The sequence below is a fragment of the Colwellia sp. RE-S-Sl-9 genome (assembly GCF_048296855.1).
Taxonomy (GTDB): Bacteria; Pseudomonadota; Gammaproteobacteria; order Enterobacterales; family Alteromonadaceae; genus Pseudocolwellia.
The window spans coordinates 4,439,711-4,555,053 of the sequence record NZ_CP182631.1; the positions used below are offsets into that span (position 1 = coordinate 4,439,711).

104 protein-coding genes and 1 other RNA gene (2 of these 105 running past the window's edge) are annotated in these 115,343 nt (G+C 34.6%); 62 read left to right on the forward strand and 43 right to left on the reverse strand.

The window, feature by feature from the left end; genetic code table 11:
• The 6 genes from tig to ACM9HF_RS19350 all read left to right on the forward strand — a co-directional run.
• Nucleotides 1-1,194 carry the 3' portion of a trigger factor gene (gene tig / locus ACM9HF_RS19325; protein WP_473613173.1) on the forward strand. It extends 114 nt beyond the left edge of the window, so 1,194 of the gene's 1,308 nt are visible here — the last part of the coding sequence; its start codon lies off the left edge, out of view; the stop codon is at nucleotides 1,192-1,194.
• A gap of 88 nt (nucleotides 1,195-1,282) precedes the next feature.
• Nucleotides 1,283-1,918: an ATP-dependent Clp endopeptidase proteolytic subunit ClpP gene (gene clpP, locus ACM9HF_RS19330; protein ID WP_473613174.1), complete on the forward strand. Its 636-nt coding sequence runs from the start codon at nucleotides 1,283-1,285 to the stop codon at nucleotides 1,916-1,918.
• Nucleotides 1,919-2,005: 87 nt separating this feature from the next.
• On the forward strand, nucleotides 2,006-3,283 hold the full coding sequence (gene clpX / locus ACM9HF_RS19335; protein WP_473613175.1) for an ATP-dependent protease ATP-binding subunit ClpX: 1,278 nt from the start codon (nucleotides 2,006-2,008) through the stop codon (nucleotides 3,281-3,283).
• Nucleotides 3,284-3,433: 150 nt separating this feature from the next.
• Nucleotides 3,434-5,782, forward strand: coding sequence for an endopeptidase La (lon, locus tag ACM9HF_RS19340; protein WP_473613176.1), 2,349 nt, complete (start codon nucleotides 3,434-3,436; stop codon nucleotides 5,780-5,782).
• A 317-nt stretch (nucleotides 5,783-6,099) separates the two neighbouring features.
• Nucleotides 6,100-6,375, forward strand: a complete 276-nt coding sequence (gene hupB, locus ACM9HF_RS19345; RefSeq protein ID WP_473613177.1) for a nucleoid-associated protein HU-beta — start codon at nucleotides 6,100-6,102, stop codon at nucleotides 6,373-6,375.
• A 325-nt stretch (nucleotides 6,376-6,700) separates the two neighbouring features.
• On the forward strand, nucleotides 6,701-8,602 hold the full coding sequence (locus tag ACM9HF_RS19350) for a SurA N-terminal domain-containing protein (protein WP_473613178.1): 1,902 nt from the start codon (nucleotides 6,701-6,703) through the stop codon (nucleotides 8,600-8,602).
• Nucleotides 8,603-8,727: 125 nt separating this feature from the next.
• Here the strand turns inward: ACM9HF_RS19350 and ACM9HF_RS19355 are convergent, their stop codons facing one another.
• From ACM9HF_RS19355 to pspF, 6 genes are read right to left on the reverse strand one after another with little or no spacing between them, the layout of a single operon-like run.
• Nucleotides 8,728-9,510 (reverse strand): peptide ABC transporter ATP-binding protein, encoded by a 783-nt coding sequence (locus tag ACM9HF_RS19355; protein ID WP_473613179.1) that lies wholly within the window; start codon nucleotides 9,508-9,510, stop codon nucleotides 8,728-8,730.
• A gap of 1 nt (nucleotide 9,511) precedes the next feature.
• Nucleotides 9,512-10,501 carry an oligopeptide/dipeptide ABC transporter ATP-binding protein gene (locus ACM9HF_RS19360; RefSeq protein WP_473613180.1) on the reverse strand — a complete coding sequence of 330 codons (990 nt, stop codon included), beginning with the start codon at nucleotides 10,499-10,501 and terminating at the stop codon, nucleotides 9,512-9,514.
• The gene (locus ACM9HF_RS19365) at nucleotides 10,501-11,394 is read right to left on the reverse strand and encodes an ABC transporter permease subunit (protein ID WP_473613181.1); all 894 of its coding nucleotides are present in this window, start codon (nucleotides 11,392-11,394) and stop codon (nucleotides 10,501-10,503) included. Before ACM9HF_RS19365 ends, ACM9HF_RS19360 begins: the two co-directional genes overlap by 1 nt.
• The gene (locus tag ACM9HF_RS19370) at nucleotides 11,384-12,412 is read right to left on the reverse strand and encodes an ABC transporter permease (protein WP_473613182.1); all 1,029 of its coding nucleotides are present in this window, start codon (nucleotides 12,410-12,412) and stop codon (nucleotides 11,384-11,386) included. Before ACM9HF_RS19370 ends, ACM9HF_RS19365 begins: the two co-directional genes overlap by 11 nt.
• On the reverse strand, nucleotides 12,412-14,028 hold the full coding sequence (locus tag ACM9HF_RS19375) for an ABC transporter substrate-binding protein (RefSeq protein WP_473613183.1): 1,617 nt from the start codon (nucleotides 14,026-14,028) through the stop codon (nucleotides 12,412-12,414). The genes ACM9HF_RS19370 and ACM9HF_RS19375 overlap by 1 nt, the downstream gene beginning before the upstream one ends.
• A 3-nt stretch (nucleotides 14,029-14,031) precedes the next feature.
• Nucleotides 14,032-15,138 carry a phage shock protein operon transcriptional activator gene (gene pspF, locus ACM9HF_RS19380; RefSeq protein ID WP_473613184.1) on the reverse strand — a complete coding sequence of 369 codons (1,107 nt, stop codon included), beginning with the start codon at nucleotides 15,136-15,138 and terminating at the stop codon, nucleotides 14,032-14,034.
• A 191-nt stretch (nucleotides 15,139-15,329) separates the two neighbouring features.
• Between pspF and pspA the strand changes: the two genes are divergently transcribed.
• The 10 genes from pspA (at nucleotide 15,330) to ffs (ending at nucleotide 23,776) form a co-directional block, all read left to right on the forward strand.
• A complete protein-coding gene (gene pspA / locus ACM9HF_RS19385; RefSeq protein WP_473613185.1) occupies nucleotides 15,330-15,989 on the forward strand; it encodes a phage shock protein PspA in 660 nt (219 codons plus the stop codon).
• Between the two features lie 38 nt (nucleotides 15,990-16,027).
• Nucleotides 16,028-16,255, forward strand: a complete 228-nt coding sequence (pspB, locus tag ACM9HF_RS19390; protein ID WP_076418179.1) for an envelope stress response membrane protein PspB — start codon at nucleotides 16,028-16,030, stop codon at nucleotides 16,253-16,255.
• Nucleotides 16,252-16,704: an envelope stress response membrane protein PspC gene (pspC, locus tag ACM9HF_RS19395; protein ID WP_473613186.1), complete on the forward strand. Its 453-nt coding sequence runs from the start codon at nucleotides 16,252-16,254 to the stop codon at nucleotides 16,702-16,704. The genes pspB and pspC overlap by 4 nt, the downstream gene beginning before the upstream one ends.
• Before the next feature lie 196 nt (nucleotides 16,705-16,900).
• On the forward strand, nucleotides 16,901-18,331 hold the full coding sequence (locus ACM9HF_RS19400; protein ID WP_473613187.1) for a YcjX family GTP-binding protein: 1,431 nt from the start codon (nucleotides 16,901-16,903) through the stop codon (nucleotides 18,329-18,331).
• The gene (locus ACM9HF_RS19405) at nucleotides 18,328-19,332 is read left to right on the forward strand and encodes a YcjF family protein (RefSeq protein WP_473613188.1); all 1,005 of its coding nucleotides are present in this window, start codon (nucleotides 18,328-18,330) and stop codon (nucleotides 19,330-19,332) included. The genes ACM9HF_RS19400 and ACM9HF_RS19405 overlap by 4 nt, the downstream gene beginning before the upstream one ends.
• A 273-nt stretch (nucleotides 19,333-19,605) precedes the next feature.
• Nucleotides 19,606-20,391 (forward strand): phenylalanine 4-monooxygenase, encoded by a 786-nt coding sequence (phhA, locus tag ACM9HF_RS19410; protein ID WP_473613189.1) that lies wholly within the window; start codon nucleotides 19,606-19,608, stop codon nucleotides 20,389-20,391.
• A 41-nt stretch (nucleotides 20,392-20,432) separates the two neighbouring features.
• On the forward strand, nucleotides 20,433-20,771 hold the full coding sequence (locus ACM9HF_RS19415; protein ID WP_473613190.1) for a 4a-hydroxytetrahydrobiopterin dehydratase: 339 nt from the start codon (nucleotides 20,433-20,435) through the stop codon (nucleotides 20,769-20,771).
• A gap of 115 nt (nucleotides 20,772-20,886) precedes the next feature.
• A complete protein-coding gene (gene tyrR, locus ACM9HF_RS19420; RefSeq protein WP_473613191.1) occupies nucleotides 20,887-22,437 on the forward strand; it encodes a transcriptional regulator TyrR in 1,551 nt (516 codons plus the stop codon).
• 204 nt (nucleotides 22,438-22,641) lie between these two features.
• Nucleotides 22,642-23,529 carry a DUF3014 domain-containing protein gene (locus ACM9HF_RS19425; RefSeq protein WP_473613192.1) on the forward strand — a complete coding sequence of 296 codons (888 nt, stop codon included), beginning with the start codon at nucleotides 22,642-22,644 and terminating at the stop codon, nucleotides 23,527-23,529.
• Nucleotides 23,530-23,679: 150 nt separating this feature from the next.
• Nucleotides 23,680-23,776, forward strand: an RNA gene (gene ffs, locus ACM9HF_RS19430) — signal recognition particle sRNA small type.
• Between the two features lie 545 nt (nucleotides 23,777-24,321).
• Here the strand turns inward: ffs and ACM9HF_RS19435 are convergent.
• Both ACM9HF_RS19435 and ACM9HF_RS19440 read right to left on the reverse strand, forming a co-directional pair.
• Entirely contained in the window at nucleotides 24,322-24,792 is a 471-nt protein-coding gene (locus ACM9HF_RS19435) for a PA2404 family protein (RefSeq protein ID WP_473613193.1), read from the reverse strand.
• Nucleotides 24,792-26,015, reverse strand: coding sequence for a PepSY-associated TM helix domain-containing protein (locus ACM9HF_RS19440; protein WP_473613194.1), 1,224 nt, complete (start codon nucleotides 26,013-26,015; stop codon nucleotides 24,792-24,794). The genes ACM9HF_RS19435 and ACM9HF_RS19440 overlap by 1 nt, the downstream gene beginning before the upstream one ends.
• A 177-nt stretch (nucleotides 26,016-26,192) precedes the next feature.
• Between ACM9HF_RS19440 and ACM9HF_RS19445 the strand changes: the two genes are divergently transcribed.
• Complete coding sequence (locus tag ACM9HF_RS19445) at nucleotides 26,193-28,292, forward strand: TonB-dependent siderophore receptor (RefSeq protein WP_473613195.1); 2,100 nt, start codon at nucleotides 26,193-26,195, stop codon at nucleotides 28,290-28,292.
• 156 nt (nucleotides 28,293-28,448) lie between these two features.
• On the opposite strand, the gene ACM9HF_RS19450 is transcribed toward ACM9HF_RS19445, so the two are convergent.
• From ACM9HF_RS19450 to ACM9HF_RS19460, 3 genes are all read right to left on the reverse strand, one after another.
• Nucleotides 28,449-28,712 (reverse strand): late competence development ComFB family protein, encoded by a 264-nt coding sequence (locus tag ACM9HF_RS19450; RefSeq protein ID WP_473613196.1) that lies wholly within the window; start codon nucleotides 28,710-28,712, stop codon nucleotides 28,449-28,451.
• 192 nt (nucleotides 28,713-28,904) lie between these two features.
• A complete protein-coding gene (priC, locus tag ACM9HF_RS19455) occupies nucleotides 28,905-29,516 on the reverse strand; it encodes a primosomal replication protein PriC (RefSeq protein ID WP_473613197.1) in 612 nt (203 codons plus the stop codon).
• Between the two features lie 9 nt (nucleotides 29,517-29,525).
• The gene (locus ACM9HF_RS19460) at nucleotides 29,526-30,299 is read right to left on the reverse strand and encodes a sulfite exporter TauE/SafE family protein (RefSeq protein ID WP_473613198.1); all 774 of its coding nucleotides are present in this window, start codon (nucleotides 30,297-30,299) and stop codon (nucleotides 29,526-29,528) included.
• A 551-nt stretch (nucleotides 30,300-30,850) separates the two neighbouring features.
• Here ACM9HF_RS19460 and ACM9HF_RS19465 point away from each other — a divergent pair.
• From ACM9HF_RS19465 to ACM9HF_RS19490, 6 genes are read left to right on the forward strand one after another with little or no spacing between them, the layout of a single operon-like run.
• Complete coding sequence (locus ACM9HF_RS19465; protein WP_473613199.1) at nucleotides 30,851-31,630, forward strand: DUF3450 domain-containing protein; 780 nt, start codon at nucleotides 30,851-30,853, stop codon at nucleotides 31,628-31,630.
• Nucleotides 31,630-32,973 (forward strand): MotA/TolQ/ExbB proton channel family protein, encoded by a 1,344-nt coding sequence (locus tag ACM9HF_RS19470; protein ID WP_473613200.1) that lies wholly within the window; start codon nucleotides 31,630-31,632, stop codon nucleotides 32,971-32,973. The genes ACM9HF_RS19465 and ACM9HF_RS19470 overlap by 1 nt, the downstream gene beginning before the upstream one ends.
• Nucleotides 32,973-33,497, forward strand: coding sequence for a MotA/TolQ/ExbB proton channel family protein (locus ACM9HF_RS19475; RefSeq protein WP_473613201.1), 525 nt, complete (start codon nucleotides 32,973-32,975; stop codon nucleotides 33,495-33,497). The genes ACM9HF_RS19470 and ACM9HF_RS19475 overlap by 1 nt, the downstream gene beginning before the upstream one ends.
• Nucleotides 33,498-33,509: 12 nt before the next feature.
• Entirely contained in the window at nucleotides 33,510-33,911 is a 402-nt protein-coding gene (locus ACM9HF_RS19480) for an ExbD/TolR family protein (RefSeq protein ID WP_473613202.1), read from the forward strand.
• Nucleotides 33,912-33,914: 3 nt separating this feature from the next.
• Complete coding sequence (locus ACM9HF_RS19485; protein WP_473613203.1) at nucleotides 33,915-34,532, forward strand: energy transducer TonB; 618 nt, start codon at nucleotides 33,915-33,917, stop codon at nucleotides 34,530-34,532.
• A complete protein-coding gene (locus tag ACM9HF_RS19490; protein ID WP_473613204.1) occupies nucleotides 34,532-35,791 on the forward strand; it encodes a tetratricopeptide repeat protein in 1,260 nt (419 codons plus the stop codon). The genes ACM9HF_RS19485 and ACM9HF_RS19490 overlap by 1 nt, the downstream gene beginning before the upstream one ends.
• 48 nt (nucleotides 35,792-35,839) lie before the next feature.
• Here ACM9HF_RS19490 and ACM9HF_RS19495 read toward each other — a convergent pair whose 3' ends face one another.
• Together ACM9HF_RS19495 and ACM9HF_RS19500 are read right to left on the reverse strand one after the other, a co-directional pair.
• Nucleotides 35,840-37,162: an IS4 family transposase gene (locus tag ACM9HF_RS19495; RefSeq protein WP_473613205.1), complete on the reverse strand. Its 1,323-nt coding sequence runs from the start codon at nucleotides 37,160-37,162 to the stop codon at nucleotides 35,840-35,842.
• A 147-nt stretch (nucleotides 37,163-37,309) separates the two neighbouring features.
• Nucleotides 37,310-38,221: a tRNA-dihydrouridine synthase gene (locus ACM9HF_RS19500; RefSeq protein WP_473613206.1), complete on the reverse strand. Its 912-nt coding sequence runs from the start codon at nucleotides 38,219-38,221 to the stop codon at nucleotides 37,310-37,312.
• 429 nt (nucleotides 38,222-38,650) lie between these two features.
• Here ACM9HF_RS19500 and ACM9HF_RS19505 point away from each other — a divergent pair, with 429 nt between their 5' ends.
• Nucleotides 38,651-38,800, forward strand: coding sequence for a hypothetical protein (locus ACM9HF_RS19505; protein ID WP_473613207.1), 150 nt, complete (start codon nucleotides 38,651-38,653; stop codon nucleotides 38,798-38,800).
• Between the two features lie 49 nt (nucleotides 38,801-38,849).
• Here ACM9HF_RS19505 and can read toward each other — a convergent pair whose 3' ends face one another.
• Nucleotides 38,850-39,461 carry a carbonate dehydratase gene (gene can, locus ACM9HF_RS19510; RefSeq protein ID WP_473613208.1) on the reverse strand — a complete coding sequence of 204 codons (612 nt, stop codon included), beginning with the start codon at nucleotides 39,459-39,461 and terminating at the stop codon, nucleotides 38,850-38,852.
• A gap of 203 nt (nucleotides 39,462-39,664) precedes the next feature.
• Between can and ppiC the strand changes: the two genes are divergently transcribed.
• The gene (gene ppiC / locus ACM9HF_RS19515; RefSeq protein ID WP_473613209.1) at nucleotides 39,665-39,943 is read left to right on the forward strand and encodes a peptidylprolyl isomerase PpiC; all 279 of its coding nucleotides are present in this window, start codon (nucleotides 39,665-39,667) and stop codon (nucleotides 39,941-39,943) included.
• Nucleotides 39,944-39,958: 15 nt separating this feature from the next.
• On the opposite strand, the gene ACM9HF_RS19520 is transcribed toward ppiC, so the two are convergent.
• Together ACM9HF_RS19520 and ACM9HF_RS19525 are read right to left on the reverse strand one after the other, a co-directional pair.
• On the reverse strand, nucleotides 39,959-40,126 hold the full coding sequence (locus tag ACM9HF_RS19520) for a DUF2897 family protein (protein WP_473613210.1): 168 nt from the start codon (nucleotides 40,124-40,126) through the stop codon (nucleotides 39,959-39,961).
• 9 nt (nucleotides 40,127-40,135) lie between these two features.
• Nucleotides 40,136-40,738 (reverse strand): PilZ domain-containing protein, encoded by a 603-nt coding sequence (locus ACM9HF_RS19525; protein ID WP_473613211.1) that lies wholly within the window; start codon nucleotides 40,736-40,738, stop codon nucleotides 40,136-40,138.
• A 240-nt stretch (nucleotides 40,739-40,978) separates the two neighbouring features.
• Between ACM9HF_RS19525 and ACM9HF_RS19530 the strand changes: the two genes are divergently transcribed.
• From ACM9HF_RS19530 to lolE, 3 genes are read left to right on the forward strand one after another with little or no spacing between them, the layout of a single operon-like run.
• Nucleotides 40,979-42,235 (forward strand): lipoprotein-releasing ABC transporter permease subunit, encoded by a 1,257-nt coding sequence (locus ACM9HF_RS19530; protein ID WP_473613212.1) that lies wholly within the window; start codon nucleotides 40,979-40,981, stop codon nucleotides 42,233-42,235.
• On the forward strand, nucleotides 42,228-42,917 hold the full coding sequence (lolD, locus tag ACM9HF_RS19535) for a lipoprotein-releasing ABC transporter ATP-binding protein LolD (protein WP_473613213.1): 690 nt from the start codon (nucleotides 42,228-42,230) through the stop codon (nucleotides 42,915-42,917). Before ACM9HF_RS19530 ends, lolD begins: the two co-directional genes overlap by 8 nt.
• On the forward strand, nucleotides 42,917-44,182 hold the full coding sequence (gene lolE, locus ACM9HF_RS19540; protein ID WP_473613214.1) for a lipoprotein-releasing ABC transporter permease subunit LolE: 1,266 nt from the start codon (nucleotides 42,917-42,919) through the stop codon (nucleotides 44,180-44,182). Before lolD ends, lolE begins: the two co-directional genes overlap by 1 nt.
• 22 nt (nucleotides 44,183-44,204) lie before the next feature.
• Here the strand turns inward: lolE and ACM9HF_RS19545 are convergent, their stop codons facing one another.
• Both ACM9HF_RS19545 and ACM9HF_RS19550 read right to left on the reverse strand, forming a co-directional pair.
• Nucleotides 44,205-45,308: a GGDEF domain-containing protein gene (locus ACM9HF_RS19545; RefSeq protein ID WP_473613215.1), complete on the reverse strand. Its 1,104-nt coding sequence runs from the start codon at nucleotides 45,306-45,308 to the stop codon at nucleotides 44,205-44,207.
• A 98-nt stretch (nucleotides 45,309-45,406) separates the two neighbouring features.
• On the reverse strand, nucleotides 45,407-45,925 hold the full coding sequence (locus ACM9HF_RS19550) for a DUF2062 domain-containing protein (protein ID WP_473613216.1): 519 nt from the start codon (nucleotides 45,923-45,925) through the stop codon (nucleotides 45,407-45,409).
• 38 nt (nucleotides 45,926-45,963) lie between these two features.
• Here ACM9HF_RS19550 and ACM9HF_RS19555 point away from each other — a divergent pair, with 38 nt between their 5' ends.
• The 6 genes from ACM9HF_RS19555 (at nucleotide 45,964) to ACM9HF_RS19580 (ending at nucleotide 53,948) form a co-directional block, all read left to right on the forward strand.
• Nucleotides 45,964-48,426, forward strand: a complete 2,463-nt coding sequence (locus ACM9HF_RS19555) for a DNA internalization-related competence protein ComEC/Rec2 (RefSeq protein ID WP_473613217.1) — start codon at nucleotides 45,964-45,966, stop codon at nucleotides 48,424-48,426.
• Between the two features lie 109 nt (nucleotides 48,427-48,535).
• A complete protein-coding gene (gene msbA, locus ACM9HF_RS19560) occupies nucleotides 48,536-50,293 on the forward strand; it encodes a lipid A export permease/ATP-binding protein MsbA (RefSeq protein ID WP_473613218.1) in 1,758 nt (585 codons plus the stop codon).
• A gap of 11 nt (nucleotides 50,294-50,304) precedes the next feature.
• Nucleotides 50,305-51,390 carry a tetraacyldisaccharide 4'-kinase gene (gene lpxK / locus ACM9HF_RS19565; RefSeq protein WP_473613219.1) on the forward strand — a complete coding sequence of 362 codons (1,086 nt, stop codon included), beginning with the start codon at nucleotides 50,305-50,307 and terminating at the stop codon, nucleotides 51,388-51,390.
• A gap of 11 nt (nucleotides 51,391-51,401) precedes the next feature.
• Nucleotides 51,402-51,578 carry a Trm112 family protein gene (locus ACM9HF_RS19570; RefSeq protein ID WP_473613220.1) on the forward strand — a complete coding sequence of 59 codons (177 nt, stop codon included), beginning with the start codon at nucleotides 51,402-51,404 and terminating at the stop codon, nucleotides 51,576-51,578.
• Nucleotides 51,579-51,599: 21 nt separating this feature from the next.
• Nucleotides 51,600-52,364, forward strand: a complete 765-nt coding sequence (gene kdsB, locus ACM9HF_RS19575; protein ID WP_473613221.1) for a 3-deoxy-manno-octulosonate cytidylyltransferase — start codon at nucleotides 51,600-51,602, stop codon at nucleotides 52,362-52,364.
• Nucleotides 52,365-52,514: 150 nt separating this feature from the next.
• Nucleotides 52,515-53,948, forward strand: coding sequence for a zinc-binding metallopeptidase family protein (locus ACM9HF_RS19580; protein ID WP_473613222.1), 1,434 nt, complete (start codon nucleotides 52,515-52,517; stop codon nucleotides 53,946-53,948).
• A gap of 87 nt (nucleotides 53,949-54,035) precedes the next feature.
• On the opposite strand, the gene ACM9HF_RS19585 is transcribed toward ACM9HF_RS19580, so the two are convergent.
• On the reverse strand, nucleotides 54,036-55,136 hold the full coding sequence (locus ACM9HF_RS19585; protein WP_473613223.1) for a 1-acyl-sn-glycerol-3-phosphate acyltransferase: 1,101 nt from the start codon (nucleotides 55,134-55,136) through the stop codon (nucleotides 54,036-54,038).
• A 618-nt stretch (nucleotides 55,137-55,754) separates the two neighbouring features.
• On the opposite strand from ACM9HF_RS19585, the gene hpf reads away from it, so the two are divergent.
• The 4 genes from hpf (at nucleotide 55,755) to nudC (ending at nucleotide 58,065) form a co-directional block, all read left to right on the forward strand.
• Entirely contained in the window at nucleotides 55,755-56,114 is a 360-nt protein-coding gene (gene hpf, locus ACM9HF_RS19590) for a ribosome hibernation-promoting factor, HPF/YfiA family (RefSeq protein WP_473613224.1), read from the forward strand.
• A 98-nt stretch (nucleotides 56,115-56,212) separates the two neighbouring features.
• Nucleotides 56,213-56,623 (forward strand): alternative ribosome rescue aminoacyl-tRNA hydrolase ArfB, encoded by a 411-nt coding sequence (gene arfB, locus ACM9HF_RS19595; RefSeq protein WP_473613225.1) that lies wholly within the window; start codon nucleotides 56,213-56,215, stop codon nucleotides 56,621-56,623.
• Between the two features lie 145 nt (nucleotides 56,624-56,768).
• Nucleotides 56,769-57,110 carry a winged helix-turn-helix transcriptional regulator gene (locus ACM9HF_RS19600; protein WP_473613226.1) on the forward strand — a complete coding sequence of 114 codons (342 nt, stop codon included), beginning with the start codon at nucleotides 56,769-56,771 and terminating at the stop codon, nucleotides 57,108-57,110.
• Entirely contained in the window at nucleotides 57,103-58,065 is a 963-nt protein-coding gene (gene nudC, locus ACM9HF_RS19605) for an NAD(+) diphosphatase (protein WP_473613227.1), read from the forward strand. Before ACM9HF_RS19600 ends, nudC begins: the two co-directional genes overlap by 8 nt.
• A gap of 77 nt (nucleotides 58,066-58,142) precedes the next feature.
• Here nudC and ACM9HF_RS19610 read toward each other — a convergent pair whose 3' ends face one another.
• The gene (locus ACM9HF_RS19610) at nucleotides 58,143-58,946 is read right to left on the reverse strand and encodes a peptidylprolyl isomerase (protein WP_473613228.1); all 804 of its coding nucleotides are present in this window, start codon (nucleotides 58,944-58,946) and stop codon (nucleotides 58,143-58,145) included.
• Nucleotides 58,947-59,260: 314 nt separating this feature from the next.
• Here ACM9HF_RS19610 and ACM9HF_RS19615 point away from each other — a divergent pair, with 314 nt between their 5' ends.
• Nucleotides 59,261-59,674, forward strand: coding sequence for a hypothetical protein (locus ACM9HF_RS19615; protein ID WP_473613229.1), 414 nt, complete (start codon nucleotides 59,261-59,263; stop codon nucleotides 59,672-59,674).
• Nucleotides 59,675-59,777: 103 nt separating this feature from the next.
• Here ACM9HF_RS19615 and pheA read toward each other — a convergent pair whose 3' ends face one another.
• On the reverse strand, nucleotides 59,778-60,953 hold the full coding sequence (pheA, locus tag ACM9HF_RS19620; RefSeq protein WP_473613230.1) for a prephenate dehydratase: 1,176 nt from the start codon (nucleotides 60,951-60,953) through the stop codon (nucleotides 59,778-59,780).
• Between the two features lie 261 nt (nucleotides 60,954-61,214).
• Nucleotides 61,215-61,601: an MAPEG family protein gene (locus ACM9HF_RS19625; RefSeq protein ID WP_473613231.1), complete on the reverse strand. Its 387-nt coding sequence runs from the start codon at nucleotides 61,599-61,601 to the stop codon at nucleotides 61,215-61,217.
• Between the two features lie 448 nt (nucleotides 61,602-62,049).
• Between ACM9HF_RS19625 and ACM9HF_RS19630 the strand changes: the two genes are divergently transcribed.
• The 6 genes from ACM9HF_RS19630 (at nucleotide 62,050) to msrQ (ending at nucleotide 65,990) form a co-directional block, all read left to right on the forward strand.
• On the forward strand, nucleotides 62,050-62,394 hold the full coding sequence (locus tag ACM9HF_RS19630) for a hypothetical protein (RefSeq protein WP_473613232.1): 345 nt from the start codon (nucleotides 62,050-62,052) through the stop codon (nucleotides 62,392-62,394).
• Between the two features lie 71 nt (nucleotides 62,395-62,465).
• The gene (locus tag ACM9HF_RS19635) at nucleotides 62,466-63,107 is read left to right on the forward strand and encodes a nucleotidyltransferase family protein (protein ID WP_473613233.1); all 642 of its coding nucleotides are present in this window, start codon (nucleotides 62,466-62,468) and stop codon (nucleotides 63,105-63,107) included.
• A 91-nt stretch (nucleotides 63,108-63,198) separates the two neighbouring features.
• A complete protein-coding gene (locus tag ACM9HF_RS19640) occupies nucleotides 63,199-63,750 on the forward strand; it encodes a DUF2058 domain-containing protein (protein WP_473613234.1) in 552 nt (183 codons plus the stop codon).
• Between the two features lie 138 nt (nucleotides 63,751-63,888).
• On the forward strand, nucleotides 63,889-64,245 hold the full coding sequence (locus ACM9HF_RS19645) for a glutaredoxin family protein (RefSeq protein WP_473613235.1): 357 nt from the start codon (nucleotides 63,889-63,891) through the stop codon (nucleotides 64,243-64,245).
• A 132-nt stretch (nucleotides 64,246-64,377) separates the two neighbouring features.
• Nucleotides 64,378-65,391, forward strand: coding sequence for a protein-methionine-sulfoxide reductase catalytic subunit MsrP (gene msrP, locus ACM9HF_RS19650; RefSeq protein WP_473613236.1), 1,014 nt, complete (start codon nucleotides 64,378-64,380; stop codon nucleotides 65,389-65,391).
• Nucleotides 65,391-65,990 carry a protein-methionine-sulfoxide reductase heme-binding subunit MsrQ gene (gene msrQ, locus ACM9HF_RS19655; RefSeq protein ID WP_473613237.1) on the forward strand — a complete coding sequence of 200 codons (600 nt, stop codon included), beginning with the start codon at nucleotides 65,391-65,393 and terminating at the stop codon, nucleotides 65,988-65,990. Before msrP ends, msrQ begins: the two co-directional genes overlap by 1 nt.
• Before the next feature lie 129 nt (nucleotides 65,991-66,119).
• Here the strand turns inward: msrQ and rdgC are convergent, their stop codons facing one another.
• Nucleotides 66,120-67,040: a recombination-associated protein RdgC gene (gene rdgC, locus ACM9HF_RS19660; RefSeq protein WP_473613238.1), complete on the reverse strand. Its 921-nt coding sequence runs from the start codon at nucleotides 67,038-67,040 to the stop codon at nucleotides 66,120-66,122.
• A 390-nt stretch (nucleotides 67,041-67,430) separates the two neighbouring features.
• Here rdgC and ACM9HF_RS19665 point away from each other — a divergent pair, with 390 nt between their 5' ends.
• From ACM9HF_RS19665 to ACM9HF_RS19680, 4 genes are all read left to right on the forward strand, one after another.
• Nucleotides 67,431-68,357 (forward strand): porin, encoded by a 927-nt coding sequence (locus ACM9HF_RS19665; protein WP_473613239.1) that lies wholly within the window; start codon nucleotides 67,431-67,433, stop codon nucleotides 68,355-68,357.
• A gap of 293 nt (nucleotides 68,358-68,650) precedes the next feature.
• Entirely contained in the window at nucleotides 68,651-69,346 is a 696-nt protein-coding gene (gene phoB / locus ACM9HF_RS19670) for a phosphate regulon transcriptional regulator PhoB (RefSeq protein ID WP_076418640.1), read from the forward strand.
• 3 nt (nucleotides 69,347-69,349) lie between these two features.
• Nucleotides 69,350-70,657: a phosphate regulon sensor histidine kinase PhoR gene (gene phoR, locus ACM9HF_RS19675; RefSeq protein ID WP_473613240.1), complete on the forward strand. Its 1,308-nt coding sequence runs from the start codon at nucleotides 69,350-69,352 to the stop codon at nucleotides 70,655-70,657.
• A 266-nt stretch (nucleotides 70,658-70,923) separates the two neighbouring features.
• On the forward strand, nucleotides 70,924-71,889 hold the full coding sequence (locus tag ACM9HF_RS19680) for a PstS family phosphate ABC transporter substrate-binding protein (RefSeq protein ID WP_473613241.1): 966 nt from the start codon (nucleotides 70,924-70,926) through the stop codon (nucleotides 71,887-71,889).
• Between the two features lie 87 nt (nucleotides 71,890-71,976).
• Here the strand turns inward: ACM9HF_RS19680 and ACM9HF_RS19685 are convergent, their stop codons facing one another.
• From ACM9HF_RS19685 to ACM9HF_RS19710, 6 genes are all read right to left on the reverse strand, one after another.
• Nucleotides 71,977-73,500: a Ppx/GppA phosphatase family protein gene (locus ACM9HF_RS19685; RefSeq protein WP_473613242.1), complete on the reverse strand. Its 1,524-nt coding sequence runs from the start codon at nucleotides 73,498-73,500 to the stop codon at nucleotides 71,977-71,979.
• 5 nt (nucleotides 73,501-73,505) lie between these two features.
• Entirely contained in the window at nucleotides 73,506-75,614 is a 2,109-nt protein-coding gene (gene ppk1 / locus ACM9HF_RS19690; protein ID WP_473613243.1) for a polyphosphate kinase 1, read from the reverse strand.
• A gap of 161 nt (nucleotides 75,615-75,775) precedes the next feature.
• Nucleotides 75,776-76,273 carry a glycine cleavage system transcriptional repressor gene (locus tag ACM9HF_RS19695; RefSeq protein ID WP_473613244.1) on the reverse strand — a complete coding sequence of 166 codons (498 nt, stop codon included), beginning with the start codon at nucleotides 76,271-76,273 and terminating at the stop codon, nucleotides 75,776-75,778.
• A gap of 49 nt (nucleotides 76,274-76,322) precedes the next feature.
• Nucleotides 76,323-76,688: a PilZ domain-containing protein gene (locus ACM9HF_RS19700; RefSeq protein WP_473613245.1), complete on the reverse strand. Its 366-nt coding sequence runs from the start codon at nucleotides 76,686-76,688 to the stop codon at nucleotides 76,323-76,325.
• 132 nt (nucleotides 76,689-76,820) lie between these two features.
• Complete coding sequence (gene ettA / locus ACM9HF_RS19705; protein ID WP_473613246.1) at nucleotides 76,821-78,500, reverse strand: energy-dependent translational throttle protein EttA; 1,680 nt, start codon at nucleotides 78,498-78,500, stop codon at nucleotides 76,821-76,823.
• A gap of 176 nt (nucleotides 78,501-78,676) precedes the next feature.
• Nucleotides 78,677-79,066, reverse strand: a complete 390-nt coding sequence (locus ACM9HF_RS19710; protein WP_473613247.1) for a MerR family transcriptional regulator — start codon at nucleotides 79,064-79,066, stop codon at nucleotides 78,677-78,679.
• 69 nt (nucleotides 79,067-79,135) lie between these two features.
• On the opposite strand from ACM9HF_RS19710, the gene ACM9HF_RS19715 reads away from it, so the two are divergent.
• From ACM9HF_RS19715 to ACM9HF_RS19725, 3 genes are all read left to right on the forward strand, one after another.
• Complete coding sequence (locus ACM9HF_RS19715; protein WP_473613248.1) at nucleotides 79,136-81,130, forward strand: TonB-dependent receptor plug domain-containing protein; 1,995 nt, start codon at nucleotides 79,136-79,138, stop codon at nucleotides 81,128-81,130.
• Between the two features lie 392 nt (nucleotides 81,131-81,522).
• Nucleotides 81,523-82,872 carry an NAD(P)/FAD-dependent oxidoreductase gene (locus ACM9HF_RS19720; protein ID WP_473613249.1) on the forward strand — a complete coding sequence of 450 codons (1,350 nt, stop codon included), beginning with the start codon at nucleotides 81,523-81,525 and terminating at the stop codon, nucleotides 82,870-82,872.
• Nucleotides 82,873-82,921: 49 nt separating this feature from the next.
• Complete coding sequence (locus tag ACM9HF_RS19725; protein WP_473613250.1) at nucleotides 82,922-85,657, forward strand: nitrate reductase; 2,736 nt, start codon at nucleotides 82,922-82,924, stop codon at nucleotides 85,655-85,657.
• A gap of 57 nt (nucleotides 85,658-85,714) precedes the next feature.
• On the opposite strand, the gene ACM9HF_RS19730 is transcribed toward ACM9HF_RS19725, so the two are convergent.
• The gene (locus ACM9HF_RS19730) at nucleotides 85,715-86,149 is read right to left on the reverse strand and encodes a CBS domain-containing protein (protein WP_473613251.1); all 435 of its coding nucleotides are present in this window, start codon (nucleotides 86,147-86,149) and stop codon (nucleotides 85,715-85,717) included.
• Nucleotides 86,150-86,255: 106 nt separating this feature from the next.
• Between ACM9HF_RS19730 and ACM9HF_RS19735 the strand changes: the two genes are divergently transcribed.
• The 7 genes from ACM9HF_RS19735 to ACM9HF_RS19765 all read left to right on the forward strand — a co-directional run bounded on the left by ACM9HF_RS19735 (nucleotide 86,256) and on the right by ACM9HF_RS19765 (nucleotide 94,502).
• The gene (locus tag ACM9HF_RS19735) at nucleotides 86,256-86,618 is read left to right on the forward strand and encodes a DUF2750 domain-containing protein (RefSeq protein ID WP_473613252.1); all 363 of its coding nucleotides are present in this window, start codon (nucleotides 86,256-86,258) and stop codon (nucleotides 86,616-86,618) included.
• Nucleotides 86,619-86,881: 263 nt separating this feature from the next.
• The gene (locus tag ACM9HF_RS19740; protein WP_473618338.1) at nucleotides 86,882-88,990 is read left to right on the forward strand and encodes an ABC transporter permease subunit; all 2,109 of its coding nucleotides are present in this window, start codon (nucleotides 86,882-86,884) and stop codon (nucleotides 88,988-88,990) included.
• A gap of 53 nt (nucleotides 88,991-89,043) precedes the next feature.
• Entirely contained in the window at nucleotides 89,044-90,681 is a 1,638-nt protein-coding gene (gene pstA, locus ACM9HF_RS19745) for a phosphate ABC transporter permease PstA (protein ID WP_473618339.1), read from the forward strand.
• Between the two features lie 88 nt (nucleotides 90,682-90,769).
• Nucleotides 90,770-91,594, forward strand: a complete 825-nt coding sequence (gene pstB / locus ACM9HF_RS19750; RefSeq protein ID WP_473613253.1) for a phosphate ABC transporter ATP-binding protein PstB — start codon at nucleotides 90,770-90,772, stop codon at nucleotides 91,592-91,594.
• A gap of 76 nt (nucleotides 91,595-91,670) precedes the next feature.
• Nucleotides 91,671-92,372, forward strand: a complete 702-nt coding sequence (gene phoU / locus ACM9HF_RS19755) for a phosphate signaling complex protein PhoU (RefSeq protein WP_473613254.1) — start codon at nucleotides 91,671-91,673, stop codon at nucleotides 92,370-92,372.
• 174 nt (nucleotides 92,373-92,546) lie between these two features.
• Nucleotides 92,547-93,227, forward strand: coding sequence for a TIGR00153 family protein (locus ACM9HF_RS19760; protein ID WP_473613255.1), 681 nt, complete (start codon nucleotides 92,547-92,549; stop codon nucleotides 93,225-93,227).
• Nucleotides 93,228-93,236: 9 nt separating this feature from the next.
• Nucleotides 93,237-94,502, forward strand: coding sequence for an inorganic phosphate transporter (locus ACM9HF_RS19765; RefSeq protein WP_473613256.1), 1,266 nt, complete (start codon nucleotides 93,237-93,239; stop codon nucleotides 94,500-94,502).
• A 107-nt stretch (nucleotides 94,503-94,609) separates the two neighbouring features.
• On the opposite strand, the gene ACM9HF_RS19770 is transcribed toward ACM9HF_RS19765, so the two are convergent.
• Nucleotides 94,610-94,888, reverse strand: coding sequence for a peptidylprolyl isomerase (locus ACM9HF_RS19770; protein ID WP_473613257.1), 279 nt, complete (start codon nucleotides 94,886-94,888; stop codon nucleotides 94,610-94,612).
• A gap of 162 nt (nucleotides 94,889-95,050) precedes the next feature.
• Here ACM9HF_RS19770 and ACM9HF_RS19775 point away from each other — a divergent pair, with 162 nt between their 5' ends.
• Nucleotides 95,051-95,941, forward strand: a complete 891-nt coding sequence (locus ACM9HF_RS19775) for a hydrogen peroxide-inducible genes activator (protein ID WP_473613258.1) — start codon at nucleotides 95,051-95,053, stop codon at nucleotides 95,939-95,941.
• A gap of 705 nt (nucleotides 95,942-96,646) precedes the next feature.
• Here the strand turns inward: ACM9HF_RS19775 and ACM9HF_RS19780 are convergent.
• The 5 genes from ACM9HF_RS19780 to ACM9HF_RS19800 all read right to left on the reverse strand — a co-directional run bounded on the left by ACM9HF_RS19780 (nucleotide 96,647) and on the right by ACM9HF_RS19800 (nucleotide 101,977).
• Nucleotides 96,647-97,093: a hypothetical protein gene (locus tag ACM9HF_RS19780; protein WP_473613259.1), complete on the reverse strand. Its 447-nt coding sequence runs from the start codon at nucleotides 97,091-97,093 to the stop codon at nucleotides 96,647-96,649.
• Nucleotides 97,094-97,435: 342 nt separating this feature from the next.
• Nucleotides 97,436-99,607 (reverse strand): malate synthase G, encoded by a 2,172-nt coding sequence (locus ACM9HF_RS19785; protein WP_473613260.1) that lies wholly within the window; start codon nucleotides 99,605-99,607, stop codon nucleotides 97,436-97,438.
• A gap of 300 nt (nucleotides 99,608-99,907) precedes the next feature.
• On the reverse strand, nucleotides 99,908-100,624 hold the full coding sequence (locus ACM9HF_RS19790; RefSeq protein WP_473613261.1) for an LrgB family protein: 717 nt from the start codon (nucleotides 100,622-100,624) through the stop codon (nucleotides 99,908-99,910).
• Between the two features lie 8 nt (nucleotides 100,625-100,632).
• Nucleotides 100,633-101,013, reverse strand: coding sequence for a CidA/LrgA family protein (locus ACM9HF_RS19795; RefSeq protein WP_473613262.1), 381 nt, complete (start codon nucleotides 101,011-101,013; stop codon nucleotides 100,633-100,635).
• Between the two features lie 28 nt (nucleotides 101,014-101,041).
• On the reverse strand, nucleotides 101,042-101,977 hold the full coding sequence (locus ACM9HF_RS19800; protein WP_473613263.1) for a LysR family transcriptional regulator: 936 nt from the start codon (nucleotides 101,975-101,977) through the stop codon (nucleotides 101,042-101,044).
• Nucleotides 101,978-102,352: 375 nt separating this feature from the next.
• Between ACM9HF_RS19800 and ACM9HF_RS19805 the strand changes: the two genes are divergently transcribed.
• Entirely contained in the window at nucleotides 102,353-103,936 is a 1,584-nt protein-coding gene (locus tag ACM9HF_RS19805; RefSeq protein ID WP_473613264.1) for an isocitrate lyase, read from the forward strand.
• A 90-nt stretch (nucleotides 103,937-104,026) separates the two neighbouring features.
• On the opposite strand, the gene ACM9HF_RS19810 is transcribed toward ACM9HF_RS19805, so the two are convergent.
• The 6 genes from ACM9HF_RS19810 to tkt all read right to left on the reverse strand — a co-directional run bounded on the left by ACM9HF_RS19810 (nucleotide 104,027) and on the right by tkt (nucleotide 112,375).
• Entirely contained in the window at nucleotides 104,027-104,794 is a 768-nt protein-coding gene (locus ACM9HF_RS19810) for a DUF481 domain-containing protein (RefSeq protein WP_473613265.1), read from the reverse strand.
• A gap of 1 nt (nucleotide 104,795) precedes the next feature.
• On the reverse strand, nucleotides 104,796-105,614 hold the full coding sequence (locus tag ACM9HF_RS19815; RefSeq protein ID WP_473613266.1) for a mechanosensitive ion channel family protein: 819 nt from the start codon (nucleotides 105,612-105,614) through the stop codon (nucleotides 104,796-104,798).
• Nucleotides 105,615-105,821: 207 nt separating this feature from the next.
• Nucleotides 105,822-106,862 carry a class II fructose-bisphosphate aldolase gene (fba, locus tag ACM9HF_RS19820; protein ID WP_473613267.1) on the reverse strand — a complete coding sequence of 347 codons (1,041 nt, stop codon included), beginning with the start codon at nucleotides 106,860-106,862 and terminating at the stop codon, nucleotides 105,822-105,824.
• A 1,218-nt stretch (nucleotides 106,863-108,080) separates the two neighbouring features.
• The gene (locus ACM9HF_RS19825; RefSeq protein WP_473613268.1) at nucleotides 108,081-109,253 is read right to left on the reverse strand and encodes a phosphoglycerate kinase; all 1,173 of its coding nucleotides are present in this window, start codon (nucleotides 109,251-109,253) and stop codon (nucleotides 108,081-108,083) included.
• 64 nt (nucleotides 109,254-109,317) lie between these two features.
• A complete protein-coding gene (gene epd, locus ACM9HF_RS19830; protein WP_473613269.1) occupies nucleotides 109,318-110,337 on the reverse strand; it encodes an erythrose-4-phosphate dehydrogenase in 1,020 nt (339 codons plus the stop codon).
• A gap of 58 nt (nucleotides 110,338-110,395) precedes the next feature.
• On the reverse strand, nucleotides 110,396-112,375 hold the full coding sequence (gene tkt / locus ACM9HF_RS19835; protein ID WP_473613270.1) for a transketolase: 1,980 nt from the start codon (nucleotides 112,373-112,375) through the stop codon (nucleotides 110,396-110,398).
• A gap of 209 nt (nucleotides 112,376-112,584) precedes the next feature.
• Here tkt and ACM9HF_RS19840 point away from each other — a divergent pair, with 209 nt between their 5' ends.
• Entirely contained in the window at nucleotides 112,585-115,278 is a 2,694-nt protein-coding gene (locus ACM9HF_RS19840; protein ID WP_473613271.1) for a CHASE domain-containing protein, read from the forward strand.
• Between the two features lie 55 nt (nucleotides 115,279-115,333).
• On the opposite strand, the gene ACM9HF_RS19845 is transcribed toward ACM9HF_RS19840, so the two are convergent.
• Nucleotides 115,334-115,343 carry the 3' end of a response regulator gene (locus ACM9HF_RS19845; RefSeq protein ID WP_473613272.1) on the reverse strand. It continues 1,253 nt past the right edge of the window, so only the last 10 of its 1,263 coding nucleotides appear in the window; its start codon lies off the right edge, out of view — the gene reads right to left on this strand; the stop codon is at nucleotides 115,334-115,336.

A 115,343-nucleotide genomic window follows, 5' to 3' on the forward strand; every position in this document is an offset into this window, starting at 1 on the left:
CAACGAATTAACGGATTTCGTCCGGGTAAAGTTCCACCATCAGTTATTCAAAAACGTTACGGAAAGTCTGTACGTCAAGAAGTGGCTGGTGAGCTTATGCAGCGTAATTTTGTTGATGCGATCGTAGCAGAGAAAATTAACCCTGCTGGAAGACCAAACTTTGTTGCTAAAAGCAATGAAGAAGGTAAAGCATTAGAGTTTGAAGCAACTTTTGAAATTTATCCTGAAATTAAGCTAAATGATTTAGGATCAATTAACGTTGAAAAACCGAAAGTTGAAGTAACAGATAAAGATTTAGACGAAATGTTTGTTACGTTACAAAACCAACATAAAACGTGGAAAGAGAACAAACGTAAAAGTAAAAAAGGCGATAAACTAACTATCGACTTTACTGGTCGTATTGACGGTGAAGACTTTGAAGGTGGTAAAGCTGAAGGTTTTGAACTTGAATTAGATGCTGGCCGTATGATCCCAGGTTTCGAGACTGATATTATTGGTATGAAAGTTGGTGAAGAAAAAACGATTAAAGTAACTTTCCCTGAAGATTATCATGCTGAAAATCTAAAAGGCAAAGAAGCTGAATTTGATATTGTTGTTCATAAAACTGAAGGACCAGTAGTTCCTGATATTGATGAAGAATTTGCTAAGCTTTTCGGTGTGGAAGAAGGTGGTGTTGAAGCTTTACGTGATGAAGTACGTAAAAACATGTCACGTGAATTAACTCAAGCGGTTAAAGCTAAAGTTAAAGAGCAAGTGATTGACGGCTTATTAGCTGCACATGATATTGACATTCCTGCCTCTTTAATTGCTCAAGAAGTTGATGTTTTACGTCAACAAGCTATGCAACGCTTTGCTGGCCAAATGGATCCTAATAACTTACCTGAACTTCCAGCAGAAATGTTTGAAGAGCAAGCTAAGAAACGTGTTAAAACAGGTTTATTATTAGGTGAAGTGATTAAAGTAAACGAATTGAAAGTTGATGAAAACAAAGTAAATGAGCTTATTGCATCAGCAGCTTCTGCGTACGAAGATCCAAAAGAAGTGATTGAATACTACACAACTAACAAAGAGCTTAATCAACAAATGCAAAATGTTGCATTAGAAGAGCAAGCTGTTGAAGTAGTACTTGCAAGTGCAAAAGTTAAAGAAAAGAAAGCAAGTTTCAAAGATATTATGAATCCTGAAGGAAAATAAGCCTTTTAGATTGACATTTTATCAAGCAATCGCTTAAATGGCTTGTATGGAAACATACAAGCCATTTTTTTAATCTAAGGACAATCTGTTGTTTACTTCTCATACTTCTCAAAATTTAACAAGTGTTACTGAAAGCGCTTTGGTACCAATGGTTGTTGAACAAACACCAAAAGGTGAACGTTCATATGATATTTACTCTCGTCTTTTAAAAGAAAGAGTAATATTTCTGTGTGGTCAAGTTGAAGATCATATGGCAAACCTTATTGTTGCTCAGCTTCTTTTTTTAGAATCAGAAAGCCCTGAAAAAGATATTTTTCTATATATTAATTCACCGGGTGGCTCTGTTACTGCAGGTATGGCTATTTACGATACTATGAAGTTCATTAAACCGAATGTAAGTACGGTATGTATTGGTCAAGCTGCAAGTATGGGAGCATTCCTATTATCGGGCGGCGAAAAGGGTAAACGTTATTGCTTACCTAATGCGCGAGTTATGATTCATCAGCCTTTAGGTGGCTTCCAAGGTCAAGCGTCTGACTTTGAAATTCATGCTAAGGAAATTTTATACATAAAAGAAAAAATGAATCGCTTAATGGCAGAGCATACTGGTCAGCCGATAGAGAAGGTTTCAGAAGATACTGATAGAGATAACTTCTTAAGTGCAGAAAGTGCAGTTGAATATGGATTAGTTGACGCCATATTAGAACAAAGACAAGATAAATAATTTTATCTTTTATCGTAATATCATTTGTAAAATGATTAAATACTTAAATGTATAAGTAAATTCAAATTAAAGAATTAGAGGTACCGTATGACCGATATAACTAAAGGTGACGGTGATAACGGCAAGTTGCTGTATTGTTCATTTTGTGGCAAAAGTCAGCACGAAGTACGTAAACTTATCGCAGGTCCATCTGTGTTTGTTTGTGACGAATGCGTTGAACTGTGTAACGATATTATTCGTGAAGAAATTAAAGAAATTTCGCCAAAGCAAGACAAAGAAAAATTACCAACTCCAATGGAAATCAGAGATAGCCTTGATGATTATGTTATTGGTCAAGACCATGCTAAAAAAGTATTGTCTGTAGCGGTATATAACCATTACAAACGTTTACGTAATGGTGATTCTCATAATGGTGTTGAATTAGGTAAAAGTAATATTTTACTTATTGGTCCAACGGGTAGTGGCAAAACCTTATTAGCTGAAACTTTAGCAAGGTTATTAGATGTTCCATTTACTATGGCTGATGCAACCACATTAACCGAAGCTGGTTACGTTGGTGAAGATGTAGAGAATATTATCCAAAAATTATTACAGAAATGTGATTACGACGTTGATAAAGCTCAACGTGGCATCGTCTACATTGATGAAATTGATAAAATATCTAGAAAGTCTGATAATCCATCAATTACTCGCGATGTATCAGGTGAAGGCGTTCAACAAGCTTTATTAAAGCTTGTTGAAGGTACTATTGCTTCAGTACCTCCTCAAGGTGGTCGTAAGCATCCACAGCAAGAGTTTTTACAAGTTGATACGTCTAAAATCTTATTTATTTGTGGTGGTGCTTTTGCTGGGCTTGATAAAGTTATTGAACAACGTTGTCAAACAGGAACAGGTATTGGTTTTGGTGCTGAAGTTCGTGGAAAAGATGCTGAAAAATCATTAACTGAAAGGTTCCAAGACGTAGAACCTCAAGATTTAGTTAAATACGGTTTGATCCCTGAGTTTATTGGTCGATTACCTGTAGTGGCTACCTTAACTGAGCTTGATGAAGACGCTTTGATACAAATATTACAAGAACCTAAAAATGCCTTAACTAAACAATTTATTGCGCTTTTCGATATGGAAGGTGTTGAGTTAGAGTTTAGAAAAGATGCATTATTAGCTATTGCAAATAAAGCGATGAATCGTAAAACAGGTGCCCGTGGTTTACGTTCAATTGTTGAGAGTGTATTACTCGAAACTATGTACGAGTTACCATCATTAGAAAATGCGTGTAAAGTGGTTGTTGATGAAACCGTCATTAAAGGTGAGTCAAAACCTATCGTGATTTATGAAACACCACAAGACCAAGCTGTTTCGGAGTAACTTAACCTATAAAGTTAAATAGTTGTTTGAAATTAAATAAAAAAGAGTCGTAATGGCTCTTTTTTTTCTTTGGCTGTTGAAAGCCTTACGATAATCCCCATATACTTTTTAAGTGTAAATTCTTCATACTAATTCCCGAGAGAGTAATCTATGAGCGATGAGTTATCTGGCGTAACTGAAATTCCAGTACTAGCCTTACGTGATGTTGTTGTATACCCGCAAATGGTGATCCCATTATTTGTAGGCAGAGAGAAATCAATTCGTTGTTTAGATATTGCTAACGAAAAAGATAAACAAATATTTTTAGTTGCACAAAAAGATGCTGCTATTGATGATCCATCTTTTAACGATGTCTATCAAACCGGAACTGTTGCCTCTATTTTACAAATGCTAAAACTACCAGACGGAACTGTAAAAGTTCTTGTTGAAGGGGTTAAAAGAGCAAAAATTTCTGAATTTGTAGAAACTGAAGAATATTTTACGGCGAACATAGATTTTCTTCAAACAACAGATGGCGATGTTGAAAATAGTGAGGTATTAGTTAGATCAGCTATTTCGCAATTTGAAGGTTACGTAAAGCTTAATAAAAAAATACCTCCTGAAGTATTAACCTCAGTAGCAGGTATTGATGATCCTGAACAACTAGCAGATACCATGGCTGCTCACATGCCTCTTAAATTAGAGGACAAACAAAAAGTATTAGAAATCGTCAATATATCAGAGCGATTAGAATACTTAATGGGGTTAATGGAAGGTGAAATCGACCTTCTTCAAGTTGAAAAGAAAATTCGTACTCGCGTTAAAAAGCAAATGGAAAAAAGCCAACGTGAATATTATTTGAATGAGCAAATGAAAGCTATTCAAAAAGAACTTGGCGATATGGAAGATACGCCTGATGAAGCAGAATTAATTAATAAAAAAATTGATGCTGCTCAAATGCCTAAAGAAGCCAAAGAAAAAACATTAGCTGAAGCTAAAAAATTACAAATGATGTCACCAATGTCAGCAGAAGCTACTGTTGTGCGAAGTTACATTGATTGGATGACAAGTGTACCTTGGAAAAAGAAAAGTAAACTTAAGCGTAACTTAGCATTAGCCGAAGAGGTTTTAGATCAAGATCATTATGGTTTAGATAAAGTTAAAGAACGTATACTTGAATATTTAGCGGTTCAGCAAAGAGTGACATCATTAAAAGGACCTATTTTATGTTTAGTAGGACCTCCAGGTGTAGGTAAAACCTCACTTGGCCAATCTATTGCCAGATCTACAGGTCGTAAATATGTACGTATGGCATTAGGCGGTGTAAGAGATGAAGCTGAAATTAGGGGGCATAGACGAACCTATATAGGCTCATTACCGGGGAAGCTGATTCAAAAGATTGCAAAAGTGGGTGTTAAAAACCCATTATTCTTATTAGATGAAATTGATAAAATGGCATCTGATATGCGAGGAGACCCAGCTTCAGCACTTTTAGAGGTTTTAGATCCAGAGCAAAATAGCAGCTTTAACGATCATTACTTAGAAGTTGATTATGATTTATCTGACGTAATGTTTGTCGCTACGTCGAACAGCATGGATATTCCAGGTCCTTTACTTGACCGTATGGAAGTTATTCGTTTATCGGGTTATACCGAAGATGAAAAATTAAATATAGCTAAAAACCATCTTCTTAAGAAACAAATAGAGCGTAATGGTTTAAAGGAAAGTGAAATAACTATTGAAGATAGTGCTATTATTGGCATTATTCGTTATTACACACGCGAAGCAGGTGTACGTAGTTTAGAAAGAGATATATCTAAACTTTGTAGAAAAGCAGTTAAAGCTATTTTATTAGATAAAAAGCTTAAAAGTGTTGTTGTTAATCAAGACAACTTATCTGAATACTTGGGTGTGCAACGCTTCGATTATGGTAAAGCCGATGAGCAAAATCGTGTAGGGCTTGTTACAGGCCTAGCTTGGACATCAGTTGGTGGTGAACTACTTACTATTGAAACCGCTTCAGTTCCAGGTAAAGGTAAGCTGACTTACACTGGTTCATTAGGTGATGTTATGCAAGAGTCTATTCAAGCAGCCATGACGGTTGTTAGAAGTAGAACTGAGAAGTTTAGAATTAATGAAGACTTCCATGAAAAGCGTGATATACACGTTCATGTACCTGAAGGAGCCACTCCTAAAGATGGTCCAAGTGCAGGGGTTGGTATGTGTACTGCGTTGGTTTCTAGTTTAACTGGCAATCCGGTTAAAGCTGAAGTGGCAATGACGGGTGAAATAACGTTAAGAGGTGAGGTTTTAGCTATTGGTGGTTTGAAAGAAAAATTACTTGCTGCTCATCGCGGAGGAATTAAAACCGTCATAATTCCTAAAGATAATGAACGTGATTTAAAAGAAATACCTGAAAATGTGATTGCTGATTTGACTATCTATCCAGTAAAGTGGATTGAAGAAGTATTGGATATTGCACTCGAAAACCCAATTGAGAAGGTTAAATTAAAAAGTTAACGTAGTGGATTTTGGGCATTTTTTGAATAAAATGTTCAAAAAAGTGTAAAAAAACAAAAAAAAATGAAAAAAAATGAAATTTTAGCTTTTCAAACGCTGAAACTGTGGTAAGTTAACAACGCTGAGAAGGTCGAACCCCAATATAGATACGGGGTCTAGTCGAGATAATAGCAATAATAATTATTCTATTATCTAAATTTAAAATTTCTTTAACTCAGTGCTTGATGTTCAAAATAAAGCTTGCTATAAAATATGCTTTTGCAGGACGCTACAAACAAATGATAGCGCTGGAATAATAACAATTGAAGGGGAAAACTGTGAATAAATCTCAACTAATCGAAAAAATTGCAGCTGGTGCTGATATCTCTAAAGCAGCTGCGGGTCGTGCATTAGACTCTTTTATCGAAGCTGTTACAGAAGAATTAAAGGGTGGCGATCAAGTAGCGCTAGTTGGATTTGGTACTTTCTCTGTGCGTGACCGCGCAGCTCGTACTGGCCGTAATCCTCAAACAGGTGCTACAATTGAAATTGCTGCAGCTAAAATTCCATCTTTCAAAGCTGGTAAAGCGTTGAAAGATGCTTGTAATAACTAATCACAGTTATATGATTGAATGAAAAAACCACCTTTTTAGGTGGTTTTTTGTTATATAAATTTAAAATTAAAGTAATATCATTCCACTTAACTATTTAGTGTTTTAATGAGAATAAAGTAAGTATTTAAGTAGAATGATATTAACAATAACTAAAAGTGCATTTCTAGGTGAAAATATTTTATATTTATCTTTTAATCTAGCTTCAAGGTGTGTGTTCATTCTGTTAAAATCACGCGCAAATGATCTACAAATTTTATTAAATATCATAATAGAACATAATTTAATTAGAATTTGAAATAAGCACTCGGTGTAATAAGAGAGAGAAATGTTAGAAAATATTAGAGAAAGTTCTCAGGGTATGGCAGCTAAGATTATTCTTGGCTTAGTAATTTTGACTTTTGCATTGGCTGGGATTGGTAGTTATACAAATTCTACGGATACTTCAGTTGCTGATGTTAATGGTGAGAAAATTACTCAGCAAGACTTTAACAAAGCGTATCAAGCACAAAGAAATAGAATGCAGCAACAATTTGGCGAAATGTTTGAAAACCTAGCGGCAGATCAAACATATATGGCAAATTTTAGAAATGGTATTGTTGATAATTTAATTAACGAACGTTTAGTTGATCAAAATTCAGCGAATTTATCTATTAAAGTGTCTGATGAACGAATTAAAGAAACAATTCGTACTATGCCTGAATTTCAAATTGATGGTGTTTTTGATAATAATCGTTATTTAGCATTAATTAATCAAGCGGGTTTTTATCAATCATCTGATTTTAGAGATTATTTACGATTAGAAATGAGTCGTCGTCAATTAACTCAAGCTTTAGTCGTAAGTGAATTTGCGTTACCGTATCAAAGTACTATGGCTGCAAAATTACAAAATCAAAAACGTGATATTCGATTTGCTTCAATTGATTTAGAGCAATTTAAAAGTTCGGTTGAAGTAACAGAAGAAGAAATTAAAAGCTTCTATCAAGAAAACCAAGCTCGTTTTATGAATCAAGAAAAGGTTAAAGTTAATTACATCGCCTTGAATGTTGCAGATATTGCAAAAGATATCATAGTTTCAGACGACGATGTAAAAGCTTACTATGAAGAAAATATCAAAAATTTCCGTCAAGAAGAACAACGTAAAATTTCTCATATACTCATCGAAGTTAATGACGATGAAGCTAAGGCCAAAGCAGAGGCTGAATCTATACTTACTAAAATAAATGCTGGTGAAGATTTTGCTGAATTAGCTAAAAAATATTCAGCGGATACCTTTAGTGGTGAAAACGGTGGTGATTTAGATTGGTTAGAACGTGGCTCAATGGATGAAGTTTTTGATGAAAAAGCGTTTGCTTTAGCCAATGTTGGTGATGTTAGTGATGTTGTTAAAACTGAATATGGTTTTCATATTATTAAGTTAACGGATCTTAAAGCTGAGGTAACAAAACCTTTAAGTGATGTGTTTGACGAATTGAAAGTAACCGTGAGTAATCAAAAAGCACAAGAAGAGTTTTTTGTACTTCAACAAGAAATGGCTCGTGTAAGCTTTGAATTTCCAGATAGCTTAGATGATGCTGCCGAAGCTGTTAAAACGAAAGTAATGACTTCAGAATGGTTATCTCGTACAGGTAATTCTGCACCTTTTGAAAATCCAAAAGCAATAGATGCAGCATTTTCTGATTTAGTTCTTAATGAGAACCTTAACTCTGATGTTATCGAAGTAAGCGACTCAATGGCTATTGTTATACGTTTAAACGAACATCAAATGGCTAAGGTTAAATCTTTAGAAGAAGTAACGGAAACGATTAAATCATCTTTAATAGCGCAAAAAGCTAAAGCTGAAGCTCAAAATACAGTAGATGCTTTATTGGCTGAATTACAATCAGGTGCTGATATTACTGAAAAATTAACGCAATACGGTGCTGTTTTTGAAACTAAAGCCGATGTGACTCGTTTTGCAACAGATGTTGAACGTTCAATAGTAGAAAAAGCGTTTACCTTAGCACATCCTGCAGAAGGTTCTGTATCAGCAGGTTTATCTGATTTATCTAATGGTGGCTTTGCTTTAATTGAAGTACAAGCGGTTAAAACCAGCGAAAGTAAATTAGATGCCAACGTCGAAAACCAGCAAGTGAATCAGTTAGCTCAATCGGCATACTTAAGCTATGTTGAATCATTAAAGGCTAATGCTTCAATAACTAAGAATTCTTTAGTTACATCAGTTAATTAAGTTTCTTAATTCTGAATAGTCTAATTTCGGATAGATAATAAAAAAGCTGCTTAATGCAGCTTTTTTTAATTCCAGTATTACGTAGTAATAAGCAAATAATTTTTGGGGGCGTATAACATTTTTATTCAACGAGCAAAGACTTGAAACTGTTGGCTCATAATTAATTTTTTTGTATATTTATGTTTTGGGTTGGCTAAAACCTCAAAGGTTTTGCCTTTTTCAATAACTTTTCCCTGATTCAATACAATAATTTCGTCACTAAAATGTTTAACTATCCCTAAATTATGAGAGATCAAGATAAATGCTAAACCCATTTGTTCTTGTATATCGAGTAATAAATTAATCATTTGAGAGCGTAATGATGGATCTAGGGATGCTAGGGCTTCATCGAGTATAATGACTTGTGGTTTTAAAATAATTGCTCTAGCCAATGAAATTCTTTGCTTTTGACCTCCTGAAAACATATGAGGATAAAAGTTCATATGGTCAGATAATAATCCTACCTGTTGTAAAGTTTCACTAATGAGTTGAGCTCGCTCTAATTCATCTAAGTTAGTATTTAGTTTTAGAGGTTCGTCTAGTAGTTGATGAATGGTTAAGCTCGGATTTAATGTTGTACTTGAATCTTGAAATATCATTCTGATATGTTGACAGCGTTGCTTAAAATTACCTGCTTGGAGTGTTTGTCCATTTAGCTTTATATCGCCTGAAGTAGGCTTTTCTGCTCCCACTAATAACTTCGCTAACGTTGACTTGCCTGCACCAGACTCACCAACAATAGCGAGTGTTTTATAAGCTTGTATATCAAAATTTATAGGGTACAAAGCAGTTTGCTTTTTTCTATTAAAAAAATAGCCCGGTTTTTTATATTCTTTAAATAGCTCGTTGACATGAAGTAAAGGGATCAATTTAATATGTATCCTTTAGTGAGTGGTGGCAGCTAACGATGTGACCATGGTAATTTTTAGCTTTTGGTGCATTTACGCAGGCTTGTTGTGCTCTTGGGCATCTTGGTCCTAAACGGCAACCTATTGGTAAGTGCTGTAAAATAGGAATGCTGCCCGGTAACGCTGATAATTTAGATTTTGGTTCGAGGGTCAAGCTAGCATGTGAGGTACTTTCTACCAAGGCTTTAGTATAAGGATGAAACGGGGTGGTAAATATTTGTTCAGTTGTTCCTGCCTCTACAAATTGTCCGCTATACATCACTGTTATTCTTTTGGTCCAGTGTGTCATATTTTCCAAGTCATGACTTATCAATAAAACAGACATGTTTTTAAGTTGATTCAAACTTGCTAATAAACGGAAGATTTGACCTTGGTTTGTGCTTTCCATAGCTGCAGTAGGTTCATCAGCAATAAGTAGTATAGGACGTCTAGCAAGAGCCATTGCAATCATTACACGCTGACACAGGGCTTCTGTTAATTGGTGAGGGTAACTACGTGTACATTCAGTGTGCTTTTTTATACCCACTTTATGTAATAGCGTAATTGCCGCCAGCTTTCTTTGTTTCTTCTTTTGCCAAAAAAAACCAGTCAGTTGTTTATTATCTACCGCTTCTTCTAATTGTTCTCCAATAGTTGTTGTAGGATCTAAGCAAGACATAGGCTCTTGAAAAATCATGGCGACATCTTTTGAAATAATTTTTTTTCTTTCAGATATTGATAGCCGCATGAGATCTTTACCACGCCAATGAAATCTATCCGCATCTACTATCCATTTTTCGTCTAAAACACCTATTATTGCTTGAGCTAGTAAAGACTTTCCTGAGCCTGATTCACCTACTAAACCTCGTAATTCGCCTTCTTTCATTACAAGAGAAATGCGATCAATTGCAACTATTCTTTTATTGCCAGAGAGCATGACTATTGAAAGGTTTCTAATATCAAGTAGGTTCATTAGTGTTCCTTTCTTTGTTTCAATGCATGGCGTAAGCCTTCACCAACAAGGTTGGTTGCAATAACTGAGAATAGTATCGCTAAGCCAGGGAAATAGACGGTCCATGGAGCAATATAAAAGAGATCTATACCATTCGATACCATGGTACCCCATTCAGGTATATTGTTTGGTGCTCCTAAACCTAAAAAACCTAGCGCAGCTATGTCTAAAATTGCTGCCGATTGGGCAAGTGTAGCTTGAGTAATTATTTTTTCGATGATATTTGGGAAGATTGAGTATTGTAATAATCTTAAAGGACTTGCTCCATCTAGCTTTGAAGCTAACACGTAATCTTTAGAAAACTCTTTTTTTACTTCATTTCTTGTTGTATGAATAAACTGAGGTATGAGTACAATAATAATAGCTAAAACTGTATTACTTAATCCTGTTCCTAATATAGCTACTATAACAATAGCGAGTAAAAGAGATGGGATAGATAAAATTACATCCAGAAAGTGATTAAGAAAACTCGATTTAAATCCTGAGGTTAAAGCAGATAATGACCCAATAACTACACCTATCATGGCAGAAGTTATAACAATAATAAAACTTAAACCAAAAGTAAAAGAAGCTCCATGCATAAGCATCGATAGCATGTCTCTACCTAGTTGATCTGTCCCTAACAAAAAGCTTACGTTACCATCATCATTCCATGCTGGAGATAGTAAAATGTTTTCCAAATGGGTTTGTGATGATGAAAATGGCGTTATTAAAGGCGCAAATATCGCTAAGAAAACTAAGGCTAAAAAACAGCTGAAAGCCAACATTATCATGGGCTTTTCTTTGAAGTTGTACCATAGCTGTAGAAGCGGAGAGGGGAACTCTTCTTCTTGGTATATATTCTCACGCGCCATGTTTACGATCTCTTGCTAGTGGGTTTAATGCAGCGTAAATAAAATCTGTTAATATATGTACAATAAATATAAAGCTCGATAAAGCTAAAAGCCCACCTTGTATAGCGGTGTAGTCTCTTTGAAATATACTTTCAATTAACCATCGCCCTATGCCAGGCCAGCTGAAAATAACTTCTGTTACCATAGCTAAGGTGACTAAATTGGCAAATTGCAATCCTACATGTCTAATAACATTCACTAAGGCATTTCTAATCGCATGACGGTAAATTATTTGCCATAAGGTTAGGCCTTTAGCTTTAGCAGCAGTGATATAACTTGACTCTAGTACTTCCATCATTGATGTTCTAGCCAGCCTGATAAAAATAGTCATGGGAGCGATTGCTACCACACTAGCTGGCATTATTATATGTAATGTGGCGTTCTGAAAAGCTTGCCATTTATATTCATTGTCACTTAATAAAATATCGAAGAATTGAATGCCGGTAATATGTTTTATTTCATATACTAAACTAATACGGCCTGCAGAAGGCAGCCAGCCTAACTGAATCGAAAAAATTAGAATAGCCAATAATCCTAGCCAAAAAATAGGAATTGAGTAACCCAACATAGATACAAATAATATGATTTTATCGGGAATTTTTTCGTGGTTAATTGCCGCAATAAAACCGATAGGAATACCAACTAACATCGCGATGAATAGGGCGACTACACTTAATTCTATTGTTGCTGGTAACAGGTTCATTATTTCAGAAGAAATAGGAAGATGACTAGCGATTGAAATTCCAAAATCACCATCAAATAAATGGGATATGTAGGCCCAATATTGTTTAAAAATATTACTATTATATTGGTATTCTGCTATTAATAATTCACGTTGTTCGGGACTTGCATTAACTTGACCTGTTAAATTAATAAGAGCATCACCAGGAAATAAAGAACTTAAACTGAACGATAAAGCGGTAAGTACAATAAAAGTAAATATAAAAAGATTTAATCGTCTTAAAGTAAATATCAACATTAGTTTTTATTTACCTCAACAAAATTAATTCCGCCAAAGGATTTTAATAATTGTCCTGTTATTTTTTTGTCACGAGCTTGAAACCTTTTAGAGTGAGCAAGAGGGATAAGCGGTATTTCATCTTCTATTATTTTCAATGCACTTTCATAATATTTTTTTCGTTTAATTACATTGGTAGTTTCTAAAGATTGACTGATAAGTTTATCAAATTCTTTATTACACCAAAATGTTCCTGTACTGCCCTGTTTAGATGAGGAACAGCTTAATAATGGCGTGAAAAAATTATCTGGATCTGGGTGATCAGCTGTCCAACCTAGTAATACTGCATTATGTTGACCTTCAGCTATTAGCTGTAAAAATGTACCCCATTCATATTTATGAACAATATTTACCGTTATACCTATTTTTTTTAAATCGCTAGCGATTAATTTTGCCATAGTTAGCGCATCAGGATTATAGGCTCTTTGAATTGGCATTGCCCATAAACTCATCGTAAAACCATCAGGGTAACCTGCTTCATTTAATGTACTAATAGCTTTATCTATCGAATATTCTTGTTTAGTTATGTTTTCATCATACGCCCATGACGTAGGCGGAACAATGGTATTTGCGACTTCGGCTTTACCAAAATAAATAGTATCAATGATAACTTTTTTATTAATGGCGTAAGAGATAGCTTTACGCACCAGTTTATTGTTAAAAGGCGGTTTGGTTGTATTAAAACCTAAGTATCCAATATTGAATGACGTTATCTCATTTAATATTAAATCAGGCCTTTCGATAATTTTTGTATGGGCTATAGGATAGGCGACTACATCGCATTCTTTTGCTAATAATTTTGTCAGCCGACCTGTGTTACTAGGAGTAATATCAAAAATTAATTGTTCAATACCTACTTTCTTCTGCCAATAATTTTCATGAGCTAAATAACGGATAAAAAATCCTGCTCTGTATTCTTTGTATTTAAATGGTCCTGTGCCTATTGGTAGCATATCTATTTGTTGGTGAGAATCTAATTCAGATAAATACTGAGCATATTCAGCAGATAAAATAACGGCAAAGTCTGTGGCTAAATTTGCTAAAAAAGAACTGTCGGGTCGGCTTAAAGTAAAGCGGACTGTATATTCATTGATTTTTTCAATATTGGTGACTAAAGAATTAAATTCTATGCTGTGAAAAAAGGGATATAAGCCACCAGATACTTCATGATATTCATGATCTATATTTAATATTCGGTTAAAAGAGAAAATTACGTCTTCAGCATTAAGCTTTCTTGATGGTTTGAAATAGCTAGTGTGATGAAATTCAACATCTTTACGTAGGTAAAAGGTTACTTTTTTCCCATCTTTAGTTATATGCCAAGATTTAGCAAGAGAAGGGGAAACCTCATTATTATCACCACTATAGGTAACTAAACGGTTATATAGTTGGTTAGATGTTGCATCAGTCGTTACACCTGATGTGACTGTTTGGGGGTTAAAATTTTCTGGAGAGCCTTCACTGCAGTAGATAACACTTTTTGTACTTAATAAAGTGGTATCTTCCTCGTTGCATCCCTGTAATAGGAAGCCAATAAAAGGTAGTGTTAGAAAACATATTAAGGGATTGAATGACATCAATTAATCCTCATTAGTCATTTTTCCATCTAATAAATTATATTTTTTCAAATAACCACGTAATTGATGATACGTAAGTTCAAGAGCATCAGCTGTTTTTTTCTGATTAAATTGACAGTGCTTTAATGCATCTTGGATCAGCTTTTTTTCATAATTTTGAGATAAACCTTTCAGCGAAAGAGGAAATTCATAGTGTGATGCTTTTTGTTCTATTTTGGAAGAAGTATTGTTGGAATGCATACTTTCATTTATTTCATTTTCAAGTTTAGCTGATGTTGCATTGTTTTGCGCTATTCTATCATGTGTTTTCACTCGTTGTGATGGTCTGTAAGGAGATTCAAATGGATCAATCACTAATTCATGAACAGGTAGGTGGGGGTTGTTACATCTATATACACTACGTTCAACAACATTTTTTAGCTCACGTACGTTACCAGGCCAAGAATATTCTAATAAACTGCGCTTAGCTTTATCGGTAAAACCACTGAAAAGTTCAAATTCTAGCTCTCTGGCCATTGATATAGCAAAGTGTTCAGCGAGTAAAAGAATATCTTCTCTTCTTTCTCTCAAAGGAGGAAGGGTAATTACATCAAAAGCTAATCGGTCTAGTAAATCGGCTCTAAATTCCCCTGTACTTGCTAATAAAGGCAAGTCTTCGTTGGTTGCTGCTACAAGGCGAGCATCTGTTTTTATAGTTTTAGAGCCACCAACACGTTCAAATTCGCCATACTCAACAACTCGAAGGAGTTTTTCTTGAATGAGTCCTGAGGTATTGGCTATTTCATCTAAAAACAAAGTCCCTCTATCTGCTCTTTCAAATCGTCCTTCATGGCGCTTAGTTGCGCCAGTAAAAGCGCCGGGGTCATAACCAAATAATTCTGTTTCTAATAAATTTTCATTTAATGATGCACAATTTAGTTTTAAATAACTTTGTTCCCAGCGTTTTGATAAATAGTGTAATCTCTCAGCAATAAGCTCTTTTCCCGTACCTCGTTCACCAATAATAAGTACAGGTTTACTTAAAGGAGCTATTTGAGATATTTGTTCTAAAACTTCTAAAAAGCTGTTGGATTGGCCAATAAGATTATCTTGTTTATTAAAACGAGCCATGTAGTAGACCTAAGATTTGGTTTATTTCACTAACAAATAGTGTATTTTATTAACCATAATCATTAAAGTGTTTTTACAAAATAAATTTAATAAATAAAAACAATTAGTTATGGTGAATGAAAAGTTGGCGTGGAACATGAATATACCCTAAATATGTTTTTACCATTTATTTTCACACAGAGGAATGAATTATGGGAATTTTTTCAAGATTTACCGATATTATTAATTCAAATATTAATAACATTTTAGACAAAGCTGAAGACCCTGCAAAAATGGTTCGTCTTATTATTCAAGAGATGGAAGATACCTTAGTTGAAGTGAGATCTTCATCAGCCAGAACCTTAGCAGATAAAAAAGATTTAGTACGTCAAATAAATCGTTTTGAAAAAGAAGTACAGCAATGGCAAGACAAAGCTGAGTTAGCTTTAAGTAAAGACAGAGAAGATTTAGCGAGAGCTGCATTAATTGAAAAGAAAAAATGTGCTGACAATGCTGACTCATTAAATAATGAGTTAAGTAATATTGAAGAGCATATTGCTAAACTCCAAGAAGAAATATCACAACTACAAGATAAACTAGCTGATGCTAAAGCACGTCAACAAGCTATTTTAATACGTGAAAAAACAGCACATTCTCGCTTAAAAGTTAAAAAGAATATTGATAGCAATAAAGTGAATGACGCATTGGGTCGTTTCGATCAATATGAAAGAAAAATCGATGATATTGAATCGCAAATAGAAGCTTATGAAATAGGAAGTAAATCGTTAGCCGATGAAATATCAGAACTTGAAACAGATGAAAGTGTTGATAATGAATTAGCCGAATTAAAAGCTAAAATAAAGAAAGGTTAATTATTTTTAATTAATAACACTATTGAAGGAGAAAACGTGTGGAAGAAATTCTTGTAGCCCCAATTATTATTTTTATGCTAGTGGTAGCGCCTATTTGGCTTGTTTTACATTACAAAAGTAAACGTCAAATTAGCCAAGGATTAACGACAGAAGAGTATACTCAATTGTCGGAGTTATCTGAATTGGCAGATAAAATGACTGATAGAATAAAAACCCTTGAAGCCATACTAGATGCAGAAACTCCAGATTGGAGAACTAAAGTATGAGTATAAAAGGTAAAGGCGAATTATTTAGAGATCCTGATAACGGTAAAGTCGCTGGTGTTTGCGCTGGTTTAGCTAACTATTTTGGCTGGGAAGCTTGGTTAGTAAGAGTGTTAGTTGCTTCAGGTACCTTATTAGGTATGAGCTGGTTTATTGTTATTTACATCGCAGGGTGGTTTATTCTTGATAAAAAGCCCAAACAGTCTAAATCTTTCAAACAAACGGGTAATACTTCTACTAATAGCACTACTTCAGGTGAAGATCGTAATAGCGATTTAGCTAATGAGTCCATAAAGGTAAAAGCAAAAGTTTGGCAAGCGGGCGAGCCACCTAAACAAGCTTTTCATGATATAAAACGTAAATTTACACTACTAGAAGGTCAGTTGAGAGCCATGGAGCGATATGTGACGTCACCAGAGTTTACAGTTTCAAGAGAAATTAATAAATTATAAAGTGATACTGTCGCTTTTATTTTATTTTTTATGTGAGATAAACACTTATTACTGATTTGCCATATTTATTTATCTGTAAAATAAGGTATTGTGTATTATCGATATTTAATCATAGTTAATTCAGTTCACAGTTTTATTCATTGTAAATTAGGCTGTGTAACTAATGGTGTAATTAACGTAAAAATAAATAGATATAATGGCTATAATTAAAAAAGAGCAACTTCAAAAATTTAAGCGTAAGGCAAATGATTTGCTGAACCGAACGCTTGATCAACATATTACTCTGGCTGTAACAGGCTTAAGCAGAAGCGGTAAAACAGCATTTATCACATCTCTTGTTAATCAACTTATAAACGAAGGGAATAACTCTCACTTAAGCTTTTTTAATCCGGTGCATCAAGGTCGTTTTATTGCGGCTAAACGTGTTCCACAAAAAAATCTTCATATTGGTCGGTTTGAGTATGATGCATCCTTAGCTTCTTTTTGTAATGAACCACCGACATGGCCTCAAGCAACTAATGGTATTAGTGAGCTACGCTTAGCTATTCGTTATACACCTAAAAATTCATTACTAAAATACGCGACAGATACTGCTACTTTGTATTTAGACATTACAGACTACCCTGGTGAATGGCTGCTAGATTTACCTATGTTAAATCAAACCTACGAAGAGTGGTCTGAAAGTACATATGCTTTAATGCTAGAGTCGCCTCGAAGTGAGCTGTCAAAAGCGTTTATTGAAAAAGTGAATCAATTAGATCCCTTTGAATCTGTTGATGAGCAACATCTTGCCGATTTAGCTAAAGAATATACCGAACTATTACATCAGTTTAGGCATGATCTTGGTTTGTCGGTTATACAACCAGGTCGTTTTATATTGCCGGGTGATTTAGCTGATGCGCCTATTTTACAGTTTTTTCCTTATACCGCTTTTGAAAATATTGATATAAATGCCTATCAAAATGCTCAAGATGATACTTTAATTGGTATGTTACGCGCTCGATTTATCGAATATAAAGAAAGGGTTGTACGTAAATTTTATAAAGAACACTTTATAAATTTTGATAGACAAATCGTTTTAGCGGATTGTTTAACGCCATTAAATAACGGTGAATCGAGTTTTAACGACTTGCAACATGCCATAACCTTAATTTTAGAAAGTTTTAACTATGGGCAATCAAGTTTATTTTCTCGCTTGTTTTCTCCTAAAATTGATAAGTTATTGTTTGCTGCTACAAAAGCAGACCATGTAACTCCTGAACAACATCAAAATCTTGCTTCATTATTAAATCAGTTGGTTTATAAAACTAAGCATCAATTAAATTATGAAACCATTGAAATGAAAACATTAGCTATCGCTTCAGTTAAAACAACACAAGTAGGTAATAGTTTACATAATGGTCAGCCATTACCTGTATTGCAGGGTAGAAGGGCGGATAACGATAAATTGATCACGCTATTTCCTGGGGCTGTGCCTGACAAATTACCTAAAAGTAGTTTTTGGGAGGATCAGCAATTCAATTATATTGCTTTTAAACCACAACAAATATGTGATGTGCACGAATGTTTACCTCATATTAGAATGGATCAAGCTATGCAATTTCTATTCGGAGATAAAATGAAATGATTGATAAATTTCAACAACAAATATTATTTGATGAAATAGAAAATAAAGAACAAGAGAGTGAAAGGTTAACGAAAAATCAAATTGTTTTTGAAAATACCGATTGGCTTCCAGAGACTCAAGAACTTGTTGAAAATAATGAAGTGATAGAAAAATCCAAACCTCGTTGGCTATGGCGAATAGCTTTTGTTTTATTTATTGGGCTTTTGTCATATGAGTTGGTTGAATTTTTTATTTCAGGTTTTGAGAATTCACCCATAGTTGCAAGCTTGTACGGCGTACTTTTATTTATTATGAGTATTATTTTTGGAACTACAGCGTACAGGGAAATTTCATCATTACGTCAGCTATCTCGTCAAGATAATGTCCGTGCACAAATTCAAAGTATTTTAGAAGATAACCATAAATACGATGCTAGACAGCTATGTGAGAAAATATCTGAACAATTACCTTGTGATATTTCCATGGGTGAAGAAAAAACATGGGAACAAATTATTCAACCAGAATACACCGACATAGAAGTGATCAATTTATATTCAAAAGAAATACTTTCAAGCGTGGACCAGAAAGCTTTAGATGAAGTTGCTAAATTTTCAACCGAGTCTGTTGTACTTATTGCTATAAGCCCTGTAGCCATTATAGATATGATGCTGATGTTTTGGCGTAATCTTCGTATGATTGATAAAGTTGCAGGGCTTTATGGTTTAAAATTAGGTTATTGGAGCCGAATACGTTTAATAAAACATGTATTTATTAATATGGCTTACGCTGGCGCGAGTGAGATTATTGCTGATTTTGGTGCGGACTTATTAGGTGCTGATTTATTAGGAAAACTTTCTGGTCGTATGGCCCAAGGGCTAGGCGCTGGTATGTTGACTGCTCGTTTAGGAATAAAAACTATCTCATTGTGTAGGCCTATTCCTTTTCAAAATCAACCACCTAAATTAAATGATATTCGTAAAAAAATAATTATACAGATTAAGGGGTTACTTAAACCTGCTTAGTGCTCTGCTTTTATTTATCTAGCGTATTTAGTTTTACCCTAATTCTCAGGTTGCTAAATACGTTTATTCTTAAATTTCAATTCTACGGCTGTATTTCTTTAATTACGTTTTTGTAAGTAAAGTTGTACATAACGATTCTTTTGGTTAAAAAATACCCGATTGGCGCTTAGTGCATTTATCCAAAAAACTGTCGTACTATCTAGTCATCCCGTTACTAATAATTGTAATAGAAAAGTTACTCTATATTTAGAGTAAAAATAAAGGTTAGTAAAAATGGCTAAGTCAACAAAATACGTATCAAGAACCGCTGATGAGAATGGCTTTATTGATTGGTCTGAAGAAGAAAACTCTATTTGGAATGAATTAATCAATCGGCAATTAAAAGTTGTTGAGGGCGTTGCGTGTAATGAGTTTACTCAAGGCTTAAAATTATTAGATTTGCCTTTAGATAAAATTCCTCAACTACCTGATGTAAGTAAAGTACTTAAAAATACAACAGGTTGGCAATGTGAACCTGTTAACGCGCTTATCGGTTTTGGAGAGTTTTTTAAACTTCTATCTGAACGAAAATTTCCCGTAGCTACTTTTATTAGAACACGTGAAGAGTTTGACTACTTACAAGAACCCGATATTTTTCATGAAATATTTGGACATTGTCCATTACTGACTAACCCGTCATTTGCAGATTACACGCAGGCTTATGGCAAAATGGGACTCAATGCGACAAAAGAACAGCGAGTATTTCTTGCTCGTTTATATTGGTTTACGGTGGAGTTTGGTTTATTAGATACGCCTGAAGGGATTAAATTATACGGAGGAGGGATTTTGTCTTCACCTAAAGAAACACAGCATGCTGTGTTTAGCGATAAAGCCAAACGTGTTCCCTTGAATATATTAGATGTACTAAGAACACCTTATAAAATTGATATTATTCAACCTATTTATTTCACCTTAAATAAGGTGAGTAACTTAGACGACATTAGAAAGCATGAAGTTTGTGAAATTATGTCATTTGTTGAAGAAGCTAAGCAACTTGGTTTACATAACCCTATGTATTAACACTTATAAAATAATTACAGGATCAAAAGAGGTAGAAAGCTATGAATAACGAATTATCAACACAGCAATGTGAGGCGTGTCATGCTGATGCACCACAAGTTACGGAAGAAGAACTCGCAATACTTTTGAATGAAATACCTGATTGGGTCCCTGTTGTTCGCGATAATGTGATGATGTTAGAGCGTGTGTATACTTTTAAAAATTATAAGTTAGCTTGGGCTTTTGCCAATAAAGTGTCTGAGTTAGCAGAAGCTGAATTTCATCATCCTGCAACCTTACTTGAATGGGGAAAAGTCACGGTAACATGGTGGACTCACGCAATTAATGGTTTACATAAAAACGATCTTATTTGTGCAGCTAAAACAGATAAGCTTTTATAAATTATGTAAGCAATATTTAATTAACAACTATTTCCTTAAAAGGTGCATTTTTTTATTGTTGTAACTAATAGTTTACAGTAAAGTGTGCTTCTCTTTGTTGTTTAAGGTTTGTTGTATGCGCTTAGAATTAATTTGTCGTAACCGGGTTGGTATTCTTAAAGAAGTATCTTCTATTTTTGTTGAGCACAACATAGATTTAGTCGGAATTGAAGTACATAAGCCCGGACACGTTTTCATAAACACGCCTAATGTAGATTTTACCGAACTACAGAAAATTATGCCGCAACTACGCTTAATTGATGCGGTAGACGACGTAAAAACCGTTCCTTTTATGCCATCAGAAAGGGAAAAAAATGAATTTGAAACGCTTCTAAGAAGCTTCCCCGATCCCTTTATATCTATTAGTGCGAAAGGGCAAATTCGTATGCTAAATAATCTTTCTTCATCCATGATGGGGAATACAGGAAGTAATTTAATAGGTGAACAAGTTAATAGTATATTAAAAGGTTTTAACTTTAATAAATGGCTAGACGGCAGGGAAGTGCTGGCACAAACTATTCGATTAAAACTTCAAAATGAAGATTTTGTGGCAGATTTAATGCCTATTCATGTAAGTGAATTTGAAAACCATAATGTGTTAGCTGGCGCTATTATTATTTTAAAATCAGAGCGACGATTAGGACAACAAATAAGTGCATTAAAGCAAATTGATGATAATAACTTTTCTGGTATCCAAGCAACAAGCGGCTCTATGAGAAAAGTGATCAGAGAAGCCAAAAGAATGGCATTATTAGATTCCTCTATTCTTATCTCTGGTGAAACAGGAACAGGTAAAGAACTACTAGCACACGCATGTCATGAAGCAAGTGAGCGAGCAGCAAACCCATTCATGACCTTAAGCTGTGCTGCATTACCTGACGATGTAGCAGAAACTGAATTATTTGGCTTAGGTCATCAAGATAAATCATCAAGTAAAAAAGGCTTATTTGAATCAGCAAATGGCGGTACTATTTTCCTTGATGAAGTCGGTGAAATGTCACCCAAATTGCAAACGAAATTATTACGTGTAATTCAAGATGGAAGCTTTAGAAGAGTCGATGACGAACAAGAAATAAAGGTGAATGTTCGTATTATTGGTTCTACCAACAAAGATCTATTACACATGGTTTCTCAGGGCCTATTTAGAGAAGATCTTTATTATCGATTGAATGTTTTAGGTTTAAATATTCCATCCTTACGAGAAAGACGTTCTGACATTATCCCCTTAGCAGAATATTTTGTCGCAAAATCAGGTTTGAAAATTGGGAAAACCAATGTATCTATGTCAGACGATTGCCGAGAGTTTATTGAATTTTACCCATGGCCAGGTAATGTAAGGCAACTAGAAAATGTTCTCATTAGAGCCGTGTCTTTAATGGAAGGAAATATAATTACTACTGAATATATAGATTTACCTGCATACACTAGAGAGCATGGATATTTAGAGCAAGACTTTGAAGGAACTCTCGATGTAGCGGTTAAAAAATATGAAGCTGATTTATTAAGAAAGCTTTATCCTGCTTATCCAAGTACACGGCAACTAGCTAAAAAATTAGGTTTAAGCCATACTGCTATCGCAAATAAACTTCGAGAATACGACATTAATAAAAAAACGGTAAAAATATAATGCTTATTTTTGTATTCATTTTACAATTTTTCTCACTCCAACCCTGCTCATAAATCGACCTTTTGAACCAGTAAAAGTTATTCATTAATTAGCGGGATGGTTATTAAACAAAAAGATACATAATAATCCTATGATTATCATCAAGTAGATTTATACTTATAGATAGTCGAATCGTATTTATATATTAATAAGGTTGTGAATAATATGTCTTCAAGTGATTCAAAACCCTCATCTTGGGCTCTTGTTACTATCATTATAGTTATTGTTATCGGTCTGTTTTTATCTTGGAAATTTTTTCTTTCAGATTCAGATATGGATAAAGCACCTGAGACAATTAACGAGCCTGTTGTTATTGAAGCTCCATTAGTTGAAGAACCTAATATCAATGAACCAACGGATGACGATATTAATAACTCTATTATTGAAGAGTCAATAACAAAAACACCTCCAGTGGAAGTTATTGAGCCAGAAGTCGATACGGTAATTGAAATACCTGTATTAAACGAAAGTGATTTATGGGTTAAAGAAAAGTTATCTGCAATTATATGGCGTAAAGAATTACTCGAATTATTAATTGACGAAGATATGATCCGTAGGTTTGTTGTTTTTGTTGATAACTTTTCACAAGGTAATATTGCTTATAGCCACAGCCCTTTTATCAAGCCATCCACAAGTTTTACAGGAAAAAAAGTTGCCTTAGAAGGCGAAGTGCAAAAGTGGGAGTTTGATGAATCTACTTTTAAACGCTTCTCACTTTATGTGGATTTATTTCGCTCTGTAAACTCAGAAACTTTAGTTGAATGGTATAAAGAATTACACCCGTTAATAAAACAAGCATATTCAGAGCTGGGGTATCCAGATCAAGATTTTGATCAAGTGCTACAAGTAGCTATAACGAAAGTGCTAGACCTTGAGTTTCCAAAAGAAAATAAGGAACTTGTTAGGCCAAGTGTTATGTATCGATATAAGTCAGCAGAAATCGAGGCTTTAGATGATGCAGATAAACTCATGCTACGCATTGGTAAAGACAATTTACTTATTATTAAATCAGTACTTTTAGAAATTAATGAAAAATTGAATAAAACTGAGTAGTGCTCCCAGTAAAATAATATACAAAACATAGTTGATAATTGACGTTTTGTATAAAAAAAAAGCATCTAGACAATATCTTGTTTTTAGTACTTGCAACACGGTAGTGCTTTAGGGATAATCCACGCCGTTAAACACTATCTATGGTGACCATTTCGGTCCCCTCGCAATGATACTTTGTGAACTCAGCCAGGTCCGGAAGGAAGCAACTGCAGCAAAGGACTCATGTGCCGAGGTGTGGCTGATTTGGTTACCACCACTCCTTCGATACTCCCAATAAAATACACCTTGCTAGATAAATACATTGTCTCGTGTGATCGCTTTAATTTTTATTATTAGATAAAACTGAAGCGTAATCTTATTGATGTAATTACGTTATACCTGTAAATACTTTCTGGTTTGCTTTTTATCATCTAAACAATACGCCGACAGGTACTAGATAAATAAAAGCAAGAAAGGTGAGAATGTTTGAACGATGAAATTGGGCAAGCATGGTATAAGGCACAATTTTCACAGTATTCACCATAAAGAAAACATTACAGAAGTGCCAATAAATACACGCTTTTCTACCCCTTGTAGAATAGTGTAAGCTTGAAATTACATGTGCAATAAAACTGGTAAATTCTGCGCTTAAACCTGCGAGTAAACCTGATTGAGGAGCAAAGTGTTATAAAACTAAGATAACACATTGTTTAATCATTCAATGTTGTGTATTTCGAGCACGATAAAACTCAAGTCTATTTTATGAGACTCCAACTGATTCTCAGGAAATGATTAGAGTCTTCTGCAGGTTTATCATTGAGCGGTTAATTTTTCAGGTAGGTCCCATTTAGTCACTAGTTGTTCGCCTTGCCAGTCTTCAATTGTTAGCCAAGCTTTATGTTCTGGCTTCAAGGTGGGAGGTGCAATACCATGCACTTCTTGACCATGTTGGCTACCATGCAAAATGCCTTCATCACCCGCTTGTAATCTAGCGAGCGGTAATGGTTCTTCTCCAATATTTAAATAGGCTTGGCGGATATGCTTCAAGTCACCTCCACTAAAAATAAGCATAAAGTCTTTAGTATAATGGCCTCCATGAATATAAGGTTGTGCTAGATCGTATGGTGTTAATGTTATTTCAAACGAGCCTATTTTTTTAGTCCCCCAATCTTTAGGGAACTCGGGTGTTAACGACTGGTATAAAAAATAAAAAGGTAAAATTAAAACTAGGGCATTTAGCTTGTATTTGTAGCGGTGCCAAAAGGAATTGTTTGCTCGTGCCATTATTTTTCATCCTGCTGAAGTATTGCTTTAGTATTATTTACAGCTACATACTCTGTTTCTTTTGATGTTGTTTCTATAGTTTCTGAAGGAGTATTTCTTGCCGCTTTTACGGTTCGACTTCCCCACATTAAGAAACCTGTTATAGACATACCCGTTAGTAAAACACCAAAAATAAACCAAATAGCTTTTGTCCATAAACCTCCAATGGTGCCGTAATGAAGTGGGTTAGCTATATGAGACAAGGTTTGCAAACTTGTCATTTTTTCAGGAGAGCGTTCATCTATAACTTTACCTGTCCAAGGATCAACAACTACACCGTAAGAATATTCATCATGAAAAATAAAGTCACCCGCACCATATAGTTTGTAGGTATCGCGGTTATGCTCTGGCAGCATAATGTAGCTTTCTTTAAAGTCAGGAAATTTTTGTTGTGCAATAACTAAAGCATCTTGTAACGAAAAAGGTGGAGTGGGTCCTTGAGTAGTAGATTTCACTGGAGACGTGTTTAATGGGATTTTTTCAATAGCAACAATAGGTGAATGAGGCTCAATATCAATATCAGCATGCCAAATAACAGCTTGCACCAAATACCATAAACCCGTTAGGCTCATTAGCATTAAGAACCAAATCGACCAAACTCCTGCCATACGGTGTAGATCAGCTAAAAGTGTTTTTTTACCTTGTTTAATACGTATTTTAGGTTGAGTAAATGCACGCCAAAAGTTTTTATAAATAACTAAGCCTGTTATAAGTGCGCCAAGCATTACAATAGCCATAGCACAAACAAGGTAATAACCAATACTGTAGTTATGATCCCACGGAAATAAAAGCCAGCCATGTAAGGAACGCATAAAGTTTATAAAGGTTATGCTTTGATTAATTTCTTGAATTTTACCTGTGTATTGGTTGACGTAAGCTATTGCATAAGGTTTGTCGCTATCGGTAAAAATAACAGCATTAACTAGGTAAGGCTCGAAAGCTAATACAAGACTAACTTTTGCGCTGGGGTAGGCGTCTTGAACAATAGAAGCTAGTTCGTGTGATGACTTTTGACTAAGTTGCTGAGGGTTACTCGCACGAGCATCAGGGTTAGTTAACCATGTTAATTCATGACTTATAACCGAAATTGTTCCAGTAAGACATACGAAGCAGAATATTACCCAAATAGGTAACGAAAACCATCCATGAAGCTGAAACCAAAAGCGATTACTGAGTTTTAACATTGCAGTTTAATTAACCTTATACAAAAGGCTTATTCTAATCCAATCAAAACTCATACATCAATAGTTAAATGAGAATTGTTTTGTTTTTTATATGAGAATGATTCCTGTTTACATTTGTGTTTGTGTGAATGTACAATATCCCTATATTTTCAAATTATTAATTACATAAGGGTAAACATGAAACTCAAACGTACTTTTGCACTATCTTCTTTGGTTTTAGCTATGGGGTTTCCAGCATATGCTCAAGAAGCACAGCCAGAAGTTGTCGTTAAGGATAATGATAAACAGTTAGAAAAAATATTAATTGTAGGTGTTAGGCATAACCGAGTTAGCCAAGGTGCTACCGGTTTAACAATGGAAATTGATGAAACACCACAATCTATCAGTGTTATTACCGCGGATTTAATCAAAAACTATGGTGCTAATAATTTAAATGATGCACTAAAACTTGCACCTGGTATTGGCGTAGAAGAGTGGGAAACAAATCGCTCTAATTATACTTCTAGAGGTTTTGAAATAAAAAGCACACAAATAGATGGCGTTGGCTTACCAAATGATTGGGGCATAGTTACTGGTGCAATGGAAGCGTATGGCTACGAAGAAGTCGAAATTATTAGAGGAGCTAATGGACTTTTAACCGGTGTGGGAAATTCTTCAGGCACAATAAACTATGTACGTAAACGCCCAACCAATGAAAATGAAGGTGAAGTTGGTTTAACTTTAGGCTCATATAGTAATAAGCGTCTAAATGCTGATTACTCAATGTTATTAACTGAAAGTGGTAGCTGGGCGGCTAGATTTGTTGTCGCAACTGAAGAAAAAGAGTCACACCTTGATGGTTTAGAAAATGACCGTAGTTATTTCTACGGTGTAGTAGATGGCCAATTAACTGAAAACTCTACACTTGCAGCGGGCTTCTCTTATCAAGATGCTAACACTGACAACAACATGTGGGGTGGTTTAGTATTTAACTATACAGACGGTACTCAAGCTGAATGGGATACAAGCGACACAACAACACAAGATTGGGCAATGTGGGACACTATCAGCACTTCAGGTTTTATTGAGTATGCTTACCTATTTGATAATGATTGGGAGGTAAAACTTACATACAACAAGCAGAATTTTGAAGATAAAAGTAAATTATTCTATGCATCAGGAACAATCGATAAAGAAACTAAATTAGGCTTAGGGGGCTGGCCGGGCAGATACGATAGTGAATTTAGTTCAGATATTATTGACTTAACAGCTGTTGGCAAATATAGCTTATTCGGTAAACAGCATGAAGTGATATTTGGCGCAAGTAGAGCTAAAAGTAACCAATTGAGATTCGATTACCCGTTTGATTATGCTACGACACCAGCATTTGGGCCAACACCTAGTTTTCCTTATGCACAAGATGCAATACCAGAACCTGTTTGGGGCGCAAAACATAAGTATTCAGATATTGACGTAACTTTAACGAGACTTTTTGGTTCAACCAAGTTTAATATTTTAGATAACTTATTTGTGATTGCAGGCTTTAATGCTATTGAATATAAGCGTGTGGGTGTTAACACTACTGTTGATATTGATAATGATGAAAGCGAGATAAGCCCTTATGGAGGGATAACTTACTCAATTACAGAAGATGTTAATGCTTATGTGAGTTATTCAGATATATATCAACCTCAAGAGCAATATAATTTAGAAGGTGAGTTTTTAATGCCTACCAAAGGTGTAAATTATGAAGCGGGTATAAAAACGCAATGGCTTGATAATAATTTACTTACCACCTTTGCCGTATTTACTGCAGAGCAAGAGAATTTAGCAACATATGCAGGTTTAAATCCCGCAGGACAGTTTTTTTACAAAGGAACGAATACTAAGTCAGAGGGATTTGAAGTTGAAGTTGTTGGTAATGTAACTGATAACTTGAATGTATTACTTTCTTATACGTTATTAAGCGTAGAAGATTTTAGCGGTGAAAACGCTAATGAATGGGCGCCAAGAAATGCGATTAGTTTTTCTGTAGATTATACTTTACCAGAAATGCCAGAATTTACATTCGGAGTAGGAGGGAAGTGGCAATCAAAGACTCATAATTCTACATATGGTGTTGACCAAGATGCTTACTTACTTGTAAATGCTTTTGCTAGTTGGGATATTTCAGAGCAACTTAACCTTCAAGCTAATATTAATAATATAACTGATGAAAAATATATAAATAGTTTGATAAATGTAGGTTATTACGGAGCTCCTGTTAACGGAACGCTTGCTTTAACTTATAGTTTTTAAATAACTAGATATTGGAAGTGAATTAAGTTAGTTAAAAGCTTAATTCACTTTTTAATTGTTCTTGTATTGGCTCTTAAGCTTCAGAGCAATACGGGAGAAGGGACTAGGCTAATGTAAAGTTCAGCAAGGGAAGTTTTACAGAGCCACATTGTTCAATTAAATATGATGTAATTTCATAAATTTAAGCGCTTTATCTACAGCTTCCTTAACATTACTTTCCATTTCAAATCGCTCAGAAGCCGGTAAATAAAAAGCCATATCTACTTCATGTCTAATATAACGGGTAGGGAGTTGATTAAGAACTACACAAGTCAGATCTGCTATAAAATCATCATCGTATTTTTCGTCTATTTTTAATTTAGTAAAATGTTGTGAAACTAAGTTTTCATAATAGTTATGAATGTCATCAGCTATTTTCATTGAAATTCCCTTAAATTATTCAGCTAAAATTTAGTATAGGCCAATTTAACATTTTACGAGTTGTTATTTAAAGAGGAATATAAAAGTTATTTAATTCTGTCTTGGATAGGGGGAATGAAGTGTGATAAATAATTTAAAATAAATTTAATTATTATAAATCAATGGATTAATGTGTTTTTTAGGTGGGTGAACTTAATTCCGACTTTCAAATTTAACTATATCAGCTTCTATTTTTGAAATAGCTTGTCTACAACGACCTAAGCGTTGATGTAAAGCGAGTACTTCTTGTGATATTTTTTCTTCAGTAAACTTTGAAGACCTGATACGTTCTTGTTCTTTATCTTGTAGCATTTGTGATAGACGCCGTTCAAACTCATGATGTTCTGATAAGTTTTGATACAGATTTTGGCTGGGTTGAATAACAGCTTTAATTGCTTTTTTATAGCGACGATTTTTTATAGCATTTAATCTGTTTTGAGCTTCATTATGGATATTACTATTCGATTGAAATGCATTGTAAAGGGATGTTATTTGTTTTTCTAATAGCTCAATTTGATATTTTACCAAGTCATTATTTTGATTTTTAATTAAACGTTCTAACTGTATTGTTTTATTTTTAATTTCTATAACGTAGTCAGAAAATAAGTCGCTGTTTGTACTAAATAAATCAATTGAAAATAATGGTGAATCTTGCAATAACTTATGAGCTTTTAATTTACTGTTATTATTATCAAGTTCTAAAGCTGTTTGCTCTAACTCAGCTAAAATTTTATATATTTTTTTTATAGAAACAGAGTTTTTCATCGGTTAGTTTTACCAAGCCTGATAGGCTAAATTAATAGCCATTCCAATAACAATAACAGCAAATACAGGTCGAATAAACTTACTGCCTAATTTTATAGCAAAATGCGATCCTACCATTGCTCCTAACATAATAAAAATACCAATCGATAAACCTAAAATAAAGTTTACATGGCCCAAATAAATGAAAGTTAATAAGCTAAAAAAATTACTGATAAAGTTTGTTGAACGCGCTAATCCACTACTGATCAGAATATTCGTTTTATAGAGAATAGTAGAAGATACCGTCCAGAATGCTCCAGTGCCAGGGCCTGCAACACCATCATAAAATCCTAATGTTAATCCTTGAATGATCTGTTTTAATAATAACTGTTTGTTTTCTTTAGGGAGTTCAGAGGATTCTTTTATTACATTTTTAGCGAATACCGTGTAAATAGCGGTGATAACTATAATAAGAGGTAAAGCTTTTTCTAAGAATTCAGTACTTAAGTAATTTACAACGAATGTGCCAAAAATAGCTCCTAATGCAGTTGTATATAATGAATACCTCCAAAATTTTGGGTTAAAAAGCTTATTTTTATAAAATGCTACAGATGCAGTAAAAGATCCAAACGATGCGGCTAATTTATTTGTACCCAGAGCCATGTGAGGCGGTAGGCCAGATGTTAATAATGCAGGTATTGTTAGCATTCCACCACCTCCAGCTATCGCGTCAATCATTCCTGCACAAAAGCCAATGCCACATAAGGTCATCCATGTATTTATATCAAGTACTGCATCGATCAAAATAGTTTCCTAGGTATTCTTAAAATTTTGGGCGACATTATACCATAACCATAACGTAAGGCCTTTTATCATTTAGGCCTAACTTCTCAGATTAAATAAACATCAATTAATATTATGTTAAGAAACATCCCATATTTGTTTGTCGGTTAAAAACGAATAAAAAATGAACTTATTTGTTTTAAATTAACCAAAAAGTAACTTTTATCGTAAGAATGTTTGACTTAGTACGAATGAATTAGTAAAACATACGACGGCAAATATAAATGTAGTGGTGAAACTCACTGGTCTGAGGAGTAAGCACTTATTATAATTACTGATAAAAATATTATTCATGTGTAGTAATTTGTCGGGGTATAACATTATAAAACACAATATAAATCTTCTATAACGTTTCGTTATAAACCCATTCTCAGTAGTTGACAGAAATGTCATGTGAGAATATCGTATTGTTCTTATTCTAGAGAAATAAAATAATACCTTTATTAAGATTTTTTCATTTGCGTTAACAATAATATTTGTTATCAAAATTCAATAGCAATTGGTTGGGAACTATGTCCAAATTAAGTAAAAAAAGCCTTATCGCTTCTTCAGTGATTGGCGCATTAACATTAGCAGCGAGCACTTTTGCAGTTGCAGATCAGTTAACTGATCTACAATCAGCAGAAGCGCGTACTTTCAAAGCATCGATTAAGTCACAACAAAAAATCGAAAGCATCTATGAGCAAACTATTGATCTTCTAGGTGAATACCGTAATACAGTTGATGAAGCTGAGGTGTTATCTGGTTATAACGATCATGTTCAACTTATGGTTAACGATCAACTTAAGAATATTGCCTCTTTACAAAAGCAAATTGACGGTGTTGATAAGATTAAGCAGGGTGTTGTTCCTTTAATGTATAAAATGATTGAAACATTAGAAAAGTTCGTAGAACTTGATGTTCCAATGAATATTGATACACGTAAAGAACGCATCGAAACTTTACGTACTGTAATGGGTGACTCTAACGTTACTACATCAGAGCAGTTTCGTTTAGTACTTGAAGCATATGAAATTGAAGCTAACTACGGTACTGCTTTCGAGTCTTACCAAGGTGAACTTGATTTAGGCGATCGTACTATTACTGCTGATTTCGTTTACATGGGCCGAATTGCTTTCTTAGCTCAGTCTTTAGATATGAAAAACGCTTGGGTATGGAATAATGAAACTCGCTCTTGGGAAGAACTTGGGGATGAGTACATTAAAGCCGTTAAATCAACTATTGCAATGGCACGTAAGCAATTACCGATGGATTTAACTAAATTACCAGTTTTCGCAGCAGGAGCTAAATAATGAAAAAGTTTCTTAATTATGTAATGCTTACTGCTTCTTTTACATTAGCAGCATCGGCATCAGCTAATGATTTAAATAAGTTATTAGAGCAAGTTAAAGCGGATAGAATTTCTGAAGCTAAACTTGATAAAAAACGTGAAGCAGAATTTATTGCTGCTAGAGCGGACAAACAAGCATTATTGAATAAAGCTAAACAAGAGTTAGCTAACCAAAATGCTCGTAATAAACGTTTAACTAAAGAATATGCTGCAAATGAAATTACGCTAGCACAAAAAGAAGTTGAACTAGATAACGCAAAAGGTACTTTAGGTGAAATGTTTGGTGTAAGTCGTTCTGCAGCAGCTGACGCTTTTGGTCAAATATCATCTTCAATCGTTAGTGCTCAATACCCAGGTCGTGGTGAAGCATTAAGCCGCATTGCTAACTCTAAAGAAATTCCAGCGTTAGAAGATTTAGAAGAATTATGGTTTGCGCTACAAACTGAAATGACTCAGTCAGGTGAAGTTGCACAGTTTACTGCAGAAGTAACTAACCTAGATGGCTCTAAGTCTACCGAAACAATCACTCGTATAGGTACATTTAACTTAGTATCTGATGCTGGTTACTTAACTTATAACGATGAAGTTGCTCAAGTTCAGCCTTTAGCTAAGCAACCTGCTGGCTATATTTCAGGTACAGCTTCAGACTTCTTTAACACTTCATCAGGCTACGCTCCTGTTTACGTAGATCCATCTCGTGGCGGTATCTTAGCTCTTGAAACTCGTAAACGTACTTTAATGGAATTTTACCATCAAGGTGCTGAAGTTGGATATGCGATTACTGCATTATTATTCTTAGGTTGTTTAATTGCTCTTGAGCGTTTAATTGTTCTAGGTTCAATGAGTTCTAAAATTAAAGCTCAAGAGAAAAACCTTGATACACCTAATGAAAACAATCCACTAGGTCGTTTACTTAAAATTTACCATGACAACAAGTCAGTTGATGCTGAAACGCTTGAACTTAAACTTGATGAAGGTATTTTACGCGAAACACCAAAAGTTGACCGTGGTATTAACTTAATCAAAATGTTTGCTGCAATAGCTCCATTAATGGGTCTATTAGGTACAGTTATCGGTATGATCATGACGTTCCAAACAATCACATTATTTGGTACAGGTGACCCGAAAATTATGGCAGGTAATATATCTCTAGCTCTTGTTACAACAGCGTTAGGTTTGATTTGTGCTTTACCTCTAATACTAATTCACAGTGTAATTGCTGGTCGTAGTAAATCTGTTCTGCAAAAACTAGACGAGCAAAGCGCTGGTTTAATCGCTGCAATCGCAGAGAAGGAGTCTAAATAATGTTATTCCTGATAGAGCTTATAGAATCTGTCAGGAGTTTTATTGCGACAGGTGGTAATGTACTTTATGTTGTTGCCTTCGCTCTCTTTTTGATGTGGATTTTGATGATTGAACGTTATTGGTTTTTATCATCAGTGTACCCAAAAATGAAAGACGATATCGTTGGACGTTGGGATGCACGTGAAGACACTACGTCTTGGTATGCACATCGTATTAGAGATACTTGGATCTCCGAAGCGACAGAATTATTAGAGCAACGTATGCTCACAATTAGAACTTTAGTAGCTATGTGTCCTCTTATTGGATTACTAGGTACGGTTACAGGTATGATAGGTGTGTTTGAAGTTATGGCACAACAAGGTACTGGTAACCCACGTTTAATGGCTTCAGGTATATCTATGGCGACAATTCCTACAATGGCAGGAATGGTAGCAGCTTTATCAGGTGTATTTTTTAGCTCAAGATTAGACGCTAAAGTTAAACTAGCAAAGGCTAAACTGGTTGACAGTTTACCTCATCACTAGAGAGAAATTCGAATGGCACGTAAACGTATTCGTGAAGACGAAGAAGCAGTAATAGATATGACACCGATGCTTGATATCGTATTTATCATGCTGATCTTCTTTATTGTAACCACTTCTTTTGTTAAAGAAGCAGGTATTGAAGTTAATAAACCTAAAGCAGCAAACCAAAGTAAGCAAAAATCCGCTAATATTTTCATTGCGGTAAAAGATACTGGTGAAGTTTGGTTTGATAAACGTCGTGTTGATATCGAACGTTTAGCAGCGAACATTGAAAAGGCATTAGCTGAACAGCCTACTGATGTTGTAATCATTCAAGCTGACAAAGACGCTAAACATGGTGTTGTTGTTAAAGTGATGGATGCGATAAAAGATGCAGGTATAGACAGAATCTCTATTGCTGCAGCTAAGGGGTAGTCTATGGTTCGCTTTTTAGTATCAATACTACTAGGCGCAGCGGTAACATTTGTACTATTTTCATTTATGGCTTTCCTTGTTTCTAGCGGTGATAGAAACAAGGAAGAACAGTTAGAAAATATAATAGTAGAAGTTAACACTACGCCACCGAAGTCAGCAGCTGAAACACGTAGACGTGTTCCACCGCCGCCTCCGCCGCCGCCTAAGTCTCCACCTAAGCCTCAAGCTCCAGAGCCTGAAGCTACTAATAATACCAGTGGCATTAGCTTTAACATGCCAGGTATTAAGTTAGCAGGAGCAAATGCAGGTATTTCTGCTCCAGGTGAAGGTTTTGGACGTGATGGAGATGCAACACCTATTGTTCGTATTGAACCTAAATATCCAATACAAGCAGCTCGAGATGGTAAAGAAGGTTGGGTAAAACTTTCATTTACTATTAATGAGATTGGTGGAGTTGAAGATGTAAACGTTATTGAAGCAGATCCAAAGCGTGTCTTTGATAAAGAAGCTAAACGTGCACTACGTAAGTGGAAGTATAAACCTAAGGTTGTTGATGGTAAGCCACAGCGCCAGCCTGGTTTAACAGTTCAATTAGACTTTAAAATGGATGGGGGTAAATAATGAATAAAATTATATTATCTTTAGTTGTTGCTGCTTCGGTAACTGCAGTGCAGTTACCTCTAACGACTGCTGCCTTTGCGGCAGGCGTTGGTGCTGAAGAAAAGGCAAAACGTCCAACTCAGTTAGTTGGTCCATCTGTTGGTAAAAAAGTTGGTGCTGCGTTTGAACTATATTCTGCTGATGACATTCCTGGTGCATTACAAGTTTTATTAGACATTGAGGCGAAAAAAGATTACGACAAAGCTTATGTTAATCGTTTTATTGCAATAATGTATGCCACCATGGGTAAAAAAGAAGAAGAGGCTATTAAGTATTTAGAATTAGCGATTAAACCTGACATCTTAAATGAAGGTGATCATGGTGAAGCTATTAAACTACTAGCTGATTTACAAATGCAGACCCAAAAGTACAGAGGCGCTTTAGAAAACTATAAAGCATGGATGGACTTTACTGGTAAATCTGATGGTGAAACTTGGGTTAAGATAGCTAACGCCCATTATTCACTTAAAGAGTTAGATAAAGTAATAGCTCCAGCTGATAAAGCTATAGCTGCTTTTGGTGATAAGCAAAGTCAGAATCCTTATATTTTAAAACTTACTTCGTTTTATGAACGTAAGATGTTTAAAGAGGCTGTTAAAGTATTAGAAACAACGGTTCAATTATTCCCTGATACCAAAACGTATTGGGTACAATTAGGACAATTTTATACTTTAGTAGAAGATTATGACAAAGCACTAGCAACTTTAGATTTAGCTTATAAACAAGGTTACCTTGAAAAAGAGTCTGAAATTAAAGTACTTGTTAGCTTATATGCTCAAAAAGCAATTCCTTATAAAGCTGCAACATTGCTTGAAAAGCATATTGCTTCAGGTTCAGTTAAAAGAGATGATAAAAATCTTACTATTTTAGCTAACTCATGGCATGCGGCTCAACATATTGATAAAGCAGCTAAATACTATGGTGAATTGGCGAAAATGACCAATGAAGCTAAGCATTATAGCAAGCAAGGTATGTTGTTAAAGCAAGATGAGCAGTTTAAAGGTTCTATTGTTGCTTTAAATAAAGCTTTAGAGCTTGGTATTGAAAATAAAGGTCAGATATATATGAGTATTGCTGAATCTCACTTTTATTTAGAACAATACAAACAAGCAAATAATGCTATAGAAAAAGCAATGGATGACCCTAAAACTAAGAAAGCTGCTAGAGGCTGGGCTGGTTTTATCAAGGACACTGCTAGACGTAAAAAAGTATCTATTTAATCTAATTAAATTTACTTTAAAAAAAACCAGCATTTTGCTTAATGCCGTTCACTTAAGGTGAGCGGCATTTCTTTTTTTAACAGGGTACCTATTCTTAGAACACTTCAATTCTCGCGGATAACTCCGCTCTCTACGTGCTGGCAATACAAACTGTTTGGCACTTTTGGTTATATCCATAACAAATTTTGACACATTTCCTGGCGAACAAAATGGCAACATAGTCAGTTGATAAATTATGTGCATTGAAGCACCATGAAAACTTAATTGGTTTGGATGTATTGAATCGAGTGACTTCGCCATTAATACCATTTGATAACGGATCAGATTATAAGCGAGTAATATCCCCCACAACTCTTGTTTTATAAGCTCAGGTTGATTACTACGCAAGGTAAATTGGCTATCAAGTAGTGACTGCTTCATTTCTCTAAAACCAAGTTCTATCTCCCACCGATGTCCGTATAAATCGACAATATCAGCGACAGGAAACTTCATTGCATCCGTCATAGACGTTAACACTTCGCACGCTTTACCATTAACCTTTCTCGATACTAATCGAGCTTCAATTGATTCAGGTAATTCAGGAAACTTCTTTCGTGCTTGGGGACAGGCGGTTAAACGAACTATTTTATCTTGGCGTCCTAATGAACGAACAATGTCATATTGTACGTTCTTTTTTAGCGGTATCAGCCAATGACGTGATATTCCCGTGGATTGCCAACGATAAAGTAATCCAAGCGAGTAGAAGCCTCTATCAAATAGTGTCAAGCTATGATCTGGTGTTGTTTCAACTAGCGAGCCAGCTAATTTCATTTCGTTAATATCAACACTATCAAAAGCACTTTGTGTTAATAAATGACTTGTTAATTCCATCTGGCATACCATGCGCACTTGGGGGTAACTTGCCTTGCCATGAGAGTTTCCTGTACGTGCAAAATATTCATTATTTTCTTTTGAGTCAGGTGTTCGCCATACAACGCCATCAACACCTAATAGTGTCAATCCACACCATGTGGGGTGAGTAGACTCCTCATGCCATAGCGATTGTGTTTTATTAAAAATAGATTCTATTGCTTTATGACCAAGTTTCTTTCTTGCTTGTGTTACGGCACTAGGTGCAACATAGGGGGCACCGTTAGGTAGAATGATATCAAGCTGATTAACTAATTGGCGGATAGACATTTTACGAAATAAAGCCATACCAATAACAGCCCACACCATTTGCTCCATAGGAAGCTTGCGCTTCCTTATGGTCGCAATACCTGACTGAGCCAACGCTTCATCAACGATGCTTGGGTCTAATAATTCACTTAATCCTGTAAATTCAGTAAAACTATTTTGTGAAACTTGTGATAAGGCAGTAGAGAGTTGCAAAAGAAAAGGCTCCTGAATAAATTCAGAAGCCTTTATATACTAACCAGAAGATCGGTCAATGGATCGTTAAACATTTCTTAACTGATCGGCATTAAGCATTTTGCTGGTTTTTTTATTTCCTAAACTTGTTGGGATTAGGATAAGTCTCTAATTTATAGATTTTATTAAGGATATTATTTCATCTTTATTATTCAGTTTTTTTATCTGTTGAAAAAGCTCTTCGGCTTGTGGGAATTGTAACTTTAGATATCTAAGCCATTGTTTTAATCTACTAGAGAAATAATAGCTTTTATCGCCATTTAACTCCAACTGACTATAAGTCAGGAGTAGCTTTTGCAAATTCGACCAATCCATAGGTTCAGTATCATATTTAATGGTATTAGCAATATTGGGTAAAGATAGAGCACCACGGCCTAACATTAAGTGAGAGGTGTTCGAGACTTTTGAACACTTTAGTGCTGCTTCTCTATTCCAAATTTCACCATTAGCAATAATTTGCATTGTAGAAAATGAAACGGCTTTATTTATGTATTCCCAATAAGCTGGTGGATTATAACCATCTGATTTAGTTCTTGCGTGTATCGCTAATTCATTTACGCCAGAAGAATTGATTGCTGATATTAGCTCATTAAAAAGAGATGTATCATCAAAACCTAAACGTATTTTTGCTGATAATATAGTCTCATCATTTAGTGATTTCTTCATAGTAGATAATATTTGATAAATTTTTTCTGGTTCTTTTAATAAAACAGCTCCACCTTTACTTTTATTTACTGCTTTGGCTGGGCAACCGAAGTTCACATCAATACCATGGGATCCAAGTTCTATTGCTCTTATTGCATTTTCTGCCATCCAACTTGGATCTTGGCCAAGTAACTGTATACGTAGGGGAGTCTGATTACCTGTGTAGCCTTTATCTCTTAATTCAGGGCATATTCGGTAATAGATGTGTTTAGGGACTAGAGAATCAACCACTCTTACAAATTCAGTAACACATAAATCGTAATTATTAATCGAGCAAAGTATTTGCCTCATTAATGGATCTATTACTCCTTCCATAGGTGCTAATATGAGTTTATCAATAAGAATGTCTTTTTTAGAGAAAGGAATATTAATGGTACGTACTTTTATTATTTGATTAATGAAAGTTATTTTATTAAGTTATGGTCAGCTAAGATAGTGTCAATAATAATTAATTTAATAAATAGGGAATCACATAAATATTATTAAAAGTATATAGTAGCGTTATTAATTAACTTCAACTCGGGATAAGCAAAGTTATTCAACAAGCTATTTTTACGCTTAATTTCGTTGAATTTATGACTAATATTCAGCTATCAAATAGAAAAATTCGCCTTGTTATACACAAAAATATCAATATTGAGAGACGAATATATCTTAGGAAAACAACAAAACGCATTAAATATTTGCTAAATAAATCTTTTAATTAATTCACTAACACTCATTAACCCGAGTTGAGGTTAATTAGTGTATTCATATTTACTGTTTTTTACACTTTCATCTAAAGTTGATATTAATCCATTTTCAGATCAGTCTATTGTTCTAATTGTGGCTGATGATCATAAAGGTAAGTGCGAGAAGGTAAGTGAGGTGAAGCTAAAAAAGATAAATCAGTAATCTTTAAAAATTTTAAAAAGGCTGCTAACGAATAACAGCCTTTATCAGTTTATTTAATTGTTAAGTCTTCGCAAACAGAAACATTCAAATCTTGTAAAATACCATCGTGTATGTTGTAAATAAAACCATGCACAGTAATATCTTGATTATTTTTCCATGCGTTTTTTAAAATCGTTGTGTGCGATACATTGGTCACTTGCTCTATGACGTTTAGCTCGCTAAGTAGATCCGCTTTTTTTTCAGGATCAGACACTGTATCTAATTGTTCTTTATTGAAACGGTGTACATCTTCAATATGTCTCAGCCAGTTGTCAATCAATCCATGACTTTCATCATCAAGTGCTGCTTTTATTCCACCACACCCATAATGGCCACATACAATAATATGTTTTACCTTTAAAACATCTACTGCAAATTGTAAAACGGATAAGCAGTTTAAATCAGTATGTATGACTAAGTTAGCTATATTTCTATGAACAAATACCTCTCCAGGTAATAGTCCCATTAAATTGTTTGCAGGAACTCGAGAGTCAGAACAACCTATCCATAAATATTCTGGTGCCTGTTGCTCTGAAAGTGATTTGAAAAAATTAGGATCGCTTTTTTTGATCTCTTCAGCCCATTCAATGTTTTGTTCAAATAAATGTTGGATAGATGCCATAAAATACTCTTAATGGATTAAAATTTCCTAAGTTTATAGTAAAAAAGCATAGAGAAAAATACACTTATTCAAAATTTAGTAACTTATCGTTTCAAGAGATGTATTTTTACAGAATATAATATTTCTTTTAAAAAGACGTACTTGTTTGTTGTTAAGGTATTGGGTATATATAATTGATAAAAACGTAACTAGGATCCATTTTAATGGCTTCAGCAAGTGCCTTACACATATTAGTAAAAACAGAAAAATTAGCACAAGATATACTTTCGCAATTACAAAAAGGAGCTGATTTTTCTGCTTTAGCGAAGAAATACTCTATTTGTCCATCTAAAAAGAAAGGTGGGGATTTAGGTGAGTTTAAAAAAGGGCAAATGGTTAAGCAATTTGACGATGTCGTTTTTAAAAAACCGCTTTATAAAGTACATGGCCCTGTTAAAACTAAGTTTGGTTATCACTTGATCAAAACTTTATATCGGAGTTAATAAAATAACTAACAATTACTCTTCTTTTTTTTCTTCCTTCTCAAGCTCAGTATTACGAGCTTCTATTTTTTGTAGTTGCTCTTCAGTTAAATCAAACTTTTTAGCTGATTGTTTGAGAAGTAAAACAGCACTTACAATAAGCCCTAACGCAATTACTGCGATTATTATTCCAATTAATGACATATATACCTCTTATTCGTTAGGTTGCTTATTTCGCTCTTTAGCGAGTTGTTGTAATTGCTTTGACTGCAAATGCAGGCTTGAACGAACTAGACGCTCTCTATCATCATCTCTTATATGATGAAAAATAGCTTTATGATTGTGCTTGTTTTCAGTACTCTCTACGCTAATAATTTCAGCGTGACAATAAATAGCACAATTTTCATGGGTTAAAAAAATCTTTATTTCAATAAACGTATTTATCGAAAAAGCTGTATTGTGAATAAATTCAATTCCAGCACCGCCAAAAGCAATGCCTTGATAGCGATGTTCTTCATCATCTTGTTCATTGAGCATATGATTAATGAGTAAATCAATTTTTTGAGCTTGAAGATTTAAGTATTGAACTAACTGTCCTGCAACTCCTGTTATTACTCCTAAAGGCGCTAAAGCGGATTGATCTAATGTAGCAATATCGTTGACCAGCTTAAATGGTGTCGGTATATTTTTTAAAAAGTCATGATATGAAATATTATTGCCATTATTTAATGGCTTAGCGTTAATATTGAAATCATGTTTTATAGAAAAAAACTCATTATATTGATTAAGTTTTAAATTGATTTGATCTTCAGGCATTATTCCAACTCTTGCTTGGTTATTGATTTAGTATAAAAGGGTTTTACTAAATACACATCTAAAAAATATTTAAGCCATGTTTTTTAAATTGTTTTGTGACAAAAATTAATTATATTTGATTACAAAATAGCGAAATTATTCTGGTTATAGCCGCTATTCATTATGTTATGCTTAGCTCACAAATGTTTTTCAGTTTTATATTTATAATATAAAATCAATTATTTAAGAACTCTGTTATTCATGTTTTTACCTGCAAGCTTTTTTATTGGTCTACGTTATAGCAAAAGTCAGAGACATTCTGGTTTTGTTTCTTTTATTACCTTTTTTTCAATCGCGGGTATCGTTTTAGGTGTAGCGTCACTTATCACCGTTGTTTCTGTTATGAATGGTTTTGAGGGGGAGCTTAAAAAAAGGATATTAGGAATTGTTCCTCATGTAGTCGTTAATGTAAAGCCGCCAATAGACCCACTTTCTACTAGCTCAAAGGCATTTAACCATTGGCAAAAAACACGTGAAAAACTGTTAACTTTCCCCCATGTAACTCATGTTACGCCTTTCCTTCAATCTGAGGCATTAATTCAATCTAATAAAGCATTACAAGGTGTTTTGATTTTTGGTGTTTTTCCTGAGTTTGAGCAACACAATATTATAAGTACACATATGGTGTTAGGTGATTTAGATAGTTTAAATGAAACACCATATTCTGTAGTTATGGGTAAAGCTTTAGCTTATAAGTTAAATGTAACACTAGGGGACACTATACGTATTGTTCTACCTAATAAAACGGTTTTTACACCTATGGGACGAATTCCTGTGCAACGCACTTTTACGATCACAGGGATATTTAATGTAGGATCAGAAGTTGATGGCTCAGTGGTGTATATGCATAGTAAATATGGCGCTAAGTTATTAAAACAAAAGGGCGATGGTATTAGTCACTTACGTTTGTATTTAGATGATGCTTTTAATGCCGACGCACTAACGAATCAAGTACAAAGTGAATTTACTGAATTAGAATTTGTAACATGGAAGAATAGCCAAGGTGCTTTATTTTCAGCGGTTAAAATGGAAAAAAACATGATGTGGCTTATGTTAAGTTTAATTATAGCGGTTGCTGCTTTTAATATTGTATCCGCCCTTGTTATGGTAGTGATAGATAAACAAGGTGAAATTGGTATTCTTCAAACATTGGGTATGAATAGAAAAAATATTTTAAGTATTTTTATCGTACAAGGTGTTTCAAATGGTGTTTGGGGTGTGTTAATTGGAACTATATTAGGCGTGCTGATTACATTAAATTTAAATACTATTTTATCAACGGTTGGTCTTAGTATTTTAGGACCTGCTTTTGCTGGACAAAACTTACCTATAAACCTTGTTTTCTCTAATGTGATTGTGATTATATCTTCTGCATTATTTACTAGTTTTTTAGCCACATTATATCCTGCTTACAGAGCATCGAAAACATTACCTGCTGAGGTTTTACGAAATGAGTAATCGTTTACTGTGTAAAGCAGTATCAAAATCCTATTTTAATGGGAAGCATGAAACTAAAGTGCTGAATGAATTAAATTTAAGTGTTAATTCTGGTGAATTATTAGCTATTGTAGGGAGTTCTGGATGCGGTAAAAGTACGTTTTTACATATAGCAGGAGTGCTTGATTCTCCCTCTTCAGGTGAAGTTATTATTAATGATGTTAACGTACACGCTTTAACTGATAAAGAAAGAGCGGCTTTTAGAAATAAACACATTGGTTTTATTTACCAGTTTCATCATTTAATGATGGAGTTTTCAGCTATAGAAAATGTCGCCATGCCTTTACTTATCAGAGGGGTTTCACCTAAAGAAGCAAAAATAGCTGCTGAGAAAATTCTATTGCAAGTCAATTTGTCTCATCGTTTACATCATAGACCTTCAGAATTATCAGGAGGAGAAAGGCAGCGTGTTGCGATTGCAAGGGCATTAGTGACTAATCCATCGATTGTTTTAGCTGACGAACCTACCGGTAATTTAGATTTTGAAACCGCAGAGCAAATATATAAATTAATAAGAGAATTAAACGAAACATTAGAGACTAGCTTTGTCATTGTTACCCATGATCTAGTGTTGGCCAGTAAAATGGATCGTCAATTAACACTAGCTCATGGTCAATTAAAAGAGATGGAATTAGCACAATAATGTTCAAACCATTGAGTTTATTTATTGCATTACGTTATGTAAGAAGTCGTCAAAGTAACGGTTTTGCTTCTTTTATATCAGCATCATCAACTATCGGTATAGCTTTAGGGGTTATGGTGCTTATTGTTGTGCTATCAGCCATGAATGGCTTTGAAAAAGCATTAGCTGATAAGTTACTTTCGGTTATTCCTCATGGCCAATTAACAGGAGTAAATACTCCTATACCTAACTGGCAAAGCAAAGCGTCGCAAGTCTTAAAATCACCACATATATTAGCTGTAGCGCCGATTATTAATGAATCAGGGATGATGCAATATAAAGGTGAGGTGAAAGGTATTGAAGTAAAAGGAGTAGATCTTAAACTAGAAACACTAGTTTCATCTATTACCGATTATATCGTTGAAGGGCAATGGAGTGATTTATCATCAGAAAATAGTATTCTTATCGGTGCTGGTATAGCCAAAAAACTCCAACTCTCGGTAGGTGATTCAGTGCAGCTATTACTTCCTCAAAATGTTCATTTAAATAGTGGTAACAATGTCCATCAAAGATTTCCTATTCCCTTAACTAAACAAGTTAATGTGGTCGGTATATTTAAATTTGGCGGTATGGTGGATGACATTAACGTATATATGTCATTTCGTAGTGTGTCTAAACTTATGGGATATAACTTAAATGAATCTCAAGGGCTTAGTGTTAAAGTGGATAATGTATTTAAGGCACCGCTTATTATTAGGGAAGCCGCCTATAAATTAGACCATTATGTTTATGTAACTGATTGGACAAATGAGCAAGGACATTTATTTAACGATATACAACTTGTTCGATTGGTTATGTATATTGTGTTAATTATTGTTATTGCTGTTGCAAGTTTTAATATTGTTTCTACGCTTATTATGGCAGTTAACGATAAAAAAAGTGATATCGCTATTTTAAAAACAATGGGAGCAAGCTCATTTACTATAATGTATAGCTTTGTGATACAAGGTTTTATTAATGGAGTTGTGGGTGTTACTTTCGGTGCTCTTTCGGGAATATACTTAGCGAATAATTTAACGCATATTATTCGTGAAATAGAAACAATATTTAAAACTAAGTTTCTCTCCGCGGATATTTATTTTATTGATTTTTTACCATCTGATTTACATTATTCTGATGTCTATATTACAGTGATTACCGCTTTATCTTTATCATTAATCGCGACTTTATATCCTGCATGGAAAGCTACTAAAATAGAACCAGCGCATGTGTTAGGACAAATATAGTTCTTGTCTTTTATGTTATCACTTAATCAGGTAGTATTTCTTCGTTATCGCTATAGGTACGATTTTTACCTGAGTTTTTAGCTTTATATAGATTTCTATCTGCTGCTGTAATAGCTGACTCAATACTGCTATTACCCACTATGGTGCTTATACCCATACTTACAGTTGTATCAAAAGCTTGTTGTTTACACAAAGGGCTATTGTTTCTAATTGCTTTGTGTATCTTTTGGGCTGTAAGGCCGGCTTGAATTGAATTGGTATAAGGGAGAATAAATAAAAATTCTTCACCACCCCAACGGGCAACGGTATCTTGTGTGCGTACGCAGGTTTTAAATATTTTTGCTAATTCTACTAAAACACAATCTCCTGCGTTGTGACCATATTCATCATTTATACTTTTAAAATTGTCCACATCACAAATAATAATACTGAGCTCAGTTTTATTTCTAACTAAACGGCGTTGTTCATATTCAATAACATTGGTGGCATCTCTACGATTTGATAATTGAGTAAGAGGATCTATTTTAGATAACTGTTCGAATCTGTCACTTACGTCTCTCATTGCTTTATACGATGTTTCTCTTGAATATTCGTATAACGCAGTGAGTGCTGAAACAGTTAGAAAAGAAGAAATAAGTCGAAGTTTAAAATCAAGAGGATATTGGACTGTGGATATAATATCTACAGGAAGAAGTAATATTAGCGATGATATACCTGTAAATAGTAGTAAATTTAAAACGCCTATTCTTAAACCACAAATAAAAAAGGTCACGGGTGCGGTCATAAATATCCATAAAGGCCCAGTATTATTGGCTCCACCAGAGTAGAGTAAATAGAACATTAAGATATAAAGTTGATATAAAACAAGACCAGAAGAGAGTTGATAATTATTCGTCGTTTTTTGAGTGACAGGGCCTAAGGTAAAAATAAAGCATACTACAAACAAAACACAGGCGAGTTGAATGTTATGATTAGTTAAGGCTAAAACTGCTGCTATTCCAGTGATAATCGTTCCGATCAAAGAAAAAAGATAAATAACTAATATTCGTCTGTTTACTTCATCAGAATTAGACTCTCTAGCACCAGAGTGCAGGTATGTTAGTAGTAACGATTTTAATGCATTCATTATTTTTTTCTTTAGAACAGATAATTCACAATAACTAGACCTTATTAAAAAGTATAGTATTTATTCTAAATTTGAGTCTGTTTCCTCCCCAAAAAAAATTATTTTATTCTTAGGTTTTTACGTTTATTCCATTCTTTAGCCACTGAAAAACGCCATATACTGTGAATCCCAATATAACCGATAAGAGAAAAAAGAATAGCACAAACTAAGCATCCTAATAAAAATGCGGGCCCAATTGTGGTTAAACTATCAATTATCCATTGCCAAGTTGCATGAAATTCAAATTTTTCTGCGGGAGCATTTATTATCCATGCACCCACTAAATAACAAACATAAAAAATTGCCGGCATAGTCAAAGGATTTGTTATCCATACCAAAGCGATAGAAATAGGTAAGTTTGCATGTACCAAAATTGCAATACCCGCAGCTAATACCATTTGAAAAGGAACAGGTATAAAAGCAAAGAATAAACCCACAGCAAAAGCTTTAGCTATAGATCGTCTATTTAAATGCCAGAGGTTAGCATTGTGTAATAAACCACCAAAAATTTGTAAATATTTGTTGGTTTTTATAGAGTGAGCATCTGGCATCAAACGCTTAATGATTTTTTTAGGCATAAATAAAATAATTTAAAATTTTTTAGGAATTAATCACTATGGATGGGTGGCTAATCACGTTCTTTATAGGTGCTATATTGTCATTATTTATGGCAATAGTACCAGAGTTTTTTTCTGTCATTTTTTTTACCTTTGTAGGTTTAGCGTGTTCATTGTACCAAAAGACACGAACTATTAGCGGACTGTTTTTAGGGATCGCTTGGATTTTATATTCTGGAGTACAATACCAACAGGTTTGGCAAAAAAACAACATCAATGTTAACGTATTATTTGATTCGACTCATTTTGTTACAGGTAAAGTTAAAACCATACCTTCCACAATAGAATCACGTATACCTATTCAAGAAAAAAACAAAGAACGACTTTTTGAAAATAAAGTAAAAAATAAAATTAAATACAAACGTAGTTATAAATTTAATTTTGAAATAACGCATATTGATCATCAATTACTGTCTACTCCCATTATTACTCGCCTTAGTTGGAATAAATCATCTCATCTTGTTCAACAGGGGAATGAATGGCTTCTAAAAGTAAAGTTAAAACCACCTCATGGTTTTGCTAATCAAGGAGGATTTAATTATCAAATGTGGCTTAGACAAAACAACATTGTGGCTACAGGCTATGTTTTAAATCACACAGATAATGAAATACTTAGTAATAAAATAAGCTATCGTCAGCAGTTATATTCAAATTCACTCACTTTATTACCATCAGGGCAATTGTCTTCTTTGTTAACGGCATTAAGTTTTGGAGAAAGAAATACGATAGACCAAGACACATGGTCAGTACTTAATAAAACAAATACACAGCATTTAATTGCTATTTCAGGTCTTCACTTAGGTTTGATCGCAACAGGAAGTTTTTTAATTATTAGCTTTTTAATTAGAATATTCCCTCTACGTTTTTTTGTTAAACAGCCTCTGCAATCAAGTTATCTAGATTTATTATTATCAAACAATAGTAAACTTATCGCCGTATTTTTTAGTTGTTTAATTACTTTTTATTACGCTTACCTCGCAGGTTTTTCTTTACCTACTGTGAGGGCATTAGTCATGCTTTTACTTTTTTGGTTGTTTAGAATTATAGGGATTAAACCTAGTTTATTAACGTGGCTGTTTCTTACCGTTTTTATCGTTTTACTAATAACGCCAATGAGTTTAATTAGTGGGAGTTTTTGGCTTTCGTTTTACGCGGTGAGTTTAATCTTATTAACTCTGTGGCGCTTTAAACGTTCTTTTACTGGTAAAAATAAAATTACTACATGGCTGCAATCACTTTTTTGGGTTCAGCTTAGTTTAAGTATCTTTATGTTACCTATTTCTATGTTGTTTAATTATCAACTGTCTCTAGTGTCAATTACTGCAAATTTAGTTGCTGTGCCATTAATGAGTTTCACTAGTATCCCTCTGTGCCTACTCGCTGTTTTAGTTATGCCTTTTAGTGAGTTTTTTTCTTCAACTTTATATCAATTAGCTTTATTTTCTACACAAGCTTTATGGCATTGGTTAGTCCTATTGTCTGAGCAACCTAGGGCTTTAGTTGAAGTATCGTTTAATCATATTATTGTAGGAAGCTTGATTATCTCTCTTCTAGGGATAAGTCGATTTTTATCCGTTAAATGGCGACACCTCAGTTTTTTATCATTGCTCTGTTTAATTGGTTTTTGTTATATCTATTTTTTCAATAAACAAGATACCGACTGGAAAGTTATGGTTTTAGATGTAGGGCAAGGGTTAAGCGTTGTTGTTGAAAAAAACAATAAAGCGATTCTTTATGACACAGGAGCAAGCTACCCAAGTGGATTTAATATGGCCGAAGCGGTTGTATTGCCTTATCTAAAACATCAGGGGATCCAAACATTAGATAAAGTTATTATTAGTCATAGCGATAACGATCATGCTGGTGGCTTAAACAAGTTAAAGAGCTCTCTTAATATTAAAGAAATAATTGCAAGCGATCCTAAACTAAAAGGTGATAAAAAATGTGTGGAAGGCAATGATTTTATATGGCAAGGATTAACGTTTAGCCTACTATGGCCATTAAATGAAGCTAACTATGTGGGAGATGAAAACGACCATTCTTGTGTTATAAAAGTAAGTGATGGCGATAAAAGTGTATTACTTACCGGAGATATTTCTACCCGTGTCGAAAAATTACTTGTGGCAAATCATCAACTGTTACCTGCATTAAATTCAGATGTCATTATTGCTCCTCATCATGGCTCTAATACTTCATCAAGTCAGGCTTTTATTCAAGCGGTCTCTCCTCGTTATGTCGTATACAGTGCAGGGTTTATGAATAGATGGAATATGCCGTCTAAATTAGTTAAGAAAAGATATGTCGAACAAAGTGTTATGGCATTTAATACGGCAGAAGTCGGAATGGTCGAAATAAAAGTACAACTTGATAAACTTAAAGAAACACCCAATAACAACAAGAATAGAAAAATTATAGTCACGCCTTATAAACAAGGAAAGTATCCTTTTTGGTTTGCGCAATAAGTTAGTTATTAAATTCAACCCAATTAGTTGGTGTACAAGTAAAATAACGTTAAAATAAATTGTTAACCCAAATCGAGGTTAATTAGTTTTTAAATGAATGAGAGACTTAATGTCTAAAAACGAAGCAGAAAATTTACCTGAAGAAGATACTTGGCAAAACTTTAAACGTCTTATGTCATATTCAAAACCTTATAAAATGGGTTTTGTTGCTGCAATTATTGGTATGCTAGGTTATGCAGGTGTTGATACCTTATTCTTTTCTCAGTTACAGCCATTAATTGATGAGGGCCTTTCAGGTAAAAACCCTAACTTTATGAAATGGGCGCCTATATTCGTTATTGCTTGTTTTGTTGTTCGGGGTATTTGTCATTTTATTGGTAACTATTGCTTAGCTTGGGTAGGTAATCATGTCGTTTCAGACATTAGGCAAAAGCTGTTTGAGCACATCATGTTTTTACCTGTCGCTTTTCATGATAAAGAGTCTACGGGATCGTTAATTTCTAAATTAACCTTTGATACTGAGCAAGTATTACAAGCAACCAGTAAAGCCTTGCTTACTTTGGTTCAACAAGGTGCTTTTGTTATTGGTTTATTAATTGTTATGTTTTATAAAAGTTGGGAACTTTCGGCTATCTTCCTACTTATTACCCCTATTATTGCCGTTATTGTTACTATTGTTTCAAAGCGATTTAGAAAAGTGAGTAAAAGTATTCAAAGCGCTATGGGGCAGGTAACTACTGCCGCTGAGCAAACATTTAATGCGCATAAAGTCGTGCTAACATTTGATGGCCAGCAACGTGAATATGATCGTTTCGAGAAAATTAATAAACATAATCGCCAACAACGGATGAAATTAGTTGCTACACGTTCAGCGAGTGTCCCTCTTATTCAAATTATTGCCTCTTTTGCTTTAGCTTTTGTATTATATGTTGCAAATCTTGAAGGAATGAAAGAAAGCTTAACTCCTGGTATTTTTATTACTGTAATAACGTGTATGACTATGCTGTTAAGGCCCTTGAAAATGCTTACTACCGTTAACAGCGAGTTTCAAAATGGTATGGCAGCCTGTGTGAGTATTTTTAAAGTATTAGATGAAGAACGAGAAAAAGACACAGGTCAGCTTACTTTAGTTAAAGCAAAAGGTTCCTTATCATTTAATAATGTTGATTTTTCATATAAAAATGATAATGAATTAGCATTGAAAAAATTAAATTTTTCGGTAAATCCTGGAGAAACTACTGCTTTTGTTGGTCGCTCAGGTAGTGGGAAATCAACAGCGAGTTCCTTGTTATTACGCTTCTACGATGCTACCTCTGGCGAAGTGCTTATTGATGGTAAAGATATTACCGAGTACAAACTTAAAGATCTTCGTAAGCAATTTGCTTATGTATCTCAGCAAGTCGTTTTATTTAACGACACATTAGCGAATAACATCGCTTACGGAAATCCTGACGCAACCGAAGAGGACATTATTGCTGCAGCAAAAAATGCCCATGTATTAGAATTTGCGGAAAAAATGCCTGAGGGATTAAATACCAATGTTGGAGAAAATGGGGCGCTACTCTCTGGTGGGCAACGACAACGAGTAGCTATCGCTAGGGCCTTATTATGTGACGCACCATTTTTAATTTTAGATGAGGCTACCAGTGCTTTAGATACTGAATCTGAACGACATATTCAAGACGCTTTACAAATTTTACAACAAAACCGCACTTGTATTGTTATTGCACATAGACTTTCAACTATTGAAAATGCCGATAATATTGTTGTTATGGAGGCAGGTGAAATTATAGAGCAGGGCGATCATAAAACCTTACTTGCAAAAGACGGTGCATATGCACAATTGCATCGTTTTCAATTTAGTTAATTGCTGTATTTATGAGACTCATTGAAAAAGTATGGTTTAAACAACACCAAGCTAAATGGCTTGTTGTGCCTTTGTTATTACCTATAACCTTGTTGTTTTTTATTCTTACGAGTTTACGACGTTTCTTTTATAAAATAGGTCTTTTAAAAGCCTGCAAAGTTTCTGCACCTGTTATTATTGTTGGTAATATAGGGATTGGCGGTAACGGAAAAACACCGGTTGTTATTTATTTAATTGAGCAATGTTTAAAACTGGGTTTGAATGTAGGTGTAGTAAGTAGGGGGTATGGTGGTAACGCACCTTATTATCCTTATTTATTAGATAATAGTAGCACAGCAAATGAAGCGGGCGATGAACCCATATTAATTTATAAACGGTGTAATATTCCTGTTGTTGTGGGTTCTGATAGAGTCGCAGCTGCTGAGTTACTCATACAACAAGGATGTAATATTATTATTGCCGATGATGGCCTACAACATTATAAACTAGCAAGAGATATAGAACTTATTATTGTTGATGCTAAACGCAAGTTTGGTAATGGCTTATTATTACCCGCAGGTCCTTTACGAGAAGGTGAATGGCGTTTAAATACGGTTGATTATGTTATTTTTAATCAACCATCAGTACCTAGTAAATTACAAAACACTCAACCTCAGGTGAATAAAACAGCAAACCATTTAGATATGGTATTGTGTCCTCAATTCGTTTGTAATGTAAAAACAAGAGAAAAAATCTCTTTACAGCTATTTATAAAAGAGCATAACAGAGTTAATGCAATGGCTGGCATAGGCGATCCAGAACGTTTTTTTAGCACCTTACGTAATCAAAAATTTGAGGTAGAAAACGCATTAGGCTTTGTTGATCATCATCATTTTACTGAACACGATTTGAAGCATTTTACTTCAGCAATACCTTTACTAATGACAGAAAAAGATGCAGTAAAGTGTCAAACGTTTGCTAAAGAACATTGGTGGTATGTTCCTGTAGGTGCTGAGTTTTCAGAGCAAGAAATTCAACCATTATTAGATAAAATAACAGCATTAGTTTATAAAGCTGATAATGACAATAACTTAAGTAACACAACTAACACAAATTAAGAGAATATCTCATGGCATTTGATACAAAATTAATGGAAATATTAGCGTGTCCCGTATGTAAGGGAAAGTTAGATTATAATAAAGACGATCAAGAACTTATCTGTAATTTTGATCGTTTAGCTTACCCTATTGAAAAAAACATTCCTGTTCTTTTAGAAAATGAAGCTCGTAGAATAACCGAAGAATAATTTAATTAAGGCGTATTTTAAATGTCATTTATTGTAGTTATACCTGCTCGATACGAATCCACACGCTTACCGGGTAAAGTGTTAGCCGATATTAATGGTAAACCCATGATTCAGTGGGTTGTTGAAAAAGCACTGCTAAGTGGTGCAAGCCAAGTTATTGTTGCAACAGACAACGATGAAGTAGAAGCCGTTGTTAAAGAGTTTGGTGGCGAAGTGTGCAAAACACGTAGTGATCACCAATCAGGTACTGAACGGTTAGCTGAAGTAATGACAACCTACCAGTTTGCTGATGATCAAATTATCGTAAACGTACAAGGTGATGAGCCATTTATTCCACCTGAAAACATTGCACAAGTGGCTGATAATTTAGCTATTCAAAATAATGCGAGAATGGCAACACTAGCCATAAAAATAACTGATGTAGATGAAGCCTTTAATCCTAATGCTGTTAAAGTGCTTTGCGATAAAAATGGCCATGCGTTATATTTTAGCCGAGCGACGATTCCATATGATCGTAATCGTTTTTTAAATAAAGATGCTGTTGCGGAAATAGGTGACTTCTATTTAAGGCATATTGGTATTTATGCATACAGAGCCGGCTTTATTAAAGATTATGTTACTTGGCCTACTAGCCAATTAGAACAAATTGAATCTTTAGAGCAATTACGTGTTCTATGGCAAGGTGAAAAAATTCATGTAGCTGTTGCTGAATCAACTGTTCCTGTCGAGGGAGTTGATACGCCAGAAGATTTAGAAAGAGCGATTCAGTACGCACAAACTCTTTAGTTTTTCATGTTTTTAAATAATAAGCCTTTGTTAATCCATAAAGGCTTATTACCACTCTTCTTTTAATAAGCACCATTCAACGTGTAATACTTGAAATTCAGTATTATTCACTTTTATTATGTTAAATATGATAAATGGAGAAAATGACAAATGAATTTAATAAAAACAATCACATGTATTGCTGTTGTCGCAGGGCTTACGATACCAGTAGTAGGTTTTACTAAAGACAATAAAGTAGAAAAAGAACCTGTTAATTCAAGCTGGCTAAGTCTTTCTAAAAAAGAATTAAAGGCTGTTGAAGCGTATGCTATTCAGTATAAAGACTATATTTATAAATCACCTACTGAGCTTACTTTTGTAACTGAAACCGTTAAAAGAGTTGAAAAGAAAGGTTTTAAAAAACTTACAGATAAAAGTAAGTTAACACCGGGAGCACGTTTTTATGACGTAAACAGAGATAGAACTATTTCTCTCATTGTTATCGGTAAAAAGTCGCTAGAAAATGGTACACGTATTGTTGGTGCACATATAGATTCTCCTCGTTTAGAGTTAAAAGGACGCCCATTATACGAAAAGGAAAAATTTGCCTTATTTCAAACTTACGTTCATGGTGGCATTAAAACGTATCAGTGGGTAAATGTTCCTTTAGCTTTAGTAGGCCGTGTTGATAAAAAAGACGGTACAACCGTTAATATTTCAGTAGGTTTTAATGAAAACGACCCTATTCTACTAGTGCCTGACCTAGCGCCTCATGTTGATCACGACAACAGAAATCGTACCAGCCGAGAAGTTATTAAGAAAGAAGAATTAGATGTTATTATCGCGGCTAAACCAGCTCTTGATACGTCTGTTAAAGATGTAGTCACCAATTTTTTACTTACCGAGTATGATATTAGCCTTGAAGACTTAGTGTCTGCGGAATTAGCTTTAATACCTGCTTTGAAGCCTCGTGATGTTGGTTTTGATCGCAGTATGATCGCCGCTTACGGACAAGATGATAAAGCATCTGCTATCGCCGCCGTTAATGCGTTACTTGAACAAAAAACACCTGAATACACCTCTATCGCCTATTTAGTTGATAATGAAGAAGTGGGTAATATTAACAACACAGGGGCAGGTTCAAGTTATTTAGTTGATTTGCTCAGTGGGCTTTTATATAAAGAAAAAGGCACTAGTTATAACGACTATTTACTACGTAAAGTACTAAGAGAAACTAAAGTTATTTCTGCTGATGTAAACCCAGGTGTAAATCCTTCTTGGGCTGGTGTATGGGAGTTAGGCAATGCACCACGTTTAGGTAATGGTGTTAACTTAAAGCTTTATGGTGGCGGTTTTAATGCTAACTCAGAATATATGGCGTGGACGCGTAACTACTTAGATAACAATAATATTAAATGGCAAACATCTACCTACAAAGGGAAAGCATCGGGTGGAACAATAGGAAGTGATTTATCAAATGATAATATGGAAGTTATCGATTTTGGCATTCCTATTCTATCGATACATTCACCCTATGCGGTTGGTTCTAAAGTTGATTTATATTCGCTTTATAAAGCTATGTCTGCTTTTTATCAGGAAAAGTAATATCGATAATAGTTAACGCATTTTTTTCGTTAAATTGAAAATAAATGCGTTATTAAGATTATATGATAATTGGTCGATGTAGAGTTGTTAGGTGTTTAAGGTTTCTTTAGCTAATACAGGATTAGCGTACATAGTTAACAACCATTTTTTCTGTTCATTAGTAAGCTGTTGAAGCCTATTGTAAAGAGGGTTGTCACTTGGCTCAATTTCTGTATTTTTCAGTAGCTCATAAGCTTTTTGATTACTGTCATAAAGTTTATAATTAGCAATGATTTTTTCATCAATAGCTTGAGCTATCGCTTTACTATCTTCAAAATCACCAAGGATAGGATCACAAAACTCAATATGCACATGTCCTTTCTTACCTACTAAACCTCGGGTTATGCTATCAAAATCTTCATTTTCTGATTTTTGATATTCACCGGTTGCTTCTTTTGCTGCTAACTCTTTTGCTTTATCTTGATCACACGGATCAAACTCATAAGAAATGGCAACAGGAATAATATTTAACTGCTCTAAATAGTCGCTAATACTTGTTTCTTTACTTTTATTTAACAGTAGCATAGAAATAAGTGCCGAATTGGTTTTATCAATACCATCTTTAGCTCTGCCTTCACGTTGAGCTATCCAAATATTCTGCTGATTTTCAGATAGCGTGTAGTGAATGTAACTCGAAAGCTGTTTTGATGCAGTTAGCATAGCTCGTTTAGTTTTTTCACTGCGCTTTACAATGAAACTTTTATTTAAACGCATTAAATCAGACACCCAAGGCTGGTTTAATAAATTATCACCAACAGCAGCTTCTACCGTAGTTATTCCACTTTGATACAAAGCTAAATTAACTAGAGCAACATCCATTACAATATCGCGATGATTACTAATAAATAACGACGGTTTGTTTGGATCTATTTTACTGATGCCATTATATGAAAAGTGCGAGCAACTCGTATCAATTAAGTGATAAAGGTACTTCGCAACTTCTTTTTGAATATCATCAATACAATTAAATTTTCTTAAACGACTTTTAAAGTAAACTTTAACAATAAACTTAGCTAAATTTGGAAATATCTTATGCGTTAGCGGAAGTTTTATACCGGCAATTGAGGCTTGCAGTGCAGGTTCATTAATAAGCTTTTGTATTACGGAAGCTACCTCATCATTTCGATAAGGTCGTATATCATCAAACATCTATGGATCCAAAGTAGCGTATAAATAAAAAATAATTTAAATAATTATCTTCTTAAATTGTTTGAACGAATCGTATAACAGAAGTTCAACATATATAGGCATATTATATCGTAAATATTAGCTTCGTTAATGCTTTTATTGTGTGATGGTAGGTATTTTTTCTTGATCTTTAACTGCGCACCAAAAAGGTTAGTATTTAACCTGGAACCGTTGGGAGCTTTAAAAAAGTTAAAAATAGGAGAGGGTAACGTTTAGCAATAAATTCTCAAGGAAGAGCTCTTATTGGGTTCGTTTTATTCTTTATATTTTGGCTGTTTCTTGTAGCTAAAAATTAATACTATGCTATAGATTAAAGAAGGTACTGTATAAAAGCTTGAGTAAGGGGGAAAGAGAAGTAAGCGAAGATTTGAGATATTTACAAGTATTAACGGGTTATAAAATGGAGTAATAAATTGCAAAAGGAGTGTTTTAGTTACAAATTTTTACTGTTCTTGAAAAATATTAATTACTTAAAAACAAATGGTTATGATTTTTAAAAAAATAAAGCATAAAAAATACTTGCCTTTTCACCTGTAAGCCCTCAGGTTATTTAATGAGTAACAATTAAAAGGAAAACCTATGAAAATAAATCTTTCTGGTCATCATGTAGAAGTTACAGATTCAATCAAAGAGCACCTAGACGAAAAATTTGCTAAAATTGCGAGTCATTTTCCCACAATCATCACACTTGATGTGATTCTTTCTAAAGAACACGGACAATATCAAACTGAAATAATTACAAATTATGAAGGTAGTCGAATATCTACATCAGCTAAAAATGATGTGATGTATCCAGCCATTGCTGCTGCTGCTAAAAAGTTAGATGCGGCGCTTAATCATAGAAAAGGTCAATTAAAAGCAAACTTACATAGTAAGCCAAATCCAACAACCCCTATAATTGCACATGAGAAAGTGCAAGAAATGAATTTAAATTCATAGTTTTAAATTGTTTAAAATCCAAACGTTTAGACTTTATGTCAGGAGGGAACTCCTGACAACTTCCCTCCATCTTTACTTCAATTAATTACTGGCTTCATGTGATAATTTCTAATTCTGTAATACTGTTAGATAATGAATACGAACTTAATGCTGTACGTGCTCAAGGTGCTGGCGGACAAAATGTCAATAAAGTTTCTTCAGCGATCCATCTTCGTTTTGATATTAATGCTTCTTCACTCCCTGATTTCTATAAAGAAAGATTACTCGCACTTAAAGATAAAAGGATCACAAAAGACGGTGTAATTATTATCAAAGCACAAGTTCACCGTACTCAAGAGAAAAATCGTGACGATGCTCTCAAACGTTTGCAAGAGCTTATAAAAAGTGTGGCTATAGTTCAGCGAGTACGACGAGCAACTAAACCGACAAAAGGCTCACAAAGAAAACGTATAGAACATAAAAAGCAAAGAGGAACGGTAAAAACGCTAAGAAAAAAAATTGCTCATTAATTTATTATAAACTCTTTCAGTACAGTTCCCTCTCTCAATCTCTTTATCATCATTGTATTAAAATTATTATTTAGGGTGCTACATATTGTGTAGCGTAATATGATCGGATATAGTTTTTATATTATTCATTAAGAGATAAAACAACATGTCATTTCCGTTACCAGGGGAGCCAGTAAGGGGCTCTAAAACGGGTAAACCTATTATGGCGTTATTAGATTTATTAGGTCGAACGTGGGCGCTTGGTATTATTTGGAATTTACAAAAATCTTCATGTACCTTTAGACAGTTGCAAGAAAGGTGCGAAAATATCTCGCCAACTCTTTTAAATAAACGTATTAGTGAATTAAGAGAAACCTCGATTGTTGAAAAAGGTTTAAATGGTTATTGTCTCACTCATTTAGGGAATGAACTTTTTACCCTAATTCAGCCTTTAGGAAGCTGGTCTGTTAACTGGAGTCAATCGTTAAAGGATGATTTGAATGAATAGATTAACTCCCAACTTTTCATTTACTGAGATGTTTTTAGATCGAGCTTCCTCTAAACGTAAGAGTTATGAGTGGTTATTAGAACAATTAAAACATCAAGAATGCCAAATAATACCTATTTGGAAAGGGCAGTTTTTGTTTAATAATACTACTTTATTCATATTTGATCGTAATCGTAAATCTCATATATTGCTTGAAAAACCAGATGGACAAGATAAAGAGAGCCCTTTTATTTTTTTAGGTATGGATAATACATCACCGATTTTTGTAATTGATATATCTTTTATGGAGAGGGATAGCGTAACTGAAATTTGTAATGAGACCATTGAATTAATTGATTTAAGATCCTCATTAGCTATCGTGTCTAGCAAACAAGCTTCAATTTTGGGATATGCTAATTGGCTAACTTATTGGCATAGATCTAATCAATTTTGTGGATGTTGTGGGAATTTTACTAAGCCCCAAAATGCTGGACATTCATTGATTTGTATAAATGCCGAGTGTGGTAAAGAAGTATTCCCAAGAACCGATCCCGTTGTGATTATGTTGGTTGAATATAAGCCTGATAACGGGCCTGCACAGTGTTTATTAGCTGAACATCACAGAATACCCGATAAAGTGGTTTCCACACTCGCTGGCTTTGTTGATCCGGCTGAAACAATAGAGCAAGCCGTTATACGTGAAGTGAAAGAAGAGGCTGGCGTTAACGTTTCTACTGTCAAATATATCACTTCGCAGCCGTGGCCCTTTCCTAGCAGCTTAATGCTTGGCTTTTATGCAACAACCAATGATTCTTTTATTCAAATTGACGATGAAGAAATTCGTGACGCACAGTGGTTTACTGCTGATGAAATACGAACATTTGATGAATGGGGAGATGAGGGGGATAATTACAAATTACCTCGAAAAGAGTCTATCTCTCGCTTTCTAATTAATGCATGGGTAGAAAATAATTAGACAGAGATTTATTGAAAAGAGAAGGTTGGAAGTATACATGTTAAATAATTCCAACCTTAATCATTTAAGTCGTCATATTAATGGGATCTAGTTAATTTAGTTCTAAATACTAATGTACTCAATAAGGCGATTAATCCCCAAAACATAGAACCGCCACTGCTATCATCTGAAGGCGTTGTAGGTTCTTCAGGAGTTGTAGGTTCTTCTGGAGTAATTAACGTATTTTTTACTGGTGTTAAATCTTGAGCTGTTGCCGAAGACGAATCAACAATAACAATTTGATATATAGTAATAAAGTTTTCAGCAGCAGGAACTGCACCGGCGACACAATTAAAATTTACGAGAGGGATGTCGGTAAAGGTAGCACTAGCATTGCAAGTTGGAATATTACCTATTGCTTCCATTACTGCAATATCACCTGCTACCACTTGGCCAAAAACAGTAAATCCATCATTTTGAAGATCTAAGTTTGCACTGTTATCTGTTAAATTAAAAAACCATTGATTTGTCGCACTGTTAGGATCACCTCCTAGCTTTGCCATAGCTATTGTGCCCTTTACATTAGAAAAAACAGGTTCGTTAATCACAGCAGCATTTTGAGGGATAGTTTCTAATTCGGCACCATTAAAAGTATAGCCGCCACCCTGAAATATGAAGTTAGAAACACTTCTATGGATAATGCTGTCGGTATACGCGCCATCATTTACATAGGCTAAAAAATTTTCCACTGTTTTTGGGGTATCTTCGTCAAATAAGTTAACTTGAATATTCCCTTGTGATGTTTGAAATTCAACAATAGTCGCATTACTTGTGAAACAGGAAAATACTGCGGTAAGACTAAAAATAGATGCAATATAATTGCATTTTAACTTATTTATCATAAGTACCTCATAATTATTGGAATTGTTTTTAATATAGTGAGTTGGATAGTAAAGATTATGAATTAAAACAACAACAGGCAATATTTACTGTTTATTGATAATGAGTGAGGAAATAAAGCTAACTTTTTGATATTAATATAAATAAAATAATGTGATTTTTTGTAATTATTGTTGATGAACTTTTGTTTTTCGTAATGTTCCTTCATTTACAACTCTTTTTAATAAAAATATATGCATCTATAAATATCTTGATTAAAAAATACACTTATTATATATATTTAATGAATAATAAAAATAATAGAGTTAGTAAAATTATGAATGTTAATAAAAAGCTTTGGTCGTTTATTTTTGGCTGTTTAATTGCTGCATCTTTTGTCTGGTTAATTAGTTTTGGTAAGAATGCCGCGGTATTAGAGTTTTTTCATCAGTACCCAGATTTTGTTATTGATTATTACGCTTTAACGGTTACTGCTGTTACTTCAGTGGGAGTAACATTTATTATTATTTTTATTATGAGTTGGGTTTTTAATGTATGTACCAGTGAACATCCCTTTTGGTTAATTCTTCCCAGTGTTACTTTTGTTTTTTTAACCTTATTTACATCTCAATTCATGCTAGCTTCTATGCTTTCAGCCGCTATACCAGCATTAACTATATTGCTACTTACTGCCATAGTATTTAGATTTTTAAACATTAACCGAGAAAATAATAAAAACGCCGACTTATAAGTCGGCGTTTTTATTTATATCCGTTACTGCTCAAGATACGTATTTTAGTTCCCACTGAAACCTGCATATTGAATGATAACGGGTATACATACTGATTATATTTTTAAAGAGAGCTACTTGGTACACTTGTTGGGCTAATGTGCTCAATAGGGTAGCAACCTAACACTTTAATAAAGTTAGTGTGCTGAGTTATTTCAGCAATAGCTTCTTGTAAGGCTAAGTTCTTTAAATTAGCTTCTACGTCTAAATAGAACATCTCTTCCCAAGGTCTACCTTGAATAGGGCGAGATTCTAATTTACACATGTTAATGCCTTTTTCTTTTAATACGATTAAGCATTCTACTAAGGCACCTGGTTTTTGGCTGGTGGCCAAAACAATAGCTGTTTTAGCTGGAATTTGTTCAGCAACATCTACAGGTTTACGCGCAACAAGAATAAACCTACTGTGGTTCTCTGCTTGATTAGCAATAGACTTTTCTAACGCATGTAGTTTGTATAGCTGACCACCTTCTTCACTACCAATAACTGCAACTGTTTTGTCTTGTAATTCATATGCTTTAGCCATCGCTTCTGCTGTACTTTCGCAATACTCAATACGGATGTTCTTTTGTTTATCTAAAAAGTTACTGCACTGAGCAAAAGGCTGGCCGTGTGCGTAAATTGTTTTGATATCGCTAAGCTTGGTGTTTACAGCAGTAAGTAAACAATGCTCTATAGGTTGAGTTATTTCACCTACAATCGACAGGTTAGTATGCTGTAACACATCGTATACTTGGTTAATACTACCTGAACTTGTGTTTTCAATCGGTAACATGCCGTAGTCTACTTGGCCTGATTCAACTCGTTGCATTATTTCAGCAAAGCTTTGGCAACCTGATTCAATGATTTTTTCAGCTCGTCGAGAAAAATATCGATGGCTAGCTAAATAACTGTAAGAACCTTTGTCACCTAAAAAAGCAACACTTACTGTCGGAACCTGAATATTTGGATTAGCAAGTGTTTGTAAATAGGCTTGCTGATTTAATACGGAGTCCTCAATTATCGTATGAAAAACACTCGTAACATAGTGGGCATCTAAACCTAATTTTTTACCTTCAGTTATTAGCCTAATCAGTAGTGCTTGTTCACGTTGTTGATCGCGTACTGGTCTTATTTGGTGTGCTTTGCTTTTAGCTACATTCAATGTAAGAGAACGTCTTTGAGCAAAAAGTTCTAGTAACTGTTGGTCAAGCTTAGTAATTTTTTCACGAATTTTGTCAAGATCTAGATCTTCGTTCACCGCATTTTTCCTATAAAATCAAATGAGAAATCATTAACATCAATATTTTTATTTTACATATAAAAAAACCTCCAACTAGGAGGTTATTATTGTTTTTTTACAAAACAAAAATCCCCTCATCTTCAATTAAAGAAAGGAAAAAGTATAAATCGTAAAAAATAAAAAGATTGAATAAGGTTCATCGTCATATCGTAGCCATGTAAGGTAATTTATTCAACCGTTTATTTAGATGAATTTAACAAGATCTATAATTTGTGTTTATTAGGGAATACATAACCAAATAATATACACAGGGCAAAATAAACTAATTGCCCAAACAAACGAGCGTAATGTGCTGAAATTAAGTAAATATAATAGGTTATATACCACTCTAGCAATAAGGTAAGTGATTGCTATTTGTTGAATAAGATCGCCTGTATGATTAGTTGCTACGGCAATTAATATTGCAGGACAAAATATAATTAATGACTCAAATGCATTTTGATGAGCAGCTAAGGCTCTGGCACCTAATCCTGTCAAGTTTTCTTGTTGGCTTCTTGGATGTTGGTTATCGTACTTTCCTAATTGATGCATTGCTATAACTACAGGGATTTTAGCCACAAAAGGCAATAATACCGCAATAAATAAAACCCAAATAAGTAAAGTCATTCTAACTCCTTGATTTATAAATGTTCGATATATAACTTTACACTAAAATTTTGTATATGCTTAATTGAATATTTATTATTCTCCTACTGGTTATATTCATTATAAAAACTTAATCAATTAATCTTTCATGAATTCTTAAATATAGGCGTTTGTATTAGTCGCTTTATTTGTTAAGATAATGTGAAGAGTTGGTTATCGTTTAGGTTATTTAGCATTGATTTATAATGATTGGTGTTAAGCAGTATAAGTTTGTATTTGTTACTCATTAACTAAGTTTGATGAGTATTAGTAATATAAATCTAATTCACAAGTATGTGTAATTGAAGAAGTTAACACTTCATAATTCAATAGCTACCACTTTACATGACTATTTATCATGGTTGATATATAGATAGGTTTGTAAGTCAACGGCAGTAAAGCTAGATTGACTCAATTAATGGTACATAAAATGTCACAAGAAAGCGCTCGTTACATACAAGTAGGTGAATGGGTCTTTGAAGTTAAAACGGTTAGAGCATTACGTGTAGATGAATATGGTAAACCTTATTCAGCTATTGCCAATTGTAATTTAAATGGCGACACAATGTATGTAGACGGTTTATTAACTAAAGACGAACAAGAGTTCAGTAAAGAAGATTTTTTAACTTTTCATAAATTTTGTAAAAAAATGGGGTTAGAAGGTTTTTCATATCATAGATACCATAATGGTGAGTCGGTAACGAAAGACGTAAAAGTTGAAACGTTAGACAACAAGTCTACTTCTGTAGATGTACCAATGAGATTAGTGACTTAATCAAAGTTATTTATTCCTGCTAAATCAGCATGTTAAGTTGATGCTGGCGACTTACTTTTTTGGGTGCTTTAATGGATGATTTTGCTGTAATAATTTTGGCTGCAGGAAAGTCTTCAAGATTAGGTCACCCAAAACAGTTAGTTGAAATAAACGGTGAAAGTTTACTCGTTAGGCAATGCAAAATATCCTTATCTATAACAAAACATGTATATTGTGTTTTAGGATACGAGACTAACTTATTTAAACCGTTGTTAGTGCCGTTACCGGTAAAACTTGTTACTAATCCTCATTGGCAACAAGGTATGTCTTCTTCTATCAGTTCTGCAATAAAGTGTTTACCTGAAACAATTGAACGTGTGATGATTGTTTTAGTTGATCAATGGCAAATTAATAAATCATTACTTATTCCACTTATTGATACGTCATTAGATAATCAATGTAATATAGTAACTTCATCTTGCTCTCGTAATAACAAATTACCGCTTAACAAAAACATACAACCTCATACTCAATTAGATAATCGAATTGGTCCTCCCACTATTTTTCCGAAAGCTTATTTTTCTCAATTATTGGCTTTAAAGGGAGATAAAGGTGCAAAAGCATTAATGATGAAAGAGATAGAGCAAGTCATACACGTTGATTTACCCGAAGCTTTTATTGATTTAGATACGGCCAACGATTTATCAAAACTGAGATATGTTTACCCTGAATAATTCTACTATCTTTAGTTTTGTTTCTTTAATAAATCAGCAAAACTGCTAAAATAGCATTTTTATTCGTGACCCCAATTAGGACAAATAGTTTATGGCGTCGTTACAAGATCAATTGTTAAAAGCAGGCTTAACTACTAAACAAAAAGCACGTCAAGCTAATAGCGATCAGCGCAAAAAAAATAAGCAAAAAAGAAGTGGTGTTAAACACGACCTGAGCTTGCAAGAAAAAGTAAAACAAGATTTAGCAAAAAGCAAAGAAGAGAAAGCGAAAAAAGATGCTGAGCTTAATGCTGAGAAAAACAAGCAACTTGCTCAAAAAGAAACACACTTAAGAATTCTTCAAATATTACAGCATCATAAATTGACAAGAATTGATGGTGAAACCGAATACAACTATACCTTTAACAGTAAAGTTAAAAAGTTATTGGTTGATGCTATTACCCATAGAGCGCTTGTTAATGGACGTTTAGCCATTTGTGGCTTAGACGAAAAAACCTACGTTGTTACCTCAGAAACAGCAGAGAAAATAGCGACATTAGATAGTTCTATTATTTTGGTTCAAAACGATAAAGTTGAAACTAATGATGTAGTAGAAGATGATCCATACGCTGAATTCCAAATTCCAGACGACTTAATGTGGTAATGATATAACCTCATACCTTGAATGCTATGAGGAATTATTATTGAATGTAATTTACTTTATGTTCGGTCCTTTAGTTGAACTAACCTTAACTACGCTAACTTTAACTACGTTAAAATTAATTATATAAAAAGAGTCAATATGTTTATTATCAGATGGATTTTAGGTCGCATTATTTTAGGTTTGAATTTTATTTTTTCACCTAGTTCGCCTAAACGAGATGCAAATGCACAAAATGAAATTAATGCCCAAACACAACATTTAAGTTTATATCAATTACCTGCTTGTCCGTTTTGTGTCAAAGTACGCAGAGCAATAAAACGTCAAGGTTTACAAATTGATATTTGTAATATTAAAGATGAAACATACCTTAACGAACTAGTAAACGAAGGTGGAAAAAGAACGGTTCCTTGTTTAAAAATAGCTAAACCGGGTGAAGCTGTTACTTGGTTGTATGAATCGAAAGACATTATTAATTACTTAGGAAAAATTGCTTAATTCTTCAGTAAGTTTTAACTCTCAATTCTATTTACTGTATTAAGTATGAAATGAATCATGCTTAATACGGTCTTATCATTTAACAACCTATTAATTTTAGAATCTAGTTCCCTTTAAGAGAGTGAGTACCGCATGCTTATTAAAACTCCGGCTAAATCAGCTTTAACAGAAAATAGTGTTACAGACGAGAATGTTTATACTGATAGACGAAGTTTGTTAAAAAAAATGGGCTTTTTAGGAGCCGGTACTTTGTTAGCAAGTTCAGCTAATGCTAAAGGTTTTGATCTGTTTTCTTCTGATGAAGAAGCGGAAGTATTTAAAACAAAAGCGATAAAGTATTCACCCGCTAAAAATGCCATGAAAGGTGAAGTGCTTACGCCAGAAACTAAAGTGATTAGCCATAACAATTTTTATGAATTTGGTACTAAAAAATCAGATCCTATAAACAACGCTCAAGCGTTTAAAGTAAATCCTTGGACGCTAAAAATATCAGGTGAAGTGAATAAACCGTTTACTTTAGATTACGATGATCTATTTAATAAGTATGCCATTGAAGAACGTATTTACCGTTTACGTTGTGTTGAAACATGGTCTATGGTTATACCTTGGTTAGGTTTTTCATTATCTAAAATAATTAAACAAGCCGATCCAACCTCAAAAGCAAAGTATGTAGCCTTTGAAACCTTACATGATCCTGAGCAAATGCCAGGACAAAGAAGCCGAAGAGTTGGTGGTGGTATCGATTATCCTTATGTTGAGGGTTTACGTATTGACGAAGCAATGAATCCTCTTACATTAATGAGCGTAGGTTTATATGGAAAAACATTACCTGCTCAAAATGGCGCACCTATAAGATTAGTTGTGCCTTGGAAATATGGTTTCAAAAGTATTAAATCGATTGTAGGTATTAAATTAGTAGAAAAAATGCCACCTACAACATGGAATATATTAGCACCTAGCGAGTATGGCTTTTACGCGAATGTAAACCCTGCAGTTGATCATCCTCGCTGGAGCCAAGCAAGTGAACGTAAGATAACATCTGGAGGGCTATTTTCTCGAAATAGAATCGATACTTTACCTTTTAATGGCTACGGCGAAGAAGTTGCTGATATGTATGAAAATATGGATTTACGGAAATATTATTGATGCAGATTAAAAAATATTTTCCGCCTATTTGGTTGCTTAAAACCTTTGTACATGTTTTTTCATTATTACCTTTAATCAACTTATATTGGCTGGCGTTTATAGATGAGTTAGGCGCAGATCCTGTAAAAGAAGTTATTCACTTTACTGGAATTGGAGCACTTAACTTATTTTTATTGTCGTTAACAATCTCTCCATTAGCTAAATTTTTAAAACAAGGGAAACTGATTAACTTGCGTAGAGTGATTGGTTTATATGCCTTTTTTTATGCGGTATTACACGTATTAAACTTTTTATTTTTTGAAGTACAATTCGATTTTAGTTTATTTATTGATGAGATATTTGATAGGCCTTATATCACTATAGGAATGGTAGCTTTATTAATTTTAAGTGCACTAGCTATAACTTCAATAAGCACTATACGCCGCAAAATGGGGAAGGGGTGGCAAAAACTACATAACTTAACTTATTTAGCTGGGATACTTATCGTGACTCATTTTTATTGGTCGGTTAAGTCTGAGCTAACCAGCCCGTTAATGTATATCGCCGTGCTTATTTTGTTACTTTATTTACGTCGCGACAAATTTCGTCGGTGGTTGTAGTGTTCTTTTTAAATGGGTAATACCAGCACATTAAAAACAAGATAAAAAACCGATATTATAATGTAATTGGTATAATATCGGTTTTTATTATTTGTTAACTAACTTTACCATTAAGGTAATTATAAGTTTTTAGCTTTCTAAGTAATCGGTTGTTTTTACCGAAAACTCTTTTAATAAATCATCAATTAAGCGATTTATTTCTCCAGCCATTAATGAGAAATCAGCATCTAACTTAGCAATAATATCGTCGCTATCAATATCATCGTTTTGCTCTTGTAGTACATCAAAAAACTTTAAGCGTTTAATGGCTAAATCATCACATAAAATAAACGAAATAGCGTCATCCCATTCAAGAGCAACTTTCACTACGTATTTGTCGGCATCTAAATGCGCTTTTATTTCATCGCTTGCTAGATCTTGATTTTTAACGCGCACTACAGCACCGTCATCACCAAGCGCATTAAATTCAGCTTCCATACCTAAATTAAAGTTGTCGCCAAGTTCAGTACCTGCTACCCAATCTGTCATTACTTCATCAGGTGCTTTTTCAGGTGATACTGAAGTAACAGGTAATGTGCCAAGCGCTTTACGTAATAAAGCAAGGAAATCTTCTGCTTTACCTCTTGAACCGGTGTTAATAACAATAATGTTATGTTCAGGGCTTACATAGGCATGTGTATCGGTTACACGTGAAAAAGCACGTGGTAACAATTCAAAAATAATGTCTTCTTTAAATTGTTCTTTTTCTTTTTTAGTTGCTGAACGCGAATGTTCTTGTTCATGCAACGCTATTTTAGCTTCTAGTTGATCTTTAATAACCGGAGCTGGAAGAATTTTTTCTTCTTTTCTAGCGCATAATAAAAAATTATTGTTTACGCCATGCACAATTGTACTACCGTGCTTACCTAATGCGTTTACCCAACCAAAATGAGATTGTTCTGTAGAAGCACAAGGCGTGAATAAGTGCTCAGAAAGTTGTTTTTCTATATCTTGTTCAGACCATTCAAAAGGGCGCGTGAAAGCAAAAAAATAAAGGTTCTTAAACCACATTGATAATAATCCTGCCCCATATTTATAGGGATGTTGAGTGAAGAAAGTGGGTAATAATAGCTTAATTGATTGGGTTATTCATTGAAAAGTCCTTTTAAGATTCACTTATTTGTCATTTTATTTTTTAACGACTATGGTTAAATTGAAAATTAGCGATAAAAAGAAGAAAAAACTAAGCACAATAAAGAAATAACAAAAATGATAAACGGCTTAAATATAAAACAGGTTTTTCTTTGTTTAGTCATAAAAAAGAAACTAAAAAGAAATATATTTTTAATGATAATGTAATAAAACTTTAAAGTTTTTGTCGCATTGTAATAAATTTGTCATAAATTAACGGCAAAATATGCACCATTAAATAATACACTTTCAAACAATTTAAGGCACAACATGAAACTTACACATAATATACTTGCCATTGCTGTTTTATCTTCGTTATCAATAACTACATATGCTGCAGACGTTACTATTTACGGGAAAGCTAACGTTACGGTTCAGTCTTCAGATGATGGCAAAGGCTCTTTTACTGAAGTGAAAAGCAATGCGTCACGTATTGGTGTTAAAGGTACTCATGAATTAGAAGAAGGGCTTGAAGTTGTTTACAAAGCTGAATTTCAAGTAGACCTTGACGGTGATAGTGCTAAAGGAGATAGCATTACCGATCGTAATCAATACATAGGATTACGCGGTGCCTTTGGTGAAGTGTTATTAGGTAAAAACGATACGGTTTTAAAACAGTCGCAAGGCAAGGTTGACCTTTTTAGTGATTTAAATGGTGATATTAAAACTTTATGGAAAGGTGAAAACCGTATGGCTGACACGGTTACATATAAATCACCTAAATTTTCTGATGTTCAAGTAGGTGTTACTTATATCGCTGAAGACAGTGTTGAAGCTGACAATGCTTACTCTTTATCAGTATCATATGGTGATTCTAAGCTTAAAAAATCTAAACTTTTTGCCTCTGTTGCAATGGATTCGGAAGTTAATGGATATGACGTAGTTAGAGCAACTGTGCAAAGTAAAGTTTCAGGTATTACTTTAGGTGCAATGCTTCAAACACAAGAAAGAATTGATGGTACTGCTGAAATGGATGGTTTAATGGTATCGGCTAAGTATTCTGTAAATAAATTAACGTATAAAGGGCAAGTACAAACTGCTAATTTTAAAGACGGTGATGATCTATCAGGCATTACTCTAGGTGTTGACTATGCTTTAGCTAAAAGTACTAAGCTGTTTGCTTTTTACACCAATTTTGATTTAGACAGCCAAGTGGATAAAGAATATTTAGCGGTAGGTATTGAATATAACTTTTAGTTATTGGTATAGCCTGATAAAAGCCGCATTCAATGCGGCTTTTTTATGATTAAAAGATAGTGAACTAAAGTTGTTCTTGATATTATTCACTTAATCTCTCGCTTTGTCATAAAAGTGTCACTTAAATTTAGCACAATGAACATATATACCAGTTGTTATTCCAGATGAAAAATCTGTAATAAGCATCTTGAATGGTAACGGGTATGAATATTGTTACTTCTTTTACGTTTTTAATTAAGAGGTAAATTTAACATGGTTATATTGACCGCTTTTTGAAACATAGCAGGAATTTTATGAGCAGACGTATTTTAGTTGTCGAAGACGAAACGCCGATCAGAGATATGATTACATTTGTTTTAGAGCAAAACGGATTTAATGTAGTTGAAGCTGAAGACTTTGAACAAGCCACAAAAAAAGTTGTTGAGCCTTATCCTGATCTTATTTTATTAGATTGGATGTTGCCAGGTGGCACAGGGGTTAAACTAGCAAAATCACTTAAGCAAAACGAATACACACGTAATATCCCTATTATTATGTTAACTGCTAGGGGTGACGAAGAAGATAAAGTTAAAGGCTTTGAAGCCGGGGTCGATGACTATGTAACTAAACCTTTTTCGCCTAAAGAGCTTATTGCTCGTATAAAAGCGGTTATCAGAAGAGTATCTCCCACGTCTTTAGAAGAAGAGATTGAGTTTCATGGTATGAAATTAGATCCTGTTTCTCATCGTGTTTCTATTCATGATAGCAATTTAGACTTAGGTCCAACCGAATTTCGTTTATTACATTTTTTTATGACACATACCGAACGCGTTTATAGTCGTGAACAGTTACTCGATAATGTTTGGGGAACTAACGTGTATGTTGAAGATAGAACAGTAGATGTTCATATCAGGCGATTACGTAAAGCAATCACCGGACAAGGTCATGAAAATTTTATTCAAACAGTTCGTGGTTCTGGCTATCGTTTTTCTGGAAAATTATCGTCTTAAACTATGCATTTTAAATTAATTATTCGTACTTTATTTTTACGACTAGGTACTTGGCTTTCATTAAGTGTTTTACTCGGATATTTACTAGGTAGTGTTTGGGCCGCTTTAGCATTATGTAGTCTTACTGTTATTGCTTGGCACTACCGTCATTTGTACGAATTTATTAATTGGATATGGCAGAGTAAGGCCATTTCGCCTCCGCAAGCGGATGGTGTTTGGGGTGATATTTATAATGGATTATATCGACAAATAAAAAGACATCGTCAAAAACAAAAAAAATTGAATGATAAACTTCGTCAGTTTAGAGACGGAGCCGAGGCATTACCTGATGCCGCTTTAGTGTTATCTAAAGACTTTATTATTCAATGGGGCAATAAAAAAGCACAAAAATTATTAGGTGTACGCACTTCTGGCGATGTTGGCCAGCGTATCGATAATTTAATTCGCTTTCCTGAATTTTCAAAATACCTCGATGCGCATAATTGGGATACTCCTTGCCACATTGTTTCTCCCGTTAATCATGAAATTCATTTAGAACTTCGATTTATGGCTTATGGAACTGAACATTTACTTTTTATAGCGCGTGATGTGAGTAAAATTCGCCGCTTAGAAGAAATGCGCAGAGACTTTGTTGCTAATGTTTCGCATGAGCTAAAAACACCTTTAACGGTAGTTAGAGGCTATGTTGAAATGATCCAAATGGAAGAAGAAACTTTTAATCCTCATTGGAAAAAAACTTTCGCGACCATTGAATCACAAGTTTCACGTATGGACCGATTGGTTGAGCAACTGTTAGTTTTATCTCGAACAGAAATTAATGTTGATAACCATGATCAACATTTAGTTAACGTGCCTGAGTTAATAGAAGACTTAGTTGAAGATTCACAATGGTTAAATCAAGATAAAAAACACACTATAACTACCGAAATAGATAGCTCATTTGGCTTATTAGGATTTGATACAGAATTGAAAAGTGCATTTTCTAATTTATTGTCTAACGCTATAGGTTACACGGCACCCAATGGAAATATTCATATTACTTGGAAAAAATCGGGTAATAGAATGATGTACAGTGTGAAAGATGACGGGCCAGGCATTAGTAAACAACATATCAACCGACTAACCGAGCGTTTTTATCGTGTAGATAAATCAAGATCTCGTGATACTGGTGGTTCTGGTTTAGGGCTAGCTATTGTTAAGCATGTATTAAATCATCACCATGCAGAGTTAAGTATTAATAGTGAGTTAGATAAGGGAAGTGAATTTATCATTTATTTTGATGCTAAAAGTATGGTTTCGTTAACTAACTAAATTTTTAGCCAACATATTAATCAATATATTGGTGGTTCTAATACTTCGTAATAGGGGCCATCAACACGCTCTAATAGATTTATGTGATAATTATTCATCCCTGTAATCCTTTCTTATTTCAACTATATTTCCTTTTTATTTCTAATTTGTTTCTTTTTTATTTCAATTGTCATTTAACTGTCACATAAGCGCCCTATAATTTTTACATTGCGTTTATATACTACACCGCAATCAATTATATATAACAACATTCGTCGGAGAGTGACATGGGTTTTAAACGTGCTTTAAGCATTTTAAGTTTTACAAGCTTAGTAAGTTTTTCAACTTTAGCAGTTGATAATACATTACCAGAATACAAAAAAGTAAGTGGTGTTTCAGGCAACCTATCATCAGTAGGTTCAGATACTTTAGCCAATATGATGACTTTTTGGGCTGAAGAATTTAAACGTACTTACCCAAATGTAAATGTTCAAATACAAGCTGCGGGTTCTTCTACAGCTCCACCAGCATTAACTGAAGCTACTTCAAACTTAGGGCCAATGAGTCGTAAGATGAAGTCTAGAGAAATAGAAGCATTTGAAAAACGGTATGGTTACAAGCCAACAGCTGTTCGTGTAGCTATTGATGCGTTAGCGGTATTTGTTCATAAAGACAATCCAATTAAAGGTCTACGTATTGACCAAGTTGATGCTATTTTTTCTAACAACAGAAAATGTGGTGCAGATAAAAATGTTGATCGTTGGGGTGACTTAGGCTTAACGGGTGACTGGTCTGGTAAAGATGTTCAACTATACGGTCGTAACTCGGTATCTGGAACATACGGTTACTTTAAAAAGAAAGCCCTTTGTAAAGGTGATTTCAAAAACACAGTAAATGAGCAACCGGGTTCAGCATCTGTAGTACAGTCAGTATCGGCATCTTTAAACGGTATTGGTTACTCAGGTATTGGTTATAAAACTTCTGGTGTACGTGCATTACCTCTTTCTAAAAAAGGTGATAATTTCGTAGAAGCAAATATGGAAAATGCGGTTTCTAAAAAGTATCCATTATCACGCTTTCTATATGTTTACGTGAACAAACATCCTAATAAGCCTTTAGCACCTATGGAAGCTGAATTCTTGAAAATGGTTTTATCTAAATCAGGTCAAACTATTGTAGAAAAAGATGGTTATATTCCATTACCTAGAAGCGTTGTAGATAAAGAGTTTAAAAAGTTAGGTTTAACTCACTAGTTAACTTAATCATTTTTAAATTGAAAAGCCTGACAGTGTCAGGCTTTTTTGTTTTCTACATTATGATAAGTAAATATGAGAAGTAAATTAAGACTTGATTAAAAGCTCAATACCTAAGGGTTTGAGTAGATCAATCTCATAAAATAATTCGTTATCTACAATAGGGTGATCAATCAACCAATCATTATCAAGTGATAGCGTTAATATATCGTCATCTGCTTCAACAACTAAGGTATAGGTATCGTTAATGTGGCGTTGCTGAGTCAGTAAAATACTTAAGCGGATGATCACACATATTTTTTCTAGTTTTTTAGGTTCAAGTAAATACCACTGAAAATGATTAATAGGTGTTATTTTTTTTCGTTGATTACCCACTAACCATGCTAATGCTTGTTGTTGTTCCTGATTGAATCCCGGCAAATCAGCATAAGAAAGAATATATGCGCCGTGTTTATGGTAGCCAGAAGGATTTATGTCGAGTCCAATTTCATGCAGTTGTATTGCTGCTTTTAAAAGCTCTTTATAGGTGCTTTTATTCATTTTCCAACTGGGTTGTACTTGGTTGAATATTGCAACAGCTTGTTCGTTTACTGTATTGGTGTAGTTTTCATCAATACTAAATCTTTCCATTAAACTTGTAATAGTACGGCTGCGTATATTGTTTGTTTCGTTGGCTGTATTGTCGAGTTGTTCAAACAAAACACCTTCTCTAAGTGCATATTGGCAATGGCTAAACTCTTTAATTTGTAATGTTTCCATTAGCGCTATAGTAATAGCTACGCCTGCACAAATTACGGGTACTCTATTTTCTTTTAAGCCACTAATGTTGATGTTTTTTATGTGCTCACATTGAATTAAGTCTTTTTTAAAGTCGTGTAATTTTTTCAGCGTAACGGGTTTATCAATATGCTCTCCATGGTTAACAACTTTATAAATAGATTTTAGTGTGCCTGAAGTACCTATAACTTCTTGCCAAGGCGATTTTTTAAAACGTTTTACAATAGAGTCTATTTCGCGTTTTGCCCCTTTAATGGCTTTTTTAAACGCTATTTCAGAAATTGAACCCTCAGCAAAAAACTGTTGAGTAAAGCTAACACAACCCATAGTTAAACTGGCTAAGGCGTGAATATGGTTGCCTGTGCCTATTATACATTCTGTACTTCCACCACCAATATCGATCACTAAACGGGTGTTTTTAGAGTGAGTTAAATTATTCACGGCTTGATAAATGAGGCGAGCTTCTTCATGCCCCGAAATAATTTCTATATCGAAAGGGAATACTTTGGCTGCTTCTTTTAAAAATTCTTCCGTGTTTTTAGCTTCACGTAAGGTAAAAGTTGCAACGGCTCGAAAGTTTTCTTTGGTTAAATGTTCTGTAGTGGCAGCAAGGTTCGCTAAAATATTTACACCTCGCGAAATAGCTTCTGAAGATAATGTTTTATCTTCAGAAAGGCCATCTGCGAGTTTAGCTTGGTATTTTTCGGTGTGCAGTATTTGTATATGATTATTAATACTGCGAGCAAGAACAAAGTGAAAGCTATTCGAACCAATATCTAATGCTGCTAAGTAGTTGTCAGCACCATTGTTTAAAGCAGGTTCAGAGTTATTCATAGAGTTTACGTTAGTTTCAAATTTTCTATCATCATAGTATCTTTATTTTCTTCTGCAACTAAATAATCATAAATCGCCATTTGTGATCTAACTTTGGTTTTACTATTGTTTGTTACATATTTATTACTGTTTGTTTTATCTATGACACGAGCTTTAACATTATCTTTAAAGTGTAAATCAATGGTATGAATAATACGTTGTTTTAATGATTCATCGTAAATAGGGCAGCCAACCTCAACACGGTGATCTATATTACGTTCCATCCAGTCGCCTGAGGTTATAAAGACTAATTTATCTCCTTGGTTATGAAAAATCATAACGCGTGGGTGTTCTAGGTACGAATCAACAATAGAAATGACTTTAATATTGCTACTTAAGTCTTTTATGCCGGGTACTAGTGAACACATGCCTCTGATCACTAGCCTTATTTTTACGCCAGCTTCACTGGCTGCGTAAAGTTTATTAATTAAACTTTCATCAACAAGGTTATTAAGTTTTAGGGTGATTTCAGCCTTTTTATTACTTTTAGCTGCTTGTATTTCGTTTTCAATAAATTGATTTAGGCGTCTTCTTGATGTTAATGGCGATACAATTAAGTGATTAAATCGAAAGCGTTTATAACTGTGAGAAATAAACGAAAATACATTATCTACTTCTTGGCAAATTTCTTTATGTTTAGTAAATAAAGCAAAATCTGTGTATACCCTAGCGTTACTTTCGTGAAAATTACCTGTGCCAATATGGGCATATTTAACTAATTTGTCATTTTCATTACGTATAATAATGCAAAGCTTTGAATGTATTTTTAGGGTTTCAATACCAAATTCTACGTTTATTCCAGCGTCTTTCATTAATTTAGCCCATTCAATATTGGCTTCTTCATCAAAACGCGCTTTTAGTTCTACCACAACCGTAACTCTTTTACCGTTTTTAACCGCTTCAATAAGTGATTGAATAATTCTTGAGTTTTTAGCTACACGATAAATATTAATTTTAATTTCTTTAACCAAAGGATCGTAAGAGGCTTGGCGAACAAATTCAGTGAAGTGTCTAAACCTATGATAAGGGTAGTAAAGTAATATGTCGTTTTGTGTTATAGCTTCAAATACCGAAGGGTATTGAGCAAATCGTTGAGCATCTAATGCTTTAAGTTTTTCTTTAACTAAGTATTTATCACCTAAGTTTGGAAATTTGATAAAGTCTTTAAAGTGGCGATAACGAACACCAGGAACAAGATTGTCTAATTCTCTTATTTTTAACGATTTACGAAGAAAAAGTAGCATGTATTGCGGCATTTTTTCATCGTGTACAAGTCGAACTAAGTCAGCTTTTAAACGTTGCTTAATACCTTTGGACATTTGATCGAGTAGGCTTTCGTCTAATTCATCCGTTAGGTTATATTCAGCATCTCGCGTCAATTTCATTGAGTAAGCATCGATTGAGTCGTAGTCAAATACACCATGAAAAAGCTTATCGATAAAAAACAGTACCACATCGTCTAATAGTACTATTTGGCTTTCTTGATTGGGTGATGAGGTTGGTAAAATAATAAAGCGTTCAATATCGTAACGAGGGATTTCTACCAAACAAAATTGATTATTTTCATCTTTATTAAGTGAAACAAGAAAGTAAATGGCATCGTCATCAATACATGAAGATAACTGTGTTTTGTTATTAATAATAATAGGCGTTATATGACGAATAATTCGGTTGTCAAAATATTCAGCTAGCCATTCTTTTTGAACAGAAGAGAGTTTATTTTTAAAGGTTCTATTGGTTGGATCATTAAAAATAATGTTGATACGTTTCTTTTTTATTTCATCAAAAATAGTATCGGCTACAAATTTAAAGCGGCGAGTTAATTCATTCACCTTTTCTATAATATTAGTATGTAAGGTAGTCCATTCATTGGTTGAATTTTCTTGTGCTGATTCTAAAATTGCACTGCGGCGAATATTGGCAACACGTACTCTAAAAAACTCATCTAAGTTAGCAGAATATATACCTAAAAATCTTATTCTATCAACGATAGGAACGGTTTCGTCAGCGGCTTCTTGTAATACTCTTTCGTTAAAAGATAACCAACTTAATTCTTTGTCAAAATATGTCGTCATACTGCTCGTCTTTATCGTAATATCAAACAGACTAATTTGTTGTTAACAGAACAACAAATTAGTCTGATTTGCATAATTCGTCAATAATAAAAGGTTAGTATATGGACTTCTTGTTACTGATTTATTACGATTTTTATGACGGTACAGTTGTTACCCATCAATTAACGAGATACATCAACAATCAGGTCGTCAGCTAAGCATTCAATGGCATCAATTAATTCATCTATTTGTTGGTCATCTACAGCAACAGTTACTTTTGCTTTAAATAATTCTTGACCACTATGAGCGGCAATTTCTGTTTTACTAACGACTTTAAGTAAGTTGCCACCTTGCTTATGAATAACCGAAGAAACTTCTTGTATAATGCCTTCACGATCGTTTGCAGTTAGTTCAAGAATAATACTAGGCTGTTTTACATTTTGTGCGTTGTCAGCAATTTTTATAATACTTTCTAAACCGTCAATTTCTTTGAGTGCGTCAACTAACTGGGCACTTTTATCTACTGCTACTGCAATTTCAATTGAACCAGAAAAAAAGCCTGACATATGGTGCAAACTACTACTTTTCCAGTTGCCGTTATGTTGGCGAACAACGTTCGATATGGCGTCTACTAATCCTGGGCGGTCTAAACTAATAAAAGAAATAATGATGTTTTGCATGTTGTTTCCTTCTGCTTCAAGGCGTTTATAAGTATGGAGGTTTTTATTATTATTCGTGTGAATAGCTAAGTTGTGAAAGCTCTTTGTTGAGTTGTTCGCTATCACCAAGATTCAATTCTATAAGTCTACGTAATATAGAAATACTGTCGAGATCAATAGAGTTACAATGTAACCTTATTTCCGAGTCGTGTTCGTGCACAATAGTGACATTCATTGATACTTTCGAATCTTCACCATCGAGTGAAAAATGCAATATGCCTGTTTGATCAGCTAAATCGGGTTTGTCTACGCTGCATTTTATTAATGCACCTGACATTGAAATGTCGTGAAGGCTCACAGGGTAGTCTATGTTGTTTACTGTCAACCTAGCATCAATTGAAAATAATACCCGTGTAAAAATTCGTCTATTTTCCATAACTGCACTCAATTTAAGTTATTTATCACTTTAGCATAGTTGGTTTGAACTAACTTTGAAACAAAAATGGAAACTTAAATGGGAAATAACAAAGCACATCACGCGTGATATGTGCTTTGTTTTATATGGATATTAACCTATTTTTTTGTATTTAATTCTATGAGGTTCTAACGCAGCAGAGCCAAGCGTTTTCTTCAACCATTCGTCGTATTCAGTAAAGTTACCTTCGAAGAAATTAACTTGGCCTTCATCACGGTAATCAAGAATATGCGTAGCAATTCTATCTAAGAACCAACGGTCATGCGAAATAACCATAACACAACCTGGAAACTCTAAAATAGCTTCTTCTAAAGCACGTAAAGTTTCAACATCTAAATCGTTGGTTGGTTCATCAAGTAGTAATAAGTTACCACCCACTTTAACCAGTTTAGCTAAATGTACACGGTTACGTTCACCGCCTGATAAGTCTTTAATAAACTTTTGTTGGTCGTTACCTTTAAAGTTAAATCTACTACAGTAAGCTCTTGCTGGAATTTGGTAAGTGCCTATTTCTATAATATCGGTACCTTCAGAGATTTCTTGGAAAACTGTATTGTTTTCGCCCATGTTGTCTCTGAATTGATCAACACTAGCAAGTTTAACGGTTTCGCCTAGCTCTGCTGTACCACTGTTGGCTTCTTCTGCGCCAGACAGAATTTTAAATAATGTTGACTTACCTGCGCCGTTAGCACCGATAATACCCACAATAGCCCCTTTAGGAACACTAAAGCTTAAATCATCAATCAATACTCTGTCGCCAAACGACTTAGTTAAGTTTTTAACATCTAATACTTTATCGCCTAGGCGTGGCCCCGGTGGTATATAAAGCTCGTTAGTTTCATTACGTTTTTGAGATTCTTGACTATTAAGTTTTTCAAACTCAGCCATACGCGCCTTACTTTTAGTTTGGCGCGCTTTAGGATTTGAACGTACCCATTCAAGCTCTTGTTTAATGGTTTTTTGTAGCGCGCTTTCCGCTTTACTTTCTTGCTCTAAACGTGCGTCTTTTTGTTCTAACCAAGAAGAGTAGTTTCCTTCCCATGGGATACCGTAGCCTCTATCTAGTTCTAAAATCCAACCAGCAACGTTATCTAAGAAATATCTATCATGGGTGATTGCTACAACGGTACCAGAGTAGTCGTGTAAGAAGCGTTCTAACCATGCAACCGATTCAGCATCTAAATGGTTGGTTGGTTCATCAAGTAGCAACATGTCAGGTTTTTGTAATAATAAATGGCATAAAGCAACACGACGACGCTCACCACCACTTAATACCGCTATTTTTTGATCCCACTCGGGTAAACGTAAAGCATCAGCTGCGCGTTCTAAAACGTTATCAATGTTATGACCGTCTTGACTGTTAATAATATCTTCAAGTTGACCTTGCTCTTTTGCTAGAGCATCAAAGTCAGCACCTTCTTCAGCATATTCGTTATACACTTGATCTAAACGCGCGATTGCATTTTTTACTTCAGAAACGGCTTCTTCAACAACTTCTCGAACGGTTTTGCTTTCATCTAATTGCGGTTCTTGCGGTAAGTAACCAATATTAGTGCCAGCTAAAGCTTTTGCTTCACCTTCAAATTCAGTATCTACACCAGCCATAATACGGAGTAGGGTTGATTTACCTGAACCGTTTAAACCTAGAACACCAATTTTAGCGCCAGGGAAAAACGATAAAGAAATATCTTTTAAAATAGTACGCTTAGGAGGAACCACTTTTGATACGCGGTTCATCGACATGATAAATTTATCTGGTAATGGTTGAGCCATAGAAAAACCTTTTGCTTAGAGATGAAATTATATGGCCTATATTTTAGGTTATTCGAGGGAGATTAAGCAAATATGATTGTAGTAATTTTGTGAATGAAATTAAGGAGAAGATTCGCTGTATTTTGACAACAGCTTTGTTACTGAAATAAAGCAAGTGTTGTGAAAAATTAACGTCATTAAACAGATTTTAATTGGTGTAAAATACAACAATCTTCAACGTGATGATTTTTACAAGAAGAAGCTAAGGTAGCAAGTGATTGTTCTAGCAAGGCGAGCTCTCTTTGGCTTTGTTGAATACGGGCTAATTGATCCGCAATAATTTTATCTACGCTAGCACATGATGCTTTAGGATCTTGTTGTACATCTATTAGGAGTTTTATATCGCTAATAGCAATATTTAACTCTCTGCACCGTCTAATAAATATGAGTGTTTCAACATTTTTCTGTTGGTACTGCCTATAACCATTGTCTTTTCGCTTTGGAGCTGCCAATAAACCTATTTGTTCATAATAGCGAATGGTTTTGGCGGGTACTTGTGCCTTATCTGCTAATTCACTTATTTTCATCTTGACCTTCCAGTAGCTGTAACCTTTAAACTTTGCATATCATATAATACCTTGTAAGAAATACCACTTATGTTTAACTCTGCTTCACCCGCAATACTTGTTTTTACTTTAAGCTTACTACCGCTGAGTTATGCCAGCGGAATTGAAATGGAAGATGAGCACCACGAACAAGATGAACACGAACATGCCGATAAAGTAGAAAAAATTATTGTACAAGCAACACGTTCTGGCCGAATTGCAGATGAGCAACCTATTCGCGTAGAGCTTATTAATCGAGAAGAAATTGAAGAAAAAGCCGCTATGCGCCCGGGTAATATTTCAATGTTAGTTGCTGAAACTGGTGGCGTACGTATGCAAACAACTTCACCTGCTTTGGGTAGCGCCAATATTCGATTACAGGGTTTGTATGGTCGTTATACACAATTGCTGGCAGACGGTTTACCTCTTTATGGTAATCAAGCTTCTTCTATTGGTTTAATGCAAATACCACCTACCGATTTAGGTCGTGTTGAAATTATTAAAGGTTCAGCTTCATCGTTATATGGTGGCTCAGCATTGGGTGGAGTCATTAACCTTGTATCCAGAAAACCAAGCGACGAACTAAAAGGTGAAATGCTTCTCAATGCAACCACGCGTAACGGACAAGATCTTACGTCGTACATTGAAGCGCCATTGACTGATTCTTTTAAAGGTTCGTTAACCGCAGGCGCTCACTACCAAAAAGCGCAAGACATTGATCATGATGGCTGGGTTGATTTAGCCGATTATGAAAGATATACCGCTCGACCTCGACTTTTTTGGGAAGGCGATGCTGGTGAAACCCTTTATGCAACAGTAGGAGTTATGACTGAGCAACGTGTAGGCGGAAATTCAGTCGGTGGAACCGTTGCTGATGGTAGCTTCTATCAACAATTACAGGAATCACAACGTATAGATAGTGGTTTAGTTTTTAATATGCCTGTTTTAGACTCTCTTACTTTGAACACCCGAGCATCAGCTATGGTGCAAGATCATACTCATGGCTACGGTGAAATTACTGAAGATGATCAACACGAAAGCTATCTACTTGAAACCAGCCTTGCAGGATATAGCGATAAAAGTGACTGGGTTGTTGGTGTAGCTTATCAATCTGAGATTTACGCTTCTGATACTTTTCCTGAGTTTGATTATTCTTATGAAGTCCCTGGGATATTCGCTCAATTAGATTATGAACTGAGTGAAAAACTCACTACGTCTTACAGCGCTCGTGTAGATGAACACAGTGAGTACGGCACGCAGTTTAGCCCCAGAATATCGCTGTTATATCGCCCTTCAGATTTAACCATAAGAGGTTCTTTTGGGCGTGGTTATTTTGCTACAACACCCTTTGTTGAAGAAATTGAAGCTGTTGGTTTATCAAGGCTTGAAAAAATAAAAAACTTACAAGAAGAGCAAGCTGAAACTGCTTCTCTTGATTTTACCTATACTTTTGAAAATATTGAAACCAGCTTGACCTTATTTGGTTCAAACGTAGATAACGTGGCTAAACTAGAAGCTTTTTCATCGAATAACGATAATGTTTTAGACGGTATAAGATTGTTAAATACCGAAGGTGAAAGCAAAATTCGCGGTTCAGAAGTTTTGCTACGTTACCACTGGGAAGACATCAAATTGACTGCGAGCTACTTATACTTAGATGCGACAGAGTTATCTCCAAATGGACAAGGTAGAAGACAAATTGCATTAACACCACAACATTCCGCTGGTTTTGTTGCAATGTGGGAGCAACATGGAAACTTTAGAGCGGGATTCGAAGCTTATTATACAGGGCCGCAACGGTTAAATGATAATCCTTATATTGATGAGTCGGATCCATATTGGCACTTAGGTTTAATGGGAGAAATGACCTTTGGCCGCTTAAGTTGGTTTATTAATTTAGAAAACTTATTAGATGTAAAGCAAACAGATGAGCATCCATTATTATTACCCTCTAGAGCACCTACAGGGCAATGGACAACAGATATATGGTCTCGTAATGACGGATTTATTGCAAATGCTGGTGTTAGAATTAAATTTGGCGACTAACTATGATCATTAAATATTGAAGGCTGTATAGCCTATAAATTTATCGTTTAAACTTAAAGCTACTATACCCGTCATAGTAGCTTTTTTTATTTTAGGTGGAATGCCTTTTATCAATTTAAGCGCCGTTTAAACAATAACAAAGTGTCTGCTTAACATGTTAACAATGCACGCTGATGGTGCGTTTTATTGGTGCATTCGTATTTGTTTGCTAGCAACTTAATATTATATTTTATTTGTTTTTATCTAGAATAAAAATACCTATCCCTTTATTTACAAGGTCTGTATGAAGGTCTTCGTAGTGGTGTAAATTTTTTATTTCGCTATTTTTATAGTGGCATATATAGTGCTATCTCATAGTCGGTATCAATTTTAAATACGACTATAGGTTCAATATGTATCGCAATCAAAACACTTCTGTTTTTGAAAAACCCTCTTTAGTGATTATCGGCAATGGAATGGCGACGGGCAGGTTATTAGACGAAATATTGGAGCGAACGCCGGGGCAGTATCAAATTACGGTTATAGGAAAAGAACCTTACGGAAGTTATAACCGCATTATGTTGTCGTCTGTACTGGCAGGTGAAACAACGATTGATGGCATTATTCAAAAAACACCTCAATGGTATAAAGATAATCAAATTAAATTTATCAGCGGTACTCATGTTTCTCATATAGACAGTGAAAATAAAAAACTGGTCTTACAAAACAGTCAAAACCATGAAAGCCTTGAAGATCAAAAAATTATTTCATACGACGAACTTGTGCTTGCGGTTGGTTCTCGTTCTGCAAAAATTTCTGCTAAAAATCAAAACGTAAAAGGTTTGTTTAACTTTAGAGATATTAAAGACACCGAGCAAATTCAGTCTTTTGCTAATCAAGCCTCTGCGCTGAAAGGCGAAGAGGGTAAAGATAAAAAAGCCTTGGTTATTGGTGGTGGATTATTAGGTTTAGAAGCGGCTTATGGTTTAGCGATAAGTGGTGTAAAAGTTACCTTAATACATCGTAATAAATGGTTGCTAAATCGTCAGTTAGACCAAGTGTCTGGCACTATGCTGAAAAACATTATGGCTGCTAAAAATATTAATTTTATTTTAGGGCACGAAGTTGCGCAATTTACCAGTAAAACCAACAAAGAAGGTGAAAACGTTTTATCGGGTGCAGAATTAACGAATGGTGAAACGATTACTGCTGAAATGGCGGTTATTGCAACAGGGATCACGCCAAATAAAGAATTAGCGGTTAGTGCAAATATTATTGCGGAACGTGCCATTGTTGTTAACGACTTTATGCAAACAAGCAATAGATATATTAGCGCGTTAGGTGAATGTTGCCAGCATAAAAACTCAACATTTGGATTGGTTGATCCTATTTGGAGCCAATGTAAATCGCTTGCTGAACGATTGTGTCTTGGCCGTTTATCTGCCTTTAAAAATGCTCCAGTGCCAACAAAATTAAAAGTGTCTGGTGTACAGCTGTTTTCTGCTGGTGTTGTTGAATCATCTGATACCACACAAACATTTGTTCTTACCGACCAAAAGTCATCTATATACCGAAAAATCATTATTGAAAACGACATTATTGTTGGTGTTGTTTTATTTGGCGATGTGAGTTCTGGAATGGTGTATTTCGAGATGATGCAAAATAAACAAAAAATATTGCATGCAATGCCTGAGTTATTAATAGGTCATGAATTTATGGTCATTGAAGCTGAAAATAAAGATGAGCGTAGTGAAGCTGCGTAATAAGACAATAGATAATTTTCGGGTAAGAACGTACATTTTAGAGAGTTAAATGAATTCAAATATAATTTTTACGGATAAGCAAGACGCTACAGTTTCTCTAGCTTCTTCAATTCATAAAACCACTTGTCCTTATTGTGGTGTAGGTTGTGGAGTATCAACCACGGTTGTTGATAATAAAATAGTCGCGGTAAAAGGTGATGAAAATCACCCATCAAATTTTGGACGTTTGTGTGTAAAGGGCTCTTCGTTACATGAAACGGTTGCTGATACAGGGCGAATTTTAACCCCTAAAGTTTTTGGTAAAGAAGCCTCGTGGGAAGAAGCAACATCAACCGTTGCCGAGCATTTTAAACAAACTATTGCAGAACACGGCCCTGACTCTGTCGCTTTTTATGTTTCTGGTCAAATTTTGACAGAAGACTACTACGTTGTTAATAAATTAATGAAAGGCTTTATTGGTTCAGCAAACGTAGATACAAACTCTAGGTTATGTATGGCTTCTGCCAGTGTTGCCCATAAAAGGGCGTTTGGAGAAGATGCTGTACCTGGTTGTTATGAAGATTTAGAACAAGCAGAGGTTATTTTTATTGTTGGTTCAAACCCTGCTTATGCTCATCCTATTGTTTACCAACGTATTGTAAAAGCTAAAGAAGATAACCCTAAGCTTAAAGTGGTGGTTATTGACCCTAGAGCAACAGCAACCAGTAAAAATGCAGATCTGCACATAAAGTTAAAGCCGGGAGCTGATGCTTTTTATTTTAATGGCTTATTAGCCTTTTTAGCTGAAAACAATGCGATAGATACTGATTATATTGAACAATATTGTTTAGGTTATAGCGAAGCACTCGATACCGTAAAATCACAAATGCCTACCTTAGAAAATGTAGCAAAAGCGTGTGATATTGAACCCGAAACACTACTTGAAAGCTACCAGCTTTTTGCACAACATAAAAAGGTTGTGAGCATGTTTTCAATGGGCATTAATCAATCATCTTCAGGGGTTGATAAAGGCAATGCTATTATTAATTGTCACTTAGCTTCGGGGAAAATAGGTTATGCGGGCGCAGGACCTTTTTCTATTACAGGTCAGCCAAATGCTATGGGCGGGCGTGAAGTTGGTGGGCTGGCTAATCAATTAGCGGGTCACATGCACTTTGAAAATCCTAATGAAATTGATTTGGTTCAACGCTTTTGGAATGCGCCTAATATGGCACAAAAACAAGGCTTAAAAGCTGTTGACATGTTTGATGCTGTTAATAGCGGTAAAATCAAAGCTATTTGGATCATAGCAACCAATCCCGTAGTCAGTATGCCTAATGCTAATGTAGTCAAAAAAGCATTACAAAAGTGCCCTATGGTGGTGATAAGCGAAAGTTACGAAAGTGCAGAAACCGTTAACTACGCTGATATTGTGTTACCTGCAACTACTTGGGGCGAAAAAGAAGGCATGGTAACGAGCTCAGAACGTACCATTTCTTTACAAAAGTCTTTGGTAAGTGCACCGGGTATGGCTAAAAATGACTGGGAAATTATCAGCTTAGTTGCCCAAAAAATGGGTTTTAGCGATGCCTTTACCTATAAACATGCACACGATATTTTTAAAGAGCATGCTGCATTATCAGGTTTCGAGAATATCTCTACCGATGAAAATACACATAGAAGCGATACTGAGCATAGAGTACATCGAGCTTTTGATATTTCGGGCTTGGCTAATATATCGTTAGATGCGTATCGTGATTTTACACCAACCCCTTGGCCAATTAATGCAGAAAACCCGAAAGGGACCAAACGTTTATTTACCCAAGGCGGGTTTGCTACTAAAACAGGTAAAGCTAATTTTGTTCCTGTTGTTGCTAAATATCCGCAAGTGGTACCTAGTGCCAATCAAGTGATCATGAATACCGGACGTATAAGAGATCAATGGCATACCATGACACGTACAGGGCGAGTGCCTAAGTTAATGACGCATCTAAGTGAGCCTTTTATACAAATTCATGCTGATGACGCAATGCGGTTGAATGTGGTAGATAAAGAACTACTTCAATTAGATAATTTAGGTTCATCTTATATTGGTCGAGCACAAATAACAGATGAACAAAGAGTCGGTGAAATATTCGTTCCTATTCATTGGAATGATAGTTTCTCTAAATCAGCTAAAGTTTCAGCTTTGGTCAGCTCTATTACCGATGCATTATCGGGGCAGCCTGAGTTTAAACAGTGTCCGGTTAATATAAGTGCTTTTAACGCTAAATGGTCTGGTTATCTGGTTAGCTCAACGCCAGTAAATTTAACTACTGACTATTGGACTATGGCAACAATAGAACAAGGGGTTAAATACGTAATAGCAGACAAGCAAGATTTACCTTATTCAGCAGATAATAGTGAAGCGTTTTTACAAGCACATTTTCCTGATGTTTCTGATTGGCTGGTTTTAAAAGATGATAAAAGTCATATTTTAAGAATAGCGGGATTTGTTGATGACGTACTCACATGCTTTTTTGCTGGCGGTACGGACCTATCAATAAAATACAGCACGCAGTTTATTGAGAAACAAATAGGGCAGAAGCATAACCCTAAAACACGATTTAAACTTTTATCAGCCTTAGATTCAGATGGTTCGTTAGATGTAGGTGAAATTATATGTTCGTGTTTTCAAGTAGGCAAAAAAAACATTAAACAAGCTATTGCGTCTGGAGATTGCTCGTCTGTTGAAGCTTTAGGTAAGCAATTAAAATGTGGAACAAATTGTGGTTCGTGTATTCCCGAATTAAAGGCTTTTTTTTAGTTCTTGAGTGCGGTGTTCTTAAAGGAGTGATATCCATGAAACTTAATGGAATTGTTATTACTCCTTTTGTTCCTTCAGCTTAGTTCGGTAATTATTGGCAACAATTTTAATAATATCTCGCCAAGTAATAATACCAATAGGTTCATTTTTTTCGTTCACTATGGGTAAACAAGAAATGTGATTGTCGTCAAACAGTAAGGCCGCTTCGTTAAGTGAAATAGATGATTTTGCCGTTACAAGGTTTCTACTCATAATTAAATGGACTTTTTTGTGTAACAAAAAAGTATCTTTAGCAGTTTCTATACGAGTGCCTACAGATGGGCTTAAGTGTTTAAATATGTCTCTGTCAGTAATAATTCCCATTAATTCTTTATTATGGAGAATGAGAATGTGATGAATGTTTTTTGCATCGATGATCTTTTTGGCTTTTTCTAAATTGTCATCCATATCTAAGGTAATTAAACTACGCGACATGACAGTTTCTACACTCATAAGCTTGTCCTTATTTAATTAAGCTGTAACAAACAGGTCTTAATATATTCTATATTTTAGTATACTAGGCAAATAAATACTAAATCATTATAGGTAAAAGATCGTTATGACAGATCAACAAAATATTATCAAAACATTTATGACTGATGTAAAAGTCTCTCAAACCTTATGGGCTTTAAAGGAACCCGAGTCAGAAAACTATGTGGTACTAGACTCAGTTAACTTTGAAAACACAGAAGTAATGCCTTTGTGGTCAAGTGCTGAACTTGCGCAAAACCATTGCTTTGAAGAATGGGAAGACTACCAGCCAACAGAAATTTCAGTTGCTGAATGGATGGAGTTTTGGATTGAAGACCTAAATGAAGACAATATTATTATTGGACTTAATTGGCCTGAAGAGGGCGATTGTGTAGAAGTTGAATTGGCTGAATTTACACAACTACTTTCTGAAGTTGAAGTTTATAAATAAATATAAACAAATTAGCTCTAAAACTTATTAGGTTATAGGGCTCATTTTTATCCAATCTTAATTCTTGTAAACACATCTGTCACAAAACTGTAATATTAATGACATATAATTTAATTTGAACTTAATATTTATAGTAGATAAAGGCAGATTTAGTGGCTCTAGCATTTAAATCAACTGGCACACGTCAGCTTAAAAACTCTTTAGCAAAATGGTTAATTACACTCGGTGGTATCAGTGTGTTATTTACCCTTGTGCTAATTTTTATGTATTTACTTTACGTAATTAAACCTGTTTTTGACTCAGCAACTGTAGAACAGACCTCTCAACTTTCTCTTACGTCTTCAACCAAAACATTAAGTGTTGGTGTTGATGAACTAAAAGAAGTGGCCTATCAAATTAATGAACTAGGTGATATTCGCTTTTATCGTTTAACTGATAAAAACGGATATAAAACAGGAAGTCAGTTGTTTTCACAGCAATTAATTTCTAACGGTGGTGAAGTTAAACACATTGTTGATTCAGGCATTAATTACAAACTGATTGTTGACTCAAATAACAATAACCTAGTTATTGCTCCTAAGTTTCAATCTGTTTACACCGCTGACAGCCGTGAGATTATTGCGAGAATTGATTACCCGTTAGGAGAAGAACCGCTAGAGCTTGACGAAAGCAATGCAGGTTTCTCTAAAGTTGCTTTTGCAATGAACTCTGAAAAGGCTGTGTTTGTTGCAAAAACAGACGACGGCCGATTAATAAAAACCACATTGGTATCAGAAGATAGTTTTGATTATGACCCCGCTTTTGAAACTGTTTTTCAAGAGATAGAGTTTTATTCAAAAAAAGTTGATGAAATTCTGATTACACCTGACTTATCGTTAGCCTTTGTTCAAAGTGGCAATACTATATCTGTATTTGAATTAGACGATGAATACAGCGTTACTTTAAAAACGGAAATAAAACCTAAGAAAACCATTACCTCTATGGCATTGCTTTCGGGTAGTAGCTCTATTCTCATTGGTGACAATAAAGGAAATATTAGTCAGTGGTTTGAAGTGGCTGGAGACAGTGGTAGAGACTTTCAAGAAATACGCTCATTTAACAATAGTACAGGTGAAGCTGTAGCAAAAATTTATACTGAGCAATTTCGCAAAAGCTTTTACGGGATAACGGCTACAGGTGCCGTTGATGTGTTTTATACAACCAGTGAAGCGCAATTATGGAACGGAAAACTCGTTAATACGCAACCTGATGCTTTTGCGGTATCACCAAGGTCTGACGCGATTATTACCGTTAATAACAATGAGCTAAAAATCTTTTCAGTACACAACGAACATCCTGAAGTAACGTGGTCTGCACTATGGAAGGAAGTATGGTACGAAGGGTATGCTGAACCTGATTATATTTGGCAATCTACATCGGGAACGGACGACTTTGAAGCTAAATTTTCTTTAGTTCCTATTTCTTTTGGAACCATTAAAGCGGCATTTTACGCCATGTTATTTGCAGTACCAATTGCATTAACCGCTGCCATTTATACCGCATATTTTATGACTCCGGCTTTACGTAAAAAAGTTAAACCTACTATTGAATTGATGGAAGCATTACCCACCGTTATCTTAGGGTTTTTAGCTGGACTTTGGTTAGCACCACTGATTGAAGACTACTTACCTGCAATATTCTTAATGGTGATCTTCTTACCTCTATCGACCCTTATTGCAGCGTTTGCTTGGTATAAATTACCGAAAGAACTAAAAATTAAAATACCTGAAACTTTAGCTCCGGTAATTTTAATTCCTGTTATTTTAGTCTCGGTTTACTTTGCTTTTGCGTTATCACCCGTACTTGAATTACATATGTTTGGTGGCGATGTTCGTCAATACATTACGAATGAATTAGGTATTAGTTTTGACCAACGTAATGCATTAGTTGTGGGTATTGCTATGGGGTTTGCGGTAATTCCTACTATTTTTACTATGGCTGAAGATGCAATTTTCAGTGTTCCTAGGCATTTAACCAGCGGTTCATTAGCGTTAGGCGCTACACAGTGGCAAACCTTAATTAAAGTAGTTTTATTAACGGCTAGCCCCGGCATTTTCTCAGCGTTAATGATGGGGCTTGGTCGTGCGGTGGGTGAAACCATGATTGTACTCATGGCAACAGGTAATACCCCAATACTTGATTGGAGTATTTTCCAAGGCATGAGAACACTAGCGGCTAATATAGCGGTAGAAATGCCAGAGTCAGAAGTGGGTAGCTCGCACTACAGAATTTTATTCTTAGCTGCATTTGTTTTATTCGTGTTTACTTTTGTAGTTAACACACTTGCAGAATTTATTCGTCAGCGTTTACGCGACAAATATAGCTCGTTATAAAGGCAAGTTATTAGGTAAATATGATGAAAAATAGTAATAAAGAGCAACAAAATATGAATAAATGGTTTCGTTCAGGATCACCTTGGATATGGTTGTCAGCCGGCGGTGTAAGTATCAGCTTAATTTCAGTATTAGGTTTGTTATGGCTTATCGCTTCTAAAGGTTTATCTTACTTTTGGCCAGCCGATATTTATGAATTTAAGTCAATAAACGATAAAGGTATTCACGGTACAGTGATTGGTGAAATATACGATCGTGAATTTATTCCTGCCTCTCAATTAGCACATACGGCAATTAAATTAGCGCCGGGCCAAGAAACAGTAGAGCGTTTGCTCGTTAAAACAGGTAACCGTGAGTTAGTAAGCTTAGATTTTAGATGGTTATTAGTACCAGAAATTCAAACAACAACTAAGCCTGAAGAAGTTGTTGTTATTGAACGTAGAACCAATGGTAACTTTTATGGTTATATAGAATCCGTTATTTTAGAAGGGAAAGAAGTCGATATAACTCGATTACCTGAATTACTTGAGCGTGTAGACAATTTTCAAGAAGAAATTGATTCACTACAAAAAACTCATATTGGGGCTATTAACTACAACATTGAGCGTACTCGTTTAAAAGAGCGTAAATATAAGCTTGATAACGAATTAACAGACGATTTAGCGAAAGAATTAAATAGCGAAGTTGCAACATTACAAGCTGAATATAAAGTACTTGAAGCTGAATTAATGGGCTTGCGTGAAGAAATAGCACGTGACCAGTTAGTGGTAAGAGCTATGGATGGTCAAAAAGTTACTATTAACTTTGAGCACATTCTTAAAGTAACTTATAACAACAAGCTTAACTTTTTTGAAAAGTTTTTAACCTTTTTAGAACAAATTAGCGCATTTTTAGTTGATGACCCAAGAGAAGCTAATACCGAAGGTGGCGTATTTCCAGCTATTTTTGGTACGGTGCTAATGGTGCTGTTGATGACTGTTATTGTTTCACCATTTGGCGTTATTGCGGCTATTTATTTACATGAATATGCGGGTAAAAATGCATTAACTAAATTATTACGTATTGCTGTAATTAACTTAGCGGGTGTACCTTCAATTGTATATGGTGTGTTTGGCTTAGGTTTCTTTGTTTATATGGTAGGGGGCAGCTTAGACCAATTGTTCTACCCAGAAACATTACCAAGCCCTACATTTGGTACGCCAGGTGTTATGTGGTCGGCTATTACGCTAGCGATATTAACGCTACCTGTTGTTATTGTATCAACAGAGGAAGGTTTAGCGCGAATTCCATCAGCAATGAGGCACGGTAGTTTAGCTCTAGGTGCAACAAAAGCAGAAACCTTATGGCGAATTATATTACCTATTGCTAGCCCAGCAATTATGACGGGAATTATTCTAGCGATTGCTCGTGCAGCGGGTGAGGTTGCTCCTCTTATGTTAGTAGGAGTTGTTAAAATGGCACCTAACTTACCATTAGATGGCAATTTCCCATTCTTACATCTTGATAGAAAGTTTATGCACTTAGGTTTCCATATATACGATGTAGGTTTCCAAAGTCCTAACGTAGAAGCGGCAAGACCACTTGTTTATGCAACCGCTTTATTACTCGTCACAATTATTGTTGCTTTGAATATGACCGCTGTTTCTGTTCGTAACAAATTACGAGAGAAATACAGAATGTTAGAACATTAAGCTTTTAACTTTCAGTACCGGTAAAAAATTATTTAAACAATTTATTTATATGAACAATGGAGGGACACCTCCAAAATGAGAGAAAAATATGATCTCTGTAACACCAAAAGCTTTAATTGATAGCCCAAATAAAATTGACTTAGCAAACTTGTCACCAGAGCAAGTTGCGTTAGAAATCAAAAATCTCAACCTTTTTTATGGTGAAAAACAAGCACTACAAAATATATCTATGGCGATCCCAAAAGGCCAAGTAACCGCCTTTATCGGCCCAAGTGGTTGTGGTAAATCTACGCTATTACGTTGTATTAACCGTATGAACGACTTAGTTGATATTTGTAAAATAACGGGTGAAATTAACCTGCATGGCGAAAATATTTATGGTCGTCATGTTGATGTAGCTGAGCTACGTAGAGCTGTTGGTATGGTATTTCAACGACCTAATCCATTTCCAAAGAGCATCTATGAAAATGTTGTTTATGGCTTACGTATCAAAGGCGAAAATAATCGTAGAGTTTTAGACGAAGCCGTTGAGCAAGCATTAAAAAGCGCCGCGCTATGGAATGAAGTTAAAGATAGACTACATGACAGTGCATTAGGTTTATCAGGTGGTCAACAACAACGTTTAGTTATTGCTCGTGCAATTGCTATTCAACCAGAAGTATTGTTGCTAGATGAACCCACGTCTGCACTTGATCCTATTTCAACGCTTACCATTGAAGAGTTAATCAATGACTTAAAGCAACAGTTTACTGTGGTTATTGTAACGCACAACATGCAACAAGCTGCTCGCGTATCAGATCAAACTGCTTTTATGTACATGGGAGACTTAATTGAATACAGTGATACCAACACGTTATTTACGACGCCTTCTAAAAAGAAAACAGAAGATTATATAACCGGTCGTTACGGTTAAAGTTGGTCTATCTTTAATAGAGATAACTAGTAAATTACATTATTCAATAAATACCATAAATTATAAAAGGTGAGGCATGGACAGTTTAAATATAAGTCGTCATATATCGGGACAATTTAACGAAGATTTAGAACGCATTATTAATCTTGTAATGCAGATGGGTGGTTTAGTTGAAAAACAACTAAATGAAGCCTTAGAGTCGGTAAGTCAAGGTGATGAAGACTTAGCTAAAAAAGTACTTTCAAATGATTATCAAGTCAATAACCTTGAAGTTGTTATTGATGATGAATGTACGCGTGTTATAGCTAAGCGCCAGCCTGCCGCAGGCGATTTACGTTTAGTGATGGCGATCATAAAAACCATCGCAGACTTAGAACGTATTGGTGACGAAGCTACAAAAATAGCAAAGGTAACGCTAGAGAGTTTAACCAGTAAGCATAAAGAGCTTTTACTAAATTTAGATAATTTAGGTCGTAGAGTTTTAGAGTGTTTACAACTTACACTTGATGCTTTTACGCGTATGGATGTGGAGGCGGCATTCAAAATTCATCAAATAGATGAAAAAATAGATCGTGAATATGAAGCGTTAATGCGCCAATTAATGACCTATATGATGGAAGATCCTCGTTCGATTCCTCAAGTGATGAGTGTTATATGGTCTGCAAGGGCATTAGAGCGTATTGGCGATCGTTGTCAAAATATATGTGAGTACATTATTTATTTTGTAAAAGGTAAAGTTGTGCGTCATACCAGCGTTGAAGATATGAAAAAAATATAATTTATTTAACTCATTTAATAATTTGGTAACTTATATTAAATAAGTTATCCCCACACTTTAAATTAAAGGTCTTTATTTTATCGTTGTTCGTCGACAAAGCATTTGCTAATTATAGCAAATAAGTTAATATCCGCCGCGAATTACAATAAAGAGAACCCTTTACTGGAAATTATTATGGCCAGAAACACAATATTAGGTGTCTTTGCTAAGTCTCCTATCAAACCACTAGAAAAACACATCAGGTTGGTTGCTAAGTGTAGTAAACAACTCATTCCTTTTTTCAATGCTTGTACCGCACTCGACTGGGACAAAGCTGCTGAAATCCGAACTAAAATATCAACGTTTGAAAAAGAAGCTGATGCGTTAAAGCGCCAAATCAGGTTAGGGTTACCGGGTGGTTTATTTATGCCCGTTGAACGTACAGATTTACTTGAGCTACTCTCTAAGCAAGACAAAATAGCAAATAAAAGTAAAGACATTGCAGGGCGTGTTTTAGGGCGTAAAATTGTTATACCTGAATCGTTACAAGTGTCTTTTATTGCTTATTTAGAACGTAATTTAGATGCTATTGAAAAAGCAACGGAAGCGATTAATGAATTAGATGATTTATTAGAAACCGGCTTTAGAGGTATTGAAGTTGAGTTGGTTGAGAAAATGATCCTTCAATTAGATTTAATTGAAAATGACACTGACTCAATGCAAATCAAGATTAGACAAGAATTATTAGCAATTGAAGCCGATTTAAACCCCGTAGATGTGATGTTTTTATATCAAATCATCGACTGGGTGGGCGAACTTGCCGATATAGCGGAGCGCGTAGGTGCTCGTTTAGAAATTATGTTGGCGAGAAAATAAGGGTTAGTAATGGATATTTTAATTTCGAGTGGCTCAACTCTCATCATAATGGCTGCAGTTGTTGGCTTTTTTATGGCGTGGGGCATAGGTGCTAACGATGTTGCAAATGCAATGGGAACCTCTGTTGGCTCTAAAGCATTAACCATTAAGCAAGCAATTATTATTGCGATGATTTTCGAATTTGCAGGTGCTTATTTAGCTGGTGGTGAAGTTACATCGACTATTCGTAAAGGTATTATTGACTCAAGTTATTTTGTTGATTCGCCTGAATTACTTGTATTTGGCATGATTTCAGCTCTTTTTGCTGCGGCAACTTGGTTATTGATAGCATCAATACTTGGCTGGCCTGTTTCAACGACTCATTCAATTGTTGGCGCTATTATTGGTTTTGCTGCTATTGGTGTGAGTCCTGATACTGTTGCTTGGGGGAAAGTAGGAGGTATTGTAGGTAGTTGGATAGTAACGCCTCTCATATCGGGGGTCATTGCTTTTGCTATATTTAACAGTGCACAAAAACTCATTTTTGATACAGATAACCCTTTAAAGCAAGCTAAACGTTATGTGCCTTTTTATATGTTTTTAGCAGGCTTTGTATTAGCGCTAGTAACCATTAAAAAAGGTTTAAAACATATTGGTTTAGAAATTGGTGTGCAAGAAGGTTATATTTACGCGATTATTGTTGCACTCGTAGTCGCTGTTATTGGTAAAATATTTATCTCTCGTCTTAAGTTTAACGAAAAAGCAGCTAAAACAACGCTTTATGCTAACGTAGAAAAAGTGTTTGCTGTTTTAATGATAGTAACAGCATGTTGTATGGCATTTGCTCACGGTTCAAACGATGTAGCTAACGCTATAGGGCCACTAGCAGCCGTTGAAAGTATTATTAGTAATAATGGTGAAATAGCTAAGAAAGCCGCTATTGCTTGGTGGATATTACCACTCGGTGGCTTTGGTATTGTTGCGGGTCTTGCATTATTTGGACACAAGGTTATTGCAACTATCGGAAACGGTATAACGCATTTAACTCCAAGTAGAGGATTTGCTGCAGAATTAGCTGCGGCTTGTACTGTTGTTATTGCTTCAGGTACAGGGCTTCCTATTTCAACAACGCAAACATTAGTTGGTGCAGTATTAGGTGTAGGAATGGCGCGTGGTATTGCTGCTATTAACTTAGGTGTAGTGCGCAATATTGTTATTTCATGGGTTATTACGTTACCAGTTGGTGCTGGGCTTTCAATCCTATTTTTCTGGATACTAGAAGCTTATTTTACTTAATTGTAGTGATTAACGTGCCAAGCTAAGTTATTAGGCTGGTTTTTAACAAACGTAAAAAAGCCCCGATAATTTATCATTATCGGGGCTTTTTAATAAATACTAATCTATTACGTACGAGCAGTAACTTCTAATAAATGGTAACCAAATTGTGTTTTAACAGGACCTTGAACTTTGTTAAGTTCTGCACTGAATACTACTTCATCAAACTCAGGTACCATTTGACCACGACCAAATGAGCCTAATTCTCCACCTTGTGCTTTAGAGGGGCAATTTGAATGCTCTTTAGCAACTTTAGCAAAGTCTTTACCTGCTTCTATTTCTGCTTTAAGTGCTAAACATTCTTCTTCAGTATCTACTAATAGGTGACGAGCTGACGCTTGACTCATAAACTTTCCTTAAGTGTTATTTTATAATTAGTCGAACAATATCGTAATTTTTCGATCATTTAAACCGTGATTAGTTTATTTTTAATTTTATTGGTGATTGAAGAAAGTAACTAAAAGATAGATGATATCAACACAAGTATTATTACAGCATGACTTAAACGAATGAATTTGCCTAATTTAAAACATTTACAATATTTTTTGTCTTTACATGAACATCAAAACTTTAATCGGGCTGCAGCAGCTTGTTATGTAAGCCAATCAACATTAAGTAGCGCGATATTAAAACTTGAAGAACAACTTCACTGTCAGTTAATTGAAAGAGATCATAAATCTTTTATTTTTACTGCACAGGGCTTATCTATTGTAAAAATGGCGAGAGAGCTATTAGTGTCTACTAATGAGCTGGTTACCTATGCTCAACAACAAGGAAACCCTAATGGTGGGTCAATTAGAATAGGTTGTATTCATACCATAGCTCCTTATTTATTGACTGATTTTTTACATTCCTGTCAAAAAAATATACCGGATCTTTCACTATATTTAATAGAGAGTACAACAGAAAACCTCATGCTAATGTTAGCCAACGGTGAGATTGATTTAATTGTACTGGCTTTACCCGTTGGCAAACACGGTTTTAAAAGTAAAGTCGTAGGTAAAGATTCATTTTATTTGGCAGGTAATAGTGAGTTAGTAAGACATTATTCGGAGAATAAAGACTATAAAGGTTTGCCACCACAAAGTGTTTTTTTATTGTCTGAAGAACATTGTTTAACAGATCATGCTGTATCAGCTTGTAACTTTACCGATAAAAGTCTCATAAATCCTTTCTTAGCATCTAGTATTTCTACTTTAATACAAATGACGTCATATCATAACGGAATGACTTTTTTACCGAGTATGGCGGTTAAGAAGGGGGTTGGAGTAAATGAAAACTTAACCATTACAAAGCTTGATAATTCTATGTACAGAGATATTGGTATTATGTGGCGTCCTACCACTGTTCGACAGCAGTTGTTTTTAAAATTAGCGGACTTAATCTCTGATCTTCTTTAGAGCGTTTAGGCCTTTTAGGTAACCTCAACTCGGGTTAATGAATGTTAGCGAATGAATTAAAGTTATTATTTATCAAAGGCTTAATGTGTATCGTTGTTTTCCTAAGCTATATTAGCTTCTCAACATTGATATTTTTGTGTATAACAAGGCGAATTTTTCTATCTAATAGCTGGCTATTAGTAATAAATTCAACGAAGTTAGACGTAAAAATAGCTTGTTGAGTAACTTTGCTTATCCCGAGCTGAGGTTAGGTATACATTTTGTTCAAATTAAATGCTATTTAATTTAGGCGTCATTCTATGTAAAAGAGCAACACCAACGAGTGAATGGCGTTTAAATGAACCTGTAAGGCAATGCTAGTTTGGCATTTCTGCTGTGTTATCGTTTTCTTAAGTACGAAACGCATGAATGAATTGACCTATTTTACACGAAGAATAAATGGTCATATACACAGGTTCATCGTTCCAGACTGAACCTAAGCATCTACTTCCTGTAGGTGAGGATTTTATATAGAGCGACTATGCTACACTCCTTGCGGCGAGATCAATAAATATTTAATTCGAACAAAAATAAACATAAAAGATCTATAGACCTAATTAAAGAGATACTAGAAAAGATACGTTTTTATAAGATGTTAAATTGGAATCTGTGAATAAACAAGTAAGTGGCTTATTAATCAATAAGACCACTTATTAGAATAATCAATTAATGTAGGTTTTTGCTGTTTTTACATTGAATAGCGTTTTTATCTTTAGGTGTATCACCATGCATTAAGTGATCTTTACTTTGAGAGGTTTGATTAAAAGATAATTTAGCGAGAATTTGCTGTAATTTGTCATTAAAGATAGTTGCTAATTCAAATATTTCATTCTTTTTAGTGAAACTAGATGCAGGTATGTATTCACTAGGAATAGATGATGTTAGATTGAGTAAAGGCCTATTAATAACTTCATTAAAACTATTTATTGAAAATATATTTATTTTTTTATGTTCTTCAACAAGTTTTATCACTTGGTTAGATGAGATACCTGAAGTGGTATAAGTTACTGTTTGAACAATAAACTGTTTGTCTGCAGCATGAGAAATAGTAGAGCATAAAGCAACTGTACAAAGTACGGTTGTTATAAATACTGAGACGACTTTAGATTTCATTGTTAATTCCATTATGTTTATTATCTGTTCGATGGCTTGTTGTAAGTTAAACAGTAGATAAAAATGTAACTAATTATATATCATTGACAATATAACTTCCTACACTTTTAATGCTAATTTTATAAGATAAATAACATAATTATCAAGATAAACAGCGTGATTAATAGACAAATATTGTTTTAACTAAATAAATATACATAAAAACTGTGTAAATATACAGAGTAATCAATTTATTTAATAGGCTATTTTATTGGATTTAAAGGGGGGGTTATAGATGATTAAAATGGATTATCTCTATAATTAGCCCTATCTACATACCGATAGGGCTGTGCTAATTTTTAACTAATGAGCTTGTTTTTTTAGCGTACGATAATGGTGTAAAAGAGGCTCTGTATAGCCGCTTGGCTGGCTTTCCCCTAAAAATACGAGTTGTGTTGCTGCTTCAAAAGCTAAACTATTATCTAAATGATCAGCAATGGGTACATAAAGCGGATCGTTTTTATTTTGTTCATCTACTATTTTTGCCATTTTAGTAAAACTTTGCATCACTTGTTCTTTAGTACAAACATTGTGCTTAATCCAGTTGGCTATGTGCTGACTAGAAATACGTAATGTAGCTCTATCTTCCATTAATGCAACATTATTTATATCAGGCACTTTTGAACAGCCAATGCCTTGATCTATCCAGCGTACAACATAACCCAATATGCCCTGCACGTTGTTATCTATTTCATTGATGATTTCTTCTTCAGACCAGTTAATTTCATCTGCAAGTGGGATAGTAAGAATATCATCTACTGAAGCAGGTATTCTTTTTAATAATTTTTTCTGGACATCAAATACGTTTACCTCATGATAATGCAGAGCGTGTAGCGTTGCTGCTGTTGGTGAAGGGACCCAAGCTGTTGATGCGCCTGATTTTGGGTGGTCAATTTTAGAGGTAAGCATGTTTTTCATTTGATCTGGAATGGCCCACATGCCTTTACCTATTTGTGCTTTACCGCTAAACCCACAGGCCAAACCAATATCTACATTGTTGTTTTCGTAAGCGCCAATCCATACTTTGTTTTTAATTTCTGCTTTTCGAGCAAAAGGACCAGCACACATAGAGGTGTGTATTTCATCACCGGTTCTATCTAAAAAGCCAGTATTAATAAATACAACACGTTCTTTAGCTGCATAAATACATGATTTTAAATTAATACTGGTTCTACGTTCTTCATCCATTATGCCCATTTTTATTGTAAGCTTAGGCAAAGACAGCATGTGTTCAACACGTTCAAATAATGTATTAGTAAAGGCGACTTCTTCAGGGCCATGCATTTTAGGTTTTACAATATAAATTGATTTTTTGCGAGAGTTTTTAATAGTTTGGCTGTTTTTAATATTATGCATAGCAATTAATGAAGTAATAACGGCATCAACTATACCTTCAGGTACTTCGTTATTGTGTTGATCTAATATTGCAGGTGTTGTCATTAAATGACCTACATTACGAACAAACATTAAACTACGACCTTTTAAGATAATTTCATTATCACTTAGGCCTTGGTATATTCGATCTTTTGCCATTACACGTTTTATGCTTTTACCATTTTTAATAATAGATTCTTCTAAATTACCTTTGTTTAAGCCTAGCCAGTTTTTATAGGTAGTAATTTTATCTTCAACGTCTACTGCAGCTACTGAATCTTCACAATCCATTATGGTGGTTAATGCTGACTCTAAGGTGATGTCGCTTATGCCTGCTTTGTCTGTTTTAGCTATTTCACTTGCTGAATTAAAGTTGATTTCAAAGTGCAAACCGTTTTGTACAAATAGCAATGCTTTGGGTGATTGGATTTCACCTGTATAGCCTTTGAATAATTGGGGTGTTTGAAGCTGAGTTGTTTCGTTATTACTAAGTTTGGCGACAAGGCTATTGTCAATGACTTCGTATTTAACTACATCACTATGGCTAGCATTTGCTAAAGGAATTGTTTTATCAAGAAAGTCTCTTCCAAAGGCTATTACTTTATTACCACGTAGTGGATTGTACTGCGTTGCTTTTTCAGCGCCGTTCTCATCAGATATTATATCGCTACCATATAATGCATCATATAAACTTCCCCAGCGGGCATTTACTGCATTGAGTGCAAATCGAGCATTCATTACAGGGACTACAAGCTGAGGGCCGGCTAATATTGCTAATTCATCGTCTACGTTTGATGTTGAAATATTAAAATTTGGTGCTTCTGTAGCGATGTAGTTTATTGCTTTTAAGAACTGTTTATATTGTTTGAAGTTAAATAACTCGCCTGAATTTTCTTGATGCCATTGATCAATTTTTTCCTGCATGCTTTCTCGTATAGCGAGTAAGTTTTTATTTATGGGGCTTAGGTCAGTTATAAGCTTAGAGAAATCCCTCCAAAAAGTGTCATTGTTAACATCAATTCCAGGTAGAACTTCATGGGCAATAAAGTTATAAAATTTTTCATCTATTTGTAAATTATCAATATTTTTTCTAGTAGACATGATTTTTATCCATGGTTGTATTGATGTTGAAATGATTCATTATTTCTTTCAAAATTTATTTCTTTTTCTAAGGTAATGCAATCTATGCTAACTGCATTAAATTTTAAATTTAACTTAAATAATATGTTTTTATTTTAACTGTTTGTATTTTAATGTTTTAATTTTATTTTGTGCTTTTTATTTAAATTCATGATAAGTATTATTCATTGTGTGAATTTAAACTTTGTTTTTTGTGGTCTCTCATGAATGTAAGTCGATAAATTTCTAGTTTAAAATTTTTAATAATTACTTTTTAAATCGTTAAATAAAGTAAAAAAACATAAAAGGAATTAAAAAAGGGCTTACTATTGCTGTAATTACAGCTGATAAAATTAAAGCTAAAGATCCATAAGCAGAATGTTCGTAACTGATCTTACTTATCGTTGCTGTGCCTAGTGCATGGCTTGCTGCACCAATTGCTAAACCTTGGGCCTCAGCAGATTTTACATTAATAAAATTTAGCCAACTAGGCCCTAATAATGCGCCAAAAAAACCGGCAAGAATAATAGCAAATGCTGTGATTGCGCTATTACCGTTTAATGCCTCTGTAAGCGATATTCCTATGGGGGTAGTGACTGACTTTAAAGATAAAGACACTGCAATTTCTGGTATAGCAATAAGCGACATTGTTAGTAACATACTTACAGGAATAACAATAAATACACCTAATGTTAATAATAATACGATGACTTTCCATTGACGTTTTATCGTATGTAATTGCTGATATAAAGGAAAACCTAGTGCAACTACTGCAGGCTCTATAAGATTAGTCAGTAGTTGTGTTGATTCAAAGTATTGCTGAAATGGCATATCTATATAAAGTATAAATATTGCAATAACAAAAATAGATAGCAACAAAGGGTTTATCCATATAGCTTTTGATTTAATCTGCATTTTGGTAAATGCTTGGTAAATGCCTATCGTAGATACTATAAGTATGGTTGATAGTACTACTGAAGGTAATTGATCTATAAGCATAGTTTATATTACAAAGATGTCGAGTGACTTGTTGTTTGTGTATTATTTTGCTTTTTCATTGTTCTCTCAAAAAGTAACCCAACAATGGTAAGCAGAATAAATGTACTCATAAATATAATAAAAACGATAGCTAGGCCGTGTTGTTGAATTAATTCGAAGTGTTCAATAATTCCAACCCCAGCAGGAACAAAGCAAATACTCATATTTTTAATGGCCCATTCAATACTTAATTTTATTCTATCTACAGATAATATTTTAAAATGCAACAGTAAGGTAAAACATATTAAACCATACAAACTAGAAGGTAATCCTCCAATGAGATAGACGGTAAGCTTTCCTATAACGACACAGCCTGTAACAGCTAAAATACTATAAATAATATCTTTCATTATATGGAACCTTATTGAATAACTTTAATTAGCATTCTGACGCTGCTTCAACAACAAGTTGTCTAAACCATATGTGGCTAGCATCGTGATGTAAAAGTGGGCTCCAAATCATTTTAAGTTCAATATCTGGGATATCGAAAGGAGGGCTAACAATCGTGTAGTTATTATCGTTCTTATGTAGCATAGCTGCTTTAGTTGGTAATGTTGCAACTAAACCATCTTCATAGGCTAATTGCATGGCTACATGGTAGTTACGAGTGAAAACTTTTATATCTCGTTTTTTGCCAAGTCTCGCTAATGATTCATCTACCCAACCTAGTTTTTGTACGTCTTTAGGATCCATTCCTACACCTACACCAAAACCTGTTTTAGATACCCAAACATGCTTAGATGAGAGGTAACTGTTTAAGTTAAACTTAGCAACTACTGGATTATCTGCACTTAATAAACAAGAAAATGTATCTCGCCATACCGTTTTTTGATGGAATGATTGAGGCAGTTCATCAAAGCGGTTAATGGCCATATCAATTTTACCTGCTTCAACGTCATGAAACGTTACATCACTTGGTGTCATTATATCAATAGTCACGTTGGGTGCTATTCTATTAACTTTTTTAAGGAGGATAGGTAATAGAGTAGAAGCTGCGTAGTCGCTAGCCATAATTCTAAAAACACGTTGACTCTTTTCAACGTTAAACTCTTCTTCACCTTGTAGTGCTTCTTCTAGCTCTAATAAAATTTTTCTTATAGCAGGAGCTAAAGCTCTTGATCTCTCCGTAGGCACCATTCCATCGGAAGTTCTCACTAGAATCGGATCATTAAATAAAGTTCTTAATCGCTTTAATCCGTTACTCATAGCAGGTTGAGTAATATTTAATTGGCTAGCTGCCCTTGTTACGTTTTTCTCTCTTAATAACACGTCTAAATAAATAAGAAGGTTTAAATCTATTTTTGAAATATTCATGATATTAATAGCCCGTAGTTAAATTATAAATGAAGTATATTTCATTTGTATCTAGGTACATTAAGTCATTTTTTAACTTAATTTACTTTTTGGTTTTTATACGCCTGTTTGAAAATAATGTATTTTTAATTAACTATTGTAATTAAAGGTTTTAATTATTATTTTGTATAAAAATAATACGTTGTATTTATTTTAATGATGGTAGGGATAGATTATATATATTTAGTAAATGTTTGTCGATCAATTAATCTTTGTGTTGTTAGTTTTGTATTGTTTCAGTTGTTACTACATAACATCAACTGATTTTAATCATAAATTCTAATGCTAAGTTTTCAGTAAACTTACTTAGATAAATATAAAAAATTGGAGATAACCATGTCTACTTACCAAAGTGCTATTGAGGCAGTAAAAAAAATTAAGTCACAAGCTGGAGATTCTTGGGATGCTATTAACCCAGAATCAGTTGCACGTATGAGAATACAAAATAAGTTCAAAACGGGTTTAGATATCGCTCAGTATACTGCGAATATCATGCGTGCTGATATGGAAGCTTATGATGCTGATAGCTCTAAATATACGCAATCTTTAGGTTGCTGGCATGGTTTTGTTGGTCAACAAAAAATGATTTCTATCAAAAAACATTTTGGTGGTAAAACAGATCGTCGCTATTTGTACCTTTCTGGTTGGATGGTTGCTGCGTTACGTAGTGAATTAGGGCCTCTTCCTGATCAGTCTATGCATGAAAAAACTACTGTAGCTACCTTAGTTAAAGAGCTTTACACTTTCTTACGTCAAGCTGATGCGCGTGAATTAGGTGATCTCTTTCGTAAACTAGACAACGCAGATGAGGCAGATAAAGCGGCTATTCAGTACCAAATTGATAATCATGTTACTCATGTTGTGCCTATTATTGCTGATATTGATGCAGGTTTTGGTAACGCAGAAGCTACATATTTAATGGCTAAGCAAATGATTGAAGCAGGTGCCTGTGCACTTCAAATTGAAAATCAAGTTGCTGATGAAAAACAATGTGGTCATCAAGATGGAAAAGTGACGGTGCCACATGCTGATTTTCACTCTAAGATCCGTGCATTACGTCACGCTTTCTTAGAGTTAGGTATCGATAATGGTATTATTGTTGCTCGTACAGATTCTGAAGGTGCTGGTCTTACTAAAGAGATCGCAGTCGTTAAAGAACCGGGTGATCAAGGTGATCAATATAATTCTTATCTCGACGTTGAAGAAGTTGATGTAGCTAACATGGCTGAAGGTGATGTATGTTTTAACCGAAATGGTAAAATTGTACGTCCTAAGCGTTTACCTTCTGGTTTATATCAGTTTCGTGAAGGTACGGGAGAAGAGCGTTGTGTATTTGATAGTATTGAAGCTATCAAGGCGGGAGCTGATCTTCTTTGGATTGAAACAGCAACACCAAATGTTGCAGATATTACCGCTATGATGAATGAAGTTCGTAAAGAAATACCAAACGCTAAGCTTGTTTATAATAACAGCCCATCATTTAACTGGACGCTTAACTTCCGTCAGCAAGCTTATGATGCCATGGTTGAAGCTGGTGAAGATGTTTCTAGTTATACTCGTGCTGATTTAATGAATGTTGAGTACGACAATACTGAGTTGTCTAAACGAGCTGACGATAAGATCCGTAGCTTTCAATCAGATACTTCTCGCGATGCCGGAATCTTCCATCACTTGATCACACTTCCTACTTATCACACTACAGCATTATCAGTAGATAATTTAGCTAAAGAGTACTTTGGTGATGCCGCTATGCTGGGTTATGTTGAAGGTGTACAACGTAAAGAGATACGTCAAGGTATCGCCTGTGTTAAGCATCAGAACATGTCAGGATCTGATATTGGAGATGATCACAAAGAATATTTTGCTGGCGAAAATGCACTTAAAGCTGGTGGTGAGAAAAATACGTCTAATCAGTTTTAGTTTTTTATACCGACTGTATAAAAAGCAGACAATAAAAAACCGTACATTTGTACGGTTTTTTTATAAGTAGAATTACGAAAAAATATGGTTTTAAAAACTATACACTAGCGTAATAGCTGTTTGGGTATCTGTTCTTTCATTACCCTCTGCAACTTCAGTATTATGGTCTATTTTAAATGAAAACTTTAACTGTAATGTTTCAATTAATTTAGTGGTAATTGAAGATTCAGCTTTATACTTACTATTTTCACCTGATTTTGGCGCATATTTAGCACTTAATGTTTGTTTAAATTGAACAAAGTTATTTATTTTTCTTAAATAAAGTACTTGAGCTTGAACAATAAATGCACTGTTAGTTACGTCACTATCTTTTAATACGTCACGCTTATAACCTGGACCAATATCTGCGAAAAAAGAAGCGACTTCTGTTTTATACCATTCACGACCCCAACCAGCCGAAAGTGAACTTTGGCTATCAAAGTTGCCTGTTTTACTATCTTCATAAGCTAAGTCACCATATACATAGCTTTTTTTAGCTTTATTTAAGGTGTAATTGGTTTTTGATTCAATGGTCCACTTTTGATCTGTGGTTTCAAAGTTTTCAGAGCCGTCAGCTTGTATTGTATCTGCTTTTTTGATTAATAAGTCAAAAGCAAGTGTGCTACGCCATAAATCTTTTTCGTATTTTAAATCGTATCCGGCCTTTAAATCGGTACTTCTTGTATTACCTGATTTAAAAAGCATACCTAATTCAGCAGATGATGTTATTGCTGACTTTTCAGCTGGCTCAGCAGCTAAGGCTACTGAGCTAGTTAATGTTAAGCCAAGAGACGCGGCTACAATTAATTTATGGTCCATATTAGTCTTCTTTATTCATGTGCAAACCCATTTGTGGGTAAGGGATTTCAATGCCAGCTTCGTCTAGAGACACTTTAATTGTTTCTAATAATTCAAAGTATACTGGCCAGTAATCTGCCGATTTAACCCAAGGACGAAGCACTAAATTTACAGAACTATCAGCTAGTTCACTTACACCAATAGTTACAGCCTGATCTTTTAATACTAATTCATGTTCATTTGCTATTTTAGCTAATATTTCTTTAGTTTTAGCAAGATCGGCGTCGTAGCTTACACCAATAACTAAATCGATTCTACGTGTAGGTTTAGTCGAATAGTTAGTAATTGTACCGCCAGTAATTGCTGAATTTGGAATAATGACTGTTTTATTATCACCAGATCTTAACTGTGTAGAAAATATGTGAATTTCTTCAACTACGCCTGCAGTACCCGCTACTTCTACAAAGTCACCACTTTTAAACGGTTTTAATACGATAAGTAATACACCTGAAGCAAAGTTAGATAAAGAACCTTGAAGTGCTAAACCAACAGCTAAACCAGCAGCACCAATAATAGCGACTAGAGATGTTGTATTAAAGCCCATGTGAGAAATAGCAGCAATAATAGAAACGAAGAATATTAGGCTAAATAAAATACTACCTACAAAGCTTGAAACGGCTTTATCAATATTCTTAGCAAGCATAACTTTAATAATCGTATTACTTATAAGTCTTGCAACCCATTTACCGATGACGATGATCGCAATAGCGATAGCAAAATCAATTAAATATTGTAGAAATAAGCCTTGGTTTTCTGAAAACCATTTGTTGATCATGTCCATGTGTTTATCCTTTAGTTGTGTATGTTTTTTATTTTAGAACAAAAAGAGTATATAGCATGTTTTTTATTATAAAAAGGTAGGGGATGAAAAAATGTTAATATTTTGTTAAATATTTTTATATGGTTTGGGATATTGTTCATCAGATAATAAAAAAGGGTAAATATAAAAATTATATTTACCCTTTTTATAGTTCAAACGCTGCTGAATTTAACTATTATATTTTTTACACATATTATCTAGCGATACAGGATTGATTTTACTGGCATTACCAGCAGTTCCAAAAGCTTCGTATCTATCTTTACAAATAGAGTGCATCGCCTTTACTGACTGCGCCAAATATTTACGTGGATCAAATTCAGCTGGGTTTTCAGCCATATAACGTCTAATTGCACCTGTTGAAGCTAAACGTAAGTCAGTATCAATATTAATTTTTCTTACGCCGTTTTTAATACCTTCTTGAATTTGCTCAATAGGTACACCGTATGTTTCATTAATAGCTCCACCATTTTCGTTGATGATAGCTAACCAATCTTGTGGTACTGATGAAGAACCATGCATAACGAGATGAGTATTAGGTATGCGTTTGTTAATCGCTTTAATACGATCAATTGCAAGAATGTCGTCAGTAGGTGGGCGAGTAAATTTATAAGCACCATGAGATGTGCCACATGCAATAGCTAATGCATCTACATTAGTTTTAGCCACAAAGTCGGCGGCTTCTTCAGGATCTGTGAGCATTTGTTCTTTATCTAATATACCTTCAGCTCCAACGCCATCTTCTTCTCCAGCCATACCTGTTTCTAAAGAGCCTAAACAACCCAACTCTCCTTCTACAGATACACCACAAGCATGTGCTATTTCTACTGTTCGTCTAGTTACATCTACATTATATTCATAACTCGAAGGGGTTTTTCCGTCTTCAAGTAATGAGCCGTCCATCATAACTGAAGAGAAGCCTAACTGAATAGCGCGTTGGCATATAGCAAGTGAAGTGCCGTGATCTTGATGCATTACAACAGGAATATGTGGGAATTCTTCTATGGCTGCTAGTATTAAATGTTTTAAGAATGGGGCTCCTGCATAGGCTCTTGCTCCAGCGGAAGCTTGTAAAATTACAGGGCTATTTGTTTCGTTAGCAGCGAGCATAATAGCTCTAACTTGCTCAAGATTATTTACATTAAATGCAGGTATTCCATAACCATATTCCGCCGCATGATCTAACATTTGACGCATAGAAATTAATGCCATTACAACACTCCTAAAGTTTAAATAGACTTTTGATTGGTTTCGTTTCGAAACAAAATATGTTTCATGGTGTAATTGTATCAGAAAAAAATACACATTAGCATAGCGAAATTTTGGGATGTAATGCTATGAAATCTATGTTTTAAGCTTTTTATGGGAGAATGTACTAATTTTACAACAATATTTGATGATAAAGATGGTTTTTGTATGTTTCGTTTCGAAATTTATGTAATTTTACAACAAAAGCTGTTTTAATTTTTTATATTTTTTTTGGCTTTTAAATTTATATATTTTATAAGGACACAAAAATATCTATGTATACCGGTTACCAATCGAGAGGCTATTTCAGAGTGCTTGAGCGATATCAATTCAAGGCACTGCTTTGTAATAATGGCGTCCCCTTATAAAAAGCACTGTTGATGAAGTGATTTTGCTCAAGCGCTTCTTCGATGGGTCTAAAAACAATTTATGCTTCGTTATTAACTTTAGTCGGGTTCCTACATGGATCTAGGACATTAGGGGAAAGCAGGAGTAGTTACCGAGAATAACCATAACGTAAACTTAATGCCTTGCATACATGGATGTAGACCTTAGATTAAATTTGGAGCGTAAAATCTGTGCCTAAATTGTTTTTAGTTCCCACTGAAACCTGCATCTTGAATGATAACGGGTATATATTAGTGCGCGTTGACCTTTTGGGTTTAAATTTTATTTAAATGAACGAGTAAAGCAACGCTAGTTGGGTATTTCTGCTGCGTTATCGTTTTCTTAAGTAGAATAACCACGTATTAAAAAACGAAGCTTTACATAATAACAAAACTAGCTAACCTCAGCTCGGGATAAGCAAAGTTACTCAACAAGCTATTTTTATGCCTAACTTCGTTGAATTTATTACTAATAGCTAGCTATTAGATAGAAAAATTCGCCTTGTTATACACAAAAATATCAATGTTGAGAGACGAATATAACTTAGGAAAACAACGGTACAGGTTAAGGTTTTGATAAATAATAATTTTAATTCATTATCTAACATTCATTAACCCGAGTTGAGGTTAGCTATTGCAAAAATATACCCCTGAGGTCACACGTTTTAGTTTGTTTATTAAAAAAGTTTGAAGATTAAGATAAATAAAGAAGTGTTTAGTATAAATGTTAAATTGTAATTCAACCTGTTTCGATTATATGAAACAGGCTGAATTAATTATGCTTTAGCAAGTAATACTATTTACCGCGTTGCTCTAAAATTTCAACAGCGGGTAATACTTTGCCTTCAACAAACTCTAAAAATGCGCCACCGCCTGTTGAGATGTATGATACTTGATCTGCAAGGTCAAACTTATCAATAGCGGCTAAAGTATCGCCACCGCCAGCAATTGAAAAGGCATCACTTTCAGCAATAGCTCGAGCAACGATTTCAGTGCCTTTAGCAAATGCATCAAACTCAAATACACCACATGGGCCATTCCAAAGAATGGTTTTTGCATTTTTTAATATTTCAGCTGCTTGTGCTGCTGATTTAGGGCCGTAATCGATAATTTCTTCGTCGCTTGTGATTTCGCTTGGATCTTTAACGGTTGTTACCGAATTATCGTTCCATTCACTAAAGCCTTCTTTTGTTGTTGTTACGTCTTGAGCAAAAATAACTTCAGTTTCTCTACATAAGCGTTGTGCTTCAGGAATCAGGTCTTTTTCGTATAACGAGTTACCTACTTCATGACCGGCAGCGGCAACAAATGTATTTGAAATACCACCACCAACAACAAGTACATCGGCAATTTTAGATAACGCATCTAAAACTGTTAATTTAGTAGAAACCTTTGAACCACCTACTACTGCAACTAATGGGCGAGCAGGGTTATCAAGTGCTTTACCTAAAGCTTCTAATTCAGCTGACAGTAAAGGACCCGCAGCAGCGACAGGAGCAAATTTAGCTACGCCATGTGTAGAAGCATGAGCGCGATGAGCAGTACCAAAAGCATCCATAACAAAAACGTCACATAATGCGGCTAATTTTTTAGATAGAGCTTCGTCGTTAGCTTTTTCGCCAAGGTTAAAACGTATGTTTTCAAATACAACCAGTTCACCAGCAACAGATTCAACACCGTTTAAGTAATCTTTCTCTAACCTTACTGGAAAGTTCAATGCTGCTGCTAAGTAGTCAACAACAGGTTGTAATGAAAATTCGTCATTAGCTTCGCCTTCAGTAGGGCGTCCTAAATGTGACATAACCATCACTTTAGCGCCAGCTTCTAAAGCTAGCTTTAACGTTGGTAATGCCGCTCTTAAGCGAGCATCAGACGTAATTTTTCCGTCTTGAATTGGTACGTTTAAGTCTTCTCTAATAAGTACACGTTTTTGTGATAAATCTAGATCGGCCATTTTAATAATAGACATTTTGGATCCCTATAATTTGTTAAATTAAAATTGTTAAATTAAATTGTTTATGTGTAGCTTTGTTTTAAAGATACTTAGCCATAACGCTTGCGGTATCTAACATTCTGTTAGCAAAGCCCCATTCGTTGTCACACCATATTAATAGTTTAACTAGGCGTTTATGACTAACACGTGTTTGGTTACCATCGACGATACATGAATGTGGATCATGATTAAAATCAACAGAAACTAACGGTTCTTCGGTATACCCTAATATGCCTTGTAGGCCATTATTTTTACTGTTCTGTATTGCTTGGTTAATTGCTTTTATATCAACATCTTTAGATACGGTTAAGCTTAAATCCATTGCTGTTACATTTATGGTTGGTACTCGTACGGCAATGGCTTCAAAACGGCCTGAAAACTTAGGTAATATCCTCTCAATACCAACAGCAAGTTTAGTATCTACAGGAATAATAGAATGACTTGCCGCTCTGGCTCTTCTTAAATCAGGATGATAAGCATCAATAACTTGTTGATCATGCATTGAAGAGTGAATAGTGGTTATTGTTCCACTTTCAACACCAAAAGCATCATCAATAGCATTAATAACAGGTACTACGCAGTTAGTTGTGCAAGAGCCATTAGAAACAATATTATGTTTTTGAGATAAAAGGTGGTGGTTAACACCATAGATAATAGTCGCGTCAACTTCTGCATCACTTGAAGCAGGGTGTGAATACAATACTTTTTTCGCACCTTGTTTTAAGTGTTGTTCACCTTGATCGTATTGATCAAATTTACCTGTACATTCAAGTACTATATCTACTTGGTGTTTAGCCCAAGGAAGACTAGATAATTGTTTTTCGTGAGATAAGTGAGTGAGTTTACCATTTATTAGTAAATGCTCATTGTGAAGTTCTACAGGAAAAGAGAAGCGTCCGTGAGTTGAATCGTATTTTAATAAGTGAGCAATACCTTCGGGTGTTGCAATTTCATTAATAGCGACCAGATTAAATTCATCTGATCTATTGCTTTCAAATAAAGCGCGAGCAACGTTGCGACCAATTCTTCCAAAACCATTTATGGCGATATTTATAGACATAGAAACTACAAAATAAAAAAGAACCTGAAAAACAGGTTCTTTTGTTTAAGGATTTAAATTAAAGACTTTTAACTGTTTTAACAATATTGTCTACTGTAAAACCAAAGTGCTCTAATAATACATTGCCAGGAGCAGACTCACCGAATGTTGTCATGCCGATGATTTTTCCAGCAAAGCCAACATACTTGTACCAAAAATCAGTATGAGCAGCTTCAATAGAAACTCTTTTGGTAACGCTAGATGGTAAAACGGCTTCTTTGTATGCAGCATCTTGCTCATCAAAAATGCTTGTTGATGGCATTGATACTACGCGAACTTTATCGCCTAGTTGTTCAGCTGCTTGCATTGCTATACCAACTTCAGAACCTGTAGCAATTAAAATAACCTCAGGTGTACCAGCACTGTCTTTTAATATATAAGCACCTTTAGCTATGTTATTTACTTGTTCAGTTGTTCTTGATTGAGCAGGTAAACCTTGGCGTGAAAAGATAAGTGATGTAGGGGCATTTTGACGTTGAATAGCGTTTTTCCATGCTACTGCAGACTCAGTTGCATCAGCTGGACGCCATGTCACCATGTTAGGTGTGTTACGTAAATTAGCTAATTGTTCTACAGGTTGATGTGTTGGACCATCTTCACCTTGACCAATTGAATCATGCGTATAAACAAAAATATTCTGAATGCCCATAAGTGCTGACATACGTACTGCGTTTCTAGCGTATTCCATGAACATCATGAAAGTTGCGCCGTAGTTAATAAAACCACCGTGCAAAGAAATACCATTCATAATGCCGCTCATACCAAATTCACGTACGCCGTAAAAAATGTAGTTACCTGCAGTATCTTCTTGAATACCTTTTGAACCAGACCATAATGTTAAGTTTGAACCGGCTAAATCAGCGGAGCCACCTAATAATTCAGGCAATATTTGACCAAAGGCTTCGATAGCGTTTTGAGATGCTTTGCGAGATGCTATGTTTTCAGCTTTATCTTGGCATTGTGCGATATATTCATTGGCTTTTTGTTCAAACTCAGCAGGTAAGTCACCTTTGATAACACGACGTTCATATTCTGCTGCTAATTCAGGGTAAGCTGTTTTATAGGCTGAAAATGCATCGTTCCATTGTGCTTGTTTAGTTTGGCCTTTTTCTTGTTGGTTCCATTGTGCTGCAATATCTGCAGGGATAGTAAACGGAGCATGTGGCCAATTTAAAAATTCACGTGTTGCTGCAATTTCGTCGTCACCTAAAGGTGCGCCATGACAATCATGACTACCTGATTTGTTTGGTGAACCAAAACCTATAATTGTTTTACAACAAATCATGGTTGGTTTGTCAGTAACTGATTTGGCTTCTGCAATTGCTGCTGTAATTTGCTCAGGGTTATGACCGTCTACACTGATCACATGCCAGCCGTATGAAGCAAATCTTTCTGGTGTATTGTCTGTAAACCAACCTTCAACTTCACCATCAATTGAAATACCGTTGTCATCCCAAAATGCGATAAGTTTACCTAAGCCTAAAGTACCTGCTAATGAACATACTTCATGAGAAATACCTTCCATTAAACAACCGTCACCTAAGAAACAGTATGTAAAGTGATCAACAATCGCATGATCTTCACGGTTAAATTGCGCCGCTAACGTTTTTTCAGCAATCGCCATGCCTACAGCGTTAGAAATACCAGCACCTAAAGGGCCTGTCGTTGTTTCAACGCCTGGAGTATAACCGTACTCAGGATGACCAGGTGTTTTAGAATGTAATTGACGGAAGTTTTTTAAATCATCTAGTGATACGTCATAACCAGTTAAATGTAATAGAGAATAAATAAGCATTGAGCCGTGGCCGTTAGACAAAACAAATCTGTCTCGGTTTACCCATTTTGGATCCGTTGGATTATGATTTAAAAAATCACGCCATAAAACTTCAGCTATATCAGCCATACCCATAGGTGCACCTGGGTGACCTGATTTTGCTTTTTGAACAGCATCCATACTTAATGCTCGTATTGCGTTCGCTAGTTCTTGACGAGATGTCATAATTACTCCGCTTAGAATTGATAGGATTTATAAATATGTGCATTTTCACCTGAACGTACCTATAACTCAAATGTTATTCTGCTATTTGTTATATTTTATTTGTAAAGACATATCATTTTTGAGTATGAAAATGAAATATACCTATAAATTTTAGGTGATTATCAGTATATTAATGACTCACTTTTTAGCTTTTTATTCATTAACTCTTTATGAAAAAACAAATTTATCAGCCGGTATTTGCTATTTGCATGTATATAGCTGTATCTCTATTAACCATCATGATGATTAAACCATTTTCCATGATTGTTTTTTTAGGATCTTCGGCGGGTATTGCAAGTGCGATCATAATCTTATGGGGAGCTCGTCATCTTTTTTCGATCGTTTTAGCGAGTATTATTTTTAATACATTTTTATTTTTTTATTTGTCGGTTGAGTTTGATCTAGCGGTTGTAATGATTTCGTTATTAGCAACTTGTTTACAAGCTCTTTGGGCGAAAAAATTAACTCATCAAATGGTGAGTCAAGGGCAATGGTTAGACAGTCGTATCAAGTTATCAATCTTTATGTTTAAGATTGGACCCATTGTTTCTTTAGTTTCTGCTTTTGCTTCGGTACTCATTGCGGTTTTATCAGTTAAAACATTTGATGTGAATTTGTTTTATATTTTTTGTCGCACTTGGTCGATGAGCATTCTTGTCTCAATCTTTATTATTCCTGTTTTATTATTCCTTAAAAAAGAACATAACTTCAATAAAAGTAAGCAGCTATTTGTTATGACATCTTCTATTTTAGGAGGGCTGTCTATTGCGTTGTTATTTAAAATCTTTCAGGACCAACATCAACATTATCGTAATGATGATTTTTATAAAGCCCATACTCATATAATGATTGAACTTGATCGTAAGTTAATGCTAATTGAAGAACAATTGAATGCCTTAAAAGCTTACTTTGAAGCGAGTCGATCAATTAACTTAGAATCTTTCAATCAATTTTCAGCTCATATTTTAAACGATTTTTCTATTGTTGAATCGTTTGAGTGGGCACCGGTTGTGAAGAATAATCATAGAGATAGTTATGAAAAATATATGTCTAAGGTGTTAGATACTCATTATGTTATTAGTCAACAAACACTTATGGGGAATACCGTTAAACTTACTGATGCACCTATGTATATGCCTGTTCAATATGTATTTCCTCGATATCAAAATGAAGAAATATTAGGTATTGATTTATTTAGTCATATAGATAAAAAAAATGCGATAGAAACGGCAATAAATACAGGAGAGATATCAGCAACATTACCTATTAATATGATTGAAGGTGACTTTTCTAACCCCGCTGTTTTGATTGTTTTACCTGTATATAATAGTAATTTAACCCCTAGTTTTGGAGAGTTCAATCAAAAGGGAAAAAGCTCTACTTCAGGTGTTGTTGTTGCTGTAGTAAGGATTTCATCTTTTTTTAATAATATTAACCGTTTCATCACTGAACATGATGTTAATTTATTAATAAAGGATGCTAATAATCAAGATTATTTTACTATTATAGGGGAAGAGGTTAATACAAATAATAAGCTTGTGAGTGAAGATGATATCCGTGTATTTTCCCGGAAGTGGCATTATCAAATTTCCGAGAAGCATACTTGGGTGCTGCAGGATAAAACATGGCAAACTTGGGCTATGTTATTTGGTGGTACATTTGGAGGTTTGGTTTTTCAATTATTGATTTTAATGATGGCTGCTTACTCTACCGAATTGAGTAACAAGGTGACTCAAAAAACTCGTGAACTTATTTTATCTAAAGAAAAATCTGATAATGAAAATCAAGCAAAAACAGATTTTTTACAATCTTTAAGTATTGAATTACGTGTGCCTTTAAGTGTTATTAAACGTTTAGTGGAAGTATTTCCAAAGAAAAAATTAGGAGATACTGAAAAAGAATATATCGATAATATTTCAAATGCAGCCCTTAATTTAGAACAATTAATTGATACTTTAAATGAACTTTCGAGTATTGAATCAGGTAGATTAACGCTTAATAATCAATCGTTTGATTTTCTTTTGTTTTTAAAAAGAATGGAAGAAATTGTAGAAGCGCAGGCTAAAAATATTAAGTTTTTAATTCAAGAAGATGTACCACACTTTATTGAGTCAGACGAACTACGTTTGCAACAAGTCTTCATTACCTGCGCAGAAAATGCAAAAGAGCTGCTTGATAATAATAATATTTGTATTTCGGTCAAAGTTCATTTTCATCATCAAAATAGTGCAACTATAGTGTTTGTATTACATGCTTTAAGGGCAAATAATTCTCTTCAAGATTCTTCTGTCGTTTTAAATAATAACCCTGATGGTATAAAGTTTAATCTTAGAATGGAAATGGCAAAAGAGCTTTGTAATAAGCTAGGTGGCAATATAAATATTGCTCAACTCCCTTCTGGTGAGTCTATGGTGCATGTGTCTGTTAAGGTTAAAATATCACAAGAGCAAGAGCTTGGGTTAGGGCGCTTTAATATACCTTCTATTAATAACAATGCGATTTTAGATGTTAAGCGTATTCTGTATATAGAAGGTAAAAATAAAACCAATAAAAACTTGTATCGACAACTCGTGTCTTTAAAATATTATGTTGACGTTATTAGTGATATGAAAGACATAGAATCAAAACTTACAAGCAAAAAATATCATTTGATTATTTTTGATTGTTCAGAAAATAATATCGATTTAACTGCAGTACCTAGCCCTTTGAGTGGTGAGTTTTCACATCTTCCAACCATAGCTCTTTTTCATCAGGCATTAGATAATAAGCTGCTATCTTTGGTTAATCATAAATTCACTTCGTATATGGTACTACCCATGACAACTGAGAACTTACGGGGTTTATTATCTAATTATATGAAATAGTGTTATAAAATTTGATTAATTATTTAAATAGCCTAAGTTATTTCCCTATTATAAATTAAGCATCA

What these genes read in the sequence shown, in the direction of transcription:
- clpX (WP_473613175.1), top strand. Translation starts at nt 2,006, where the DNA reads ATGACCGATATAACTAAAGGTGACGGTGATAACGGCAAGTTGCTGTAT.
- lon (WP_473613176.1), top strand. Translation starts at nt 3,434, where the DNA reads ATGAGCGATGAGTTATCTGGCGTAACTGAAATTCCAGTACTAGCCTTA.
- ACM9HF_RS19350 (WP_473613178.1), top strand. Translation starts at nt 6,701, where the DNA reads ATGTTAGAAAATATTAGAGAAAGTTCTCAGGGTATGGCAGCTAAGATT.
- ACM9HF_RS19360 (WP_473613180.1), bottom strand. Translation starts at nt 10,501, where the DNA reads ATGAACCTACTTGATATTAGAAACCTTTCAATAGTCATGCTCTCTGGC.
- ACM9HF_RS19365 (WP_473613181.1), bottom strand. Translation starts at nt 11,394, where the DNA reads ATGGCGCGTGAGAATATATACCAAGAAGAAGAGTTCCCCTCTCCGCTT.
- ACM9HF_RS19370 (WP_473613182.1), bottom strand. Translation starts at nt 12,412, where the DNA reads ATGTTGATATTTACTTTAAGACGATTAAATCTTTTTATATTTACTTTT.
- ACM9HF_RS19375 (WP_473613183.1), bottom strand. Translation starts at nt 14,028, where the DNA reads ATGTCATTCAATCCCTTAATATGTTTTCTAACACTACCTTTTATTGGC.
- pspF (WP_473613184.1), bottom strand. Translation starts at nt 15,138, where the DNA reads ATGGCTCGTTTTAATAAACAAGATAATCTTATTGGCCAATCCAACAGC.
- pspA (WP_473613185.1), top strand. Translation starts at nt 15,330, where the DNA reads ATGGGAATTTTTTCAAGATTTACCGATATTATTAATTCAAATATTAAT.
- pspC (WP_473613186.1), top strand. Translation starts at nt 16,252, where the DNA reads ATGAGTATAAAAGGTAAAGGCGAATTATTTAGAGATCCTGATAACGGT.
- ACM9HF_RS19400 (WP_473613187.1), top strand. Translation starts at nt 16,901, where the DNA reads ATGGCTATAATTAAAAAAGAGCAACTTCAAAAATTTAAGCGTAAGGCA.
- ACM9HF_RS19405 (WP_473613188.1), top strand. Translation starts at nt 18,328, where the DNA reads ATGATTGATAAATTTCAACAACAAATATTATTTGATGAAATAGAAAAT.
- phhA (WP_473613189.1), top strand. Translation starts at nt 19,606, where the DNA reads ATGGCTAAGTCAACAAAATACGTATCAAGAACCGCTGATGAGAATGGC.
- ACM9HF_RS19415 (WP_473613190.1), top strand. Translation starts at nt 20,433, where the DNA reads ATGAATAACGAATTATCAACACAGCAATGTGAGGCGTGTCATGCTGAT.
- tyrR (WP_473613191.1), top strand. Translation starts at nt 20,887, where the DNA reads ATGCGCTTAGAATTAATTTGTCGTAACCGGGTTGGTATTCTTAAAGAA.
- ACM9HF_RS19425 (WP_473613192.1), top strand. Translation starts at nt 22,642, where the DNA reads ATGTCTTCAAGTGATTCAAAACCCTCATCTTGGGCTCTTGTTACTATC.
- ACM9HF_RS19435 (WP_473613193.1), bottom strand. Translation starts at nt 24,792, where the DNA reads ATGGCACGAGCAAACAATTCCTTTTGGCACCGCTACAAATACAAGCTA.
- ACM9HF_RS19440 (WP_473613194.1), bottom strand. Translation starts at nt 26,015, where the DNA reads ATGTTAAAACTCAGTAATCGCTTTTGGTTTCAGCTTCATGGATGGTTT.
- ACM9HF_RS19445 (WP_473613195.1), top strand. Translation starts at nt 26,193, where the DNA reads ATGAAACTCAAACGTACTTTTGCACTATCTTCTTTGGTTTTAGCTATG.
- ACM9HF_RS19450 (WP_473613196.1), bottom strand. Translation starts at nt 28,712, where the DNA reads ATGAAAATAGCTGATGACATTCATAACTATTATGAAAACTTAGTTTCA.
- priC (WP_473613197.1), bottom strand. Translation starts at nt 29,516, where the DNA reads ATGAAAAACTCTGTTTCTATAAAAAAAATATATAAAATTTTAGCTGAG.
- ACM9HF_RS19465 (WP_473613199.1), top strand. Translation starts at nt 30,851, where the DNA reads ATGTCCAAATTAAGTAAAAAAAGCCTTATCGCTTCTTCAGTGATTGGC.
- ACM9HF_RS19470 (WP_473613200.1), top strand. Translation starts at nt 31,630, where the DNA reads ATGAAAAAGTTTCTTAATTATGTAATGCTTACTGCTTCTTTTACATTA.
- ACM9HF_RS19475 (WP_473613201.1), top strand. Translation starts at nt 32,973, where the DNA reads ATGTTATTCCTGATAGAGCTTATAGAATCTGTCAGGAGTTTTATTGCG.
- ACM9HF_RS19480 (WP_473613202.1), top strand. Translation starts at nt 33,510, where the DNA reads ATGGCACGTAAACGTATTCGTGAAGACGAAGAAGCAGTAATAGATATG.
- ACM9HF_RS19485 (WP_473613203.1), top strand. Translation starts at nt 33,915, where the DNA reads ATGGTTCGCTTTTTAGTATCAATACTACTAGGCGCAGCGGTAACATTT.
- ACM9HF_RS19490 (WP_473613204.1), top strand. Translation starts at nt 34,532, where the DNA reads ATGAATAAAATTATATTATCTTTAGTTGTTGCTGCTTCGGTAACTGCA.
- ACM9HF_RS19500 (WP_473613206.1), bottom strand. Translation starts at nt 38,221, where the DNA reads ATGGAAGGAGTAATAGATCCATTAATGAGGCAAATACTTTGCTCGATT.
- can (WP_473613208.1), bottom strand. Translation starts at nt 39,461, where the DNA reads ATGGCATCTATCCAACATTTATTTGAACAAAACATTGAATGGGCTGAA.
- ppiC (WP_473613209.1), top strand. Translation starts at nt 39,665, where the DNA reads ATGGCTTCAGCAAGTGCCTTACACATATTAGTAAAAACAGAAAAATTA.
- ACM9HF_RS19520 (WP_473613210.1), bottom strand. Translation starts at nt 40,126, where the DNA reads ATGTCATTAATTGGAATAATAATCGCAGTAATTGCGTTAGGGCTTATT.
- ACM9HF_RS19525 (WP_473613211.1), bottom strand. Translation starts at nt 40,738, where the DNA reads ATGCCTGAAGATCAAATCAATTTAAAACTTAATCAATATAATGAGTTT.
- ACM9HF_RS19530 (WP_473613212.1), top strand. Translation starts at nt 40,979, where the DNA reads ATGTTTTTACCTGCAAGCTTTTTTATTGGTCTACGTTATAGCAAAAGT.
- lolD (WP_473613213.1), top strand. Translation starts at nt 42,228, where the DNA reads ATGAGTAATCGTTTACTGTGTAAAGCAGTATCAAAATCCTATTTTAAT.
- lolE (WP_473613214.1), top strand. Translation starts at nt 42,917, where the DNA reads ATGTTCAAACCATTGAGTTTATTTATTGCATTACGTTATGTAAGAAGT.
- ACM9HF_RS19545 (WP_473613215.1), bottom strand. Translation starts at nt 45,308, where the DNA reads ATGAATGCATTAAAATCGTTACTACTAACATACCTGCACTCTGGTGCT.
- ACM9HF_RS19550 (WP_473613216.1), bottom strand. Translation starts at nt 45,925, where the DNA reads ATGCCTAAAAAAATCATTAAGCGTTTGATGCCAGATGCTCACTCTATA.
- ACM9HF_RS19555 (WP_473613217.1), top strand. Translation starts at nt 45,964, where the DNA reads ATGGATGGGTGGCTAATCACGTTCTTTATAGGTGCTATATTGTCATTA.
- msbA (WP_473613218.1), top strand. Translation starts at nt 48,536, where the DNA reads ATGTCTAAAAACGAAGCAGAAAATTTACCTGAAGAAGATACTTGGCAA.
- lpxK (WP_473613219.1), top strand. Translation starts at nt 50,305, where the DNA reads ATGAGACTCATTGAAAAAGTATGGTTTAAACAACACCAAGCTAAATGG.
- ACM9HF_RS19570 (WP_473613220.1), top strand. Translation starts at nt 51,402, where the DNA reads ATGGCATTTGATACAAAATTAATGGAAATATTAGCGTGTCCCGTATGT.
- kdsB (WP_473613221.1), top strand. Translation starts at nt 51,600, where the DNA reads ATGTCATTTATTGTAGTTATACCTGCTCGATACGAATCCACACGCTTA.
- ACM9HF_RS19580 (WP_473613222.1), top strand. Translation starts at nt 52,515, where the DNA reads ATGAATTTAATAAAAACAATCACATGTATTGCTGTTGTCGCAGGGCTT.
- ACM9HF_RS19585 (WP_473613223.1), bottom strand. Translation starts at nt 55,136, where the DNA reads ATGTTTGATGATATACGACCTTATCGAAATGATGAGGTAGCTTCCGTA.
- hpf (WP_473613224.1), top strand. Translation starts at nt 55,755, where the DNA reads ATGAAAATAAATCTTTCTGGTCATCATGTAGAAGTTACAGATTCAATC.
- ACM9HF_RS19600 (WP_473613226.1), top strand. Translation starts at nt 56,769, where the DNA reads ATGTCATTTCCGTTACCAGGGGAGCCAGTAAGGGGCTCTAAAACGGGT.
- nudC (WP_473613227.1), top strand. Translation starts at nt 57,103, where the DNA reads ATGAATAGATTAACTCCCAACTTTTCATTTACTGAGATGTTTTTAGAT.
- ACM9HF_RS19610 (WP_473613228.1), bottom strand. Translation starts at nt 58,946, where the DNA reads ATGATAAATAAGTTAAAATGCAATTATATTGCATCTATTTTTAGTCTT.
- ACM9HF_RS19615 (WP_473613229.1), top strand. Translation starts at nt 59,261, where the DNA reads ATGAATGTTAATAAAAAGCTTTGGTCGTTTATTTTTGGCTGTTTAATT.
- ACM9HF_RS19625 (WP_473613231.1), bottom strand. Translation starts at nt 61,601, where the DNA reads ATGACTTTACTTATTTGGGTTTTATTTATTGCGGTATTATTGCCTTTT.
- ACM9HF_RS19630 (WP_473613232.1), top strand. Translation starts at nt 62,050, where the DNA reads ATGTCACAAGAAAGCGCTCGTTACATACAAGTAGGTGAATGGGTCTTT.
- ACM9HF_RS19635 (WP_473613233.1), top strand. Translation starts at nt 62,466, where the DNA reads ATGGATGATTTTGCTGTAATAATTTTGGCTGCAGGAAAGTCTTCAAGA.
- ACM9HF_RS19640 (WP_473613234.1), top strand. Translation starts at nt 63,199, where the DNA reads ATGGCGTCGTTACAAGATCAATTGTTAAAAGCAGGCTTAACTACTAAA.
- ACM9HF_RS19645 (WP_473613235.1), top strand. Translation starts at nt 63,889, where the DNA reads ATGTTTATTATCAGATGGATTTTAGGTCGCATTATTTTAGGTTTGAAT.
- msrP (WP_473613236.1), top strand. Translation starts at nt 64,378, where the DNA reads ATGCTTATTAAAACTCCGGCTAAATCAGCTTTAACAGAAAATAGTGTT.
- msrQ (WP_473613237.1), top strand. Translation starts at nt 65,391, where the DNA reads ATGCAGATTAAAAAATATTTTCCGCCTATTTGGTTGCTTAAAACCTTT.
- rdgC (WP_473613238.1), bottom strand. Translation starts at nt 67,040, where the DNA reads ATGTGGTTTAAGAACCTTTATTTTTTTGCTTTCACGCGCCCTTTTGAA.
- ACM9HF_RS19665 (WP_473613239.1), top strand. Translation starts at nt 67,431, where the DNA reads ATGAAACTTACACATAATATACTTGCCATTGCTGTTTTATCTTCGTTA.
- phoB (WP_076418640.1), top strand. Translation starts at nt 68,651, where the DNA reads ATGAGCAGACGTATTTTAGTTGTCGAAGACGAAACGCCGATCAGAGAT.
- phoR (WP_473613240.1), top strand. Translation starts at nt 69,350, where the DNA reads ATGCATTTTAAATTAATTATTCGTACTTTATTTTTACGACTAGGTACT.
- ACM9HF_RS19680 (WP_473613241.1), top strand. Translation starts at nt 70,924, where the DNA reads ATGGGTTTTAAACGTGCTTTAAGCATTTTAAGTTTTACAAGCTTAGTA.
- ACM9HF_RS19685 (WP_473613242.1), bottom strand. Translation starts at nt 73,500, where the DNA reads ATGAATAACTCTGAACCTGCTTTAAACAATGGTGCTGACAACTACTTA.
- ppk1 (WP_473613243.1), bottom strand. Translation starts at nt 75,614, where the DNA reads ATGACGACATATTTTGACAAAGAATTAAGTTGGTTATCTTTTAACGAA.
- ACM9HF_RS19695 (WP_473613244.1), bottom strand. Translation starts at nt 76,273, where the DNA reads ATGCAAAACATCATTATTTCTTTTATTAGTTTAGACCGCCCAGGATTA.
- ACM9HF_RS19700 (WP_473613245.1), bottom strand. Translation starts at nt 76,688, where the DNA reads ATGGAAAATAGACGAATTTTTACACGGGTATTATTTTCAATTGATGCT.
- ettA (WP_473613246.1), bottom strand. Translation starts at nt 78,500, where the DNA reads ATGGCTCAACCATTACCAGATAAATTTATCATGTCGATGAACCGCGTA.
- ACM9HF_RS19710 (WP_473613247.1), bottom strand. Translation starts at nt 79,066, where the DNA reads ATGAAAATAAGTGAATTAGCAGATAAGGCACAAGTACCCGCCAAAACC.
- ACM9HF_RS19715 (WP_473613248.1), top strand. Translation starts at nt 79,136, where the DNA reads ATGTTTAACTCTGCTTCACCCGCAATACTTGTTTTTACTTTAAGCTTA.
- ACM9HF_RS19720 (WP_473613249.1), top strand. Translation starts at nt 81,523, where the DNA reads ATGTATCGCAATCAAAACACTTCTGTTTTTGAAAAACCCTCTTTAGTG.
- ACM9HF_RS19725 (WP_473613250.1), top strand. Translation starts at nt 82,922, where the DNA reads ATGAATTCAAATATAATTTTTACGGATAAGCAAGACGCTACAGTTTCT.
- ACM9HF_RS19730 (WP_473613251.1), bottom strand. Translation starts at nt 86,149, where the DNA reads ATGAGTGTAGAAACTGTCATGTCGCGTAGTTTAATTACCTTAGATATG.
- ACM9HF_RS19735 (WP_473613252.1), top strand. Translation starts at nt 86,256, where the DNA reads ATGACAGATCAACAAAATATTATCAAAACATTTATGACTGATGTAAAA.
- ACM9HF_RS19740 (WP_473618338.1), top strand. Translation starts at nt 86,882, where the DNA reads ATGTATTTACTTTACGTAATTAAACCTGTTTTTGACTCAGCAACTGTA.
- pstA (WP_473618339.1), top strand. Translation starts at nt 89,044, where the DNA reads ATGAATAAATGGTTTCGTTCAGGATCACCTTGGATATGGTTGTCAGCC.
- pstB (WP_473613253.1), top strand. Translation starts at nt 90,770, where the DNA reads ATGATCTCTGTAACACCAAAAGCTTTAATTGATAGCCCAAATAAAATT.
- phoU (WP_473613254.1), top strand. Translation starts at nt 91,671, where the DNA reads ATGGACAGTTTAAATATAAGTCGTCATATATCGGGACAATTTAACGAA.
- ACM9HF_RS19760 (WP_473613255.1), top strand. Translation starts at nt 92,547, where the DNA reads ATGGCCAGAAACACAATATTAGGTGTCTTTGCTAAGTCTCCTATCAAA.
- ACM9HF_RS19765 (WP_473613256.1), top strand. Translation starts at nt 93,237, where the DNA reads ATGGATATTTTAATTTCGAGTGGCTCAACTCTCATCATAATGGCTGCA.
- ACM9HF_RS19770 (WP_473613257.1), bottom strand. Translation starts at nt 94,888, where the DNA reads ATGAGTCAAGCGTCAGCTCGTCACCTATTAGTAGATACTGAAGAAGAA.
- ACM9HF_RS19775 (WP_473613258.1), top strand. Translation starts at nt 95,051, where the DNA reads ATGAATTTGCCTAATTTAAAACATTTACAATATTTTTTGTCTTTACAT.
- ACM9HF_RS19780 (WP_473613259.1), bottom strand. Translation starts at nt 97,093, where the DNA reads ATGAAATCTAAAGTCGTCTCAGTATTTATAACAACCGTACTTTGTACA.
- ACM9HF_RS19785 (WP_473613260.1), bottom strand. Translation starts at nt 99,607, where the DNA reads ATGTCTACTAGAAAAAATATTGATAATTTACAAATAGATGAAAAATTT.
- ACM9HF_RS19790 (WP_473613261.1), bottom strand. Translation starts at nt 100,624, where the DNA reads ATGCTTATAGATCAATTACCTTCAGTAGTACTATCAACCATACTTATA.
- ACM9HF_RS19795 (WP_473613262.1), bottom strand. Translation starts at nt 101,013, where the DNA reads ATGAAAGATATTATTTATAGTATTTTAGCTGTTACAGGCTGTGTCGTT.
- ACM9HF_RS19800 (WP_473613263.1), bottom strand. Translation starts at nt 101,977, where the DNA reads ATGAATATTTCAAAAATAGATTTAAACCTTCTTATTTATTTAGACGTG.
- ACM9HF_RS19805 (WP_473613264.1), top strand. Translation starts at nt 102,353, where the DNA reads ATGTCTACTTACCAAAGTGCTATTGAGGCAGTAAAAAAAATTAAGTCA.
- ACM9HF_RS19810 (WP_473613265.1), bottom strand. Translation starts at nt 104,794, where the DNA reads ATGGACCATAAATTAATTGTAGCCGCGTCTCTTGGCTTAACATTAACT.
- ACM9HF_RS19815 (WP_473613266.1), bottom strand. Translation starts at nt 105,614, where the DNA reads ATGGACATGATCAACAAATGGTTTTCAGAAAACCAAGGCTTATTTCTA.
- fba (WP_473613267.1), bottom strand. Translation starts at nt 106,862, where the DNA reads ATGGCATTAATTTCTATGCGTCAAATGTTAGATCATGCGGCGGAATAT.
- ACM9HF_RS19825 (WP_473613268.1), bottom strand. Translation starts at nt 109,253, where the DNA reads ATGTCTATTATTAAAATGGCCGATCTAGATTTATCACAAAAACGTGTA.
- epd (WP_473613269.1), bottom strand. Translation starts at nt 110,337, where the DNA reads ATGTCTATAAATATCGCCATAAATGGTTTTGGAAGAATTGGTCGCAAC.
- tkt (WP_473613270.1), bottom strand. Translation starts at nt 112,375, where the DNA reads ATGACATCTCGTCAAGAACTAGCGAACGCAATACGAGCATTAAGTATG.
- ACM9HF_RS19840 (WP_473613271.1), top strand. Translation starts at nt 112,585, where the DNA reads ATGAAAAAACAAATTTATCAGCCGGTATTTGCTATTTGCATGTATATA.